Source organism: Isoptericola chiayiensis (assembly GCF_013149805.1).
Lineage (GTDB): Bacteria > Actinomycetota > Actinomycetes > Actinomycetales > Cellulomonadaceae > Isoptericola > Isoptericola chiayiensis.
In genome coordinates this window covers 1-113,760 of record NZ_JABEZT010000003.1, presented here as the reverse complement: position 1 = coordinate 113,760, position 113,760 = coordinate 1, and the positions used below count along the sequence as shown (strand labels likewise).

Annotated in this window: 105 protein-coding genes, 3 tRNA genes and 2 riboswitches (1 of these 110 only partly in view); of the genes, 65 read left to right on the top strand and 43 right to left on the bottom strand. The window is 71.8% G+C overall.

What is annotated here, in order from left to right:
- From HDG68_RS06755 to HDG68_RS06735, 5 genes are all read left to right on the top strand, one after another.
- Window positions 1–111, top strand: the 3' portion of a protein-coding gene (locus HDG68_RS06755; RefSeq protein WP_172150526.1) for a protein kinase family protein. 1,863 nt of this gene lie to the left of the window's left edge; the window shows 111 of its 1,974 coding nt (coding positions 1,864–1,974); the start codon falls outside the window, past its left edge; its stop codon occupies window positions 109–111.
- Window positions 112–193: 82 nt separating this feature from the next.
- A complete protein-coding gene (gene trxB, locus HDG68_RS06750; RefSeq protein ID WP_172150524.1) occupies window positions 194–1,237 on the top strand; it encodes a thioredoxin-disulfide reductase in 1,044 nt (347 codons plus the stop codon).
- A 29-nt stretch (window positions 1,238–1,266) separates the two neighbouring features.
- Complete coding sequence (gene trxA / locus HDG68_RS06745; protein ID WP_172150522.1) at window positions 1,267–1,593, top strand: thioredoxin; 327 nt, start codon at window positions 1,267–1,269, stop codon at window positions 1,591–1,593.
- 240 nt (window positions 1,594–1,833) lie between these two features.
- Window positions 1,834–3,069 (top strand): aminotransferase-like domain-containing protein, encoded by a 1,236-nt coding sequence (locus HDG68_RS06740; protein ID WP_216648183.1) that lies wholly within the window; start codon window positions 1,834–1,836, stop codon window positions 3,067–3,069.
- A 31-nt stretch (window positions 3,070–3,100) separates the two neighbouring features.
- Window positions 3,101–4,096, top strand: coding sequence for a D-alanine--D-alanine ligase family protein (locus HDG68_RS06735; RefSeq protein ID WP_172150518.1), 996 nt, complete (start codon window positions 3,101–3,103; stop codon window positions 4,094–4,096).
- 164 nt (window positions 4,097–4,260) lie between these two features.
- Here the strand turns inward: HDG68_RS06735 and HDG68_RS06730 are convergent, their stop codons facing one another.
- The 8 genes from HDG68_RS06730 to rpmH all read right to left on the bottom strand — a co-directional run bounded on the left by HDG68_RS06730 (window position 4,261) and on the right by rpmH (window position 9,983).
- Complete coding sequence (locus tag HDG68_RS06730; RefSeq protein WP_172150516.1) at window positions 4,261–5,610, bottom strand: ParB/RepB/Spo0J family partition protein; 1,350 nt, start codon at window positions 5,608–5,610, stop codon at window positions 4,261–4,263.
- 110 nt (window positions 5,611–5,720) lie between these two features.
- Window positions 5,721–6,782 carry a ParA family protein gene (locus HDG68_RS06725; protein ID WP_425483756.1) on the bottom strand — a complete coding sequence of 354 codons (1,062 nt, stop codon included), beginning with the start codon at window positions 6,780–6,782 and terminating at the stop codon, window positions 5,721–5,723.
- 143 nt (window positions 6,783–6,925) lie between these two features.
- Window positions 6,926–7,573: a 16S rRNA (guanine(527)-N(7))-methyltransferase RsmG gene (rsmG, locus tag HDG68_RS06720; protein ID WP_172150514.1), complete on the bottom strand. Its 648-nt coding sequence runs from the start codon at window positions 7,571–7,573 to the stop codon at window positions 6,926–6,928.
- Window positions 7,574–7,670: 97 nt separating this feature from the next.
- A complete protein-coding gene (locus HDG68_RS06715; RefSeq protein ID WP_172150512.1) occupies window positions 7,671–8,186 on the bottom strand; it encodes a Jag family protein in 516 nt (171 codons plus the stop codon).
- Window positions 8,187–8,196: 10 nt separating this feature from the next.
- Window positions 8,197–9,141 carry a membrane protein insertase YidC gene (gene yidC, locus HDG68_RS06710; RefSeq protein WP_172150510.1) on the bottom strand — a complete coding sequence of 315 codons (945 nt, stop codon included), beginning with the start codon at window positions 9,139–9,141 and terminating at the stop codon, window positions 8,197–8,199.
- A gap of 48 nt (window positions 9,142–9,189) precedes the next feature.
- Window positions 9,190–9,486: a membrane protein insertion efficiency factor YidD gene (gene yidD, locus HDG68_RS06705; protein WP_172150508.1), complete on the bottom strand. Its 297-nt coding sequence runs from the start codon at window positions 9,484–9,486 to the stop codon at window positions 9,190–9,192.
- Complete coding sequence (rnpA, locus tag HDG68_RS06700; RefSeq protein WP_172150506.1) at window positions 9,483–9,842, bottom strand: ribonuclease P protein component; 360 nt, start codon at window positions 9,840–9,842, stop codon at window positions 9,483–9,485. The genes yidD and rnpA overlap by 4 nt, the downstream gene beginning before the upstream one ends.
- A gap of 3 nt (window positions 9,843–9,845) precedes the next feature.
- The gene (gene rpmH, locus HDG68_RS06695) at window positions 9,846–9,983 is read right to left on the bottom strand and encodes a 50S ribosomal protein L34 (RefSeq protein ID WP_013840089.1); all 138 of its coding nucleotides are present in this window, start codon (window positions 9,981–9,983) and stop codon (window positions 9,846–9,848) included.
- A gap of 315 nt (window positions 9,984–10,298) precedes the next feature.
- Here rpmH and dnaA point away from each other — a divergent pair, with 315 nt between their 5' ends.
- The 11 genes from dnaA to HDG68_RS06645 all read left to right on the top strand — a co-directional run bounded on the left by dnaA (window position 10,299) and on the right by HDG68_RS06645 (window position 22,768).
- Entirely contained in the window at window positions 10,299–11,732 is a 1,434-nt protein-coding gene (dnaA, locus tag HDG68_RS06690) for a chromosomal replication initiator protein DnaA (protein ID WP_172150504.1), read from the top strand.
- A gap of 618 nt (window positions 11,733–12,350) precedes the next feature.
- Window positions 12,351–13,484, top strand: coding sequence for a DNA polymerase III subunit beta (gene dnaN, locus HDG68_RS06685; RefSeq protein WP_172150502.1), 1,134 nt, complete (start codon window positions 12,351–12,353; stop codon window positions 13,482–13,484).
- An 89-nt stretch (window positions 13,485–13,573) separates the two neighbouring features.
- On the top strand, window positions 13,574–14,467 hold the full coding sequence (gene gnd, locus HDG68_RS06680) for a phosphogluconate dehydrogenase (NAD(+)-dependent, decarboxylating) (protein WP_172150499.1): 894 nt from the start codon (window positions 13,574–13,576) through the stop codon (window positions 14,465–14,467).
- A gap of 18 nt (window positions 14,468–14,485) precedes the next feature.
- A complete protein-coding gene (gene recF / locus HDG68_RS06675) occupies window positions 14,486–15,682 on the top strand; it encodes a DNA replication/repair protein RecF (protein WP_172150497.1) in 1,197 nt (398 codons plus the stop codon).
- A gap of 112 nt (window positions 15,683–15,794) precedes the next feature.
- The gene (locus HDG68_RS06670) at window positions 15,795–16,292 is read left to right on the top strand and encodes a DciA family protein (protein ID WP_216648180.1); all 498 of its coding nucleotides are present in this window, start codon (window positions 15,795–15,797) and stop codon (window positions 16,290–16,292) included.
- A 327-nt stretch (window positions 16,293–16,619) separates the two neighbouring features.
- Complete coding sequence (gene gyrB / locus HDG68_RS06665; RefSeq protein WP_172150493.1) at window positions 16,620–18,713, top strand: DNA topoisomerase (ATP-hydrolyzing) subunit B; 2,094 nt, start codon at window positions 16,620–16,622, stop codon at window positions 18,711–18,713.
- 91 nt (window positions 18,714–18,804) lie between these two features.
- The gene (gene gyrA, locus HDG68_RS06660) at window positions 18,805–21,426 is read left to right on the top strand and encodes a DNA gyrase subunit A (protein WP_172150491.1); all 2,622 of its coding nucleotides are present in this window, start codon (window positions 18,805–18,807) and stop codon (window positions 21,424–21,426) included.
- The gene (locus tag HDG68_RS06655; protein ID WP_172150489.1) at window positions 21,426–22,340 is read left to right on the top strand and encodes a DUF3566 domain-containing protein; all 915 of its coding nucleotides are present in this window, start codon (window positions 21,426–21,428) and stop codon (window positions 22,338–22,340) included. Before gyrA ends, HDG68_RS06655 begins: the two co-directional genes overlap by 1 nt.
- Before the next feature lie 124 nt (window positions 22,341–22,464).
- Window positions 22,465–22,538: transfer RNA gene (locus HDG68_RS06650), tRNA-Ile, on the top strand.
- A gap of 27 nt (window positions 22,539–22,565) precedes the next feature.
- Window positions 22,566–22,685, top strand: a complete 120-nt coding sequence (locus HDG68_RS16690) for a DLW-39 family protein (protein ID WP_216648134.1) — start codon at window positions 22,566–22,568, stop codon at window positions 22,683–22,685.
- 10 nt (window positions 22,686–22,695) lie between these two features.
- Window positions 22,696–22,768 (top strand) — tRNA-Ala (locus HDG68_RS06645).
- A 63-nt stretch (window positions 22,769–22,831) separates the two neighbouring features.
- Here the strand turns inward: HDG68_RS06645 and HDG68_RS06640 are convergent.
- Window positions 22,832–23,638 (bottom strand): hypothetical protein, encoded by an 807-nt coding sequence (locus HDG68_RS06640; protein WP_172150487.1) that lies wholly within the window; start codon window positions 23,636–23,638, stop codon window positions 22,832–22,834.
- 88 nt (window positions 23,639–23,726) lie between these two features.
- Between HDG68_RS06640 and HDG68_RS06635 the strand changes: the two genes are divergently transcribed.
- Both HDG68_RS06635 and HDG68_RS06630 read left to right on the top strand, forming a co-directional pair.
- Window positions 23,727–24,266 (top strand): peptidylprolyl isomerase, encoded by a 540-nt coding sequence (locus HDG68_RS06635; protein ID WP_172150485.1) that lies wholly within the window; start codon window positions 23,727–23,729, stop codon window positions 24,264–24,266.
- Between the two features lie 98 nt (window positions 24,267–24,364).
- Window positions 24,365–25,174 (top strand): rhomboid family intramembrane serine protease, encoded by an 810-nt coding sequence (locus HDG68_RS06630; protein ID WP_343037462.1) that lies wholly within the window; start codon window positions 24,365–24,367, stop codon window positions 25,172–25,174.
- A gap of 59 nt (window positions 25,175–25,233) precedes the next feature.
- Here HDG68_RS06630 and HDG68_RS06625 read toward each other — a convergent pair whose 3' ends face one another.
- Window positions 25,234–25,494: a cell division protein CrgA gene (locus tag HDG68_RS06625; protein ID WP_343037461.1), complete on the bottom strand. Its 261-nt coding sequence runs from the start codon at window positions 25,492–25,494 to the stop codon at window positions 25,234–25,236.
- A gap of 126 nt (window positions 25,495–25,620) precedes the next feature.
- Here HDG68_RS06625 and HDG68_RS06620 point away from each other — a divergent pair, with 126 nt between their 5' ends.
- Genes HDG68_RS06620 through HDG68_RS06605 form a run of 4 tightly spaced genes read left to right on the top strand, consistent with a single transcriptional unit; the run spans window position 25,621 to window position 27,975 of the window.
- Window positions 25,621–26,352: a DUF881 domain-containing protein gene (locus HDG68_RS06620; RefSeq protein WP_172150483.1), complete on the top strand. Its 732-nt coding sequence runs from the start codon at window positions 25,621–25,623 to the stop codon at window positions 26,350–26,352.
- On the top strand, window positions 26,349–27,158 hold the full coding sequence (locus HDG68_RS06615; protein ID WP_172150481.1) for a class E sortase: 810 nt from the start codon (window positions 26,349–26,351) through the stop codon (window positions 27,156–27,158). The genes HDG68_RS06620 and HDG68_RS06615 overlap by 4 nt, the downstream gene beginning before the upstream one ends.
- Complete coding sequence (locus HDG68_RS06610; protein WP_172150479.1) at window positions 27,158–27,325, top strand: hypothetical protein; 168 nt, start codon at window positions 27,158–27,160, stop codon at window positions 27,323–27,325. Before HDG68_RS06615 ends, HDG68_RS06610 begins: the two co-directional genes overlap by 1 nt.
- A complete protein-coding gene (locus tag HDG68_RS06605; RefSeq protein WP_172150477.1) occupies window positions 27,322–27,975 on the top strand; it encodes an aminodeoxychorismate/anthranilate synthase component II in 654 nt (217 codons plus the stop codon). Before HDG68_RS06610 ends, HDG68_RS06605 begins: the two co-directional genes overlap by 4 nt.
- A gap of 293 nt (window positions 27,976–28,268) precedes the next feature.
- On the opposite strand, the gene pknB is transcribed toward HDG68_RS06605, so the two are convergent.
- From pknB to HDG68_RS06570, 7 genes are read right to left on the bottom strand one after another with little or no spacing between them, the layout of a single operon-like run.
- The gene (gene pknB / locus HDG68_RS06600; protein ID WP_172150475.1) at window positions 28,269–30,356 is read right to left on the bottom strand and encodes a Stk1 family PASTA domain-containing Ser/Thr kinase; all 2,088 of its coding nucleotides are present in this window, start codon (window positions 30,354–30,356) and stop codon (window positions 28,269–28,271) included.
- Window positions 30,357–31,790, bottom strand: coding sequence for a serine/threonine-protein kinase (locus tag HDG68_RS06595; RefSeq protein WP_172150473.1), 1,434 nt, complete (start codon window positions 31,788–31,790; stop codon window positions 30,357–30,359).
- On the bottom strand, window positions 31,787–33,250 hold the full coding sequence (locus HDG68_RS06590; protein WP_172150471.1) for a penicillin-binding transpeptidase domain-containing protein: 1,464 nt from the start codon (window positions 33,248–33,250) through the stop codon (window positions 31,787–31,789). Before HDG68_RS06590 ends, HDG68_RS06595 begins: the two co-directional genes overlap by 4 nt.
- Window positions 33,247–34,887, bottom strand: a complete 1,641-nt coding sequence (locus HDG68_RS06585) for an FtsW/RodA/SpoVE family cell cycle protein (RefSeq protein WP_343037459.1) — start codon at window positions 34,885–34,887, stop codon at window positions 33,247–33,249. Before HDG68_RS06585 ends, HDG68_RS06590 begins: the two co-directional genes overlap by 4 nt.
- Window positions 34,884–36,215 (bottom strand): protein phosphatase 2C domain-containing protein, encoded by a 1,332-nt coding sequence (locus HDG68_RS06580; RefSeq protein WP_172150469.1) that lies wholly within the window; start codon window positions 36,213–36,215, stop codon window positions 34,884–34,886. Before HDG68_RS06580 ends, HDG68_RS06585 begins: the two co-directional genes overlap by 4 nt.
- Window positions 36,216–36,219: 4 nt before the next feature.
- A complete protein-coding gene (locus HDG68_RS06575) occupies window positions 36,220–36,711 on the bottom strand; it encodes an FHA domain-containing protein FhaB/FipA (RefSeq protein WP_172150467.1) in 492 nt (163 codons plus the stop codon).
- A 10-nt stretch (window positions 36,712–36,721) separates the two neighbouring features.
- Entirely contained in the window at window positions 36,722–37,438 is a 717-nt protein-coding gene (locus HDG68_RS06570) for an FHA domain-containing protein (protein ID WP_172150465.1), read from the bottom strand.
- A 242-nt stretch (window positions 37,439–37,680) separates the two neighbouring features.
- Between HDG68_RS06570 and HDG68_RS06565 the strand changes: the two genes are divergently transcribed.
- The 8 genes from HDG68_RS06565 to HDG68_RS06530 all read left to right on the top strand — a co-directional run bounded on the left by HDG68_RS06565 (window position 37,681) and on the right by HDG68_RS06530 (window position 46,469).
- Window positions 37,681–37,764, top strand: a tRNA-Leu gene (locus tag HDG68_RS06565).
- Window positions 37,765–38,008: 244 nt separating this feature from the next.
- Window positions 38,009–39,031 carry an NAD-dependent epimerase/dehydratase family protein gene (locus HDG68_RS06560; RefSeq protein WP_172150463.1) on the top strand — a complete coding sequence of 341 codons (1,023 nt, stop codon included), beginning with the start codon at window positions 38,009–38,011 and terminating at the stop codon, window positions 39,029–39,031.
- A gap of 9 nt (window positions 39,032–39,040) precedes the next feature.
- Window positions 39,041–39,823: an IclR family transcriptional regulator gene (locus HDG68_RS06555; protein WP_172150461.1), complete on the top strand. Its 783-nt coding sequence runs from the start codon at window positions 39,041–39,043 to the stop codon at window positions 39,821–39,823.
- Window positions 39,824–39,948: 125 nt separating this feature from the next.
- The gene (locus HDG68_RS06550; RefSeq protein ID WP_172150459.1) at window positions 39,949–42,459 is read left to right on the top strand and encodes an FAD-dependent oxidoreductase; all 2,511 of its coding nucleotides are present in this window, start codon (window positions 39,949–39,951) and stop codon (window positions 42,457–42,459) included.
- A gap of 11 nt (window positions 42,460–42,470) precedes the next feature.
- Window positions 42,471–43,637, top strand: a complete 1,167-nt coding sequence (gene solA / locus HDG68_RS06545) for an N-methyl-L-tryptophan oxidase (RefSeq protein ID WP_172150457.1) — start codon at window positions 42,471–42,473, stop codon at window positions 43,635–43,637.
- A 653-nt stretch (window positions 43,638–44,290) separates the two neighbouring features.
- Entirely contained in the window at window positions 44,291–44,542 is a 252-nt protein-coding gene (locus HDG68_RS06540) for a glutaredoxin family protein (protein ID WP_172150455.1), read from the top strand.
- A gap of 26 nt (window positions 44,543–44,568) precedes the next feature.
- Complete coding sequence (locus HDG68_RS06535; protein WP_172150453.1) at window positions 44,569–45,591, top strand: toprim domain-containing protein; 1,023 nt, start codon at window positions 44,569–44,571, stop codon at window positions 45,589–45,591.
- A gap of 44 nt (window positions 45,592–45,635) precedes the next feature.
- Window positions 45,636–46,469: a CPBP family intramembrane glutamic endopeptidase gene (locus HDG68_RS06530; RefSeq protein WP_172150451.1), complete on the top strand. Its 834-nt coding sequence runs from the start codon at window positions 45,636–45,638 to the stop codon at window positions 46,467–46,469.
- A 167-nt stretch (window positions 46,470–46,636) separates the two neighbouring features.
- Here HDG68_RS06530 and HDG68_RS06525 read toward each other — a convergent pair whose 3' ends face one another.
- Both HDG68_RS06525 and HDG68_RS06520 read right to left on the bottom strand, forming a co-directional pair.
- Complete coding sequence (locus tag HDG68_RS06525) at window positions 46,637–46,981, bottom strand: hypothetical protein (protein ID WP_172150449.1); 345 nt, start codon at window positions 46,979–46,981, stop codon at window positions 46,637–46,639.
- A gap of 512 nt (window positions 46,982–47,493) precedes the next feature.
- Window positions 47,494–48,036, bottom strand: coding sequence for a hypothetical protein (locus HDG68_RS06520; RefSeq protein ID WP_172150447.1), 543 nt, complete (start codon window positions 48,034–48,036; stop codon window positions 47,494–47,496).
- 517 nt (window positions 48,037–48,553) lie between these two features.
- On the opposite strand from HDG68_RS06520, the gene HDG68_RS06515 reads away from it, so the two are divergent.
- Window positions 48,554–49,111: a recombinase family protein gene (locus HDG68_RS06515; RefSeq protein WP_281359020.1), complete on the top strand. Its 558-nt coding sequence runs from the start codon at window positions 48,554–48,556 to the stop codon at window positions 49,109–49,111.
- Between the two features lie 94 nt (window positions 49,112–49,205).
- The gene (locus HDG68_RS06510) at window positions 49,206–50,291 is read left to right on the top strand and encodes a PDDEXK nuclease domain-containing protein (RefSeq protein WP_172150446.1); all 1,086 of its coding nucleotides are present in this window, start codon (window positions 49,206–49,208) and stop codon (window positions 50,289–50,291) included.
- A 1,308-nt stretch (window positions 50,292–51,599) separates the two neighbouring features.
- Here HDG68_RS06510 and HDG68_RS06505 read toward each other — a convergent pair.
- From HDG68_RS06505 to HDG68_RS06495, 3 genes are read right to left on the bottom strand one after another with little or no spacing between them, the layout of a single operon-like run.
- Window positions 51,600–52,727, bottom strand: a complete 1,128-nt coding sequence (locus HDG68_RS06505) for an aromatic ring-hydroxylating oxygenase subunit alpha (protein ID WP_172150445.1) — start codon at window positions 52,725–52,727, stop codon at window positions 51,600–51,602.
- The gene (locus tag HDG68_RS06500) at window positions 52,724–53,920 is read right to left on the bottom strand and encodes an NAD(P)/FAD-dependent oxidoreductase (RefSeq protein WP_172150444.1); all 1,197 of its coding nucleotides are present in this window, start codon (window positions 53,918–53,920) and stop codon (window positions 52,724–52,726) included. The genes HDG68_RS06505 and HDG68_RS06500 overlap by 4 nt, the downstream gene beginning before the upstream one ends.
- On the bottom strand, window positions 53,917–54,243 hold the full coding sequence (locus tag HDG68_RS06495) for a bifunctional 3-phenylpropionate/cinnamic acid dioxygenase ferredoxin subunit (protein ID WP_343037458.1): 327 nt from the start codon (window positions 54,241–54,243) through the stop codon (window positions 53,917–53,919). The genes HDG68_RS06500 and HDG68_RS06495 overlap by 4 nt, the downstream gene beginning before the upstream one ends.
- Before the next feature lie 231 nt (window positions 54,244–54,474).
- Here HDG68_RS06495 and HDG68_RS06490 point away from each other — a divergent pair, with 231 nt between their 5' ends.
- Window positions 54,475–55,278, top strand: coding sequence for an alpha/beta fold hydrolase (locus HDG68_RS06490; protein WP_172150442.1), 804 nt, complete (start codon window positions 54,475–54,477; stop codon window positions 55,276–55,278).
- Between the two features lie 34 nt (window positions 55,279–55,312).
- Here HDG68_RS06490 and HDG68_RS06485 read toward each other — a convergent pair whose 3' ends face one another.
- The 4 genes from HDG68_RS06485 to HDG68_RS06470 all read right to left on the bottom strand — a co-directional run bounded on the left by HDG68_RS06485 (window position 55,313) and on the right by HDG68_RS06470 (window position 60,691).
- Window positions 55,313–56,074 (bottom strand): GTP pyrophosphokinase, encoded by a 762-nt coding sequence (locus HDG68_RS06485; protein WP_246253690.1) that lies wholly within the window; start codon window positions 56,072–56,074, stop codon window positions 55,313–55,315.
- A 68-nt stretch (window positions 56,075–56,142) separates the two neighbouring features.
- Window positions 56,143–56,910 (bottom strand): SurA N-terminal domain-containing protein, encoded by a 768-nt coding sequence (locus tag HDG68_RS06480; protein WP_172150441.1) that lies wholly within the window; start codon window positions 56,908–56,910, stop codon window positions 56,143–56,145.
- 96 nt (window positions 56,911–57,006) lie between these two features.
- Complete coding sequence (locus HDG68_RS06475; RefSeq protein WP_172150440.1) at window positions 57,007–59,295, bottom strand: HelD family protein; 2,289 nt, start codon at window positions 59,293–59,295, stop codon at window positions 57,007–57,009.
- A gap of 130 nt (window positions 59,296–59,425) precedes the next feature.
- A complete protein-coding gene (locus tag HDG68_RS06470) occupies window positions 59,426–60,691 on the bottom strand; it encodes a threonine/serine exporter family protein (protein ID WP_343037457.1) in 1,266 nt (421 codons plus the stop codon).
- Between the two features lie 76 nt (window positions 60,692–60,767).
- Between HDG68_RS06470 and HDG68_RS06465 the strand changes: the two genes are divergently transcribed.
- Window positions 60,768–61,517 carry an ArsR/SmtB family transcription factor gene (locus HDG68_RS06465; protein ID WP_172150436.1) on the top strand — a complete coding sequence of 250 codons (750 nt, stop codon included), beginning with the start codon at window positions 60,768–60,770 and terminating at the stop codon, window positions 61,515–61,517.
- A gap of 42 nt (window positions 61,518–61,559) precedes the next feature.
- Here the strand turns inward: HDG68_RS06465 and HDG68_RS06460 are convergent, their stop codons facing one another.
- The 3 genes from HDG68_RS06460 to HDG68_RS06450 are packed head-to-tail and all read right to left on the bottom strand — an operon-like array spanning window position 61,560 to window position 65,195.
- On the bottom strand, window positions 61,560–62,102 hold the full coding sequence (locus HDG68_RS06460) for a hypothetical protein (RefSeq protein WP_172150434.1): 543 nt from the start codon (window positions 62,100–62,102) through the stop codon (window positions 61,560–61,562).
- Complete coding sequence (locus tag HDG68_RS06455; RefSeq protein WP_172150432.1) at window positions 62,092–62,598, bottom strand: pyruvoyl-dependent arginine decarboxylase; 507 nt, start codon at window positions 62,596–62,598, stop codon at window positions 62,092–62,094. The genes HDG68_RS06460 and HDG68_RS06455 overlap by 11 nt, the downstream gene beginning before the upstream one ends.
- Window positions 62,595–65,195: an ATP-binding response regulator gene (locus HDG68_RS06450; RefSeq protein WP_172150430.1), complete on the bottom strand. Its 2,601-nt coding sequence runs from the start codon at window positions 65,193–65,195 to the stop codon at window positions 62,595–62,597. The genes HDG68_RS06455 and HDG68_RS06450 overlap by 4 nt, the downstream gene beginning before the upstream one ends.
- 122 nt (window positions 65,196–65,317) lie before the next feature.
- Between HDG68_RS06450 and HDG68_RS06445 the strand changes: the two genes are divergently transcribed.
- The 3 genes from HDG68_RS06445 to HDG68_RS06435 are packed head-to-tail and all read left to right on the top strand — an operon-like array spanning window position 65,318 to window position 66,591.
- Window positions 65,318–65,704, top strand: coding sequence for a response regulator (locus tag HDG68_RS06445; protein WP_172150428.1), 387 nt, complete (start codon window positions 65,318–65,320; stop codon window positions 65,702–65,704).
- A complete protein-coding gene (locus tag HDG68_RS06440) occupies window positions 65,701–66,057 on the top strand; it encodes an Hpt domain-containing protein (RefSeq protein ID WP_172150427.1) in 357 nt (118 codons plus the stop codon). The genes HDG68_RS06445 and HDG68_RS06440 overlap by 4 nt, the downstream gene beginning before the upstream one ends.
- A gap of 45 nt (window positions 66,058–66,102) precedes the next feature.
- Window positions 66,103–66,591: an Hpt domain-containing protein gene (locus tag HDG68_RS06435; RefSeq protein WP_172150426.1), complete on the top strand. Its 489-nt coding sequence runs from the start codon at window positions 66,103–66,105 to the stop codon at window positions 66,589–66,591.
- On the opposite strand, the gene HDG68_RS06430 is transcribed toward HDG68_RS06435, so the two are convergent.
- Window positions 66,567–67,331 carry a response regulator transcription factor gene (locus tag HDG68_RS06430; protein WP_172150425.1) on the bottom strand — a complete coding sequence of 255 codons (765 nt, stop codon included), beginning with the start codon at window positions 67,329–67,331 and terminating at the stop codon, window positions 66,567–66,569. The two genes, HDG68_RS06435 and HDG68_RS06430, sit on opposite strands and share 25 nt — an antisense overlap.
- 544 nt (window positions 67,332–67,875) lie before the next feature.
- On the opposite strand from HDG68_RS06430, the gene HDG68_RS06425 reads away from it, so the two are divergent.
- The 3 genes from HDG68_RS06425 (at window position 67,876) to HDG68_RS06415 (ending at window position 73,329) form a co-directional block, all read left to right on the top strand.
- Entirely contained in the window at window positions 67,876–71,067 is a 3,192-nt protein-coding gene (locus HDG68_RS06425; protein WP_172150424.1) for a pectate lyase family protein, read from the top strand.
- Window positions 71,068–71,235: 168 nt separating this feature from the next.
- Window positions 71,236–72,720 (top strand): glycosyltransferase family 2 protein, encoded by a 1,485-nt coding sequence (locus HDG68_RS06420; RefSeq protein WP_172150423.1) that lies wholly within the window; start codon window positions 71,236–71,238, stop codon window positions 72,718–72,720.
- A 120-nt stretch (window positions 72,721–72,840) separates the two neighbouring features.
- Window positions 72,841–73,329: a DUF6328 family protein gene (locus HDG68_RS06415; RefSeq protein ID WP_172150422.1), complete on the top strand. Its 489-nt coding sequence runs from the start codon at window positions 72,841–72,843 to the stop codon at window positions 73,327–73,329.
- Here the strand turns inward: HDG68_RS06415 and HDG68_RS06410 are convergent.
- Window positions 73,274–74,026 carry a DUF2306 domain-containing protein gene (locus HDG68_RS06410; protein WP_172150421.1) on the bottom strand — a complete coding sequence of 251 codons (753 nt, stop codon included), beginning with the start codon at window positions 74,024–74,026 and terminating at the stop codon, window positions 73,274–73,276. The genes HDG68_RS06415 and HDG68_RS06410 overlap by 56 nt on opposite strands.
- Window positions 74,027–74,235: 209 nt before the next feature.
- Here HDG68_RS06410 and HDG68_RS06405 point away from each other — a divergent pair, with 209 nt between their 5' ends.
- Complete coding sequence (locus HDG68_RS06405) at window positions 74,236–74,892, top strand: hypothetical protein (protein ID WP_172150419.1); 657 nt, start codon at window positions 74,236–74,238, stop codon at window positions 74,890–74,892.
- A 199-nt stretch (window positions 74,893–75,091) separates the two neighbouring features.
- On the opposite strand, the gene HDG68_RS06400 is transcribed toward HDG68_RS06405, so the two are convergent.
- Complete coding sequence (locus HDG68_RS06400) at window positions 75,092–76,018, bottom strand: SDR family oxidoreductase (RefSeq protein ID WP_172150418.1); 927 nt, start codon at window positions 76,016–76,018, stop codon at window positions 75,092–75,094.
- 79 nt (window positions 76,019–76,097) lie between these two features.
- On the opposite strand from HDG68_RS06400, the gene HDG68_RS06395 reads away from it, so the two are divergent.
- The gene (locus HDG68_RS06395; protein ID WP_172151330.1) at window positions 76,098–76,595 is read left to right on the top strand and encodes a low molecular weight protein-tyrosine-phosphatase; all 498 of its coding nucleotides are present in this window, start codon (window positions 76,098–76,100) and stop codon (window positions 76,593–76,595) included.
- A gap of 61 nt (window positions 76,596–76,656) precedes the next feature.
- Here the strand turns inward: HDG68_RS06395 and HDG68_RS06390 are convergent, their stop codons facing one another.
- A complete protein-coding gene (locus tag HDG68_RS06390; RefSeq protein WP_172150417.1) occupies window positions 76,657–77,796 on the bottom strand; it encodes an alpha/beta hydrolase in 1,140 nt (379 codons plus the stop codon).
- Window positions 77,797–77,841: 45 nt separating this feature from the next.
- A complete protein-coding gene (locus tag HDG68_RS06385; RefSeq protein WP_172150416.1) occupies window positions 77,842–79,398 on the bottom strand; it encodes a DUF222 domain-containing protein in 1,557 nt (518 codons plus the stop codon).
- An 89-nt stretch (window positions 79,399–79,487) separates the two neighbouring features.
- Between HDG68_RS06385 and HDG68_RS06380 the strand changes: the two genes are divergently transcribed.
- Window positions 79,488–80,657, top strand: coding sequence for a pyridoxal phosphate-dependent aminotransferase (locus tag HDG68_RS06380; protein ID WP_172150415.1), 1,170 nt, complete (start codon window positions 79,488–79,490; stop codon window positions 80,655–80,657).
- A gap of 144 nt (window positions 80,658–80,801) precedes the next feature.
- Here HDG68_RS06380 and HDG68_RS06375 read toward each other — a convergent pair whose 3' ends face one another.
- Window positions 80,802–81,200 (bottom strand): CBU_0592 family membrane protein, encoded by a 399-nt coding sequence (locus tag HDG68_RS06375; RefSeq protein WP_216648133.1) that lies wholly within the window; start codon window positions 81,198–81,200, stop codon window positions 80,802–80,804.
- A 163-nt stretch (window positions 81,201–81,363) separates the two neighbouring features.
- On the opposite strand from HDG68_RS06375, the gene HDG68_RS06370 reads away from it, so the two are divergent.
- The 6 genes from HDG68_RS06370 to HDG68_RS06345 all read left to right on the top strand — a co-directional run bounded on the left by HDG68_RS06370 (window position 81,364) and on the right by HDG68_RS06345 (window position 88,102).
- Entirely contained in the window at window positions 81,364–82,272 is a 909-nt protein-coding gene (locus tag HDG68_RS06370) for a LysR family transcriptional regulator (RefSeq protein ID WP_172150414.1), read from the top strand.
- Between the two features lie 78 nt (window positions 82,273–82,350).
- Window positions 82,351–82,446: riboswitch (glycine riboswitch) on the top strand.
- Window positions 82,447–82,599: 153 nt separating this feature from the next.
- The gene (gene gcvP / locus HDG68_RS06365; RefSeq protein ID WP_343037456.1) at window positions 82,600–85,494 is read left to right on the top strand and encodes an aminomethyl-transferring glycine dehydrogenase; all 2,895 of its coding nucleotides are present in this window, start codon (window positions 82,600–82,602) and stop codon (window positions 85,492–85,494) included.
- Between the two features lie 11 nt (window positions 85,495–85,505).
- Window positions 85,506–86,666 (top strand): glycine cleavage system aminomethyltransferase GcvT, encoded by a 1,161-nt coding sequence (gene gcvT, locus HDG68_RS06360; RefSeq protein WP_172150413.1) that lies wholly within the window; start codon window positions 85,506–85,508, stop codon window positions 86,664–86,666.
- Window positions 86,667–86,699: 33 nt separating this feature from the next.
- On the top strand, window positions 86,700–87,068 hold the full coding sequence (gene gcvH, locus HDG68_RS06355; RefSeq protein WP_172150412.1) for a glycine cleavage system protein GcvH: 369 nt from the start codon (window positions 86,700–86,702) through the stop codon (window positions 87,066–87,068).
- Between the two features lie 271 nt (window positions 87,069–87,339).
- Window positions 87,340–87,573, top strand: a complete 234-nt coding sequence (locus HDG68_RS06350) for a helix-turn-helix domain-containing protein (protein ID WP_172150411.1) — start codon at window positions 87,340–87,342, stop codon at window positions 87,571–87,573.
- Window positions 87,574–87,682: 109 nt separating this feature from the next.
- Entirely contained in the window at window positions 87,683–88,102 is a 420-nt protein-coding gene (locus HDG68_RS06345) for a (deoxy)nucleoside triphosphate pyrophosphohydrolase (RefSeq protein ID WP_172150410.1), read from the top strand.
- Between the two features lie 67 nt (window positions 88,103–88,169).
- Here HDG68_RS06345 and HDG68_RS06340 read toward each other — a convergent pair whose 3' ends face one another.
- Both HDG68_RS06340 and HDG68_RS06335 read right to left on the bottom strand, forming a co-directional pair.
- A complete protein-coding gene (locus HDG68_RS06340; protein WP_172150409.1) occupies window positions 88,170–88,718 on the bottom strand; it encodes a P-loop NTPase family protein in 549 nt (182 codons plus the stop codon).
- Between the two features lie 9 nt (window positions 88,719–88,727).
- Window positions 88,728–89,285 (bottom strand): putative immunity protein, encoded by a 558-nt coding sequence (locus HDG68_RS06335; protein WP_172150408.1) that lies wholly within the window; start codon window positions 89,283–89,285, stop codon window positions 88,728–88,730.
- Window positions 89,286–89,337: 52 nt separating this feature from the next.
- On the opposite strand from HDG68_RS06335, the gene HDG68_RS06330 reads away from it, so the two are divergent.
- The 3 genes from HDG68_RS06330 (at window position 89,338) to HDG68_RS06320 (ending at window position 90,627) form a co-directional block, all read left to right on the top strand.
- Window positions 89,338–89,901 (top strand): MOSC domain-containing protein, encoded by a 564-nt coding sequence (locus HDG68_RS06330; protein WP_172150407.1) that lies wholly within the window; start codon window positions 89,338–89,340, stop codon window positions 89,899–89,901.
- A gap of 66 nt (window positions 89,902–89,967) precedes the next feature.
- Window positions 89,968–90,369, top strand: coding sequence for a hypothetical protein (locus tag HDG68_RS06325; RefSeq protein ID WP_172150406.1), 402 nt, complete (start codon window positions 89,968–89,970; stop codon window positions 90,367–90,369).
- A gap of 39 nt (window positions 90,370–90,408) precedes the next feature.
- Window positions 90,409–90,627, top strand: coding sequence for a hypothetical protein (locus HDG68_RS06320; protein WP_172150405.1), 219 nt, complete (start codon window positions 90,409–90,411; stop codon window positions 90,625–90,627).
- Window positions 90,628–90,868: 241 nt separating this feature from the next.
- Here HDG68_RS06320 and HDG68_RS06315 read toward each other — a convergent pair whose 3' ends face one another.
- From HDG68_RS06315 to HDG68_RS06305, 3 genes are all read right to left on the bottom strand, one after another.
- On the bottom strand, window positions 90,869–91,291 hold the full coding sequence (locus HDG68_RS06315) for an Hsp20/alpha crystallin family protein (RefSeq protein WP_172150404.1): 423 nt from the start codon (window positions 91,289–91,291) through the stop codon (window positions 90,869–90,871).
- Between the two features lie 172 nt (window positions 91,292–91,463).
- A complete protein-coding gene (metE, locus tag HDG68_RS06310) occupies window positions 91,464–93,881 on the bottom strand; it encodes a 5-methyltetrahydropteroyltriglutamate--homocysteine S-methyltransferase (RefSeq protein ID WP_172150403.1) in 2,418 nt (805 codons plus the stop codon).
- A gap of 33 nt (window positions 93,882–93,914) precedes the next feature.
- Entirely contained in the window at window positions 93,915–94,910 is a 996-nt protein-coding gene (locus HDG68_RS06305) for a methylenetetrahydrofolate reductase (protein WP_343037455.1), read from the bottom strand.
- 41 nt (window positions 94,911–94,951) lie between these two features.
- A riboswitch (SAM riboswitch) is annotated at window positions 94,952–95,059 on the bottom strand.
- Between the two features lie 84 nt (window positions 95,060–95,143).
- On the opposite strand from HDG68_RS06305, the gene HDG68_RS06300 reads away from it, so the two are divergent.
- Together HDG68_RS06300 and HDG68_RS06295 are read left to right on the top strand one after the other, a co-directional pair.
- Complete coding sequence (locus HDG68_RS06300; RefSeq protein ID WP_172150401.1) at window positions 95,144–95,581, top strand: helix-turn-helix domain-containing protein; 438 nt, start codon at window positions 95,144–95,146, stop codon at window positions 95,579–95,581.
- The gene (locus tag HDG68_RS06295; RefSeq protein ID WP_172150400.1) at window positions 95,578–95,925 is read left to right on the top strand and encodes a HepT-like ribonuclease domain-containing protein; all 348 of its coding nucleotides are present in this window, start codon (window positions 95,578–95,580) and stop codon (window positions 95,923–95,925) included. Before HDG68_RS06300 ends, HDG68_RS06295 begins: the two co-directional genes overlap by 4 nt.
- Before the next feature lie 39 nt (window positions 95,926–95,964).
- On the opposite strand, the gene HDG68_RS06290 is transcribed toward HDG68_RS06295, so the two are convergent.
- The gene (locus tag HDG68_RS06290; protein WP_172150399.1) at window positions 95,965–96,468 is read right to left on the bottom strand and encodes a hypothetical protein; all 504 of its coding nucleotides are present in this window, start codon (window positions 96,466–96,468) and stop codon (window positions 95,965–95,967) included.
- Between the two features lie 87 nt (window positions 96,469–96,555).
- Here HDG68_RS06290 and HDG68_RS06285 point away from each other — a divergent pair, with 87 nt between their 5' ends.
- The gene (locus HDG68_RS06285) at window positions 96,556–97,767 is read left to right on the top strand and encodes a PIN domain-containing protein (protein ID WP_172150397.1); all 1,212 of its coding nucleotides are present in this window, start codon (window positions 96,556–96,558) and stop codon (window positions 97,765–97,767) included.
- A gap of 33 nt (window positions 97,768–97,800) precedes the next feature.
- A complete protein-coding gene (locus HDG68_RS06280; RefSeq protein WP_172150395.1) occupies window positions 97,801–98,448 on the top strand; it encodes a 1-acyl-sn-glycerol-3-phosphate acyltransferase in 648 nt (215 codons plus the stop codon).
- Window positions 98,449–98,455: 7 nt separating this feature from the next.
- Here HDG68_RS06280 and HDG68_RS06275 read toward each other — a convergent pair whose 3' ends face one another.
- Window positions 98,456–99,532, bottom strand: coding sequence for an App1 family protein phosphatidate phosphatase (locus HDG68_RS06275; RefSeq protein WP_172150393.1), 1,077 nt, complete (start codon window positions 99,530–99,532; stop codon window positions 98,456–98,458).
- Window positions 99,533–99,609: 77 nt separating this feature from the next.
- On the opposite strand from HDG68_RS06275, the gene HDG68_RS06270 reads away from it, so the two are divergent.
- Together HDG68_RS06270 and HDG68_RS06265 are read left to right on the top strand one after the other, a co-directional pair.
- Window positions 99,610–100,059: a DoxX family protein gene (locus tag HDG68_RS06270; protein WP_172150391.1), complete on the top strand. Its 450-nt coding sequence runs from the start codon at window positions 99,610–99,612 to the stop codon at window positions 100,057–100,059.
- Window positions 100,056–100,544: a hypothetical protein gene (locus HDG68_RS06265; RefSeq protein WP_172150389.1), complete on the top strand. Its 489-nt coding sequence runs from the start codon at window positions 100,056–100,058 to the stop codon at window positions 100,542–100,544. The genes HDG68_RS06270 and HDG68_RS06265 overlap by 4 nt, the downstream gene beginning before the upstream one ends.
- Here the strand turns inward: HDG68_RS06265 and HDG68_RS06260 are convergent.
- A complete protein-coding gene (locus HDG68_RS06260; RefSeq protein WP_172150387.1) occupies window positions 100,541–101,161 on the bottom strand; it encodes a DNA-3-methyladenine glycosylase I in 621 nt (206 codons plus the stop codon). The genes HDG68_RS06265 and HDG68_RS06260 overlap by 4 nt on opposite strands.
- Before the next feature lie 201 nt (window positions 101,162–101,362).
- On the opposite strand from HDG68_RS06260, the gene HDG68_RS06255 reads away from it, so the two are divergent.
- The 7 genes from HDG68_RS06255 to HDG68_RS06225 form a co-directional block, all read left to right on the top strand.
- Window positions 101,363–102,388 (top strand): LacI family DNA-binding transcriptional regulator, encoded by a 1,026-nt coding sequence (locus HDG68_RS06255; RefSeq protein WP_216648132.1) that lies wholly within the window; start codon window positions 101,363–101,365, stop codon window positions 102,386–102,388.
- A gap of 96 nt (window positions 102,389–102,484) precedes the next feature.
- Window positions 102,485–103,762, top strand: a complete 1,278-nt coding sequence (locus HDG68_RS06250) for a sugar ABC transporter substrate-binding protein (protein ID WP_172150385.1) — start codon at window positions 102,485–102,487, stop codon at window positions 103,760–103,762.
- Between the two features lie 74 nt (window positions 103,763–103,836).
- Window positions 103,837–104,820 (top strand): carbohydrate ABC transporter permease, encoded by a 984-nt coding sequence (locus HDG68_RS06245; protein WP_172150383.1) that lies wholly within the window; start codon window positions 103,837–103,839, stop codon window positions 104,818–104,820.
- Window positions 104,817–105,635 carry a carbohydrate ABC transporter permease gene (locus HDG68_RS06240; RefSeq protein ID WP_172150381.1) on the top strand — a complete coding sequence of 273 codons (819 nt, stop codon included), beginning with the start codon at window positions 104,817–104,819 and terminating at the stop codon, window positions 105,633–105,635. Before HDG68_RS06245 ends, HDG68_RS06240 begins: the two co-directional genes overlap by 4 nt.
- 13 nt (window positions 105,636–105,648) lie before the next feature.
- On the top strand, window positions 105,649–107,640 hold the full coding sequence (locus HDG68_RS06235) for a beta-L-arabinofuranosidase domain-containing protein (protein ID WP_172150380.1): 1,992 nt from the start codon (window positions 105,649–105,651) through the stop codon (window positions 107,638–107,640).
- Between the two features lie 60 nt (window positions 107,641–107,700).
- Entirely contained in the window at window positions 107,701–109,776 is a 2,076-nt protein-coding gene (locus tag HDG68_RS06230; protein WP_172150378.1) for a TIM-barrel domain-containing protein, read from the top strand.
- 175 nt (window positions 109,777–109,951) lie between these two features.
- The coding region (locus HDG68_RS06225) for a LamG-like jellyroll fold domain-containing protein (RefSeq protein WP_172150376.1) at window positions 109,952–113,760 on the top strand (3,809 nt) is incomplete at its 3' end.

Sequence of the window (113,760 nt, the reverse complement as noted above, 5' to 3'; positions counted from 1 at the left end):
ATCGAGCTCGACGAGGCGGTGATCCTCGACGAGTTCGTCCTGTGGATCACCGAGCTGCCGCAGACCGACGGCGAGAACCGCCTCGAGCTCAACGAGATCACGCTGTCCTGACCCTCCGGAACAGGCGCGGGGGTCGCGGTGTTGTCTCCTCGTGCCGGCCCCACCGGCCCGAACCGACCTGCAGGAGAGACCCTTGACCGACCAGCCGACCACGTCAGCCCCGGAACCCACGGTCCACGACATCGTCATCGTCGGCTCCGGACCCGCCGGCTACACCGCCGCCATCTACGCGGCCCGCGCCGGGCTCGCCCCCGTCGTGATCGCCGGGTCGGTCACGGCCGGCGGTGCCCTGATGAACACCACCGAGGTCGAGAACTTCCCCGGGTTCCCGCCGGGCATCCAGGGTCCCGAGCTCATGGAGTCCATGCAGAAGCAGGCCGAGAAGTTCGGCGCCACCGTCCTGTGGGACGACGCCGAGAGCCTCGCCCTGGACGGTGACGTCAAGGAGATCGTCACCGGCGGGGGCGAGACGTTCCGGACCCGTGCCGTCATCCTGGCGACCGGCTCCGCCTACCGCGAGCTCGGTCTGCCCGAGGAGAAGCAGCTCTCCGGCCGCGGCGTCTCCTGGTGCGCCACCTGCGACGGCTTCTTCTTCCGCGACCAGCACATCGCCGTCGTCGGCGGTGGCGACTCCGCGATGGAGGAGGCGACCTTCCTGACCCGGTTCGCCGCAAAGGTCACGATCGTCCACCGCCGTGACGCCCTGCGCGCGTCAAAGATCATGGCTGACCGTGCGCTGTCCGACCCGAAGATCGACTTCGCGTGGAACAGCGAGGTCGTCGGGATCTCCGGGGAGGACAAGGTCTCCGGCCTGCGGCTGCGCGACACCGTGACGGGCGAGGAGCGCGACCTCGACGTGACCGGCCTGTTCGTCGCCATCGGTCACGACCCCCGCAGCGAGCTGCTGCGCGGACAGGTCGACCTGGACGACGAGGGCTACGTCCTCGCCGAGGGGCGTTCCACCCGCACCAACCTGTCCGGCGTGTTCGCCTGCGGCGACCTCGTCGACCACACCTACCGCCAGGCCATCACGGCCGCCGGGTCCGGGTGCGCGGCCGCGCTCGACGCGCAGGCGTACCTCGCGGACCTCGCCGACATGGACGAGGTCGACCCGGAGGACCTGCCCGCGGCGCTCGACGAGGTCGACGCCTCCGGCGAGCCCGTCACGGCCGGCTGACCCTCACCACTCTGCGACAAGGAGCACCCATGCCCACCTCCGCCGTCACCGACGACACCTTCAAGACCGAGGTCCTCGAGTCCGACGTCCCCGTCCTGGTCGACTTCTGGGCGACCTGGTGCGGCCCGTGCCGCCAGGTCGCGCCGATCCTCGAGGAGCTCTCGGACGAGTACGAGGGCAAGGTGAAGATCGTCAAGCTCGACACCGACGCCAACCAGGCCACCACGATGGCCTACGGGATCACGTCGATCCCCACGCTCAACGTCTACTCCGGCGGTGAGGTCGTCAAGTCCATCATCGGCGCGCGACCCAAGCGCGCGCTGGCCGAGGAGATCGACGGCGTCCTCGCCTCCTGACGCCCCCCGCGTCCCGGCCCGACGGCGGCCGCACCGGTTCCCCGACCGGTGCGGCCGCCGTCGGCGTTCCGGCTGTTCCGGGTGCCGTGGCCGCCCCGGACGCACGCCCGACGTGCACCGGACCTCCACGGGTGGCGTGCGACACTGGGCGGTGTGACAGACCAGCAGCGGATCTCCGAGCAGACCTCCGGCACGCGTCTCGACCCGTGGTTCGGCGCCTACGCCGAGCGGACGCACGGCATGCGAGCGTCCGAGATCCGCGCGCTCTTCTCCGTCGCGAACCGCCCCGAGGTCGTCTCCCTGGCCGGCGGCATGCCCTACATCAGCGGGCTCCCGCTCGACGTGATCGGCGAGGCGATGGACCGCCTCATCCGCACCAAGGGCGAGACGGCGCTCCAGTACGGCTCCGGCCAGGGCGAGGAGTCGCTGCGCGAGAAGATCACCGAGGTCGCCGCGCTCGAGGGCGTCGACGCCCACCCGGACGACGTCGTCGTGACCACCGGATCCCAGCAGGGACTCGACCTGGTGACGCGCCTGTTCATCGACCCGGGTGACGTCATCGTCGCCGAGGCGCCGTCGTACGTGGGTGCGCTCGGGGTCTTCCGCTCCTACCAGGCCGACGTGGTCCACGTGGAGCTCGACGCCGAGGGCCTGATCCCCGCCGCGCTGGAGCAGACCCTGACCCGCCTCGAGGCCGAGGGACGCCGGGTCAAGATGCTCTACACCATCCCGAACTTCCACAACCCGGCCGGCGTGACCATGTCGGTCGAGCGCCGCGTCCAGGTGCTCGAGATCTGTCGGCGACACCACGTGCTCGTGGTCGAGGACAACCCGTACGGGCTGCTCGGGTTCGAGGGCGATCCCTACCCGGCCCTGCGCTCCTACGACGCCGAGGGCGTCATCTACCTCGGCTCGTTCTCCAAGACGTTCGCCCCCGGGTACCGCGTCGGTTTCGTGATCGCGCCCCACGCCGTGCGCGAGAAGCTGGTGCTGGCCACGGAGTCCGCGATCCTGTCGCCCTCGAACGCCTCGCAGCTGGCTGTGGACACCTACCTGTCGACCTGCGACTGGCGGGCCCAGATCAAGGACTACCGCGAGCTGTACCGGGAACGTCGGGACGCGCTGGTCGGCGCTCTGGCGGAGCACATCCCCGCGGCGAGCTGGAACGTGCCCGCCGGAGGCTTCTTCGTCTGGGTCCGGCTGCCTGATGGTCTCGACGCCAAGTCCATGCTGCCGCGCGCGGTCACCGAGCGGGTGGCCTACGTCCCGGGGACGGCCTTCTACTCCGACGGTCAGGGCGCCGACCACATGCGCCTGTCCTTCTGCTACCCGACGCCGGACCGCATCCGGGAGGGCGTGCGCCGGCTGTCGACCGTCGTCAACGCCGAGGCGGAGCTGGTCGAGCTGTTCGGCACCTCGGCGCGTCCCGACGACGACCCCTCGGACGTGGAGAACCCGTCCCCCGACCTCGCCTGATCACGACCTTCCTCCCGAGGTGAACATCCCGATGTCCTCCCCCACCACCGACCTGCCCGACGCTCCGTCCACGTCAGGTCATGTCGGACCTGTCGTCATTCTCGCCGGCGGGCTGTCGCACGAGCGCGACGTCTCCCTGCGCTCCGGACGCCGCGTCGCCGACGCGCTTCGCGAGGCCGGCATCGAGGTGCACGTGCACGACGTCGACGCCGACCTGCTGCGGTTCCTCGCCGAGTCGCGTCCTTCCCTGGTCTGGCCGGTCCTCCACGGCGCGAGCGGCGAGGACGGTTCGCTGCAGGACGTCCTCGCGCTCACCGGACTGCCCACGGTCGGCACGGGTCCGCGGGAGAGCCGGCAGGCCTGGACCAAGCCGGTCGCCAAGGCCGAGCTCCTCACGGCCGGTCTGCACACCCCCGACTACGTGACGCTCCCCCAGGCACTCTTCCGAGACCTCGGGGCGCAGAGCGTGCTCGACCTCATCGAGGACCGGCTCGGCCTCCCTCTGGTGGTCAAGCCCGTGCGCGGCGGATCCGCGCTCGGCGTGACCCGCGTCGAGCGCTCGGCCGACTTCCCCCGTGCCATGGTGGACTGCTTCGCCTACGGCGACACCGCGCTCATCGAGCGCGCCGTCGACGGTGTCGAGCTCGCCGTGTCGGTCGTCGACGGGCCCGAGGGCCTAGAAGCTCTGCCGCCCGTGGAGATCGTCACCGACGGCGCGTACGACTACGACGCGCGGTACAACCCCGGTCCCGTGGAGTACTTCACGCCGGCCCGGCTCGATCCGTCCGACGCCGCAGCGGTCTCCGACGTCGCCGTCCGGGCCCACCTCGCCCTGGGACTCAAGCACCTGTCCCGCACCGACATCATCCTCGACAGCGCCGGTGTCCCGTGGGTCCTCGAGGTCAACGTGGCCCCGGGCATGACCGAGACGTCGCTCCTCCCCCAGGCCGCCGTGGCGGCCGGGTACCAGCTCCCGGCCCTCTACCGCCGCATCGTCGAGCACGCGGCCGTCTCGGCCCGGAACTGATCCTCGCCCCCTGTTTCACGTGAAACAGGGGCGTCCCAGCACCGGCGCGACACCGAGGCCTCCTTGTCGCCCCGCCAGCCAGCCCTGACATGACGAAGGCCCTGCGTCGTTTCACGTGAAACGACGCAGGGCCTTGCGGTGTCGACGGCGCTAGGCAACCGGACTCACGGCTTGAGCAGACCCGGGTCCTCGGGTGCCATCACCTGAAGGATCCGGTTGAGGTCCTCCACGGAGGCGAACTCCACGGTCATCTTGCCCTTGGTCTTCCCCAGGTCGACCTTGACGCGGGTCTCGAAGCGGTCCGAGAGACGCCCGGCCAGTTCGGACATCGCCTCCGACCGTTGGCCGGCGCGCGGCTGACGCCGCTTCGGCTTCTCCTCCGAACCTTCGGCCACCAGGGTGACGATCTCCTCGGTAGCCCGCACCGACAGGCCCTCCGAGACGATCCGCTGGGCCAAGCGCTCGATCTCCGCGCCATCGCTCAGTCCGAGCAGCGCGCGTGCGTGGCCGGCCGACAGCACACCCGCCGCCACGCGGCGCTGCACCAGCGGTGGCAGACGGAGCAGCCGCAGCGTGTTCGAGATCTGCGGGCGGGACCGTGCGATCCTGCCGGCCAGCTCCTCGTGCGTGCATCCGAAGTCGTCCAGCAGCTGACGATACGCCGCGGCCTCCTCGAGCGGGTTGAGGGCAGCTCGGTGCAGGTTCTCCAGCAACGCGTCCCGCAGCATCTCGGAGTCGTCGGTGTCGCGGACGATCGACGGGATCGTCTGGAGCCCGGCCTCCTGCGCGGCCCGCCACCGGCGCTCACCCATGATGAGCTCGTACCCGGAGCCGGCGTCCGGATCGGGGCGCACCACGATGGGCTGCAGCACACCGATCTGGCTGATCGAGTCGACGAGCTCGTCGAGGTCACCCTCGTCGAAGACCGTGCGCGGCTGCTTGGCGTTCGGGCGGATGTCCGCGACCGGCACCTCGGCGAAGTGCGCTCCGGGCACCGGCACCAGCTCGACGCCGTCCTGGGACCCGACGTGCGCAGCGTCCGACGGAGCTCCACCGGACTCCCCCTCGGTCGGGACCGCCGAGGTCGACGAGGCGAGGTCGTCACCGCCGTCGTGCTCCGCCACCTCCACGACAGAGACGGTTCCCACCACCCGCTCGTCGTCACCTACCTGCGTGGCCTCGGACTCGAGCCGGTCCGCCAGGCCCGCGAGAGCACTGACCGGGTCATCGTTCGCCTCGTCGGTGCGTCCGGCACCGCCGTTGATCGCGAGGCGCCCGCCGGCGATCGCCGAGTCCCACGACGCCGATCGGCGGGAGCGGCTGGCCCCCACTGCGGACTCCGCGCTGCTCTCGGCACTTTCTGGCGCTTCGTCACGCTCGGCGGTCGCCACGGCGCTGCCGTCCGACTCGTCCCTCCCCGCGGGGAAGAACACGTCCACGGGCTTGTCCTGAACAGGACCCTGAGGGATCAACGCCCCCAGTCCTCGACCGAGCCCTCGCTTCTTCTGGCTCATGCTCCCCCAGCTCTCTGCTCCTGGACGGCCTGTCGCCGCCGCGTCGTCCTCGCCAGGTGTCGCTGGCGCGACCTTGTGGTCCTCACGGCACGTTCACCACTGTACGCACGTCATCGCAGGTCAGCGCGTTGAACCGCGTGCTCCGACATCTCGCGCGCCGCCTCCAGATAGGCGAGCGCGCCCGTCGAGCCCGGGTCGTAGGTGATCACCGTCTGCCCGTAGGAGGGCGCCTCGGAGATCCGCACCGAGCGCGGGACCGTCGTCCGCAACGTCTGGTCCGGGAAGTGGCTCCGCACCTCCGCGGCGACCTGTTGAGCCAGGTTCGTCCGACCGTCGTACATCGTCAGCAGGATGGTCGAGACGATGAGATTCGGATTCAGGTGCGCCTTGATGAGCTCGATGGTCTTCAAGAGCTGGCTCAGGCCTTCCAGCGCGTAGTACTCGCACTGGATCGGGATCAGCACCTCCCGCGCGGTCACGAAGGCGTTGACCGTGAGCAGTCCGAGGCTCGGCGGGCAGTCCACGAACACGTAGTCGATCCGCTCCTCCCCCCGAGCAACCCGCTCCTCGAGATACGTGTCCAGAGCCTTCCGCAGTCGTGTTTCACGTGAAACCAGGGAGACGAGCTCGACCTCGGCGCCCGAGAGGTCGATGGTCGCCGGAACGCCCCACAGTCCGTCGACATCGGGGCATGCCTGCACCGCGTCGGCCAGGCGACCGTCCTCCACCAGCACCTCGTACACCGACGGCGTGCCGGCGCGGTGCTCCAAGCCCATCGCGGTCGACGCATTGCCCTGGGGGTCGTTGTCGATGACGAGCACCTTGAGTCCCGCGCGCGCCAGTCCGGCGGCGAGGTTCACCGTGGTCGTCGTCTTGCCGACGCCGCCCTTCTGATTCGCCACCGTGATGATGCGCGTGCGCTCGGGTCGAGGAAACCTGCGGCCGTCGAGATCGATACGGCGCCGCGCGTCGAGCGCCAGCTGAGCGGCGAGCGGTGTCTCGTCGTCGACCTCCGGCACCGAGGACATCAACGCCTCGCGATGCACATCGAGCGCGTCCGCTCCGGCGGCCCATTCCAGCGCCGGCGTTTCACGTGAAACATCTCCGTCGGATCCGTCGGGAGTCGCCCAGTCACGACCGTCCGAGGACGGGTCCGGACGGTCGGTGCTCATGCTCACGGATCGCTCCTCCAGCTCGGGTGGCCCAGTCGTCGGCTACGGCGCTCACTCTACGTTGTTCGCGTCGCCCGGAGCGTGGTGACACCCGCACCGCCAGGGGAACGATTGCGGGTCGCTCCGCTGGTCACGCCTGACTTTCAGCCGCGCCGGACGCGAAGGATCGTCGTGGCCTCGGCACCGTCGACCGTCGAACCCTCGAGGATCTCCGGCTCGGACGCCTTGAACCTGCGCAGAACCTTCAGTGCGGGTTCGATCTCCCGCTCCACGTTGCGACCCTTCAGCACGACCATCTCCCCGCCCGGGCGCAGCAACGGCATGCTCATCCGCACCAGCTTCGACAGCGCCGCCACGGCACGGGACGTCACGGCGTCCGCCTCGAGGGCGCCGTCGTACTCCTCGGCGCGACCGTGGCGCACCTCCACGTTCTGGAGCTCCAGTTCCTCGCTGACCTCGGTGAGCCACGCGACACGGCGCTCCATCGGTTCGACGAGGATCACCTCGGCGTCCGGGCGCTGCACGGCGATCACGATGCCCGGAAGGCCCGCGCCGGAACCGACGTCGACGATCGATCTGGCCGACGAGAGGTACGGCACGACGGCCGCCGAGTTCAGCAGGTGCCGGTCCCACAGTCGTCCGACCTCGCGCGGACCGATGAGGCCGCGGAGCTCACCCTGGTCACGCAACATCTCGTAGAAGCGGTACATCGCTGCGTAGTGGGTGCCGAAGTAGTCCCGGACAGCGGCGCTCTGCCCGATCTGCTCGTCGTCGCGTTCCATGGCGTTCATCCTGTCATCTCAGGTCGGGCAGGGCGCTGGTCGTCCCATGTGCACACAGCACGAGGGCCCGCTGTTTCACGTGAAACAGCGGGCCCTCGGTGCGTCGTCACGAGGCGTCGGCGGCGGGGTGGATGACCACGTACCGGTGCGGCTCGACGCCTGCCGAGTCGCTGACGAGGCCGGCTGCGGCGACGGCGTCGTGCACGACCTTGCGCTCGAAAGCGTTCATCGGCGCCAGCGTCGCGCGCTCTCCCGAGCCCTTGACGCCGGCCACGGCCTCGGCGGCGAGGCGCTCGAGCTCCGCCCGGCGCCCCGCCCGGTAGCCCGCCACGTCGAGCATCAGCCGGCTCCGTTCACCGGTGCGAGCCTGCACGGCCAGCCGCGTCAGGTCCTGGAGCGCGTCGAGCACCTCCCCGTCCCGGCCAACGAGGACGTCGAGCGACCGTGGCGACTCCTCGGAGACGACCTCGACCGCGGCGCGGTCGTGCTGGATGTCCAGGTCGATGTCGCCGTCGAGGTCGGCGATGTCCAGCAGCTCCTCGAGGTAGTCGGCGGCGACCTCGCCCTCTTCCTCGAGGCGCTTCGTCAGCTCGACGCTGGTGTCCGGCGTGGCGTCCGTCATCGTGCCCACCTCACTTCTTCCTCTTCTGACGGTCCTTGCGGACCGGCTGCTGACGCTGCCCGCGGGGCTTCGGGGGCTCGGGAGCCTCCTCCTCCACCACGATGCCCTTCTTCGCCGCCTTGGCTGCCTGCTTCTCCTTCAAGATCCGCTCGGCCTCCGAGCCGGGGGCCGGCATCTTCTTGATGGTGTAGAACTGCTGCCCCATCGACCAGAGGTTCGTCGTGGTCCAGTAGATCAGCACACCCACCGGGAAGTTCACGCCGGAGATCAGGAAGATGAGCGGCAGGACGTAGAGCATCATCTTCTGCGTGTTCGCCATCGGGCCCTCGAGCGCGGCCTTCGGCATGTTCTTCATGGTCAGCTGCCGCTGGGTGAAGAACGTCGTGGCGCTCATCGCGATGATGAGGAACAGGATGACGGCACGGACGCCCCAGTCGTCCGTCTGCAGGAAGACGTCGGAGAGCTGGGCACCGAACAGGTCCGAGTTCTCGATGTCCCCCGCGACCGACTGGTCGATCGGCCCGATGGGGTCGAGCTCTCCCTCAGCGATCGGCTGGAGGTTGTAGAGCACCCGGAACAGCGCGAAGAAGATCGGCGACTGCAGCAGGATCGGCATGCACGACGCCATCGGGTTCGTGCCGTGCTTGCGGTAGAGCTCCATCGTCTCGCGGCCCATGGCCTCACGCGACGAGGGGTCCTTCTTGTTCTTGTACTTCTTCTGGATCGCCTGCAGCTCCGGCTGCATGATCTGCATGCCGCGCGAGGCCTTGATCTGCTTGAAGAACAGCGGGATCAGCACGATCCGGATGACGATCACGAGCGCGACGATCGACAGGACCCAGGCGAACCCCGGGCCGTCCTGCATCCCCAGCGCTGTGAACAGCTGGTGAGAGCCGTACATGATCCAGGCCACGACCCATTGGATCGGGAACAGGATCGTATCGAAGAACCCCATGTGTCTCCTCTGTCGGAAAGCGGATCCGGGCGGCGCGCTCCCGGCAGATCAGTGTGTGCGGGCGCCGCGGTGCTCGTGTCCACGAGCCGGCGGGACGTCGTCGACGCCGCCCAGGCTCCAGGGGTTGCACCGCAGGATCCGCCAGAGGGCGAGCCCGGTACCGCGCAGCGGTCCGTGCCGCCGGAGGGCGATCACGGCGTACTGCGAGCACGAGGGGTAGTACTTGCAGGTCGGTCCCGTCCACGGCGACACGACGGCCTGGTAGATCCGGATCGCTCCGACGAGCACCGCTGTCGGGACCGTCCGAGCGAGCTCACGCCCGCGCTCGAGGACCGAGGTGCTCATCTCGCCGGCTCCGTGGCGCGGTCGAGGGCCTTGGCCATCCCCCGGGCGACATCTCGCTCGAGCTTCGCATACGGGACATCACTCGCGGCGGGCAGAGCACGCAGCACCATCAGGGCGTCCGGGGGGAGCGTCCCGAGGTGCTGGGCGGCGGCGCCACGGAGGCGACGCTTGACGAGATTCCTGCGCACGGCGTTGCCGACGGCCTTGGATACGACAAGACCGACCAGCGGCCCGTCCACCTGGTCCGGGTCCCGGACCAGGTGGACGACCACGGTCGATCGTCCTGCGCGCGCGCCGCGCCGCACCGCCCGTTCGAAGTCGACGGAGCGGCGCATCCGGCGCGCCGCGGGCAGCATCGCTCAGGCAGAGAGCTCGGCGCGACCCTTGCGACGGCGGTTCGCCAGGATGGCGCGGCCGGCGCGGGTGCGCATGCGCAGCCGGAAGCCGTGGGTCTTGGCACGACGGCGGTTGTTCGGCTGGAAGGTCCGCTTGCTCACGAGGTACTCCAAGAAACGTCGGGGAGGCACACCGTCAGTTCCTCGACGATGTCGGTCAGGTTGCAGGTCGTTCCTCGCCTCGGCAGGGTGACGACCGGGCCGACCCGAGGCTCGCACCCGGACGAGGGCGCGCGAAAGTACCTGGAACGGCTGTCTGACGTTACGCCGTCGGCGCCCCCGAGGTCAACCGTGCCGGACGTGACGACGACGACACGGCGACGTCTCGGACCGCTTCGTCCACACCCGTGTCCACAGGCTCCACAGGGTGTGGAAAACTATGTGGACACCTCAGCCGCACCATCCCCGGAGGACCCTGTGCCACAACCCGACGAGAACATCACCGACGTCTGGTCGCAGACGTTGGCGACGCTCGAGGCACGGTCCGACATGACCACCCGTCAGCTCGCCTTCATCAAGCTCGCCAAGCCGATGGCGATCGTCGACGACACGGTGTTCATCGCCGTGCCGCACGAGCAGACGCGGACCTACCTGGAGACCAGCGCGCGCGACCAGCTCGTCTCGGCGATGTCGTCCACCCTCGGCCGAGACATCCGGTTCGGCATCACCGTGGACCCGGAGCTCAGCCACGAGGCCCTCGCCGGACCGGCTCAGGACTACGCGCCGCCGGTCGACGACCCCGCGATGCCCGGTGCACCGGCCGAGCCCGTGGTGGCCGCCCCGCCCGTGGACCGTCGCGAGTCCGCGGAGGCCACCCGCCTCAACCCGAAGTACATCTTCGAGACGTTCGTCATCGGCTCCTCCAACCGGTTCGCCCACGCCGCCGCGGTGGCCGTCGCCGAGGCGCCGGCCAAGGCCTACAACCCCCTGTTCATCTACGGCGACTCGGGCCTGGGCAAGACGCACCTGCTGCACGCCATCGGGCACTACGCCCACAACCTCTACCCGCACGTGCGCGTGCGGTACGTGAACTCCGAGGAGTTCACCAACGACTTCATCAACAGCATCGGCGAGGGACGCACGGGAGCCTTCCAGCGCCGGTACCGCGACGTCGACGTGCTGCTGATCGACGACATCCAGTTCCTGCAGGGCAAGGAACAGACGATGGAGGAGTTCTTCCACACGTTCAACGCCCTGCACAACGCGGACAAGCAGGTGGTGATCACCTCCGACCTGCCGCCCAAGCAGCTCGACGGGTTCGAGGACCGCCTGCGGTCCCGGTTCGAGTGGGGCCTGATCACGGACGTCCAGCCGCCCGACCTCGAGACGCGCATCGCGATCCTGCGCAAGAAGGCCGCGAGCGAGCACCTCGCGGTCCCGGACGAGGCGCTCAGCTACATCGCCTCGCGGATCTCCACCAACATCCGCGAGCTCGAGGGTGCGCTGATCCGCGTCACGGCGTTCGCCAACCTCAACAAGCAGCAGGTGGACTCCGCGCTGACCGAGATCGTCCTCAAGGACCTCATCACGGACGACGACCAGGCCGCGGAGATCACCCCGGCGATGGTCATCGCCCAGACCGCCGCCTACTTCGGGCTGACGATCGACGACCTGTGCGGCTCGTCGCGCTCCCGGGTGCTGGTGACGGCCCGGCAGATCGCCATGTACCTGTGCCGCGAGATGACCGACCTGTCCCTGCCGAAGATCGGACAGCAGTTCGGCGGCCGTGACCACACCACGGTCATGCACGCCAACAAGAAGATCGCCGGCCAGATGGCCGAGCGGCGGTCCACCTACAACCAGGTGACCGAGCTGACGAGCCGCATCAAGCAGCAGCAGCACCGCGCCTGAGCAGGACGCCTGGTCCGTCCACAGCGTCCACAACCCTGTGGACGGGCCTCGTGCACAGGGTTTCCCACATCCCGCGGCCCGGGATCGTCCCGTCCGGGCACTCTCGTCCCCAGGCCTGTGGACCCCAGATGTGGACATATCGCTCGATCGTCCCGCTCCGTCGATGCACACCTGTGGACGAATCTGTGGATGCCTGTGGAACACGCCGCGTGAACGGTGGACGAACGAGGCCCGATCGGTGGATGCCTGTGGGCAAGGAATCCGTCGCCCACAGGCACCACGAGTTGCCCACAGGTCCGCCCCCAGCCCGGTCCACACGACGCCATGCCTGCTGACCTGCGACAACGCGCCTCGTCCCCAGAATCCACAACCCCTACGACGATGATGAACGTGTTCTCTCCTCCAGATGACCCACCCGCCTTCATGGCCCGTGGACCTCGTGAGCGCACCCCTGGTCCGGGAAGGCCTGCTGTCGGTCGTACGCGGTAGTGTTTGCACGGACGACGGCGCAGGTCCGGTGCCGCTGCGGTGCAGGCGAGGTGCAGAGGCACGGAGCACGCAGCGGACGGCATCGGGGCGTCCGCGCCGTCGGTTCGCACGAGGACACTGAGGAGTGGGATGAAGTTCCGGGTTGAGCGCGACGTCCTGGCCGATGCCGTGACCTGGACGGCACGCACCCTCCCCACCCGGCCTCCGGCACCGGTGCTGGCCGGCGTGCGCCTCGAGGCCGACGTCTCGGGCTCCATCACGCTGGCGAGCTTCGACTACGAGGTCTCGGCCCGCTCCGAGATCGCGGCGGAGGTGTCGGAGGCCGGCACCGTGCTGGTCTCGGGTCGGCTGCTGGCCGAGATCTCTCGTGCCCTGCCGAACAAGCCGGTCGACGTCTCGGTCGAGGGCAACAAGGTCGTCCTGACCTGCGGCGCCTCGCGCTTCACGCTGCTGACCATGCCCGTCGAGGAGTACCCGGCCCTGCCCGCGATGCCGGAGCTCACCGGGACCGTCACCGGTGACTCGCTGACGCACGCCGTGGCGCAGGTCAGCGTCGCCGCCAGCCGGGACGACACCCTCCCGCTGCTGACCGGCGTCCGCATGGAGATCGAGGGCGAGCGGATCACCCTGCTGGCCACGGACCGCTACCGTCTGGCGCTGCGCGAGCTGACGTGGACGCCCGCCACCCCGGGGTTCTCCGCCGTCGCGCTCGTCCGGGCCCGCACGCTGACCGACGTCGCCAAGTCCCTGGGCTCGGGCGGCGGGCTGGTCAACGTCGGCCTCAGCACGGGCGAGGGCGTGGACCTCATCGGCTTCGAGGCGGGCGGCCGCCAGACCACCTCCCAGCTCGTCGACGGTGACTACCCCGCCGTGCGCCGGCTGTTCCCCGACGCCACGCCCATCCACGCCGTCGTGCCCACCCAGGCCCTCATCGACGCCGCCAAGCGCGTCTCGCTGGTCGCGGAGCGCAACACCCCGATCCGACTGGCGTTCTCCGAGGGCCAGGTCGTGCTGGACGCCGGGCAGGGCGACGACGCGCAGGCCTCCGAGGCCCTGGAGGCTGTCCTGGTCGGCGAGGACATCCAGGTGGCGTTCAACCCGCAGTTCCTGCTCGACGGGCTGGGCGCGCTCGGCACCGACTTCGTGCGCATGTCGTTCACGCACCCGAACAAGCCCGTGGAGTTCACCGGCCAGGAGTCGCTGGACGGCGAGGACTCCTCGGAGTACCGCTACCTGCTGGTCCCGATCCGCTTCTCCTCCTGACCCCTCCCGGATCGCCCCCGGGCGCTCCACGCGCGGTGGGCGGACACAGGCCGTACGCTCGCAGCGACCGCACATCGGAGGTTGTTCACATGGTCACCCACATGGGTCTGGTCGGGCTCGGCAGGATGGGCAGCAACATGCGCGAGCGGCTGCGTCGCGCCGGGATCGAGGTGACCGGGTACGACCCGCGGCCGGAGGTCTCCGACGTCCCCTCCCTCGCGGCACTGGTCGAGGCGCTGCCGGCCCCGCGCGTCGTGTGGGTGATGGTGCCGGCCGGTGAACCCACGCGGGGCGTCGTGGACGAGCTCGGCACGCTCCTCGAGGACGGCGACGTGGTCGTCGAGGGCGGGAACTCCCACTACCCCGAGGACCAGGCTCGCGCGGCCGAGCTGGGCGAGCGCGGCATCGGCTACGTCGACGTGGGTGTCTCGGGCGGTATCTGGGGGCTGGAGAACGGCTACGGCCTCATGTGCGGCGGTGCGGACGCCGACGTCGAGCGGCTCATGCCGGTGTTCGACGCGCTGCGGCCCGAGGGCCCGCGGGACGAGGGGTTCGTGCACGCCGGCCGGGTCGGTGCCGGGCACTTCGCGAAGATGGTCCACAACGGCATCGAGTACGGGCTGATGCAGGCCTACGCCGAGGGTTACGAGCTGCTCACGGCCAAGGAGGACGTGGTCACGGACGTCCACGGCACCATGAAGGCCTGGAGCCGCGGCACCGTGGTGCGGTCCTGGCTGCTGGACCTCATGGTCAAGGCGCTCGAGGCGGACCCGGACCTGGCCGCCATCGACGACTGGGTGGACGACTCGGGCGAGGGCCGCTGGACGGTCGACGAGGCGATCGACAACGCCGTCCCCCTGCCGGTGATCTCCGCTGCGCTGTTCTCCCGCTTCCAGTCCCGCCAGACCCAGTCGCCGGCCATGAAGGCGGTCGCGGCGCTGCGCCAGCAGTTCGGCGGGCACGCCGTCCGCCCTGCCGAGTAGTCGCGCCACACTGGAGTCATGTACGTCTCGCACCTGTCGCTGCTCGACTTCCGGTCCTACCCGGCGACGGACGTCGAGCTCGAACCCGGGCCGAACGCGTTCGTCGGCCGCAACGGGCGGGGCAAGACGAACCTGGTCGAGGCCGTCGGCTACGTCGCCACGCTGGGCAGCCACCGGGTGCCGAACGACACGCCCCTGATCCGCGCTGGGGCGCAGCGCGCCGTGGTGCGCACGCGGGTGGTGCGCGGGGACCGGGCGTCGACCGTCGAGCTCGAGATCACCGCCGGCAAGGCGAACCGGGCCCGGATCAACCGGGGTCATCTGGGGCGCGCGCGGGACGTGCTCGGCATCCTGCGCACGGTGCTGTTCGCACCGGAGGACCTCGCCCTGGTCAAGGGCGACCCGGAGGGACGACGGCGGTTCCTGGACCAGCTCGTGGTGCAGCTCCTGCCCCGTGCGGCGGGCGTGCACGCGGACTACGAACGCGTCGTGCGGCAGCGCTCCGCGCTGCTGAAGTCGCTGCGGGGGCAGCGGGCCGCGGGCCGTGACCCCGACATCGCGCCCCTGGAGGTGTGGGACGCGCGCGCCGCGCAGCTCGGCGCTCAGGTGCTCGCCTGGCGCACCGCCCTGGTCGCGGCGTTGCGGCCGGCCGTCGCGGAGGCGTACGAGCAGGTCAGCGATGCCGACGGCCGCGCGGAGCTGACGTACCGCTCGACGGTGGTGCCCGACGACGCGACCGCCGCGCCGTCGTCGTCCCCGGCGCCCGAGGACCTCGAGAAGGCGATGCTCGCGGCGATCCAGGAGCAGCGGACCGCCGAGGTCGAGCGGGGGCAGAGCCTGGTCGGTCCGCACCGGGACGACCTGGTGCTCACGCTCGGCGGGCTGCCGGCCAAGGGGTACGCGAGCCACGGCGAGTCGTGGTCGTTCGCGCTGGCGCTGCGGCTGGCCTCGTTCCGCCTGCTGGGCGGCGGTGGCGGCGTCCCGACGGGCGCTGACGAGGTCTTCTGGGACCCGGACCACGGGTCGGACGCCGATCCGGTCCTCGTCCTGGACGACGTGTTCGCCGAGCTGGACGTGCGCCGGCGCGAACGGCTGGCCGACCTGGTGGCCCCGGCGCGCCAGGTGCTGGTGACGGCGGCGGTGCCGCAGGACGTGCCGGACCAGCTCCTGGGGGCCCGGTTCGAGGTCGCCGAGGGCCGGGTCACTCGTGTCTGAGCCGACCGGCGCGCTCCCGGAGGGCGGGGACGACGGCGGAGCGTCGGCGGCCTCCCCCGCCCCGGCCGGGCGGGACCCGCGCGACCCGCGTCCCGTCGTCGAGCGGACCGAGCTGACGCCGGCCGCGGAGGTGGCGCGCGAGGCGCTCAACCGGGCCAAGGCCGCCGCGCGGGCGAAGGGGCTGCGCCCGGGGGCGCCGTCGCGCCGCTCCCCGCTGGCCGAGCCGCGCAAGGACCCGGGCAAGGGTCCGGGTGCGAGGGACCCGCGGCTGCTGTCGGACGTGGTGTCGCGGCTGCTGCGGGACAAGGGCTGGACGCAGGATGTCTCGGTCGGTGGCGTCATCGGCCGGTGGTCGGAGGTCGTCGGCGACCAGGTGGCGCAGCACTGCGTGCCGGAGACGTTCGAGGACGGCGTGCTCGTGGTGCGCGCCGACTCCACCGCGTGGGCCACGCAGGTGCGGTTGCTGCTGCCGACGCTGCGTCGCCGTCTGGACGAGGAGGTCGGTGAGGGCGTCGTGGAGCAGGTGACGGTGCTGGGTCCGGCGGGCCCGAGCTTCCGTCGTGGACGCCGGTCGGTGCGCGGTCCGGGCCCTCGCGACACGTACGGGTGACCCCGATCCGGCAGCGATGTGGACAGGCCTGTGGACAACGTGTGAGAACGCACACGCGCGGAGCCCGGAACCCGCGAATTCTTGCGCCTTCACGGTAGACTGAGCGGGTGTCCCCGGGTGGTTTCCCGGGCTCGTGAAGAACGATTCGACCGGCCCCTCCGCGTCACCGCCGGGCCGGTCGTCGACTGCTCGGGCCCCGGTGGTCTCCTGGTGGCACGACGGCACCGACCCGCGGCCGGCACTCCTGTGCCCGTCCTTGCGTCGCGGCCCGGACCCCGGTCCGGGAGTCCCTGTCGAGTGCCTGGACGACGAGGAGTGCTCCAGCCTGTGGCTCAGCGATCCGACGGCACGTACGACGCCGGGAACATCACCGTCCTCGAGGGTCTCGAGGCCGTCCGCAAACGACCCGGCATGTACATCGGGTCCACCGGCGAACGAGGCCTGCACCACCTGGTCTACGAGGTCGTGGACAACTCGGTGGACGAGGCCCTGGCGGGGCACGCCGACACCATCGACGTGACGCTGCTGGCCGACGGCGGCGTGCGCGTGCGCGACAACGGCCGCGGCATCCCCGTGGCCATGCACCCCACCGAGGGCCGGCCCACGGTCGAGGTCGTCATGACGATCCTGCACGCCGGCGGCAAGTTCGGCGGCGGCGGGTACGCGGTCTCCGGCGGTCTGCACGGCGTGGGCATCTCCGTGGTCAACGCGCTGTCGACGCGGGTGGTCACCGAGGTCTCGCGCGACGGGTACGCCTGGCGCCAGGAGTTCGCCGACGGCGGGGCTCCGGTCGGTGAGCTGCAGCAGCTCGGCGAGACCACCGAGACCGGCACCACCCAGACCTTCTGGGCGGACCCGGGGATCTTCGAGACCACGGACTACGACTTCGAGACGCTGCGCTCCCGCTTCCAGCAGATGGCCTTCCTGAACAAGGGGCTGCGCATCACGCTGACCGACGAGCGCGCCGAGCACGTCTCGGGCCCGGACGAGGTCACCGGGACCCTGGACTCGCGCCAGGTGCTGGCCGCGGTGGCGGCGCAGGACGGCGAGGCCGACCAGGACGGCACCGCCTCCCCCGACGACGAGGTGCACGACGCCGAGTCGGCGTCCGGCGCGGTGCGGACCGTGACGTTCAAGTACGACGGCGGTCTGACGGACTACGTCAAGCACATCAACGGTGCCAAGAAGTCCGAGATCATCCACCCGGAGGTCATCGACCTCGAGGCGGAGGACGACGCGCAGAAGATCTCGGTGGAGATCGCGATGCAGTGGACGGGCGCCTACAGCGAGTCGGTGCACACGTTCGCGAACACGATCTCCACGACGGAGGGCGGCACGCACGAGGAGGGCTTCCGGGCGGCGCTGACCACCCTGGTCAACTCGTACGCGCGTGACAAGGCGATCCTCAAGGACAAGGACGAGAACCTCACGGGCGACGACATCCGCGAGGGCCTGACGGCGGTGCTGTCGGTCAAGCTCTCCGAGCCGCAGTTCGAGGGGCAGACGAAGACCAAGCTCGGCAACACCGAGGCGAAGACGTTCGTGCAGCGCATCGTCCGCGAGCGGCTGACGGACTGGTTCGACGCCCACCCCAACGAGGCGCGCGACGTCATCCGCAAGGCGATCTCGGCGTCCCAGGCCCGCATCGCGGCCCGCAAGGCCCGCGAGGCCACGCGTCGCAAGGGGATCCTGAACTCCGGCGGCATGCCGGGCAAGCTCAAGGACTGCCAGTCGAACCGTCCCGACGAGTGCGAGGTCTACATCGTCGAGGGTGACTCGGCCGGTGGTTCGGCGGTGCGCGGGCGCGACCCCCACAACCAGGCGATCCTGCCGATCCGCGGCAAGATCCTCAACGTGGAGCGGGCCCGCCTCGACAAGGCGCTGTCGAACAACGAGGTGCAGGCGCTGATCACGGCGTTCGGCACCGGTATCGGCGAGGACTTCGACCTGTCGAAGCTGCGGTACCACAAGATCGTGCTGATGGCGGACGCCGACGTCGACGGTCAGCACATCTGCACCCTGCTGCTGACGCTGCTGTTCCGCTACATGCGCCCGCTCATCGAGCACGGGTACGTGTACCTGGCCCAGCCGCCGCTGTACCGGCTCAAGTGGACCAACGCGCCGCACGACTACGTGTACTCCGACCGGGAGCGCGACGCGTTCCTGGAGCAGGGTCTGGCCGCCGGCAAGCGGATCCCGAAGGACAACGGCATCCAGCGGTACAAGGGTCTGGGCGAGATGGACTACTCGGAGCTGTGGGACACCACGATGGACCCGGAGCACCGGACCCTGCTGCAGGTGACCATGGACGACGCGGCCGCGGCCGACGAGATCTTCTCGGTCCTGATGGGCGAGGACGTCGAGTCCCGCCGCAGCTTCATCCAGCGCAACGCCAAGGACGTCCGCTTCCTCGACATCTGACCTGGTCGGACGGTGTCTGTACATCGTCACCAGATCACATGTACATGGAGCGGTACCCGCGCCCGGGCGGCGCAGGAAGGAACGGTAGACGGTGACGGACGAGACCCCCGGACTCGACACGGAGGGCACCGACGGCGTGCCCGACACGCTGGTGCACCACGGGCGCATCGAGCAGGTCGACCTGCAGCTCGAGATGCAGCGCTCGTACCTCGACTACGCGATGAGCGTGATCGTGGGCCGTGCGCTGCCCGACGTGCGCGACGGGCTCAAGCCGGTGCACCGGCGCGTGCTGTACGCGATGTACGACGGCGGATACCGCCCCGACCGGGCGTTCTCGAAGTGCTCGCGCGTCGTCGGCGACGTCATGGGCAAGTACCACCCGCACGGTGACACGGCCATCTACGACACCCTGGTCCGCCTGGTGCAGGACTGGGTGCTGCGCTACCCGCTCGTCGCCGGGCAGGGGAACTTCGGCTCCCCCGGGAACGACCCGGCGGCCGCCCCGCGGTACACCGAGTGCAAGATGGCGCCGCTCGCCCTCGAGATGGTCCGGGACATCGACAAGGACACCGTCGACTTCCAGGACAACTACGACGGCCGCACCCAGGAGCCCACCGTCCTGCCGGCGCGCATCCCGAACCTGCTGGTCAACGGCTCCGCGGGCATCGCCGTCGGCATGGCCACCAACATCCCGCCGCACAACATGCGCGAGGTGGCCGACGGCGTCCGGTGGCACCTCGCCAACCCGGACGCGCCGAAGGAGGAGCTGCTCGCCGCGCTGCTCAAGCGGATCAAGGGCCCGGACTTCCCGACCGGTGCGCAGATCCTCGGCACCAAGGGGATCGAGGAGGCCTACCGAACCGGCCGCGGGTCGATCACGATGCGCGCGGTGGTGAACGTCGAGGAGATCCAGAACCGGACCTGCCTCGTGGTCACCGAGCTGCCCTACATGGTGAACCCGGACAACCTGGCCACGAAGATCGCCGACCTCGTCAACGACGGACGCATCCAGGGGATCGCGGACATCCGCGACGAGACCTCGGGTCGCACGGGCCAGCGCCTCGTCATCGTGCTCAAGCGCGACGCCATCGCCAAGGTCGTCCTCAACAACCTCTACAAGCACACGCCGCTGCAGGACAACTTCAGCGCCAACATGCTCGCCCTCGTCGACGACGTGCCCCGCACGCTCAGCCTCGACGCGTTCGTGCGGCACTGGACGCAGCACCAGATCGACGTCGTGCGCCGGCGCACCGAGTACCTGCTCAGGGCCGCCGAGGAGCAGATCCACATCTACGAGGGCTACCTGCGCGCCCTCGACGCCCTCGACGAGGTCATCGCGCTCATCCGCCGCTCCCCCGACGTCGAGGAGGCGCGTACCGGGCTGCGGGAGCTGCTCGGCATCGACGAGGACCAGGCCAACGCGATCCTCGCGCTGCAGCTGCGCCGCCTGGCGGCCCTGGAGCGGCAGAAGATCCTCGACGAGCACGCGCGGCTCCAGGCCGAGATCCTCGACTACCGCGACATCCTGGCGAAGCCGGAGCGGCAGCGGGCCATCGTCGGCGACGAGCTCGACGAGGTCACCGAGAAGTGGGGCGACGAGCGCCGCACCCACATCCTCCCGTTCGACGGCGACATGTCCGTCGAGGACCTCATCCCCGAGGAGGACGTGGTCGTCACGATCACGCGCGGCGGCTACGCGAAGCGCACCCGGTCGGACTCGTACCGGGCCCAGCGCCGCGGCGGCAAGGGCGTGCGCGGCGCCCAGCTGCGCGAGGACGACATCGTCGACCACTTCTTCGTGACCACGACGCACCACTGGCTGCTGTTCTTCACCGACGCCGGCCGTGTCTACCGGGCCAAGGGCTACGAGCTGCCCGAGCAGGCCCGGGACGCCAAGGGCCAGCACGTGGCCAACCTCCTGGCGTTCCAGCCGGGCGAGAAGATCGCCCAGGTGCTGGCCCTGCGGGACTACGACGACGCCGAGTACCTGGTCCTCGCCACCCGGCGCGGACTGGTGAAGAAGACCCGCCTGGGCGACTACGACTCGCCGCGCAGCGGCGGGCTCATCGCCATCAACCTGCGCACGGACGACGACGGCACCCCGGACGAGCTGGTCGCCGCCCGCCTCGTGGACGCGGACGACGAGCTGATCCTCGTCTCCCGCAAGGGCCAGTCGATCCGCTTCCCGGCCGACGACGAGACGCTGCGTCCCATGGGCCGCGCCACCTCCGGCGTCACCGGCATGAAGTTCCGCGACGACGACGAGCTGCTGGCCGCCGACGTCGTCGAACCGGAGACCGACCTGTTCGTCGTGACCGAGGGCGGGTTCGCCAAGCGGACCCGCATCGAGGAGTACCGCCTGCAGGGGCGCAACGGCTACGGCATCAAGGTGGCGAACCTCGTCGAGGCCCGGGGCGACCTGGTGGGCGCGCTCGTCACCGAGGCGGACACCGAGGTGCTCGTCATCATGAAGCAGGGCAAGATCGTGCGTTCCCGCGTCGACGAGGTCAACCTCACGGGTCGCACCACGCAGGGCGTGACCTTCGCCAAGCCCGCGAAGGGCGACCGGATCATCGCCGTCGCCCGGAACGTCGAGCGTCGCGAGGACGAGGAGTCGGTTAGCGTGGAGGGACGAGTCGCCGAGAACGGCTCGACCGAGGACGCGACGGCAGCCCCGCCGGCGCAGGACGAGACCGGGGACGGGAACATCTGATGTCGAGCCAGAACACCTCGCAGCGCACCGCGGCTTCCGAGGAGGACGTCGAGGCCACGCAGTCGATGACGCCCGTGAGCGATTCCGAGCCCGCCACGACCGGCAACGGCAAGAGCTCCCCCGAGAAGACGTCGGCAGCGCCGTCGGAGCCCGCCGGTACGGACTCCGTCTCCGGGGAGCCGCAGTCGACGGAGCAGACGGAGCAGCCGGCGGCTCCCGCCGAGCAGCCGGCGGAGCCCGCGGAGCAGACCTCCTCGCCCATGAAGGAGGGGGCCGTCAAGGCTGCGGCCACGGCGCTCGCTGCCGCCCGGAACGCCGCGCGGAAGGTCCAGTCGGCGTCGTCGTCGGCCTCCGCCTCCGGCCGGACCGCCGACGCGTCCGCGCCGCCGTCGGGTGCGACCGGCACGCCGGGTGCTACCCCGCCGCCCCCGCCGGCGCCGGACTCCGCGGACCGCTCGGCGCCGCGTCCCGAGATGCACTACTCCGTCGGCGGGGTGCACGGCACCGCGCAGCAGCCGCAGACGGGCGCCCAGCCGGTGGCAGCCACGGAGGCCGGGGTACGGCGGGTCCGGCTCTCGGTCTCCCGCGTGGACCCGTGGTCCGTCATGAAGCTCGCGTTCCTGCTGTCGTTCGCCGTCGGCATCATGATGGTGGTGGCCACCGCCGTGGCCTGGTACATGCTCAACAGCATGGGCACGTTCGGCACGATCCAGGAGTTCCTGGTGGAGACCCTGGGCAACCAGGCGATCGACATCACGCAGTTCGTCGCGTTCGAACGAGTCATCTCGCTCTCGATGCTGGTCGCGCTGGTGAACATGGTGCTGATGACCGCGCTGGCCACGATCATGGCGATCCTCTACAACATCACGGCCGCCCTGGTGGGTGGCGTGCACGTCGCCCTCACGGACGAGTGAGACCGTCCCGCGGCGCGGGCCGGTGGCGACGGACGTCACACCGGACCGGCCCGATTCCGGTTTGGGTGCGGGCAGCCCGGTACGGTAATGTTCCGTGCTGCACGCCCTGATCGGGACGGTGCGAGGGGCTATAGCTCAGACGGTTAGAGCGCTTCCCTGATAAGGAAGAGGTCGGAGGTTCAAGTCCTCCTAGCCCCACTCCCCTGCCTGACGAGGAGGTCCAGCATGAAGAAGCTGATCGTCGTGCTGTTCGCCGCAGCGGCCGGCTACCTCGTCTGGCGGCGCGTCTCGGCGGACGCCGCCGACCGTGACCTGTGGACCGAGGTCACCGACTCCCTCGACTGACCACCCTCCCGGGGCCATGGCGCAACTGGTAGCGCACCTGCTTTGCAAGCAGGGGGTTGGGGGTTCGAGTCCCCCTGGCTCCACCCGAGTACACGAGAGCCCCCGTCCGGCACGGACGGGGGCTCTCGTCGTACGATGTGGCGGTCCTACTTCGTCGTGTCGTCCTTCGCGCTGTCCGCGGCGTCCTTGACGTCCTCGGCGGCCTCGTCCGCCGCCTCCTGGGCGTTCTCGGCAGCGTCGCTCGCCTCGTCGGCGGTCTTCTTGCGGGCGCGGCCGGCGGCCTCCGAGATCTTCTCCGAGGCCTCCTTGCCCTTCGCGACGGCGGCACCGGCGGCTTCGCCCACGGCCTCGGCCGCGTCACCGACCACGTGGCGGGCGTCGCGGGCCACACCGTCGAAGTCGGGGGCGGAGGACTGCTCCCAGGGCTCGGCCCACGGGTCGTTCTGCGGCTGCGCCCGGCGGTAGAAGGCGTAGCCGGCCGCGGCGACGCCGCCGAGGACGGCGGTCCACACGAGCGTCTTGCGCCGGCGGGACTTCCGCTGCGCCTTGCGGGCCGCCTTCTCGGCGGACTTGGCGGACTTCGCGGCCATCTTGGCGGCCTCGTCGGCCGTCATGGCGGCGCGCTCGGCCGCGGCGTTGAAGGCGAGGACCAGCTTGGGCAGGTACTCGTCGACGATCTTGTCGTGGGCGGAGTCGATCATCGGACCGGCCTTGACGGCGGCGTCCTCGACGCGCGGGGCGGCGGCCTGGACGCTGTCGTTCCAGGCCTTCTCGGCGCGGGGCCGCAGCCACTCGACGAACGAGTCGTAGCGCGGGCCGGCCCAGTCCTTGGCCTGACCGGCGGCGTCGCGGGCACCGTCTGCGGCGCGCGAGCCCGCACCGACCAGCGCTGCCGCGACCTCGGCGGCGGAGTCCTTGACCTTGGCGGAGTCGATCTTCGGGGTCTGCACCATGGCACCACTCTGCCACCGGCGGCGCGATAGCGCACCGGTACACGCCCGACGACCCGGACACGTGGTGCGTGGTGCGAGAATGGGCGACATGTTCGCAACCCTGCACACCTCCGCCGGTGACATCCGCATCGAGCTCCTGCCGAACCACGCGCCGAAGACGGTCAAGAACTTCGTCGGCCTGGCTCAGGGCACCACGACCTGGACCGACCCGCGCACGGGCGCCGAGCGCAACGACCCGCTCTACGACGGCGTGATCTTCCACCGCGTCATCGAGAACTTCATGATCCAGGGCGGCGACCCGCTCGGCACCGGGACCGGCGGTCCGGGCTACATGTTCGACGACGAGATCCACCCGGAGCTCGCGTTCGACGATAAGTACATCCTGGCGATGGCCAACGCGGGCAAGCGCCGCAACCCGGTCACGGGCGCGGTCGAGGGCACCAACGGCTCCCAGTTCTTCATCACCACGGCCGCCACCCCGTGGCTGAACGGCAAGCACACCATCTTCGGCAAGGTTGCCGACGACGACTCGCGCGCGGTGGTGGACGCCATCGGCACCACGCAGACGCGCCCGGGCGACCGCCCGGTGGAGGACATCGTCATCAACTCGGTCACCGTCGAGGACTGACCCGACCCGACCCCACGGAGGGCCGAGCCATCAGCACCCCTGAGCCTGCCCAGCAGCCCGGGAGCGCGCCGCCGGTGTGCCCGCGGCACCCGGACCGGGTGTCGTACGTGCGGTGCCAGCGCTGCGGCCGCCCGGCCTGCCCCGAGTGCCAGCGCCCGGCGGCGGTGGGGGTGCAGTGCGTCGACTGCGTCGCGGAGTCGTCGAAGGCGGCGCGCAACGTGCGCACCGCCTTCGGCGCGACCGTGCGCGGCGGTCGGCCGGTGGTGACCCTGACGATCATCGGGCTGTGCGTCGTCAGCTGGGTGCTGCAGCTCGCTACCGGCGGGGCGTGGACCCAGCAGTGGGCGTTCTCCCCCGCGACCGGCCAGGAGGAGCCGTGGCGGTTCCTGACCGCCGCGTTCCTGCACTCCACGACCCCGCTGCACATCCTGTTCAACATGTACGCGCTGTGGCTCGTGGGTCCGTTCCTCGAGCAGGCGTTCGGCCGGGGCCGGTTCGTGGCGCTCTACCTGCTCTCCGCGCTGGGCGGCTCGGTCGGCGTCCTGCTGCTGGCCGACCCGACGGGGCTGAGCTGGCAGCAGGGCGTCGTGGGTGCCTCGGGTGCGGTCTTCGGGTTGTTCGGCGCAATCATCCCCGTGCTGCGGCGGCTGGGACGCAACGCGGGGCAGATCGTCGCCCTCATCGCCATCAACATGGCGCTGCCGTTCTTCGTGGGCGGCATCGCCTGGGAGGCGCACGTCGGCGGTCTGATCGTGGGGCTCGCGATCGGCGCGGGCTACGCGTGGGCTCCCCGGGAACGGCAGCAGCTCGTCGGGTGGGCGCTGCCCGCCGTCGTGGGCGTCGTGCTGGTGGCGCTGTCGGTGTGGAAGTATTCCACCGTCCCGACCTGGGGACTCGGGCTCTTCTGAGAGTTGTCCCCAGGGATGTACACAGGTGTGGAATCACACCGGTGGAATTTGTACAGCCGCTACTTCCAGCGCGTGGTGAGCGAGAACCCCGCGATGATGAGCACGAAGCCGACCAGGAGGTTCCAGTTGCCGAGTGCCGGCACGGGCAGTCCGAGGTTCTGGCTCGTCAGGTAGTAGATGACGATCCAGGCCAGCCCGGCGAGCATCAGCGTGAGCATCGTCGGCACGAGCCAGCGGGGGTTGGCCGAGGACTTCTGCGGCATCGCGGGCGCGACGTCGTCGCCCTTCTTCTTGCCGGGCTTCGGCGACTTCTCGGACACGGCTGGCTCCTGTCAGGCTGGTGCGACGTCCAGGGGTCGGTTTCTGGCACGCCGACGACGGTTCGTCGTCTAGCGTAGTGGTCCACAGGCATGGTTCCGGCACGACGACGAGAGGATGGGCCCGCGATGTCACCCCGGGTGCGTTCCACGCTCGCCGTCGCGGTGGTGCTCGGCCTGTCCGGACTGCTGTTCACCGTCAGCGCGCAGCTCGCCCCCGACGACGAGGCGCGGCACGCCGAGGACCTCGCGTCCGTGGTCGCGGACGAGTCCGAACGTGTCGAGGAGCTGTCGACCGAGGCAAGCGCCCTGAACGACCAGATCGCCGGGCTGACCGACACGGTGGACGAGGACGTCCCGACCCGCGGCGGCGACCTCCGCCGGCGGGAAGCGGTGGTGACCGGCACCTGGCCGGTGAGCGGACCCGGGCTGAGCGTCGCGCTCGAGGACGCGCCGTCGTCGTCCCTGGAGATCGAGAACGCGGTGGCCGACGACCTGGTGGTCCACCAGCAGGACGTCCAGCACGTCATCAACGCCCTGTGGGCTGGCGGGGCCGAGGCGATGACGCTCCAGGGGGAACGCGTCACCCCGACGAGCGCGTTCCGGTGCTCGGGCAACATCATGCTGCTGCACGGCAAGGTGTTCTCGCCGCCGTACGTGGTCGAGGCGATCGGCGATCCGGACGCGCTGCAGGCCGCTCTCGACTCGTCGCCCGGGGTCGCCATCTACCAACAGTACGTCGACTGGATCGGCCTGGGCTACGCCGTCGACCGCTTCGAGTCCACTGACATGCCGGCGTACTCGGGCGGCCAGGACCTGCAGTACGCGGAGGTCCCGGACGGGACGGACGTGTTCTCGTGAGGCACGCGAGCCGACCGGCGGCCCGCCGTGGCGGAGCGTTCGGCGCCGTGGTCGGCGTGATCGGCGAGCTGCTCATCACCGCGGGGGTGTTCCTCGGTCTGTTCGTCGTGTGGCAGCTGTGGTGGACCGACGTGCAGGCCGAGCGTATCCACACCCAGGTGCTCGCGGACCTCGACTGGACGGAGCCGCCGCTGGAGGTGCCGGACAACGAGCTCGAGGGACCCGTCGTCGCCCCCGAGTACCGGGACGACCCGCCGATCATGGACGCGCCGGACTACGCCGAGGTCTTCGCCCAGTTCTACGTCCCGCGCTGGGGCGCCGACTACGTCGAACCCGTCGCCGAGGGCATCGACAAGGCGGAGATCCTCGACCGCCTCGGGATCGGGCACTACCCGGACACCGTGCTGCCGGGCGACCTGGGCAACTTCTCCGTGGCCGGCCACCGCACCACCTACGGCAGGCCTTTCCACGGGGTCGCGGACCTGCAGGAGGGCGACCCGATCGTGGTCCGTACCGAGGACACCTGGTACGTGTACCGCGTCACCGAGCACGAGATCGTCTGGCCGCAGCAGGTCGAGGTGGTCTCGCCCGTGCCCGGCCTGATGCCGGGTGAGCCCGTGCCGGAGCTGACCGAACGGTTCATCACCCTGACGGCGTGCCACCCGATGTACTCCGCGGCGCAGCGTTACATCGTCCACGGGGAGTTCGACTACTGGGCGCCGGTGGACGAGGGCACGCCCGCCGAGCTGATCGACGCCGGCGTCGAGATCCAGGCACTGGCCGACCACGACGCGGGGGTGCGATGATGTACGGCCTGCTGTGGCACGCGCTGCCGGGTCCCGTCTGGCTGCGGGTGCTGCTCGTCCTGATCCTGTTCGTCGCGGCCGTCTGGGTGTGCTTCGAGTGGGTCTTCCCCTGGTTCTCCGAGTACGTCCCCATCAACGACAACACCGTCGAGGCGCACGCACCATGACCTCCATCCTCGTCGTGGACAACTACGACTCCTTCGTCTACACGATCGTCGGCTACCTCGATCAGCTCGGCGCGCGCACCACCGTCGTGCGCAACGACGCCGTGCCCGAGCCCGACGCCGAGGGTCGCTTCTGGCACGAGGACGGCACGGCGTACGACGGCGTCCTCGTCTCCCCCGGCCCGGGCACGCCCCACGACGCCGGCTCGTCGGAGGACGTCATCCGGGCGTGCGCCCGGTCGGCCACGCCGATGCTCGGCGTCTGCCTCGGGCACCAGGCGCTGGCGGAGGTCTACGGCGCGACCGTCTCGCACGCCCCCGAGCTCATGCACGGCAAGACCAGCCGGGTGGAGCACAGGGGGACCGGGGTGCTCGACGGGCTCGGGACGCCGTTCACCGCGACGCGGTACCACTCGCTGGCGGTCGAGCCGCAGACCGTGCCCGGCGAGCTCGAGGTGACCTGCTCGACGGCGTCGGGCGTGGTCATGGGACTCCAGCACCGGGACCTGCCGCTGCACGGGGTGCAGTTCCACCCCGAGTCGGTGCTCACCGAGGGCGGTCACCGGCTGCTCGCGAACTGGCTGGCCGTGTGCGGTGACGCCGCCGCCGTCGAGCGCTCGGCCGGCATGGCCCCGCTGGTCCACACCGCCTGAGCCCCGGCACCCCGCGCCCCTCGTCCCGCGAGGTAGGCAACGCACTCGCGAGGTAGGCAACGCACTCGCGAGGTAGGCAACCCTCCCGCGAAGTAGGCAATACCCCGCTGAGATAGGCAACCCTCGCGCGAGGTAGGCATGATCCGCGCGAAAGGTTGCCTCCGTGGGCGCAGTGTTGCCTACCTCGCGATGCCCCGCTCTACCTCGCGAGGGGTTTGCCTACCTCGGGAGGTCGTGCGCTACCTCGCGGAAGCGCACGACCTCGCCGGGGAGAGCCGGGGAGAGCGGGCAGATCAGTCGGTGGCCGGCGGCTCGACGGGCAGCGAGGCGTCGCCGCCGCCGTCGTCGTCGCTCTCGTCATTGCCGACGTTGGGGTCGTCCGGCTCCGGCGTGGCCCCGCCGGTGCAGTTCTGGCCCTGGGCACCGGTCGAGACGGTGATGGTGACCTCGCTGCCGGCCTCCACCTCGGTGCCGGCGGGCGGGTCCGACGCCGAGACGTAGCCCGGGCAGTACTCCTCCGAGCCGGCGGTGGTCTGGCGGGCGTTGAGGTTGGCCTGGTTGCCGAGCGCGGACTGGGCCTCGTCGGCGGTCATCCCGACGACGTTCGGCACCTGGACCATCTCGGCCTCGGGCTCCTCGCCGATGGTCAGCGTGACGCGCTGGTCCTGGGTCACGGAACCAGCCTCGGGCGACTGGTTGACGACGTTGCCGACGTCGGCCTGGTCGTCGACCTCCTGACGTTCGGTCGAGTAGTTCAGACCGAGCTCGTCGAGCCGGGATTCGGCCTCGGACTGGGACAGCCCGATGAGGTCGGGCAGGTCGACCTGGCCGTTGGAGATGGTCAGGTTCACCGAGTCGCCGGGGTTCACGGCGTTCTCGGGGGCGGGGTCGGTCGAGATGACGTGGTCGGCGTCGACGTCGGCGCTCGCCTCCTCGGTGATCTCGCCCTCCTCGAGACCGGCCTCCTCCAGCTCGCTGCGCGCCTGGTCCAGGCTGAGCCCGGTGAGGTCCGGCATCGCGAAGGTCTCGGGGCCGCCGGAGAAGTACACGTCGACCGTCGAGCCGACCTCCACCTCGGTGCCGGACTCGGGGTCGGTCCGCGTCAGCGTGCCCTCGGGCTCGTCCGACTCGTCGTCGACCCGTTCGGCGAACCCGAGCCCGACGTCCTCGAGCTCGCGCTCGGCCTCCGCCCGGCTCATGTCGGAGGTCAGCTCCGGGACGGCGACCGTCTCGGGGGCGCTGTCGTTGTTCAGGAGCAGCATCGTGATGATGGCGCCGAGCGCGAGCACACCGATGGCGATGAGGGTCCACATCAGACCCTTGCGGCTGGGCTTCTCCTCCTCCTCGGGCGGAGCGCCGCCGGCGGCTGTCTGGTCGGCCGGCAGCCCGGTGGCGCCCCACGGGGACTGAGAGGGGTCCATGACCTGGGTGGACGTCGGGTCGTTGCCGAGCACCTGCGTGGCGGCGTACCCGGCGCCGAGGCCCGCGGCGGCGGCCCCGATGGCCGGCGCGCCGACGGCGCCGCCCCGCATGGCCGACTCGAGGTCGCTGCGGAACTCGGCGGCCGAGGAGTACCGCTGGTCGCGGTCCTTGGTCAGGGCCTTGAGGACGATGCGGTCGAAGACGTCCGGCACGTCGCTGGCGATCTCGCTGGGACGCTGCGCCTCCTGCCCGACGTGCTGGTACGCCAGCGCCACCGGGGAGTCGCCGACGAACGGCGGGCGGCCGGTGAGCAGCTCGAACAGCACGCAGCCGGTGGAGTACAGGTCGCTGCGCGCGTCGACCTGCTCGCCGCGGGCCTGCTCGGGCGAGAGGTACTGGGCGGTGCCGATGACGGCCTGCCCCTGGGTCATGGTGGCGGCGGAGTCCGCGACGGCGCGCGCGATGCCGAAGTCCATCACCTTCACCGCGCCGGTGGGGGTGATCATGACGTTGGCGGGCTTGATGTCGCGGTGGACGATGCCGGCGTGGTGGGAGTACTCGAGCGCGCTGAGGATGCCGACGGTGATCTCCGCGGCCTCCTCGATCGGCACCGCCGCACCGTCGGCGAGGATGTCGCGGACGGTGTGGCCCTCGACGTACTCCATGACGATGAACGGGATGTGGACCTGCTGCCCGCCGGCGTCGGTGGCGGTGTCCTCGCCCGTGTCGTAGACGGCGACGATCGCGGGATGGTTCAGCGCGGCGGCGGACTGCGCCTCGCGGCGGAACCGGGCCAGGAAGGACGGGTCGCGGGCGAGGTCGGAGCGCAGCACCTTGATCGCGACGGTGCGCCCGAGGCGCGCGTCGTGACCGATGTGCACCTCGGCCATGCCTCCGCGGCCGATGAGCTCACCGACCTCGTACCGGCCCGCGAGTACTCGGGGGGTATTCTCCACCACTCAGTCGTCCTTCTCGGTCGTGGCCGCGCTCGCGGAGCGCGGCGGGTCTGGGCACATCATCCCAGAGTCGGGCACGGTCATCGCCCGCAACGGTGCGGGCCGTGTCGTCAGTGCTCCGGCGGTGACCAGGGCCGCCGCGGCGGCCGAGTCGTCACCGCCGCCCCCGGTCAGAGCACTCACCACGGTAGCCACCAGGAGCACCCCGAGCAGTCCGAGGAGTGCGAGCAGCGGCCAGGAGAAGCGTTGCAGCGGTCCGAGCCGGCGCCCGGTCGTCGTGGACGACCGGGTCGTCCCGGCCCCCGCTCCGGCGTCGGCGCGGGTCCGGGGTTCGCCCTGGACGGGCGTCGTGCGACCGGGTCCACCGTGCAGGTCGCGGCGCGCGGGGTAGGTGCGGCCGGGTTCGGCGTTCCGCCGGGCGGCGCGGGTGGCCACGGGTTCCGGGGGCGGGGACGACGGCGTGCCGGCGGCCCGTGCGGTCCGTGCGGGGGACTCGACGGAACCGGCCGACGGTGTGGCGCGGGCGGGCTCGGACCGGGCGTGGCGCACGGGTGCGGGGCGGCCGGCCCGGGCTGCCCGGCGGGCGGATCGTGAGCGTGCTCCGAGCGGGTCCTCGGCGATCTCGACGGCGAGCGCGTCCAGCTCGTCGGCCAGCGCCTTGCCCGACGCGGGCCGCTTGCTCGGGTCCTTGGCGAGCATCCGCATGATGACGTCGTTCAGGCCCGGGTGCACCGCCTGGGGCAGCGGCGGGACGGCGTTGTTGACGTGCGCGACGGCGATGTCGACCGGCGTCGACCCGGTGAAGGGGCGCTTGCCGGCGGTGGCCTCGTAGGCGACGATCCCGAGCGCATAGAGGTCTGACGCCGGGGTGGCGGCCTGGCCGACGGCCTGCTCCGGGGAGAGGTACTGGGCGGTGCCCATGACCATGCCGGTGGCGGTCATCGTGGCCTGGTTGGCGGCCAGGGAGACGCCGAAGTCGGTGATCTTCACGCCGCCGTCGTGCTCGAGCAGGATGTTGCCGGGCTTGACGTCGCGGTGGACGACCTCGGCGACGTGCGCGTGGTGCAGGCCGCGGGCGGTGGCCGACAGGATCGGCAGTAGCTTGCGGGGTGCGACGACGGGTTCGCGCTCGAGGAGGTCGGACAGGGGCTCGCCCAGCACCAGCTCCATGACGAGGTATCCGGCGCCGTCCTGCTCGCCGTAGTCGTACATCTGCGCGATGTTGGGGTGCGACAGGGCGGCGCTGTTGCGGGCCTCGGTGCGCAGTCGGCGCAGGAAGTCCTCGTTGCCGGTGTACTCCTCGCGCAGCACCTTCACGGCGACGTCGCGGCCCAGGTAGCCGTCGTCGGCGACCCACACCTCGCCCATGCCGCCGACGGCGATGCGCCGCGTGAGGCGATAGCGCTCGCCCAGGGAGATGCCCACCGCAGGTCTCATCCGTTCAGCACCGCCTCCATGACCGCCTTGGCGATCGGCGCGGAGACGCGCCCGCCGGTCGCCTCGGAGCCCATCGCGCCGCCGTTCTCGACGACGACCGCGACGGCCACCTGCGGGTCGTCGGCGGGGGCGAACCCGGTGAACCACACGTGCGGCGGCTCGGAGTTGTCGCCGTGCTGGGCCGTGCCCGTCTTGCCGGCCACGGAGACGCCGGAGATCTGCGCCGCGGTGCCGGACCCGCTCTCGACGACGCTGACCATCATGTCGGTGAGCTCGTCGGCGGTGCTGGAGGAGATCGCCCGGCCGAGAGCGTTGGCGCGGGTCTCCTCGACGACCTCGAGCTCGGCGTCGCGGATGCGGTCGACGGAGTAGGGCACCATGACCTCGCCGCCGTTCGCGATGGCGGCCGACGTCATCGCGACCTGCAGCGGGGTGGTGTTCACGCTGCCCTGGCCGATGCCGGACAGCTCGACCTGGGCGGTGGTCATCGCGTCGACGTCGGGGTCGTACTGGCTCGCCGACGTGGTGAAGGGGACGTCGTACGGGCTGCCGAACCCGAAGGCCTCGGCCTGGGAGTTCATGTCGTCGGCGCCGAGCTCGCCGGCCAGCCCCAGGTAGGCGGTGTTGCAGGAGATCCGCAGCGCGTCGGCGAGGGTCATCTCCCCCGAGGACGCGCAGGACGTGCCGGCGAAGTTGCCGACCTGGGTCTCCGTCTGCGTCAGCGTGTAGGTCGAGGGTGCGGGGATGACCGTCTCGGGCGTGTAGTCGCCGCTCTCGAGCGCCGCCGCGGTGGTGACGAGCTTGAACGTCGACCCCGGCGGGTAGAGCGTGTTGGTCGCCCGGCTGATCAGCGGGTCGTCGTCGTCGTTCACCAGGTCGAGGTAGGCCTGGTTCGCCTCGCTGGTGCTGTGGGTCGCCAGGTCGTTCGGGTCGAACGTGGGCTTGGAGACCAGCGCCAGGATCTTGCCCGTGGAGGGTTCCAGGGCGACGACGGCGCCGCGCTGGTCGCCGAGGGCGTCCCACGCCGCCTGCTGTGCGGCGGGGTCGATGGTCAGCTCGACGGCGGAGCCCTGCGGGTCCGAACCGGTGAGCAGGTTGGTCAGCCGGTCCACCCACAGGGCGTCGGCGGAGCCCGCGAGGAAGTCGTTCTCGGCCTGCTCGATGCCGGACGTGCCGCTGACCAGCGAGTAGTAGCCGGTCAGCGGGGCGTACAGCCGGCCCTGGGCGTACTGGCGCTGGTAGTTCCACTCGTCGTCGACGGGCACGGAGTCGGCGATCGCGTCGCCCCCCACCACGATCGGGCCGCGGTCGGTGCCGAACTGGGCGTACAGCGACCGGGCGTTGCGCGGGTCGTCGTTGAGGGACTCGGCCTGGAAGTACTGGATCCAGGTGGTGGAGACGAGCAGCGCGAGGAACATGACCATCACGATGGAGGCCAGCCGACGGGTCGTGATGTTCACCGGTGCTCACCTCCTGGCTGGTCGTCGGGATGGTCGAGGCGTTCGGTCGGTGCGGACGACGCCGGACCGGTGCCGCCGTCGGGCACGTCGCGGTCCGCGACACGGCGGCGCGGCAACGGCGAGCCGGAGGCCGGGGTCCCTGCGGCGGGCGTGCCGGCGGCCGGGGTGCCCGACGGGCCGCTGCGCGGGCCGGACGCTGCGCCGTCGGACGTGCCGCCGTCGGACCCCGCCCCGACGAGGACGGGCTCGGGCTCGGCCCGGCCGGGCGAGACCTGGCCGCGCACCGGCAGGTCGGACGGTCTGCGGGCCTGGTCCGAGATGCGCAGCAGCAGCGCCACCACGATCCAGTTGGCCAGCAGCGACGACCCGCCCTGCGCCATGAACGGCAGGGTCAGGCCGGTCAGCGGGATGATCCGCGTGATGCCGCCGACGACCACGAAGATCTGCAGCGCCATCACGAACGCCAGGCCGCCCGCGAGCAGCTTGCCGAAGCCGTCGCGTACCGTCACGGCCGTCTTGAGGCCGCGCTGCACGATCAGCAGGTACGTCAGGAGGATGGCGGCCAGCCCCGTCAGACCGAGCTCCTCGCCGAGGGCGGCGTAGATGAAGTCGGAGTAGGCGTAGGGGATCTGGAACGGACGGCCCTCACCCCAGCCGGTGCCGAACAACCCGCCGTTCGCCATGGAGAACTGCCCTTGGACGAGCTGGAACGACCCGCCGATCTCGCGGTCGTAGTACTCGGCGTCGAACGGGTGCAGCCAGACGTCGACGCGGGCCTGCACGTGCGGGAACAGGCGGGCGGCGGCCAGCGCACCGACGGCGAACAGGGACAGACCCAGCAGGATCCAGCTCGAGCGGGCGGTCGCCTGGTAGAGCATGGCGACGAACAGGCCGAAGAACAGCAGCGAGGTGCCGAGGTCGCGCTGGAAGACCAGCACGACCAGCGAGGCCGCCCAGACCACGAGGATCGGCCCGAGGTCGCGCAGCCGCGGGAGGTGCAGGCCCAGGACCTTGGGACCGGCGAGCGCGAGCGTGTCGCGGTTGACCACCAGGTAGCCGGCGAAGAACACGGCGAACGCGATCTTGGCGAACTCCGCGGGCTGGAGGGAGAACCCGCCGACCGAGATCCAGATGCGTGCGCCGTTGATCTCCTCGCCGAGCCCGGGGATCAGCGGCAGCGCCACGAGCAGCAGGCCGACCAGCATCGCGATGTACGTGTAGCGGCGCAGCCACCGGTGGTCGCGCAGGATCCACAGGAGCGTGAACGCGACGACGGCGCCCAGCAGCGACGCGCTCATGTTCCCGGCGGCGTCCGCGGGAGCCATGCCCGCGGAGTCGGAGATCTCCAGACGCCAGATCATCGACAGGCCGATGCCGTTGAGCAGCACCACCGCGGGCAGGATCACCTGGTCCGACCAGGGGGCGCGCAGCCGCAGGACCACGTGCGCCACCAGGGCCGTCAGCCCGAGCAGGCCAGCACGCCACCAGAAGCTCTCCGGCAGCTCGCCGCGGATCGACAGCCCCACCATGGCGTACCCGCCGACCCCGCCGCCGAGGGCGAGGATCAGCAGGAAGATCTCGGCCAGACGCAGCGGCCTGCGCTGGCGCGGTGTCACCGCGGGGGTGTCAGCGCTCACGCCTGCGCCTCCTCGGAGCCGGCGCCGCCGCCGTCGCCGCCGCGCCCGGTGGGCGTGGGGGACGGTGCGGGGCTCGGGCTCGTCGACGGCGACGGGCTGGGGGTCGGGGTCGGGGTGGGAGTCGGCAGGGCCTCGTCGATGAGTGCGTCGGCGCGGGCGCGGGCCTCGGACTCCGAGGAGGCGCGGATGGTGCCGTCGAGGCGGTCGACCCAGTACGCGGGGAGCTCGTCGACGGCGGTGCCCGTCCAGTCGACGGGGTGCGAGAGCGTCAGGGGCCCGGCGTCCTGCGGGATGCCCTGGAACACGGCGACCTCGCCGTCGGCGACGCCCACGTAGTACTGGTCCTGGGTCCACCCGTACGCCCACCAGCCGCCGTAGCCGAGGCCGCCGAGCACCAGGATCGCCACGAGCACGCCGATCCAGGGACGACGGCGGGGGGCCGGGCGGACGTCGTCGTCCTCGTCCTCCTCGTCGTCGTCCTCGCGTGCGGGGGCCGGTGCCTCGTCGTGCGTCGCGGTGTCGTCGCGGTGGGTCGGCGCGGGGGCGTCGTGCGTCGCGGCGGCGCCCACGACCTGCGAGGCGGCCGCCGCGTCGTCGGCCTCCACGTCCACGACGTCCGCCACGACGACGGTGATGTTGTCCGTGCTGCCCGCGGTCATGGCGAGGGTGATGAGCAGGTCGGCGGCCTCGTCCGGCGAATCGCACTCCACGAGCACCTGGGTGATCTGCTCGATCGGCACGAACCCGGACAGCCCGTCGGAGCAGAGCAGCCAGCGGTCGCCGGCGCGCGCCTCCCGGATCGACATGTCCGGGGTGAGGTCGACGTCGAAGTCGCCGAGCACCCGCATGACGACGTTGCGCTGCGGGTGGGTCTCGGCCTCGTCCGGGGAGATGCGGCCGGTGTCGACGAGGTGCTGGACGAACGTGTGGTCCACCGTGACCTGGTTGAGCACCTGGTCGCGCAGCAGGTAGGCGCGGGAGTCGCCGAGGTGCGCCATCGCGAGGGTGTTGCCGGAACGCAGCAGCGCGGTGACGGTGGTGCCCATCCCGGCGAGCTCCGGGTCGGCCTCGGACGCGTCGACCAGGTCCTGGCGGGCCTGCTCGACGGTGTGCTCCAGGTCGGACAGCGCCTGCTCGGGACCGTGCTCCGGGGTGTCCAGGGGCGCCAGGGCGGCGATCGCCAGGGCGGAGGCGATGTCGCCGCCCGCGTGGCCGCCCATGCCGTCGGCGACGACGAGCAGGTTGGGTCCGGCGTACGCCGAGTCCTGGTTGTCGGACCGCACGAGGCCGACGTCGGACCGGGCGGCGTAGCGCAGGGCGAGGCTCACGCGCTCACCCCTGCAGCTCGACGACGGACCGGCCGATCTGCACGCCGACGCCCGGCGGCAGGTGGGTGGGTGAGGAGAGGCGCTGGTCGCCGATGTAGGTGCCGTTCGTCGAGCCGAGATCCTCGACGTACCACTGGTCCCCCTGCGGGAAGATGCGGGCGTGCCGTGACGACGAGTAGTCGTCGTCGAGCACGAGGGTGCAGCTCGGTGCCCGGCCGATGAGGATCGACGACGTCGACAGCGGCAGCGTGGTGCCGGTCAGCGGGCCGGCCGTGACGACGAGCCGCGTCGGACCCGAGCGCCGGGGCGGGGGCGGGCTGCCCGCCGAGGCGGCCGGGGCGGACGACGACGAGCCGCCGTCGGACCGCTGGCGACGGGCCGCCCGCACGGATCGGGACCCCATGTCGCGGCGCAGCACCGCGATCGCGGAGAGCACGAACACCCAGAGCAGCACCAGGTAGCCCAGCCGCAGCAGGGTGAACGTCAGCTCGCTCATCCTCGGGAGATCACCAGTCCTCGCTCGAGCGTCCGGCGGAGGACCCGGTCCAGAACATGATGCGGGTCCGTCCGATGGTCAGGGTGTTGCCGTCCAGCAGCGTGGCGGCCGGCACCTGGTGGCCCTCGACGAAGAGGCCGTTGGTGGAGCCGAGGTCGGTGGCGATCACGCCCTCGGGGGCGACGCGGATCTCGAGGTGGCGGCGGGACACGCCCGGGTCGTCGACGACGATGTCGGCCTCGGCGTCGCGGCCGATGACCGTCACGGGCCCGGTGAGCAGGTACCGCTGCCCGTCGATGTCGATGAGCGGGTGCCGGGTGCTCGGCGCGGGGTTCGTGGCGGGCGCGACGTTGCCGCGCACCGTCGCCGCCCGCACCGTGAACCGGCCACCGGTCAGCTCCGAGTGCTCCTCGAACGAGACGCTCACCGGGCCGACGAAGGCGTAGTGCTGCGTCGCCGCGTACTCGGTGAGGTTGGTCGCGAGCTCGTCGGCGAGCGGCTCCGCACCCCAGGACTGCACCTGGGCGAAGTCGCTCGGGGCGAGATCGATCGTGAACTCGTTCGGCGCCACCGTGCGGTCGTGACCGACGACGGCGGCACGGTCGTCGATCTCGCGCCGCAGCCGGCTCGCCAGCTCGACAGCCTTGACCTCACCGCGTCCCACCTTGGAGAACGCGTTGTTCATCAGTCGCTCGACGCTCTTCTCGAAGCGGTCCAGCGCTCCCATGCCACCTCCTCCCGTCGGCCCGCACGTGTCGCGGGCAGACTATCCAGATCGTAGGCAGCAGCGCACCACCCGCGCCCACGAACCTGTGGATTTCGTGCGAATCCCTCGGGCAGAGGTGGCCCTCCAGGTCACGGGGCGGTCACGACGCGACCCCTCCGCGGTCGGTGTGACGCACGTCCCCGCCCGACGACGCCGAACGGGTTGGGATCGCAGGGCCGGTGCGTGCTAATCTGCTCCGGCAAGCGCGAGTGGCGGAATAGGCAGACGCGCACGGTTCAGGTCCGTGTGCCCGAGAGGGCGTGGGGGTTCAACTCCCCCCTCGCGCACCGCAAGGTAGTTCCCGAAATGGGGAGCCACCAGTTCCCGAAACCCTCGGCCGGAGCGATCCGGCCGAGGGTTTCGTCGTTCTTGCCCGACGGCGGTGGCCGGGTCACGGAAGCCGGGGCGCACCAGAGTCTCCACTGAACCCGGGGCGCAACAGGTTCCGACTTCAGGTGGCGGCAGATTCCGGGACGACAGTGAGAACTTGGCCTCAGCAAGCGCCCGCCGCGACCGTCTCGAAGGAGCACCATGTCCACCGTCCTGGTCACCGGAGCATCCGGCTTCATTGCCAAGCACGTCGTGCGTGAGCTGCTCGACGCCGGTCACACGGTGCGGGCGACGGTCCGGTCGGACCGTCGGCGGGCGCAGGTCGAGGCGCTCTTCCCGGGGGCCGCCGTCGAGTTCGTCTCGCTCGACCTCACCTCCGACGACGGGTGGGACGAGGCGCTGACCGGTGTCGACGTCCTGATGCACACGGCGTCCCCGTTCCCGACGGCGCCGCCCAAGGATCCGCAGGACCTCATCCGACCCGCGGTGGACGGGACCCTGCGCGCGCTGCGCGCCGCCCGGGCGGCGGGCGTGCACCGGGTGGTCCTGACCTCGACGTGCGGCGCGATCTACAAGCCGGCCGACCACGACTGGTCCCGCCGGAAGACGCGTGCGGACTGGACGGAGATCGACGGGCCGCGGACCACCCCGTACGAGGCGTCCAAGACGCTGGCCGAGCAGGCGGCCTGGCGTTTCGTCGCCGAGCACCCCGAGATGCGGCTGACCGTGGTCAACCCGGGCATGGTGTTCGGCCCGGCGTTGGACGAGCACTACGGGTCGTCCCTGGAGACGGTCGAGCAGCTCGTCACCGGACGGATGCCGATGCTGCCGCAGATGAACATGCCGGTCGTCGACGTCCGGGACGTCGCACGCATCCACGTCCGGGCGATGACCGACGACGGTGCGGTGGGCCAGCGTTTCCCGGCGAACGCCGGGCGGATGTCCATCCCCGAGATGGCCGACGTGCTGCGTGCCGCCTACCCGGACGCCCGGATCACCACGCGCGTCGCGCCGGACTGGCTGATCCGCGTCCTGTCCGCCGTCGTGCCGGCGATGCGGACGGCCTCCCGGGGTCTGGGCCTGAACGCCGACGTGGACGGCTCGGACGCTCCGCGCCAGTTCGGCTTCGACTACATCTCCTCGCGCGACGCCCTGCTGGCTGCGGCAGAGTCGGTGCGCGGCGGGGCTGCTGCCGGCGGCGGGGGTCCGACGGCGTCCCGATAGCCTGGTGCGATGGCGGAGAGCTCGGCGGGACGTGCGACCAGGGACGGCGCCGTCCAGTCCGTCGACCGGGCGGCCGCGATCCTCGAGCTCCTGGCCCGCACGGGTGAGCTGGGCGTGAGTGAGATCGCCCGCGAGCTGGGGGTGCACCGCTCCACGGCGTTCCGCCTGCTGGCGACGCTGGAGGCGCACGACCTGGTCGAGCAGGAGGAGCGGCGCGGCACCTACGTCCTCGGTGTCGGGCTGCTGCGCCTGGCCGGCCGGGTGACCCGCCGCATGGACCTCGCGACGGACGCGCGGGCGGTGTGCGACGACGTCACGGCGGAGGTCGACGAGACCAGCAACGTCGCGATCCTCGACGACGGTGCGGCGGTGAACATCACCCAGACCACCAGCTCGCAGCACGTCGGGGTGGCGCGCCAGTACGTCGGTCAGCGCACGCCGCTCCACGCGACGTCGACCGGCAAGGTGCTCCTCGCCCACGCCGGGGACGACGTCGTCGAGCGCGTGCTGGCCGGCCCGCTCGAGGTGTGCACCGACCGCACGATCGCCGATCCGGCGGCGCTGCGCGAGGAGCTGGCGACGATCCGGCGTCGTGGCTGGGCGGCCGCCGTGGCCGAGTGGGAGCAGGACACCAACGCGCTCGCCGTCCCGGTGCACGGGACCGGTGGTCGCGTGGTGGCGGCGCTGAGCGTGACGGCGCCGAGCTTCCGGCTGACCCCGGAGGGCTTCGAGGAGACCGCGGCCGTGCTGACCCGGCACGCCGCGGGGCTCAGCGCGCGGCTCGGCGCGTAGCCGCGTAAATGCTGCGTAAACCCTGACGGCGGACCCTCGTCGCCGCCGTCGTGCACGCCTACGCTGTTGCGCAATAGACACGATGTTGCGCAGAGCGCGACATCCCCGACCCGGGGGGCCGTGCGATGACCGATCTGTCCCGCCTCACGCACCAGCCGCGCATCGTCGTGATCGGCCTCGGCGTCGTCGGAGCGGCGCTGGCCGACGAGCTCACCCAGAGCGGCATGCGGCACGTGACCGTCCTCGAGCAGGGCCCCCTGTGGGAGACCGGCGGCTCGTCCTCGCACGCGCCCGGCTTCGTCTTCCAGACCTCGCCGCACCGCACCATGAGCCTGCTCGCCCGCCGCACCCTCGACAAGCTCGACGGGCAGAAGGTCGACGGGCAGTGGCTGCTCAAGCGGCTCGGCGGCCTGGAGATCGCGACGACCGCCGAGCGCGTGCACGACCTGGCCCGCCGCCACGGCCTCGCCCAGTCCTGGGGCATCCCGTCCCGGCTCGTCGACCCCGGCGAGTGCGCCGAGCTGTGGCCCGGCCTGGACACGACGAGCGTGCTCGGCGGCTTCCACACCCCGACCGACGGCGTCGTCAAGTCCGTGCACGCCGTCCGCTGGCAGGCCGAACGGGCCGTCGAGCACGGCGCCCGCCTCGTACCCCGCACCCGGGTCGTCGGCGTCACCCGGACCGGTGGCCGCGTCACCGGCGTCGAGGTCCTCCCGGTCCCGGCACCCGACGGCGCGACGCCGGAGCATGTGCCGGCCGACGTCGTCGTCGCCTGCGCCGGCCTGTGGGGTCCGGGCCTGGCCCGCGACCTGCTCGGGTTCGAGCTGCCGATGATGCCCATGGAGCACTGCTTCGGCCTCTCGGCACCCGTGCCGGGGCTGATCGGCCGGCACGACGTGCTCGACGAGGCCTCCCGCCCGATGCTGCGGCACCAGGACTTCTCGCTGTACCTGCGCGAGTACGTCGACCGGATCGGCATCGGCGCCTACCGCCATCGGCCGATACCCGTGGAGCCCGACGGCGTGGCGGGCGCCGACGAGTTCGCGGCCACCGGCGTGCACCCCGCCATGCACCCGCTGACCTGGGAGGACTTCGGCCCGTCGTGGGACGAGGCGCGCCGCCTGCTGCCCGAGCTGAGAGACGTCGGCTTCGGCGAGGGCTTCAACGGCATCTTCTTCTTCACGCCCGACGGCGGGCCGATGCTGGGTCCGGTCGCCGGGATCGACGGGCTCTGGCTCGCGCAGGCCGTCTGGGTCACGCAGTCCGCCGGCGTCGGGCAGGTCATGGCCGACTGGGTCGTGCGCGACGATCCGGGCGTCGACACCCACGAGCTGGAGTACACCCGCTTCGACCCCGCCGTGGTCAGCCGCGACTGGACGCGCGCCCGGGCGGCCGAGGCGTACGCGGAGGTCTACGACGTCGTCCACCCGCAGGCCTCCACCGGGGTGCAGCGGGGACTGCGCACGAGCCCGTTCCACGACCGCCAGCGTGAGCTCGGGGCCGTGTTCGAGCAGGCGAACGGCTGGGAGCGGCCGCTGTGGTTCGAGGCGAACGCCCCGCTCGTGGACGCCCTCGACCGCGTCCCGGAGCGCGACGCGTGGGCCGCGCGGCACTGGTCACCGATCGCGGCCGCGGAGGCCCACGCCACCCGCACCGCCGTCGGCCTCTACGACATGACCCCGCTGTCCCGCCTCGAGGTCTCCGGACCCGGTGCGACCGCGTTCTTGCAGCACCTGACCAGCAACGACGTCGACCGGGCGGTCGGGCGCGTCGTGTACGCGCTGCTGCTCGACGACGCGGGCGGCATCCGCTCGGACGTCACCGTGACGCGGCTCGGGCCCGAGCAGTACCTGGTCGGCACCAACGGGCACCGCGACCGCGTCCACCTGGAGAGCCGGTGCCCCGACACCGTCCGGATCACCGACCTCACGGCGGGCACGTGCGGGCTCGGACTGTGGGGGCCGCGTGCCCGCGACGTGCTCGAACGCCTCACCGACGACGACGTCTCGCACCAGGCGCTCGGCTACTTCCGCGCCAAGCGGCTCCGGGTCGCCGGCACCGACGTGCTCGCGCTGCGCGTCAGCTACGTCGGCGAGCTCGGCTGGGAGCTGTGGACCACCGCCGACCAGGGCCGACGGCTGTGGGACAGCCTCCGGGAGGCCGGTACGCCGTCGGGACTCGTCGCCGGAGGACGGCGGGCGTTCCACAGCCTGCGCCTCGAGAAGGGGTACCGCGCGTACGGCACCGACATCGGCCGCGAGCACTCCCCGGCCGAGGCCGGCCTCGGGTTCGCCGTGAGCAGCCGGAAGGGCGACTTCGTGGGCCGGGCGGCGCTCGAGGACCGGCCGGTCCGACGGCGGCTCGCCTGCCTCACGCTCGACGCCCCGGAGGCCGTCGTGCTCGGCCACGAGCCGGTGCTGGCCCGCGGTGCCGGACCGGGTCAGGGCGCCGTCGGGTACGTGACCAGCGCCGACCAGTCGTACACCCTCGGGGTCACCGTGGCGTACGCGTGGCTGCCCCCGGAGCTGGCGGAGCCCGGCACAGCGTTGGACGTCGAGTACTTCGGCCGTCGCCTGCCCGCTACCGTGCAGTCGGAACCGCTGGTCGACCCCGAGATGTCGCGCATCCTGCGCTGAGAGAGGTATCCGTGCAGCACCACGACGTCATCGTCCTCGGTCTCGGCTCGATGGGCGGTGCGGCGGCGAACGAGCTGGCCGGGCGCGGCCTCGACGTCCTCGGCCTGGAGGCGTTCACCCCCGGCCACGACCAGGGCTCGGCGCACGGCGGCTCGCGGATCGTGCGGCAGTCGTACTTCGAGTCCCCCGAGTACGTGCCCCTGCTGCGGCGGGCGTACGAGGGCTGGCACCGGCTCGAGGCCGAGTCGGGACGCGATCTGCTCACCCTGTGCGGCGGCATCTACCTCGGCGACCCGGACAGTCCGACCTACGCGGGCAGCCGGCTGGCCGCCGAGGAGCACGGCCTGGACCACGAGGTGCTGGACGCCACGGAGATCCGCCGCCGCTTCCCCACCATGGCCCCCGCCGACGACGCGATGGGCTTGTACGAGTCGGCGGCGGGTTATGTACGTCCCGAGGAGACGGTGATCGCCAACGCCGAGGTGGCGGCCCGCCACGGCGCGACGCTGCGCTTCGGGGAGCGCGTTCAGCGCTGGAGCGCGACCCCGGGCGGCGGAGTCGAGGTGGTCACCCCCGAGGGGACCTACGGCGCCGACCGGCTCGTGGTGACGCCGGGCGCGTGGGCGCCGCAGATGCTGCCCGAGCTGGAGCTGCCGCTGTCGGTCGAGCGCATGGTCTTCTACTGGTTCACCCCGGACTTCGACGCCGTCCCCGTCGAGCGGTGGTCGCAGGAGCAGCACCCCGTGTACATCGAGGAGACCCACGGCAACGGGCAGATCTACGGGTTCCCGATGACCGACGGCCCCGCCGGCGGGTTCAAGCTCGGGTACTTCCACCTCGGCTCGCCGACGGACCCCGACGCCGTCGACCGCGTCGTGCGCTCCGACGAGACCGCCGAGATGCGTCGACGGGCCCTCGAGCTCTTCCCGCACCTGACCGGTCCCGTGGTCCAGGCCAAGACCTGCCTGTACACCGTGGCGCCCGACGAGCACTTCGTCATCGGCACCCACCCGCTGCACGACCAGGTCGCGATCGCCTGCGGGTTCAGCGGGCACGGGTTCAAGTTCGTGCCGGTGGTCGGTGAGATCCTGGCGGACCTGACGACCGACGGCGCGACCGACTCGCCCATCGGGCTGTTCGACCCCCGGCGCCCCGCCCTCTCGGTGCCGACCCTGTGATCGGGCCCTGTTCGGCGGTACGGACGGGCCTTCATACGAGGGACCGTCGGCACCTGGCGCTCGGTGGCTCGGCCTTCCGCGGGGCGACCTGGGCTGCTGCATCGTTCGTCGCCCTCCTGCCATTGGGGTAGTCCACCGGATCAGGTAGCCAAGGCGACCGCGGCGGCACAGACCCGCGGGCTGCAGGCCACGGCGGCCGTCGCGGCGGTGTCGCCGCAGGACGAGGTCGCCGAGCGTGACCGCGTGATCCTTGAGCTGGCTCGTGAGGGTGGTTTGGAACGATAGATCGCCGCGCAGACCCCGTGGTCGCGATCGACGGTCAGCCGTGTGCTCAAGCGCCACGGTGTGCGCGCCGGCCAGCGCGCGAGGACGTTCGAGCTTGCGCCGGCGTGAGTGCCGGCGGGTGCGGACGGAGCCGCGCGGATTCGAGGGCACGGATCGTTGCTGCCGCTTCATCATTGCCGCTGCGACCGGTGCGCAAGCGGGCCACGGCCCGCCGCCTGGGGCACAACTTCCCGGCCGCGTCGCTGCGCTCCTTGTCTCGACCGAGAACTTCTTGCCCTGTCGCCCTGCGGGTTGACGCGCCGGCCGCTGCTGACGGCACTGGCTCCGCTATCAGGAACGATCCGGACCACTGAACGCAGGAGGGCGACATGGTCACCGTCACCGTCTACAGCACTGGTCCGTCGTGCATCCGCTGCCGCATGACGATCGACAAGCTGCAGGACAAGGGAGTCACGCCGGTCGTGGTCCAGCTGGCCGAGAACCCGGCCGCGCACGAGTACGTGACCGAAGAGCTCGACTACAGCGAGGCCCCCGTGGTCGTCGTCGAGGACGGCACCGGGCAGGACCACTGGAGCGGGTTTCGACCCGACCAGATCGCTCGCGTGGCCCGGGCGGCCTGACCGTAGGCGCACAAAGGGTAGAGACCATGACCACCACGGCACGGATCCTGGCCGCGAACGCCGCGGCCTGGGACTACTGGCGCTGGCACGCCACACAGGCCGACGCCTGGGTGAGCGACTACCTCGCCGCCCGCGGGTTGCGCGGCACGGTCGCCGGCCAGGCCCCGGCCGGGTGGGCGCGCCTGGTGCCCACGCTGACCAAGCGAGGCTTCACTGAGGCTGAGCTGCTCGACGCCGGCCTGGCCGTGCGCGCCGGTAACGGCTCGGTGGGGGACGCCCTCCGGGACCGGATCGTGCTGCCCATCTGCGATGACGCAAGCCAGATCATCGGATTCACCGCACGTCGCAACCCGGCCAGTGACGATGCAGACCAGCCGCCGGCGAAGTACCTGAACACCACCAGCACGGCCGTCTACGACAAGAGCCGGGCGCTGTACGGGCTGGACGCCAAGACCACACAGCGGCTGGCCCGCGGCGCGACCCCCGTGCTGGTCGAGGGCGCCTTCGACGCCGAGGCCGTGCGCCGCGCCGGCGCCGACCTCGTGCCCCTGGCCGCGTGCGGCACCGCCATCACCACCGGCCACCTCGAGGCGCTGCGCGCCATCGACCCCGACAGCGTGGGCCGGCTCGTCCTGGCCACCGACGCCGACACCGCGGGCCAGCGGGCCATCTGCCGCCTGGTCGGGCTGCTCACTCCCGAGGAGGTCGCTACCGTGCGCGTCGCCGAGCTCGAGCCGGGCGCCGACCCGGCAGACCTGGTCCAGCAGGGCCGGCGCACCGACCTGCGGGCCGCACTGGTCCAGCAGGCCCGAACCCTGGTCGAGGTGGCCATCGACGCCACCCTGGCCGGCTACGACCTGACCAGCATCGAGGGCAGCCTGGCGGCCCTGCGGCATGTCACCGCCGCCGTCGCGAGCCAGAACTCGGCCACCCTGGCCCAGGCGACGACCCACCTGACCCACCGCCTGGCCCTCGTGCTGGACCACGACATCGTCGCCGGCGAGATGGTCGATGCCATCACCACTTCGAGCAGCGGGGACGGTAAGTGATCCGAACGAGTCTGCAGCACCGCTGGTCCGGGTTCGCTGAGCCGTTGGCGGCCCAGTTGCGGATCGATCGCACCGGGCTCACTCCGGTGCCACGGCGCTGGATGCGCCGGACCCGGTGGCTCGCCTGGGCCGCCATCGTGCTGCTCTATGCCGCGGGTTGGGGTGAGAGCACGGTCGCCGCACTGCACGTCCTGGCGGGGGCCGAGCCGGCTCGAGTCGAACTCGGCCCGCAGACGGTGCAGGCTCAGGCTCTTCAGCTGGCGTTCGATGGGATCTTCGTCCTGATCGCGCTGGGTGTACTGCTGGCGTTCCGTCGCTGGCCACGGCCGTCCACTCCTGCGGAGCCGGCGACCTGGCGGGCGCGGTGGCGGACCTTCTTCGTCGCCTCTGTTGCCGTGGGCGTCGGCTTCGTCCTGATGGGGCTGGCTGCGAAGTTCACCGAGAACCTGATCGCCTACCCGTACCCCGACGTCGAGGGCGTCGCCGCCGCGGTGCTGCGGGGAGCTGCGTCGGCGATGGCCGGTCCGATGGAGGAGACGGCGCTGCTCGGCGTAGTCGTCGTGGCGCTACGCCGTGCGGGCTACAGCTGGATCATCGTGTGCATCACCGCGGCGTGCGTACGGGTCCCGTTCCACCTCTACTACGGATGGGAAGCGCTGCTCGTGTCCGTATGGGCGGTGCTGCTCGTGGCCCTGTACCGCCGCACCGGCACCCTAGCTCCCATCGTCGCCGAGCACGCCACCTGGAACCTGCTTACGACGCCCCAGATCGCCGAGGTCGGGAACATCCTGAAGATCACCGCGATCGCGGTCGGGGCGCGCATCGCCATCACCGCGATCACGCCCAGGACACGGCGCAGCGACAATGGGTCCAGATGACCAGGAGGCACGATGACTGATCGACTCGACCTGTACCACCGCACCAGCGAAGACGCCGCCCGAGCGATCGTTGCCAGTGGACGGTTCCAGACCCGCGAGAACACCCTCGACAAGGCAGACCGTCGATGCCTTCACCTTCGGAGAAGGCGGCAGCTGGACCTCTGTTCTTAGAGTTGCTTGCGCTCCGAGCCGGGGTCTTCAAATAGCGAATCCCGAATATCGGAATCGCCCTCCACCACAACCGTCTCGACCTGAGATCCATAGGTGACCGGAACGCTTGGGCGGTTAAGAATCATGTTCTGGACCTCTCCCATGCCCTGAACTGCGGGGCGGACAGCAGGCGTGGGGCGTCTTGCATGTAGGAGGCGGCGGATGAGGCCATAAGCCACTAAGGCAGGCAAGGTAAGAGACAATATCCAGCCACCAACTACATGCCCGGTGACAATTGCCCAAATGGCCGCGCTCATCAACATAAGGGCTGATGTCGCAACTGTCGCACGCTTGATCGTCATGGATATTACCTGCCTATTCTGTTACTGACTAGGATATTACGAATCCGCTTGTCATGCAACAGGCCGTGGTCAGGGAGTCTGCCCGCCCGTGGGCAGTGGAGTGTGACGACGTCTTTCACTCGGCTACGAACGGTCCTCATCATCCGTGCCCGATAACTGATAGGCGCGAAGTGCGATCACACTCTGGACCGATAGTGCAGCAACAATCGCCACGACGCCAAACGTCTGTAGTAGGTCAGCGCCGGCGTGAATCCACCCAGCACCGGAGTTCCAAGTTTCCGCCAACCCTGGGCGGGGTGAGGGGCCTACCAGCACGAAAGCTTCTCCCGCGCAGCCGAGAATGAGTGTCACGAGTCCGGCGATCATCATCCCTACGGGACGGATTGTTGGCAACATCTGATCTCAACTCCGTAATATTTAGTTTGGGTGATTCACCCTGACCTGAGGTTTCGCAAGCCCATGGGGTGCCCGACCAGGTCGGACACCCCAAGGATTGGCGTGGTTGTTCAGGGTTAGCCCTGCCAAGGAACTGTCTGAGCGAGGCCCTGCGAGGCCCCGCGCGCGGAGGGGTTGCCGATGACGTTGCCCCACTTTACGGACACGCCGGAGTTCCACAGGGCGCAGCCGATATTGTACATGGTCTTCACAGGAGTGCCGTTGCGGTCGAAGTAGTAGCCCCTCCCCTTCATGCAGACGGCGGTGTTTAGGCTCCCGACTCCCCAGCTGTACGTGTGCCTGTAGCCCCGTTTCCCCCACACCGTGCTGCGGCAGACGGCCTCCGGGCCGAAGGATCCGTAGCTCCCTGCGGCCAGGTTGCCTGAACAGAGCGCCGCGGCCTCAACCGCGCGCTTGGCCTCCGTTGTGGAAAGATCCTGTCCTTCCACAAGGCTTCCGTCGGGATAGTGGACCGTGTCACCGGGCGTGTACGACGAGTCGATATAGGCGTCCGACTGTTGCACCTTCTCGGGCAACGAGAGAATGACGTCCTTGGATGCGGCGGGGTTCGCCTTGGCGAGCGGGAGGTTGCGCCAGTCGTCGGCGGTGCTGGCCTGCACGCTGCTCTCGGCGGACGCAGGGGCGGCTACCGAGAGGGCCAAGGACCCTGCCACGATAGCGGTCAGGATTGTTCTCAGATGTCGCACTACGGTCTTCTCCTATTCGGATTGGATCTGATGCGATTTGCACGTTACCCACTTATCCGGCTCGTGCAAGTTGTTCTAGTCTGCCCTTTTTGGCGCAAGACTATAATGCCCGTCGCCGTTCGCGAGGGCCCGAGTGCTTCCGCTTTTCCTTTCGTCAAGTCTTGTTCCTGGTCAGAGGGGGGGCGTTGGGCTCGCTGCCCTGCTCCGGCCCTCTACTTGTCTCCTTGCCGGCAGGTCGCTCTAGGCAACACCTTCGAGGACCATCGTTACCATTTTGTGACAGTGGACAATCAGAAACGACCGTTTGTGACGAACGGCGACTGCTACTCGGTGTTCGGCGCCATGCCGTAGCGGCGCGTCCGTCAAAAACTGGTGTCCAAAGCTGTGGCAGTCAAAACCGTGCTGAGGCGTTTTCGATAGCCTCGCCAGTATGGCGATGACGTTCGGCTACGCGCGTGTCTCGACCGCGGGCCAGACCCTGGACTCTCAACTCGACGCACTCCGGGCGGCCGGCGTCGATCAGCGGCAGATCCATGTCGAGACCGCTTCGGGCGCGCGGGACGACCGCCCGGTCCTGAACGAGCTTGTTGAGCAAGTCCAGGACGGCGACACCATCGTCGTTACGAAGCTGGATCGATTGGGCCGGTCGGTGGCCCACCTGGTCGACCTCGCGGCGCGGCTCGATCGCGCGGGAGTGGCACTGCGATCGCTCTCGGAACAGATCGACACCTCCACCGCCGCAGGCCGGTTCATGGTCCACATGCTCGCCGCGCTGGCTCAGATGGAGCGCGACCTGATCCGAGAACGCACGATCGCCGGCTTGGCCGCTGCCCGAGCGCGGGGACGAGTCGGTGGTCGCCCCACTGTCATGACTCCCGATCGCCGCGAAGCAGCGGCCTCACTGCTCGCCGATGGACAATCGGCGGCCGCTGTGGCTAGAGCGCTCGGCATCAGCGAGTCAACTGTTCGGCGGCACGTTCCTCGATGAGTAGCCAAGGTGCGGCACGGACCTTCGCCCTGTAGCGGAAGGCCGGAATCGCCCGCGGGTCACGGTGTGGGTGTGGTGGGGGAGGATGTCGCGCATGACGTCTTCGGGGAGCGAGCTCGAGCCGGCCGGGTATGCCGAGCTGTTGGCTGAGTTGAAGGTGCGAGTGCGTGAGACGCGGTTTCGGGCGGCGCGGGCGGCGAACACCGAGGTGCTGCGCCTGTACTGGTCGGTGGGGTACGACATCCTGGAGCGGCAGCGCACCGCGGGGTGGGGGAGCAAGGTCGTGACGTCGTTGGCAGGCGACCTGCAGCGCGAGTTCCTTGACCAGCGGGGCTGGTCGCGGTCGAACCTGCTGTACATGCGGCGGGCCGCGGAGACCTGGCCCACGGAGGAGGAGTTCGTCCAACAACCCGTTGGACGATTGCCGTGGGGGCACGTGACGGTGCTGCTCGACCGGCTCAAGACCCGTGAAGAGCGCGACTGGTACGCCGAGAGGGCGGTCGAGGACGGCTGGTCGCGCGCGGTACTCGAGCACCAGATCAAGGCGGACCTGCGCGGCGCCATCGGCGCAGCGCCGACGAACTTCACTGACGCCCTGGAAGCCCCGGACTCCGAGCTGGCGCAGCAACTGGTCAAGGACCCCTACGTCTTCGAGCACCTGGCGATGGTCGAACGCGTCGCCGAGCGCGATGTTGAGCAGGCGCTGATCGACCGGCTGCAAGACACGATGCTCGAACTGGGTCGCGGCATGGCGTTCGTCGGCCGCCAGGTGCGCCTGAGCGTGCCGGACGACGCCAGCGACCGCGTCGACGAGTTCTACGTCGACCTGCTGTTCTTCCACGTCGAGCAACTGCGCTACGTCGTGGTCGAACTCAAGATCGGGCCCTTCGAACCCGCGCACGTCGGCCAGTTGGGCACCTACATCGCGATCGTCGACGACCAGATCCGTCGACCCGAAATCCACGCACCCACGATCGGGATCCTGCTGTGCACCGGGAAGTCTGGCCCGACGGTGCGGTACGCGTTGGCCAGTACCAGCGCGCCCGTCGCCGTCGCGGACTACCAGGGACTGCCAGCAGACGCCCGCGGCGTGCTGCCCAGCGCGGCCGAGCTAGAGGCCGTCATCGAAGACGAACTCGACCACCGCCGTGACGATCCTGCGGGCCTGAGTGACCGGTAGTACGGTCGGCGGCAGCAGGGGAAAGCTCGTTCGAAGGAGAGCAGAGTGGCGCGCTTCTGTGTCAACCGCAACGCCCAGGCTGGATCAGGGGATCACGAGGTCCACGACGTGAGTTCCGAGCGGTCTTGCCTGCCCGACCGCGCCAACCGCATCGACCTCGGGTACCACAGCTCATGCCGCCAGGCAGTCACCGCAGCCAAGAACCATTTCAACGACGTCAACGGCTGCAGGTGGTGCGCCCCGGCCTGTCACACGACGTGACGAGAGACCAACCCATCTGAGAGGTGTTCTCATACGCTCATTTGTGATGCTTGCTAATGGTTTCCAAAGGCCGTCCTGGGACCAGCGTGTCGCTTGGCTCGTGTTCGCAGGGTGCACGGCAGGTGCCATCGCTACGCAGAACGGGTTCGTTTATATGCTGGCCGCCGTTTCCCTTCTGAATTTGATGATTCTCTACGGTAAGTTTCGAACGCGGCGACGTCTCTTTGGTCGGCGCGACCACGACAATAGTGCGGGTTAGCTTGGCGCGCCGTAGCTGCCGCGATCACGACCGACCTCACCGCATGGCTCGACCAGCGCCACTGACCTGCACCTCTGAAACAGCCCCTTGCCAGCACCAGCGCGTCCGTCGCCGTCGCGGACTACCAAGGCCTGCCGGCAGACGCCCGCGGCGTGCTAACCAGCGCGGCCGAACTCGAGGCGGAACTGCGAGAGTTTGAGTCTCTCCTGGCTGACAGTCCTCAAAAGTGCCCTGAGGGATGGGTTGCTGCATCAGATGCGACCCGCATCCTGAGCCCGATAAGTCACGTTATGCTTGATGGTGCAATGGGGCGCGCGGTTCATTCGGGCTGAGGGAAGCGGGCTGGCTCCCCGGCTCCCGGGCGTACCGCCGCCAGGCGATCTCTGGCCGGGGCTCCCTAAGCGATGGCGGGAGCAATGCCACCGGTGGGCAGCAATAGTGCGGGTACGCGAGCGGCATTACAAAGGCGGTCGTACAGATGAAGCCAATGGTCGGCGACCGATCACGACCAGGCCGTGCTTCTCGACGAGCAACCGTGGCCCCCGGCTCAGCCAGGTGCACCCGACGGCGATCGGTCGGCTCCAAGGGCCATGGCCCGCAGCGGACCGGCGGACAGGTCCCATCCGGTGGGATCGAGGCTGGCGGTGGTTTGGGCGCGGTGGTCGGCGAGCTTGGCGGCGATCGCCTGAGGGTTGAAGATCCCGACCGGGGTGCGCACGTCAGGGGTGGCGAGCGGCCGGGTTCGCGCGGCGAGGGCGACCGTCCCGAGGCGAGGAAGTCGGGACGTCTCAGCCGAGCTGTTCGCGCACCCACGCGTGGAAGGCCTCGATGTGGTGCTCGGCCGGCACCAGCGAGCCGCCGTCGGCGTAGGCGACCGACGACATCGCCGGCTGGGTCCGCTCGCAGGCCTCGAAGTCCTGCCGGTTGACCCGATCGAAGAGCTCGACCGACCGGGACACGTCCGTCCCCGCCTCGACGACCTCGGGCAGGAACAGCCAGTCGCACTCGACGTACGTGCGGTCCACCGCGGTGGGGAACATGCGGTGCACGACGACGTGGTCCGGCACCATGTTGACGAACACCGTCGGCTTGATCGTCACCGCGAAGTAGCGTCGCTCCTGGTCGGCGGTGAGCAGCGGCAGCGGAGTCACCCCGGCGGACCCGTCGACGGTGAAGCCCTCGACCCCGTCGCCGAACTCCGCGCCGCGCCCGACGTACGTCTGCGCCGCCCAGCCGTCCGCGAACTCGGGGATGACCTCGGTGAGCTCGGGGTGGATCGTCGCGCAGTGGTAGCACTCCATGAAGTTCTCGATGATCAGCTTCCAGTTGGCGTGCACGTCGTAGGCGATCCGCTTCCCGAGCCGCAGGTCGGCGACCTGCCAGGCGTCGAACGTCTCGGCCTCCCCGAGCCGGGTGACCAGGTCGCCCAGCACCGTCCCGGTGAACGACGGCGGCTCCGGGGCCAGGCACACCCACACGTAGCCCATCCACTCCTGCACCGCGACGCCGCGCAGCCCGTAGGCGTCGCGGTCGACGTCGGGCATCTTCGTCAGGTTCGGCGCCGCGACGAGCTTCCCGTCGAGGTCGTAGGTCCACGCGTGATATCCGCACTGGAACTTGCGGGCGGTGCCGGCGGGCTCGGTGCACACCCGCATGCCCCGGTGCCGGCATACGTTGAGGAACGCTCGGATCTCGCCTCGCCGGTTGCGGGACACCACGACCTGCTCACGGCCGACCTGCACCAGCCGGTAGTCGCCCGCCGCGGGGAGGTCGTCACCGCGCAGCACGCACATCCACTGCGTGGAGAAGATGCGCTCCTGCTCCAGGGCGAACACGTCGGGGTCGGTGTACCAGCTGCCGCCCAGCGTGGGCAGGATCGACCCCGGCAGGGGCTCCTCGAGCTGCTCGATGATCATGCGGGGATCCTCTCTGCGGCGGGCCGACGACGGTGGGTCTTGCGCCAGCGCATCAGCTGACGCGACTGGTTCAGGGCGAAGGCCGCGACCTCCTCGTCGCCGGAGCGGAAGACGACGAACAGCCCGCCGTCGGCGCAGACCACCTCGCTGGTCTCGTCGCCGCGCAGGCTGCCGGCGAGCTGCAGGCGGGCGTCGTACTGGTCGGACCAGACGTAGTCGGGTTCGGCGTCGGCCTCGGGCGGCCGTCCGTGGGCGACGACGGCGGCCACGCGGCGCGCCTGGCGCACCGTGCGCGTCCAGTGGGAGCAGCGCTCCCCCGCCCACACCGCGCAGTCGCCGACGGCGTGCACCCCCGGCGCGGCCAGTCCGGCGTCGTCGCACACGACGCCGCCGTCGAGCCGCAGCCCGCTGCCGGCCAGCCAGGCGGACGCCGGGTCGGCTCCGGCCGCGACGACGACGAGGTCGGCGGCGATCTCCCTCCCGTCCTCCAGCACGACGGCGACCGGACCGGACGGGCCGTCGACGCTGGTCCGCCCGCGGCGGCGCCCGCGGGGGCCGCCGACGCCGGACACCCGCGCCCCGGTGAGCACCCGCACCCCGTGCCCCTCGTGGAGCCGGAGCACGGCGGCGCTCGCGTCGGGGCCGATCTCGCGCAGCAGCGGGCCGGCAGCGGCGCACACCACGGTGACGTCCGCGCCGAGCCCGGTCAGCGAGGCGGCGACCTCCAGGCCGAGGAATCCCGCGCCGGCCACCACGGCCCGCGTGCCGGGCCTGACAGCGGCGCGCAACCGCTCGGCGTCGTCCAGCGTGGCGACGGTGTGCACGGCCCCGTGCGGACCGGGCAGGCGCCGTGCGGCGGCCCCGGTCGCGAGCACCACGTGGTCGCCGGTGACGGTGGACGCGTCGTCGAGCGTCACGGTGCGGGTGGGGACGTCGAGCGCGACAGCCCGGCGCCCGAGCCGCCACGTGACGTCGTCGGAGCCGCCGCCCAGGGTGAGGTCCGGGCGTCCGACCCGTCCGGCGAGGAAGTCCTTGCTCAGCGGGGGACGGTCGTACGGGGCGTGCTCCTCGGCGCCGACGACGGTGACGTCACCGGCGTAGCCCTCGGTCCGCAGCGTGTCGGCGACGGTCCAGCCGGCGAGGCCCGCGCCGACGACGACGACACCGGTGCGGACGGCGGCGGGCCCGGTCATGCGGAGACCACCCCGGGCGGCAGGCACGGCGCGGCGGTCGACAGCTCGACGAGGACCTCGCCGTCGACCACCTCCGCCCGGTGGACCCGCACCGCGCCGCGCGCGGGACCGCCGTCGGGCACCCCGCTGCGCAGGCAGAACCGGCTCTCGTGCAGCGGGCACTCGACCGCGCCGTCCTCGAGCCAGCCCTCGGCGAGGGAGGCGTCCTGGTGGGTGCAGGTGTCGTCGATCGCGTGCACCGTGCCGTCCTCCGCGAGGAAGACGGCGACCGGCGGTGCGACCGAGTCGACCCGCAGTCCCTCACCGGGGGTGAGGTCGCTCAACGAACACAGACGATGCATACCGGCGGCTCCCCGGCTCGGACGTCGAGAGTTCGCGGGCGGTGATGCGCTATGCGCAACGTCGTTCGCGATACACAACAGCGTGCGGACGTCCTGCGGGCACTGTCAACGACGTTCCCGAACGGTTCGAGAATGTTTACGGCGCTGAAACGCCGCTCTAGACGGGTGGTCGGTCCGGTGGGATCCTGGAGCTGCGGTCCCCGGGAGGTCGCGATGGTCCAGCAGCAGTCCGCAGGTCCCCGGCACGTCACGTCCAAGGACGGGGTACGGCTGGCGGTGTGGAGCACCGGGACCGGTCCCCCGCTGCTCCTGGTGCACGGGTCGATGTCCGACCACCGCCGCTGGCGCATCACCGAGCACCTCAGCGACGTCAGGACGGTGCACGCGATGGACCGGCGCGGTCGCGGCGGCAGCACGGACGGTCCCGACTGGACCCCGGAGCGGGAGGTCGAGGACGTCGTCGCGGTCGTGGAGGCCGTGGCTGCCGACGCCGGGCATCCCGCCGACGTGCTGGGCCACTCGTTCGGCGGATACCTGGCGGTCCGGGCCGCGGCCCGCACCGCGCAGGTGCGTCGGCTGGTGCTCTACGAGCCGGCCGTCGTGCCGCACCCCCAGCCGCCCGAGCTGGTCGCCCGCGTGCAGGCGGCGGTCGACGCCGGACGGTCCGAGGACGCCGTCGAGATCATGCTGCGCGACGTGCTGCACATGCCCGAGGAGGAGATCACGATGCTCCGGGCGCAGCCGAGCTGGCCCGCGCGCGTGGCCACGGCCCCGACCCTGCCCCGGGAGGAAAGCGTCCCGCTGCTGCTGGATCCCGCGGAGGCGGCCGCCGTCAGGGCTCCGACCCTGCTCATCCGGGGCGGGGACAGCCCGGAGTTCCTGCAGGACGCGATCCGGACCGTGGCCGGCTCCGTCCCGGACTGCCGGGTCGTCACGCTCGAGGGACAGCAGCACGTGGCGGACCAGACCGACCCGGAGGGGTTCGCCCGCGTGGTGCGGGAGTTCCTTCGGTACTGAGGCGGACCCGCTCGCCGGTTCAGCGGGAAGGAGTTCAGCCCTGGTGCAGGGCGGCCAGGTCGTCACCGGCCCGCGGCGACGGACGCACCACGTCGCGCAGCCGGCCCATGCGGGCGTCCAGGTCGGCGGCCACGCGGGCGGCGTCGTCGATCTCGGCGGCGAGGTCCGCCGGCAGGTCGGCGTCGTACTTGTAGTGCAGCTTGTGCTCCATCGAGGCCCAGAAGTCCATGGCGATGGTCCGGATCTGCAGCTCGACCGGGACGTGCTCGACGTGGTCGGACAGGAACACCGGCACCTCGACGATGAGGTGCAGCGACCGGTAGCCGTTGGGTTTGGGCGCGGCGATGTAGTCCTTGGTGGTCAGCAGGCGCAGGTCGGCCTGGGTGCTGAGCATCTCCGCGATCCAGTACACGTCGGAGACGAACGAGCACGTGATGCGGATGCCGGCGATGTCGCGGATCTCCGACCGGACCGCGGCCACGGTGAGGTCGGTGCCCTGCCGCATCGCCTTGGTCAGGATGCTGTCGGGCGACTTCAGCCGGCTGCGCACGTGCTCGATCGGGCTGTAGTCGTAGGTGCTCTCGAACTCCTGGCGCAGGATGTTGACCTTGGTCGACACCTCCTCGATGCCGAACTGGTACGTCAGCCGCAGCCGCTGGAACTCCGTCCGCAGCTCGCGGAACCGCGCCAGCAGCCCGTCGCGGTCGTCCGTCAGGGCGAGCTCCGGCGCGTCGTTCTCCAGCTGTGCCATGATCGCGTGCTCGATCTGCAGGCCGACCTCGTGGCCGTGATCCATGCGTACTCCTCGGGTGGTCACTGCCCGCTCAACGACGGACGGTGGCCGGGCGTTCCGCCCGGCGGAGCTCACAGGTGGATCGTGACGTCGGCGTCGTCGCGCAGGTCGGTGACGATGGTGTCGATCGCCGCGCTCTGCTGCTGGCTGGTGGCCTGCTGGGCGAGCTGGTCGCGCACGTCCTCGAACGGCGGGACCTCCGGTGCCGACGCGCCGTCGCCGGCCTGGTTCTCCATCTGCTCGACGAGGTCGTCGTACTGCGCGCGCAGCTCCTTCTCGGACGGTTCCTGCACGTCGGACTCGGCCTCGATGTAGGTCGTGACCCGGAACTGGGTCGCGGCGTCCTCGAGCACCTGCTTCTCGGACAGGCCCTGCTCCTCCAGCGCGGAGATCACGGCGTCGGCCGACTCGAGCCCGTTCTGCGCGGCGACGTCCTCGAGCGTGGACTGCACATCCTCCTCGGTCGGTTCGATCCCGGCCTCGGACGCGGCCTGCGTCAGGAGCCGGTTGTTCACCAGCTGCTCGACCACCTGCTCCTTGAGCGCATCCTGGTCGACCTCACCGGCACCGCTCTGCTGCTGGGACAGGGCGGCCTGCTGCAGCTGTCCCTCGAAGCTCGTGACGAACTCCTCGCGGCCGACCTCCTCACCGTTGACCTCGGCGACGACGTCGGGCACGTCGTCGAGGTCGGCCTCGGGTGCGGCGCCGGCGTCGGGCGTGGCCTCGGCGCTGGGGGCGGCGGAAGGTGACGAGGTGTCCTCGCCGTCGGAGTCGGCGCTGCAGCCGGCGAGTGCGACGGCCGCGGCCAGGGTGACGGCGACGAGCGGACGCTTCGACATGGTGGCTCCTCAGGTCGGGTACGGGCCGACGACGGTAAACACACGAGCCTGGGAACGGGGTCGGTCGGTGATCAGGTCGCGTTCAGGTTCGGACGGCTACACTCCCGGCCGGCTGAGCACCACGAGCTCGCGGGTGGCCCGTGTCATCGCGACGTACCGGTCCACGGCCCCCTCGATGCCGTCCCCCATCCGCTCCGGCTCGAGGACCACCACGAGGTCGAACTCCAGCCCCTTGGCGGACACCGGGTCGAGCATACGGACCCGGTCGCCGCCGATCGGGCCCACCGCGCCGGGGTCGGCGGCGACGACGCACGCGGTGCCGCCGGGGTGCTGCGCGAGCCAACCGTCCAGCACGGAGGTGAGGTCCGCCGTCGTCCCGGACCGCACCGGCGCCCCGCCCGGGCGCACGGACTCCGGCACGTTCGCGTCGGGCAGCCCGGCCCGGATGACGGGTGCGGCGGCGGCCATCACGTGCGGCGGAGTGCGGTAGTTCAGCGTCAGCGACGCCTGCGTCACGCGGTCCAGCCCGACCCGTGCCAGCCGCTCGGTCCAGGACTCGGCGAACCCGTGCCGCGCCTGGGCCCGGTCCCCCACGACGGTGAAGCTGCGGGACGGGCAGCGTGCCAGCAGCATCTGCCACTGCGCGTCCGTGAGCTCCTGGGCCTCGTCGACGACGACGTGCGCGAACGGCCCGGCGAGCGCGTCCGGCGTGGGGGCGGGAACCCGCGCGTCGCCGGTCAGCGCGGCCTGCAGGTCCTGGCCCCGCAGCATGGACATCACGCCGAGGTCGGAGTCGTCGGTGGCGATCAGGTGGTCGACGACGTCGGCCATCCGGGCACGCTCGGCGGCCTGCGCGGCTGCGGCCCTCCGGCGGCGACGGGCGGCGTCCGGGTCGCCGAGGCGACGCCGGGCCGCGTCGAGGAGCGGCAGGTCGGCGTCGGTCCAGGCGTGCGCGTCGGTGCGCTGCAGCGTGGCGACCTCGTCCGGCGTCAGCCACGGCGCGCAGCGACGCAGGTAGGCGGGCACCGTCCACAGGTCGCCGACGACGTCGGCCGGGTCCAGCAGCGGCCAGGCCCGCGCGACGGCGCTGCGCAGATCGGGGTGGTCGGCGAGCTCCTCGCGCAGGTCGGCACCGGGCTCTGGAGCCGAGCGACCGTAGGCGTCGAACTCGTCGTCGCCGACGGCGGGCGGGTACCCGGTGGGCACGGCGTCCCAGCCGGGGTTCTCGTCCGAGCCGAACCCGTCCTCGCGCGGCTCCGCCTCGGCGTCGGCGAGCTGGTCCGCCAGGATCGTCACCAGCGCCTCGGCGATCACGTCCTGGGCCTCGTGGTGCGGCGTCCCGGGGTCGGGGGCGTCGAACGCCTCGGCCCAGTCGCGCGGGTCGACCCACACGTCGGCCGAGGGCGTCCCGAGCAGCATCCCCTCGGTGGGCGGCTGCTCGGACAGGGCGACGGCCGGGTCGACGGCGGCGATGATCCGGGCGTCGGCCTTGAGCCGCGCGACGGTCGGGTCGGGTTCCGGGTGTGCCGCCGCACCCTCGGGCACCAGGTCGGCCAGGGTGCAGGTGCGCACGCCTTCCTCGCCGAGCCCGGGCAGCACGTCGGCGACGTAGTCGAGGTAGGGGCGGTGCGGGCCGACGAACAGCACGCCGCCGTGGTGCTCGCCCACGTGCGGGTCGGAGTACAGCAGGTAGGCGGCGCGGTGCAGCGCGACGACCGTCTTGCCGGTGCCGGGCCCGCCGTCGACCACGAGCGTGCCGGCCGATCCGGCCCGGACGATCGCGTCCTGGTCGGCGGCGATCGTGCCGAGGACGTCGCGCATCCGGGTTGACCGGTCGGCGGCCAGGCTCGCGAGGAACGCCGACTGGTCGTCCAGCGCGGCGTGGTCCGCGAGCCCGTCGGTGCGGAAGACCTCGTCCCAGTAGTCGGTGACCAGACCATCGGTCCAGCGGTAGCGACGCCGGCTGACCAGCCCCTGCGGGTCGCCGTGGGTGGCGCCGAAGAACGGCTCGGCGGCCGGCGAGCGCCAGTCCACCAGGAGCCGCTCCCCCGCGGCGTCGGTGAGCCCGACGCGCCCGACGTAGGTGACGCCGTCGTCCCGCACGATGCGGCCCAGGCACAGGTCCACGCCGAAGCGACGCAGCATCCGCAGGCGGGCGGACAGACGGTGGATCTCCTGGTCGCGGTCGAACGCGGCCTGCCCGGACCGGCCGGGCGCGCGGCGCGCGACGTCGAGGCGAGCGGTGAGGTCGGCGACCTGGTGGTCGACGGCCGCGGCGATCGCGGCGAGGTGGTTCTCGTCGTCGGCGATCAGGACGGGGTCGTCCTTGGCGGAGAGTCGCGCGGGCAGGGCGAAGGCGCGGCGGGGTACGGGGGTCACGGGCATCAGCTCCGGTCGGTCGGCCCGGTGGGGCCGGTGAGGCCTGCGATTCTGCGCCTCGTGGGGGGCCTTGCCGCAAGACCCCCACTGCGCTAGATGTTGGAAGTGGCGGGGCCGTCCCGCCGGTGCTCCCCGTTCATCGCTCGAACCCCCACTCGCGATCCGTGAGCATCCGCGCCACGGCGAGCCCGATGGCCAGCGCGGCCACCACCAGCCCCGCCTCGACCGCGTAGGCCAGCGCCTGCGTCGTCTCGCCGTTGGACAGGTAGTAGATGGCTCGGTACGCCGACGCGCCCGGCACCATGATGACGACGGCGGGCACCGACACGGTCACCCGCGGCACGTTCATGCGGGGTGCGACGACGGCGGCCAGCAGGCCCACGAGCAGCGCCGCCGCGGTCGCGGCCACCTGGACGGGGACGTCGGTGTCCACCAGCCACAGGCGTCCGGTGTTCGCCACCATGCCGATCGTGGCCGCGGTCAGCGCCATGGACCAGGGGCTGTTGAACATCAGCGCGAACCCGAGCACGCCGAGGAACCCGGCGAGCAGCCGCAGCGCCAGCAGAAGCCCGGGATCGAGGCCGACGGGATCGGCGGGATCCGGTTCGATCCCCACCAGCATGGACACCCCCCACACCGACAGCGCCGCCGAGGTGAGGATCATCAGGGCGTAGGTCAGCCGCGCCAGCCCGGCGGAGAAGTCGAGCTTGGCGAGGTCCAGCGCCCCGGTGACCAGGGGGAACCCGGGCACGAGGAACAGCACGGCCGAGACATACCCGGCCTCGTGGCTGGTCGCGGCACCGCCGAACGCGCCGAAGGCGGCGAGGAACCCCACATACGTCAGGCTCGCCAGCGCGGCGGCGAGCATCGTCACCCCGAACTGGTTCCAGCCGCGGTGGATCAGCGCCCGTCGCAGCGCCTGACCCAGGCCCGCCGCGACGAAGACCCCCACCACCTCCACCACGCCGCCGTTGTTGAGGAACGCGAACGCGGCGCACGCCGTCGCGGCCCACAGGGCGTTCAGGAACGGCGGGTAGAGCGGACCGCGGCCCTCGATGCGGTCGAGCTCGCGGCCGGCCTCCTCCACCGTGACGGGAGCGCGCGCCTCCATCGACTGCGCGAACCGTTCCAGCGCGCTGAGCCGGTCGGCGTTGATGCCGACGCTGCGCACCTCGGTCACCTCGGTGCGGAAGCTCGCACCCCGGTGGGACGTCGTCGTGATCTCCGTGAGGGTGACGTGCGCCTGGTGGCGCTCGATCCCGAGCGCCCGCGCCACGCGCGCCATGGACGCCTTGACCCGGTAGGAGCCGGTCCCGGCGGACAGGGAGAGCCGTCCGACGCGCAGCGCCACGCCGGAGCGTCGGATGAGCTCGATCTCGGCGTCGTCGGGGGCCGTGGGCACGGGTCCATCCTTCCGGCGGGGCGCGGCTCGCGCGAGACCAGTGACATGTGACCACATGGTCACCTATTCTGGTGGGGTGGACGACGTCTTCCGTGCCCTGGCGGACCCGCACCGGCGTGAGCTGCTCGATCGGCTCCGTGCCCGGGACGGGCAGTCGCTCGGGGAGCTGGCCGAGGCTCTTCCGCAGATGACCCGGTTCGGCGTCGCCAAGCACCTGCGGGTGCTGGCGGACGCCGGGCTCGTCACGACGGTCCGGTCGGGCCGCCGCACGCTGCACCACCTCAACGCCGTGCCGCTGCAGGAGGTCGCGGGCCGCTGGCTCACGCCCTACACGGCGACCGTCGCGCAGAGCCTCCTGGACCTGCGCTCCGCGATCGAGAACCCGGACGGATCACCACCCATGAGCGAACCTGTCGTCTACCGCATCCTGATCCGCGCCTCGGCCGAGCAGGTCTGGTCCGCGCTCACCGACACCGGCGTGCCCCGGTCGTGGATGTGGGGCACCACCATCGAGTCCACCTGGCAGGTGGGCGCGCCCTACGCGATGTCCGACGGCGGCACGGACCTGATCGTCGGGACGGTGCGCGCCGTCGACCGTCCGCGCCGCCTCGCCATGACGTTCGACCCCCGCTGGGACGACGCCAGCACCGCGGAGGAACCCGGCGAGCTGGTCTACGACCTGCACGACGACGGCGACGGCGTCACCGAGCTGACCGTCACGATCAGCGGGCTGGCCGGCACCTCGGCGGCCTCCGCCGCCCGCGACACCCCGGAGATCTACTCCGGTCTCAAATCGGTGCTGGAGACGGGCGAGCCGCTGCGCTGACGCCCCCGCAAGGCCGTCCGCGCCCCGCGGCCCGTCGGTGGCTCAGTGGAACGTCGTCGCGTAGTACGTCTGGCGGTCCACCGTCTCGACCGTCACGTCCCGCGTCCGCTCGAGGTGGCGGCGCAGGTTGTCGGCGAACCGCAGGCCGTCGTCGTTGAACCGCGACACGTCGTAGGCGCAGACCACCCGGTGCTCGGCCAGGTGGGCGACGAGGGCGTCGATCATGTCCATGAACGTGCGCGTGGCCCGGCGTCCGGGGTGGGCGAGCGTGAACCCGATGTACCAGACGGCCCCCCGGGCGGCGTGCTCCGGGTACCGGGCGGCGAAGTACTCGGGGCTGACCCACGGCACCGCTGCCAGGTCGGTCGCCAGCGTGGTGAGCCCGACCGGCGTGCCGTGCTCGTCGTGCGCGAGGAGCTTGAGGATCCGGGGGTCCGCCATCTCCTCGTCGAACTCGTCGCGGTGCAGCACGTGCCGTGCCGCGGCACGGGTGCGCAGCGGCCCGAAGGCCTCCAGGTACAGCTCCCAGAAGTCCTCGGCCACCGGCTCGGAGACGACCGGCTCGAACGTCACGTCAGCGCGCACCGGACGTCTCCTGCCACCCGGAACGGCTGAACGACGCCACGACGACGGCGGACACGGGCAAGGTGTCGCACGTGATGCCGGTGATGCTCCGGCCCGCCGGGCGGAAGACTCCCCCGCGGGAAGCCGACAGGTCCTCGAGGCTGTGGGTCAGGTCGGTCGCGACCTGCTCGTGCGACGGCCCCTCGTGCTCGACGAACAGTCCCGCCCCGCTGCCGTCCTCGTGCTGCGACCAGGCCACCCCGGCCCACGCCTCGTGCCCGGGCAGCGAGGCGTGCGCCTCGGCGTACACGCAGTACAGGGCGTCGCCGTGCTCCCCGACGATCTGGTCCCGTCCTGTCACGGCCTCCACGCGGCTGCCGGGAGGTACCACCGAGCTGAGGCGGACCAGGTTGAAGTCGCCGACGCCGGCGGCGAGGAGCGCGGCGTCGAAGGCGGCCAAGGTCGTCCGGCCGGTACCGGTGCCGGCGCTGACGCGGATGGTGAGTGCGGAGGTCATGTGTTCCTCGGGTCGGGCGGAGCGGGGGCCGGTGCGGATACTGTCCGAGGCTGGGGTGCGGTGTCCACCGGGCGTCGTCGGGCACCGCCCCGGACGGCGTCGCGGACGGCGCGCAGCAGGCGGCCCGGGTCGACGGGCTTGACGAGCCAGGCCTCGGCCAGGTGGGAGACGTCCGGGTTCTCGAGGGGCGTCGTGACCGAGACGATGACCACGGGGACGTCCGCCAGGTCCGGGTCCTGCCGGAGGGCGATCAGCACGTCGTTGCCGTCGGTGCCGGGCATCGCCAGATCGAGCACGATCGCCGCGACCGCACCGGACGCCGCCGCGTCGAGCGCCGAGTCGCCGTCCGTGACGCCGACGACGTCGTAGCCCTGCTCCTCCAGCAGCGTGCGCAGCACATCGACGACATAGGGGTCGTCGTCGACCACGATCACGCGCTCGGGCCCGGACGACTCCCTCGGCAGGTGCTCGACCGTGCCGGTCTCGGCCGCCGTCCGTCCGTCCGCCGGCGGCGCCCCGGCGTCCTCGGGCGCCACCTGCCGTGCGCGTCGCAGCGTGAACCGCAGGCTCGACCCCCGGCCCGCTCCGTCGCTGAGCGCCCAGATCCGCCCGCCGTGCCGCTCGACGATGCTGCGAGCGATGGCGAGGCCCAGGCCGGTACCACCCCGCTCCCGGGCGTCGGACGCGTCGACCTGCTCGAACCGTCGGAAGATCGTCTCCAGCTTCTCCTGCGGGATGCCGCGACCTTCGTCGTCGACCCGCACCTCGAGCAGGTCACCCACCGCGGCGACCCCCACGCGCACCGTCCCCCCGGGCGGCGAGAACTTCACGGCGTTGGTCAGCAGGTTCGTCACCGTCTGGACGATGCGGTCCCGGTCGGCGACGACGAGCTCGTCGGAGTCGGTCGGGTCCAGGTTCACGTCGGCGTCACCGGCGAGGATCGAGACCTGGTCAGCGGCTTCCGCCACCAGATCACCGATCCGGTGCTCGCCCAGATCGAGATGGGTCGAACCGGCTGCCATGCGCTCGATGTCGAGGATGTCGTCGACGAGCCGTCCGAGGCGCTCGCTGCTGGTCAGGGCCACCTGGACCATCCGCTCGGCGCGGTCCGGCGCCGAGGTGAGCAGGCCGCTCGCCAGGAGTCCCAGGGCTCCGCGGATCGAGGTCAGCGGAGTCCGCAGCTCATGGGAGACCACGGACACGAACTCGTCCTTGATCCGTTCCATCTCACGGCGCTCGGTGATGTCGCGGAAGACGACGACGGCGCCGCGGACGGCGCCGTCGTCGCGGAGCGGGCCGGCGGTGACCTCGACCGGCACCTCTTTGCCGTCGGGCCGGCGGTACACGTCCTGGACCGCGGTGGCGGTGGAGCCCTCCTGCAGTGCCGCCGTGACGTAGCAGCCCGGGCTCTCCGCGCCGGTCCCGTCGTGCGTGGTGTGGAACGTGGTGTGCGCCTCGTGCCCGACCATGTCGTCGGGTGCCGCACCGAGAACGTGGGCTCCGGCGGCGTTCATGAAGGTGATCCGTCCGGAGAGGTCGACGCCGTAGATGCCGTCGGCCACGGACTCGAGGGTCCGCTCGCGCTCCCCCGCGAGCGCGCGGAGCTGTGCGGTGCGTCGTTCGACGCGCTGTTCCAGCCCGTGCCGCAGTGACTCGTTGTCGACCACGACGAGGATCTGGCGTGCGACGACGGCGACCAGCACGGCGACCCAGAGGGCGTCCGCCACCCAGGGGGCGTTCTGACCGGACTGACCGACGCGGACGAGTGCCGCCGCGAGGAACAGGCAGAAGGTCACCACGGTGCCGAGCACGGGTGAGCCGTCGTGGCGCGGGCTGGCGACCGGGCTACCGGAGGCTGCGGGGTGGCGAGCAGCGACGGCGATCGCCAGATAGCCGCCCACCCAGCCGAGGTCGACGACGGTGCCGAACGCGAAGCCGGTCCCGGCGGAGAGGAGCGCGAAGGCGACGTCCGCGACCGCGTAGAGGACGAACCCGCTGCCCACGAGCACCAGCGGGACGCGTTCGGCCGCGCTGGAGCGGGTCATGACCAGCACGGCGAGCGTGGCCAGGAGCGCGTCGACGACAGGGAGCGCGTAGACGGTCAGGGCCGGCTGGGCGGTGCCGACCGGGGCGTCGAGCACCACGGCGAAGACGGCGATGTACAGCACGGAACCGCCGACGACGACGCTGTCGAGCAGCATCCGTACCAGGTCCTGGCCGCGGGGTCGGACCGTCGGGAAGAACGCGAGACCGACGATGCCGAGGACGAGCGCGGAGATGTAGGCGAGGTCTCCCGTCGCGGGGTCCTGGGCCAGGGCGGCCCAGAGGTTGCCGGTCAGGCCGATGACGGCGCCCAGGGAAAGCGCCCCCCACGCACGTCGTCGCCGACCGGCGGACCGTGCTGCGCGCAGCCCGCAGCTGATGGCGGCGACGACGCCGGCGGCACCGATGGCTGCGCGGGAGACCTGTTCGCGGGTGGCGTCGTCGAACGGTCCGGTCAGGACCACGAGCAGGGCGAACAGCACGACCCCCGCGGTCCAGCACCAGCGCACGAACCTGTCGTGCAGTCGCGTCGCGGTGCGCCTGGCATCCTCCATGCGCCGAGCGTAGGCGAGCGACGAGGCCGCTGCCGACCGGATGACACGGTCACGATCGGCACGCACGGATCGCTGCCGAGGGATACCGTCGTCGCAGGACGAACGCGGGAGGGGGCCTGCAGATGTCGACGAGCAACCGACGAGTGGTGGTCATCGACGACGATCCGTCGATCCGAGAGGTGGCGACGTTGGCCTTGTCGATGGCCGGCGGTCACGAGAGCTACTCGGCCGCGGACGGCTTCGAGGGTGTGGAGCTGGCGCGGCAGGTCCGGCCCGATGCGATCCTGCTCGACGTGATGATGCCGACGGTGGACGGTCCAACGGTCCTGTCGAGGTTGCGCCAGGTCGAGGACCTGCGACGGACGCCGGTCGTCTTCCTGACGGCGAAGGTGGGGGCCCAGGACATCTCCCGGCTCGACGGTCTCGGTGCTGCCGCCGTCATCACCAAGCCGTTCGACCCCCTCACCCTGGCGGACCAGCTCGCCACGGCGCTGGGGTGGGAGGAGTGAGCTCGTCGGCCGACCGGGACGACGACGGCCTGGCCGACGCCGTGGCTGCGCTGGCGACGCGTGCCCGCCGGCGCAACCGCGCACGCGTCGAGCAGGTGGTGCGGCTTCTCGGGCCGGCGGGCGAGGCGGTGGAGGATCCGGAAGCGCGCGACCACGCCAGGCGGCTCTGCCACGCCGTGGCCGGTTCCGCGGGGACGTTCGGCGACGACGAGCTGGCCGAATCGGCCCGAGACCTCGAGGGCACCCTCGACGAGTCGCCCGCGGTCGACGAGGTCGTCGCCATGGTCGGCCGTCTCCGGGACGCGGTGCCCGGCGACGAGCGCCCCGATCCGACGATCTTGAGGGAATCCTGAGGCGAGCGAGACGTTGCCCGAAGGTCGGCGTCCCACAGTGGAGTGGTGACCGATTCCATCGAGGCACGCGGCGCCGAACAGGACCGCGACATCGAGGTCATGGCTCGTGCCGCCGTGTTCCCCCGCACGGCGGCACGGGCATCGGTCGACCACCAGCCCGGCGACCTGATGACGGTGGCGCGGGCGTGGCACGACCTGGTCGAGGACCTCGAGGGCGACGAGCGTGCCGTCGAGCGCTTCGCGACGATCTGGCTCGACCTGCTGCCGCGACGCCTCGCTGCCTGCCGCCGTGCGCTCGTGGCCGGTGACGACGACACGGCGCGAGTCCGGTTGCTGACGTTGCACAGCTCGGCCGCGATGCTCGGACTGGATCGGTTCGCCAAGATCGCGTGGCGCTGTCAGGACGCGTTGGACGCGTCGGCCACCGGTACCAGCTCGGCACGTCATCTGGCGCGCGACATGATCGCCGAGGCGCAGGTCTCGGCCGGCCTGGTACGGACGGTGCTGTCTCAGGCGCGCTGGTCGAAGCGGTAGCCGACGCCGCGGATCGTCCGGATCCACCGCGGGGCGTTCGGGTCGTCGCCGATCTTGCGGCGCAGGTTCGCCAGGTGCACCTCGACGCGACGATGGTCCGAGCTCGTCACCAGCGTGCCGGCGTCGTACTCGTCCCCCCAGAGCACCCGGACCAGGGCGTCCTTGGTCAGCACTCGTCCGGGCTCACCGGCGAGGGCGGCCAGCAGGTCGAACTCGCTACGGGTCAGGTGGACCTCGACATCGTCGACGCTGACCGTGCGGGCGGGGACGTCGATCGTGAGTCCGTCGAGCGCCGGTGACGACGCGGACGCCGGTGTCGCCGTGCTGCCCCGGCGCTGCCGACGCATGATCGCCTCGATGCGCGCCCGGAGCTCGCGGGGGCGGAACGGTTTGGTCTGGTAGTCGTCCGCGCCGGCCTCGAGGCCCATCAGGGTGTCGATCTCGTCGGTACGAGCGGTGAGCATGATGATGATGGTGTTCGACACCGCGCGGATCCTGCGGCACACCTCGAAGCCGTCGATGTCCGGCAGGCTGACGTCCAGCGTCGTGACCAGGGGGTCGATGCGTTCCACGAGCTCGACCCCGGAGCGGCCGTCGGCGGCCGACGAGGTCTCGAAGCCTGCGTGTGTCAGGACCTCTTCCAGCAGGTCGCGGATCTCGTCGTCGTCCTCGACGACGACCGCGGTGCGTTCGGCAGCGGCGGACGCACCGCCAGGAGTAGGGAACCCTGCTGCGGTCATGGGCTCACGCTAGTGGTTCGTTGCCCGGAGCGCAGGCGTGCCCACGGCGCGGCCTCCTCGGCGTGATGCGGAGATCTTGTGAAGACGCCCGGCAGGGATTGCCTCACCTCGACCACTTCCAGGCACGTTGCGCGTTGATGATTGACGCGAGCCACAGACTCGGCCGCGCGTGCTGCCGGGCGTCGGGGGTGCCGGGAAGTGTTGCTCGCGCGAGTGGTTCTGCGCCGCAGCGCAAGGCCTGCGCGCCGATATGGCCAGATTTCACCCGGACGAAATCAGGTCTGGCAGGGGCCATACCCAATCAACTTCGGTGTCATCAACAGTAAAGCGCCAACCAAATAACCAGGTCTTGCGCCATGAGAAACCGGTCTCTAGGATCCAGAAACCGGTATCTCGCAGGTGAGTGCCTGGTCTGGGTGTCGTCGCTCCAGCGTCGGAGCGGGACACGTAGGGGGAGGCGCGCGAGCGCCGGAGCAGGGCGCGACGAAGCGCACCGGACCACAGCAGGACGCAGTCCCGAATTCAACGACGAAGGAGAGACGACATGAGACGCACAGCCGCAGCCCGCGTCGGCGCCGGCGGGGTCGCACTGGCCCTGGCGACGACCATGGGCGTCACGGCACTGTCCGTGTCCTCGGCCCAGGCCGCCGTCACCGGCAGCGCGACCGGGTTCGCCACGCAGGACGGAGGCACCACTGGCGGTGCAGGCGGACAGACGGTCCGCGCCACCACCGGCACCGAGATCCACGCGGCCCTGTGCAACCGGGCCAGCAGCGACACGCCGATCATCATCGAGGTCGAGGGCACCATCGACCACGGCAACACCTCGAAGGTGTCCGGCGACTCGTGCAACACCGCCGACGACAAGATCGAGATCAAGGAGGTCAGCAACGTCTCGATCGTGGGCGTCGGCTCCGGTGCCCTGTTCGACGAGCTCGGCATCCATCTGCGGTCCGCCGAGAACGTCATCCTCCAGAACCTGCACGTGCGAAACGTCAAGAAGTCCGGCTCCCCCACCTCCAACGGCGGCGACGCGATCGGCATGGAGTCCGACGTGTCGAACGTGTGGGCCGACCACCTCACCCTGGAGGCCTCGGGCGGGGAGTCCGACGGCTACGACGCGCTCTTCGACATGAAGGCCGACACCACCTACGTCACGCTGTCGTACTCGATCCTGCGCAACTCCGGTCGCGGCGGACTCGTCGGCTCCAGCGACGGCGACACCGGCAACGGCCCGGTCACCTACCACCACAACCTCTACCAGAACATCGACTCGCGGACCCCGCTCCTGCGGGCCGGCACCGCGCACTCGTACAACAACCACTTCGTCGGGCTCACCAAGTCCGGCATCAACTCGCGGCTCGGTGCCCAGGCGCTGGTCGAGAACAACTACTTCCAGGACTCGAAGGACCCGCTCGGGACCTTCTACACCAACGACATGGGCACGTGGGAGGTCAGCGGCAACATCTGGGACAACATCACCTGGACCGCCGACGACGACGACAACCACCCGGCCGGGCCGAACCCGACGTCGACCGGTTCCGTCTCCGTGCCGTACTCGTACGACCTCGACGGTGCCGAGTGCGTGCCGAACCTGCTCGCCGAGACCGCCGGGGCGAACACCGGCCTGCGGGTCTCGGACGGGTCGTGCGAGCCGACCGAGCCGGAGCCGACGCCGGAGCCCACGGAGGACCCGGACCCCGAGCCCACCGAGGAGCCCACGCCCGACCCGGAGCCCACGGAGGACCCGGACCCGACTGACCCGCCCAGCGGCGAGAACCTCTCCATCGGCGCCGGTTCGGACGGTTCCTCGAAGGGCGACGGGACCAGCTACGGCAACGTGCGCGACGGTGACATGGCCACCTACTGGTCCCCGTCGGGCAGCACCGGACGCATCTCGATCAAGTGGGACGGAGGCCGCACCGTCTCCTCGATCGTGATCCGCGAGGCCGCCGGCGCCGAGGGCAACATCGGCTCCTGGCAGGTGCAGAACCACGACACCGGCCAGGTGCTGGCCACCGGCAGCGGCGCGGGAGCGATCGACGTCCCGACCACCTCGCTGAGCAAGATCAACTTCGAGATCACCTCGTCGTCCGGCACCCCGCGGGTCGCCGAGTTCGAGACCTACGCCGGTTCGCCGTCGGACCCGGAGCCCACGGAGGACCCGACGCCGGACCCCACGGACGAGCCCACCCCGGAGCCGACCGACGAGCCGCAGCCGGGCGCCGACACCCTCTACGTCGCCCCCGGCGGGTCCGCCGGAGCGGCCGGCACGGAGTCCGACCCGACCACGCTGGTCGCCGCGATCGACCGGGTGAACGCGGGCGGGGAGATCTTCCTCGCGGGCGGCACCTACGACCTGGACGACACCGTCACGATCGAGCCCGGCAACGACGGGCTGGCCGGTGACCGCACGCTGCTGTCCGCGCTCCCGGGCCAGACCCCGGTGCTGGACTTCTCCGCGCAGGAGGAGGACTCGTCCAACCGTGGCCTGGCCATCGGCGGCGACTACTGGCACGTGTACGGCATCGTCGTGCAGCACGCCGGCGACAACGGCATCCTGCTCGGCGGCGACCACAACGTCATCGAGCGGGTCGTGACCCGGTACAACCACGACACCGGTCTGCAGCTCTCCCGCCTGATCGCGGGTGCTCCGCGGGACCAGTGGCCGTCGTACAACCTCGTCGTCTCCAGCGAGTCGCACGACAACGCCGACTCCGACGGCGAGGACGCCGACGGGTTCGCCGCCAAGCTGACCTCCGGGCCGGGCAACGTCTTCCGGGACACGGTGGCGCACCACAACATCGACGACGGCTGGGACCTGTACACCAAGTCCGAGACGGGGCCGGTCGGCGAGGTCACCATCGAGAGCTCCCTGGCCTTCGAGAACGGCACGCTGTCCGACGGTTCCCAGGCCGGGGCGGGCGACCGCAACGGCTTCAAGCTCGGCGGCGAGGACATCGAGGTCGACCACGTGGTCCGCGACTCGTACGCCGTGGACAACGGCAAGCACGGGTTCACGTACAACTCGAACCCGGGCTCGATGACCGTCACGAACAACGTGTCGATCGGCAACGAGGAGCGCAACTTCAACTTCGACGAGGGCTCGCACACGTTCAGCGGCAACGTGTCCTGCGACAGCGGGTCCAGCGACCGCTACTCGGGCACCGACGCCGGCGGCAACTCCTTCTGGGACGGCTCGGACGGCTCGGCGTGCTCCGCGTACGACGGCGCCATGGACTGGTCGTTCGCGGTGGACGGTTCGCTGCAGGTCACCTTCGGCGGGTCGACGCCCGACCCGGAGCCCACCGAGGAGCCGACGCCGGACCCGGAGCCGACGGAGGACCCGGACCCGACCGACCCGCCGAGCGGGGACAACCTGTCGATCGGTGCCGGTTCGGACGGTTCGTCGAAGGCGAGCGGCACGAGCTACGGCGACGTGCGTGACGGTGACCTGTCGACCTACTGGTCTCCGGAGGGCTCCACGGGTCGCATCTCGATCAAGTGGGACGGCGACCGCACCGTCTCCACGATCGTGATCCGCGAGGCCTCCGGCACGGCCGGGACCATCGGGTCGTACCAGGTCGTCGACCACGACACCGGTGACGTGCTGACCAGCGGCACCGGCGCCGGGGCGATCTCGTTCGCCGCGACGTCGACCAGCAAGATCGACTTCGTCATCACCTCGTCCTCCGGGACGCCGCGGGTGGCGGAGTTCGAGACCTACGCCGGCTGAGCCGGCGACGTGACGGGGTGTCGCGGGGGCCGCACCGGTCCCCGCGACACCCCGTCGTGCCATTCCTGACGTATTCCTGAGCCGGCCGTGACGTCACCTGCGGTCGCCGCCGAGGTGCGGGCCGCAGGATCGGGTCTGCTGCATCCGACCGATCCTGCGGAGACCGACATGACCGCACTGCTCGACGAGACCTCGACCCCGGTGGTCGACGGCGACGTCCTCGAGACCGGGCGTCACCCGCTCGCGCTCGGCACCGAGCTCGACCGCTTCCACTTCACCCCCGAGGAGCTCGTCGCCGAGGTGCCGACCCGGCGCGCGACGATCGGCGCCGTCGTCCCCGCGTACAACGAGGCCGACACCATCGTCGACGTGCTGCGGGGACTGCTGAAGCAGACCCGCCTGCCGGACGTGATCCACGTGGTCGTCAACAACACCTCGGACAAGACGTTCCGCAAGGCGGCGAAGCTGGCCGGCGAGCACACGGTGGTGCGCAAGGGCGTCGAGCAGGTCACGCGGATCTACGTGCACGACCTCGGCGTGCTGGCGGACAAGAAGGTCGGTGCGCTCAACTACGGGTTCCGGCTCGTGCGGGGCGCCGACTACCTGCTGGGCGTGGACGGCGACACCGTGCTGGGCAAGCGCACGGTGGAGCGGCTCGCGGCCGAGATGGAGTCCGACCCGCGCATCGGCGGCATCTCGGCGATCTACACGGTGGACGACCGTGCTGTCCGCGGACCGCTGGGCCGGTTCCTGCTGACGGGCCAGCGCGCGCAGTTCGCGTCGTTCAACCTGCAGAACCTGGTGCGTGGTCGCAACATGGCGGTGCTCGGCGGGCAGGCCTCGCTGTTCCGCACCGCCGCCCTCGAGACGGTGATGGCGGCGCACCACCAGCGCGACCCGTGGGTGAGCGACTCCGAGGTCGAGGACTCCCTGCTGAGCCTGCAGATCAAGTCAGTCGGCTTCTCGACCAAGATCAGCGCGACGGCGCGGGCCACCGTAGGCGGCATGACCACGCTGCGCGCGCTCGACGGGCAGCAGGTCAAGTGGAACTACGGGGCGATCGACCTCATGTGGCCGGGGCAGCGCGGCGACACCCGCGGCCAGCCGTTCCACCCGAACCTGCGGCTGCGCTGGATGGAGAACGCCTCCATGCTGCTCAACGCGGCGACCCGGCTGATGTTCGGGCTCCTGCTGGCGGCGGCGCTGAGCATCGGCGCCTTCGAGTTCTCCCCGGTGTGGCTGATCCCGCCGGCCGTCGCCGTCGCCCTCAACCTGCGCATCGCCCTGTCGATGAAGAAGCGCACCTGGCGCGACGTGCTGTTCGCCGCGACGCTGGTGCCCGCCGAGCTGTACATGTGGATCCGGTTCGGCCACTTCGTGCGCGCCTGGACCAAGTTCCTCGCCCAGTCCCGCACCGACAACTGGGCGGCGCAGGCCAAGGCGGAGCGCGGCGCCGGGTGGGCGTTCCTCAGCCCGCTGGCGGTGGCGGTGGCCGCCCTGGCCGGCCTGGTCTGGGTCTGGACGCTGCTGCCGGTGACCGCGCAGTCGGCGGTGCTGTCCGTGGGCTGGCCGGTCCTCGGCGTCGTCACCGTGGTCCAGACGGTGGCGATGGTCCGCCGGCTGCTGCGCCGGCAGCACGGCTACCGGGCCTGACGGAGCGCGGCGAGGACTGTCGGACGCCGGGCGTGCACGGTGCTCCCGGCCCCGTTGCCGGAGCCGCCCCGGTCCACGATGCTGGTCCTCCCGACGCCAGCACCGGACCCGGGAGGACCGATGACCGACGACACCGGCCGACATCCCGCACGCCAGGGCCGCACGGAGTCGCCCGAGGAGCGTTCGGACCGCAACTGGAACGAGCTGCTGCAGGAGCTGCGCGTGCTGCAGACCGGCGTGCAGATCCTCACCGGGTTCCTGCTGATCCTGCCGTTCCAGTCGCGGTTCGCGGACCTCGACCTGTTCCAGCGCAACGTCTACCTGGCGGACGTGCTGGTCTGCCTGGTCACGTCGGGCTTGTTCATCGCCCCGGTGGCGGTCCACCGGGGGTTGTTCCGCCGCCAGCTCAAGACGGAGGTCGTCACGCTGGGCGACCGCATGACGCGCACCGGGCTGGTGCTGCTGGCGATCGCCCTGTCCGCGACGGCGCTGCTGATCTTCGACGTGGTGCTGGGTCGCGTGCAGGGGCTGGTGGTGGGTGGCGCGGTCGCCGTCATGCTGCTGGGGCTGTGGGCGGTGCTGCCGGTCGTGGTCCGCCGTCGGCCCTGAGCCGGCCGCGGCGCACCACCCGCTCGGCGACGACGAGGTTCGGCACCCAGCTCAGGAACGGCACGACGGCGTAGGCGCGGTCGAACATCGCGGCCGGGTCGGCGTCGCTCCCGGGCCACAGCGACTGCGCGCCCACGAGCACGCCGAGCCACACCCGGAGCGTCACGCCGGCGAACGTCAGGGCGAACGCGCGGATCATCCACGCCCGGTGGGCGGGGACGTCGCCGCGCCGGATCGCGCGCCACCCGAGGCCCGCTGCGGCGAGCCAGAGCACGGCGAGCGAGCCGAACCCGAGGACCCCGACGAGGCCGGCCTCGTTGACGGGTGCGATCACCAGGCCGGACACGCCCGCGAGGCCGATCGCGACGAGGACGGTGCGCCCGGTGGCCCGGTGCAGGCCGGGGTGCCGCCGGCGCAGGCCCGGCCAGAGCTGCCAGGGGCTGAGCAGCAGCGCCGCTCCCCCGGCGACGAGATGGACGAAGAACGCCGCCCGGACGGCCGTCGGCCGGTCGACGTAGTTGCGGGCCAGGCCGGCGTCGTCCGCGGCGAGGCTCTCGAGCGAGCCGGTGAGGTAGGGCGTGACGGCGACGAGGGCCACGAGGACGCACAGGGCCGAGAGGGCGACGAGGGTCGCGGTGCGGGCGGCGGGCCGACGGCGGTCGGCGGGGCGGCGCAGCGTCGCGCGCGGGTCGGTCATGGTCCCATCGAGCCACGGGCGACGGGCCCGCACATCGGGGACCTCCCGGAGATCCGACCCGGAGCCTCTCCCGGGGTGCCGGACGGGTGCGCCGGGCCGGTGGGCGGAGCGGTGGGCGGAGCGCCGGCGTGGGAGCGCGTGCACATCGTTGCCGGATCGTTGCTGCTCATCCCGCCGTAGAGCGCTTTCCCTGCGCTAGTTTGCGGCGGGTGGAACGCAACGACGCGAGGATCCGAAGCCATCGACGTGCGGCAGCAGCGGGGGTCGGGGCGCTGCTCGCCGGCCTCCTGACCGGGTGCGCGGGCACCGACCAGCCGGGCGACTCCCCGGGCTCCGACGCACCGGCGTCGGCCGAGACCGCCCCGGGCGCGGCCCCCGCCGTCGACTCCGACTGCGTGCAGGGAGTCGTCGTGGACTGGCAGGGCTCGGGCACCACCGAGGACGTCTACACCGCCGTCAAGGTCGCCCGGGTGGGCGGCGACGGTGCCGTGAGCGTCAAGCACGAGTGGGAACGCAACGAGCAGGCCGGCGCGAGCACCGGCTCCGGGGTCAGCGGCGCCCAGCAGGCGATGGTCGACGACGCCGTCGTCGGCGGGCTCGTCGCCGCCGACCCGGCGCCCCGCCTCGCCGACGCCGCCGAGCTCCTCGAGGGCCGCGACCAGGGCAAGTACATCCTGTACGCGTACGCGCGGCACTCGACCCGGTCCGGCACGGTGTCGTGCGCCGGCGGCGGGGAGTCGGTGGGGGTGACCGTCGTCGACTTCGACACCCTGCAGACGGGTGCCGTGAGCTGCGCCGACTCCCCCGACCCGGTGACCGAGTTCGCGGCCGCGGAGGCGATCAGCACCTGGTGCGACCGGGGCTGAGCCCGGGCACGACCGGACCCGCGGGCCGGAGGTGCACCTCCTGCCGTGCTGGACGACGGCACGGCTCCCGCGGGTCCGGCGGTGGTCACGGTCTCAGACCGCGACCACCTCGAGGGTCCGGAGATTCTTCACGTCGTGGACCACCTCCTCTCGTGTACACCGGCGACGCTACGCACGACGGCGGCACGGCGCCAGGGATTTACGGCTCGCGCCGGTCCTCGGGCGGCAGCAGGTGCGCCCACTCGCGGGGGTAGTCGTCCAGCCACTGCGTCAGGGACCGGGCCGGGCGGCCGACGAGCCGTTCGACGTCGTGCGACACGTGCGCCATCTCCCCGGTCGCGATGGCCTCGTAGGAGGACACCCAGCCGGCCAGCTCGACGGCCGACGCGCCGAGGTGGGCGCGCGAGGCGTACGCCTCCGACACCGACTCCGCGTGGTACGTGATCTGCCGGCCGGTGGCGAGCGTCAGCCGGGCGGCGACCTCCGTGAGCGTGGCGGCCTCGGGGCCGGTCACGTCGTAGACGACGCCGTCGTGGCGGGTGGGGTTCTCGTCGAGCAGGACGGCGGTGGCGACGTCGGCGACGTCGTCGTGCGAGACCGACGCGACGCGCCCGTCCCCCGCCGGACCGCGGATGACGCCGTCGGGCCCCACGAACGACGCCAGCGCTTGGTGGTAGAGGTTGTCGCGCAGCACCGTCCAGCGGACCCCGGCGTGCCGCAGGTGCTCCTCGGTGTGGAAGTGGTCGCGCGCGAAGGTGAAGGTCGCGTCCGGCGCCGCCCCCACGAACGACACGTAGACGATCCGCTCGACGCCGGCCTCGACCGCCGCGTCGATCGCGGCCACGTGCTCGGCGACCCGGTCGGTGGACTCGCGGGCGCTGACCAGGAACGCCGTCCGCGTGCCCTCGAACGCGGCGCGCATGGCGGCGTGGTCGGCGTAGCCCGCCGACTGCACGACCTCGCACTCCGGCAGCGGGCGGCCGTCGTCGAGCCGAGGCGCCCGCTCCGGGTCCCGGACCACCAGGCGCTGGTGCGCACCCTCGGCGGCCAGGCGGAACGCGAGGCGCGAGCCGAGGCGCCCCGAGGCGCCGGTGACCGCGATGAGTCCGTCGGCAGACCACGTCATGGCGTCACGGTACGCGGGGCGGCCCCGGTTCGCCCTGTCTGGGAGCATGTGGGTCGTGACTGCTGAGACCTTCCGCGTGATGACCGTCTGTACCGGGAACATCTGCCGCTCCCCCATGGCCGAGGTGGTGCTGCGCGACCGCTTCGAGGCCGCCGGTCTCGGCGACCGGGTGGAGATCGACTCCACCGGCATCAGCGACGAGGAGCACGGCAACCCCGTCGACCCCCGGGCGCGGCGCGTGCTGGCCGCGCACGGCTACCCCGTCGGCGAGGGCCACCACGCCCGCCAGGTCCGGGCGGACCAGCTCGGCGAACGGGACCTGGTGCTGGCCATGACCGCGCGGCACGCCCAGGTGCTGCGGCGACTGTCGAACGGTACAGAGACGGACATCCGGATGTACAGGTCGTTCGACCCGAACGCCCCGCAGGTGCCGGCGGGCGCCGGCGAGGCGGTCCTCGACGTGGACGACCCCTGGTACGGCGACGAGGACGGGTTCGAGACCACGATCGCGGAGATCGAGGCCGCCGCGGACGCCGTCGTGGCGCACGTGCGCGCCCGGCTGGGCGACGCGGGCTGAGCCGCCAGGTCGCAGCGCCCGGCCGAGCCACCGGTTCGAGCCGTCCGGCTGAGGCGCCCGGCTACGACCGACCGAACCAGCGACGCCAGCCGCGCACCGGTGCGGTCGGCGACGCGGGCTCGGGCTCCGGGGCGCGCAGCGGGGCGTAGGTGCGGACCCACCGGCGCATCTCCTGCCAGACGACGTCGCGCACCTCGGGCGCCGAGAGCGTCACGTCGTGCAGGGCACCCTCGACCCGGGCGAGCGTCACGAGCCGGCCGAGCCGCATCGTGCGCCGCGCGACCCCCTCGACGTCGAGGACGCTGTCCGTGCGGTGCATGTCCTCGCTCCACCGCACCGGCGGCGTCGACCGTGCCGACAGCAGCACGAGGACCGGGACGTCGATGCTCAGCCCGCGCGCGACCTGCTCGTGCCCGTCGAAGATCGCGGCCAGCCAGGCCGGTGTCGCGCGCCACCCCTCGTCGGGGTGCCAGGCGGGGTCCAGCTCCCAGGAGCCGTCCTGCCGCGAGGACACGGCACGCACGTAGTAACCCAGGTCCACGTTCACGAGCTGGCTGCGCGGGGCCAGCGCCGCCTGGGCGCGCACGCTCGGCTCGAGCACGCGCCGTCCCACCTTCCGCGTCTGGAACTCGAGCCAGGGACTGTTCAGGACCAGCGCGTCGGCCCGTCCCGGGTGACGGTCCGTCCACAGGCTGAGCACCAGACCGCCGGTGGAGTGCCCCATGAGGACCAGTCCGCGCGTGGGACGGTCGGACTCCCCGTGCCCGATCTGCGCCAGCGCCGCCTCGAGATCCTCGTCGTAGGTCTCCAGGCGCGTGATGAAGCCGGGCGTGTGGTGCGGTCGGATGCTGCGGCCGTACTTGCGCAGGTCCAGCGCGTGGAAGCGGACGCCGAGCCCTTCCCAGAAGTCGGCCAGATGGGTCTGGAAGAAGTAGTCCGTCCAGCCGTGCACGTAGAGCACGTCCACCCCGGCGTCGTGCGGCAACGGCTCGTCGCGACGGCGGCGCACCAGCGTCGCCACGACCTCGCCCTCGAAGTCCGGAGCCAGCGGCAGGGTGCGGCGCTCGAACCCGGGCAGCACGTCGGTGAACCACTCGAGCTGCGGCGTGTCGTCAGGGGGCGGCGGCGCGTGAGGCGGATCGGCAGCGGCCGGAGCCGCAGGGGGCTGGCCTGCATCGTGCCGACGACCGGGATCGTGCATGGGGGCAACCTAGGCCGACCGCGACCCGGGCGCGACCGCCGGGTGTCAGAACGGGGGGTCGCCAGGTGGGCGCGAGAGGTCCAGGCCGCTCGCGGGCCGCGTCACGTGCCGGCGGCCGGTCGGCGAGGTCCAGGTCAGGGTGCCCGGCGGATGGTCCGGGCCCGCTTGTCGGACGTTCCACCGGGTCTGGTGCTTCAGGACGTGGTGGTGGCGGCACAGGTGGGCGAGGTTCGCCGCACCGGTGGTCCCGCCGTCCTGCCAGGCCCGGGTGTGGTCGAGGTCGCTGCGTTCCGCGGACCGGGTGCATCCCGGGAACCGGCAGGTCCCGTCCCTGGCGCGCAGCAGCGCACGCAGCGCGGCGGGCACGGCGTAGGTCGTCGCGTCGGTGGTCAGGACCGACCCGTCCACCGGGTCGACGAGGATCCGGCGCAACGACGGTGCGCGGGCGGTCAGGAGCGCTGCGGTCTCGCCGTCGATCGGGCCGTGGCCGTCGAGCTCGGCCGGGAGGTCGTCGCGACCCGCCAGCGCGAGCACCGGGACGGTGACCTGGACCCGCGGGACGATCCGGCGGGCGAGATCTGCGAGGTCGGGTATCGGGTGGTCCGGGTGCGCGCCCGAGGAGGGGGCGTCGGCCGAGGGTGCGTGCTCGTCAGCGCCCGGGTCGAGCGCGGCGCGGCGTCGTGCGGACGGTCCGGGGGCCGGGTGCGCCGTGTCGTGCGAACTGCTCGACGGCCTCGGCGAGGGTGCAGCGGCAGATCGCTGCGGGGCCGTCAGCAGGTCGAGCAGGGCGTCGGCCCGCAGCTGTCCAGCCGTCCGGTCTTCCCCCGCCTCCCGGGCGGCCCGTGCCGCACGGTCGAGGCGGTCGGCGGCGGCGTGCGCGCCCGTCGCCGGGAGGAGCGCGCTGAGCCATGCCATCCCGTCGGCGGCCGGGTCGACGCAGACGTCGCGGCGCTTCCGGGCGTCACGGTGCCGCTCGTCCGCAGCGACGGGATGGGCACGGTCGCGGGCTCGGCGGAGGCGGCGACGGAACTGGGTGGGGGTGTCGCACCCGGCTCCGGCCAGGGACTCGCGCAGGACGGGACGTCGGACGTCGTCCGGCAGGTCGGCGAGGGTGTCGGCGAGCATCGTCGCGTGGCGCAGGGAAAGTCGCCCGCCGTGCAGGGCATCGACGGCCTCGGGGGCGGACCGGCACAGGGTGCCCGCGGTGTCCACCAGATGGCCGGCGTCCCGCTCCGTGATCCGCAGGGTGGTCGCGACGTCGGCGACCAGGGCGCGCAGGGCGAGCTGGAACCGCCGCGAGGTGCCGGCGCGGGCGACCTCGCGGTCGGCCTCGTCGAGCAGCTCGGGGACGTGGGCGGTCGCGGTCCGCCGCACCCGCTCGACGGCGAGCAGCTTGAGGGCCTCGAGGGAGTCGATCTGCGCCTGGAGCGCGGCCACCTCGTCCAGGCCGTCGTCGACCTGGCCGAGCGCCGTCGTCGCCCGGAGGTCCTCGTGATGCTCGACGGCGACCTCGTCCAGAGGCACGCGCAGGTCCTCCGCGACGGCGTCGTGGTCACCCGGCACCCCCGCGAACTCCCTGGTGAGCAGCATCGCGTCGAACACGTGTACGACCCTAGCGGCGTCCGTGGACGCGACGCAAGAGTCCGCCGTCCGCCCTGTGGACCGGCCCTCGGTGCGGGCATGATGGCCCGATGAAGGTCTCGCGCCGCAGCCAGGTCCCGCCGTTCGCCGTCATGGAGGTGCTCGCCGCGGCGAACGCCCGCCGTGCCGCCGGGCACGACGTGCTCAGCCTCTGCGCGGGCGAACCGTCCACCGGGGCGTCCGACGTCGTGCGCGAACGTGCCGCCGACCTGCTGCGCACCGCCGACCTCGGGTACACCGAGGCGCGCGGCGTCCCCGCGCTGCGCGCGCAGATCGCCGACCACTACCGGCGGTGGTACGACGTCGAGGTCGACCCGGGGCGCATCGCCGTCACCACCGGGTCCAGCGGCGGGTTCGTGCTGACGTTCCTCGCGGCGTTCGACGTCGGTGACCGCGTCGCGCTCGCCCGCCCCGGCTACCCGGCGTACAAGAACATCCTGGCGGCGCTGGGCTGCGAGGTCGTCGAGCTCGACTGCGGGCCGGAGACCCGGTACCAGCCGACCGTTCCGCAGCTCATGGAGGCCTACTACGGCGGCGGGCTGGACGGCCTGATCGTGGCCTCCCCCGCCAACCCGACCGGCACGATGATCCCGCCGGCGGAGCTGGAGGCGCTGACCGCCTGGTGCTTCGAGCACGACGTCCGCCTCGTCAGCGACGAGATCTACCACGGCATCGCGTACGGCGACGACGTCGCCCAGGCGACCGCGGCGTCGTCCACCGACCGGGGCGCCGTCGTCGTGAACTCGTTCTCGAAGTACTGGGCGATGACGGGATGGCGGCTGGGCTGGCTGGTGCTGCCCGACGACCTGGTCGCCCCGGTGGACGCGCTGGCCGGCAACGTGGCCCTCTCTCCCCCGGCGCTGGCGCAGCACGCGGGGATCGCGGCCTTCTCCGCCGAGGCCTACCGTGCGGCGGCCGACAACGTGGCCCGCTACGCCACGTCGCGCGCCGCGCTCCTCGACCGGCTCGACGAGCTGGGCTGGCGCCCGGTCGCACCGGCCGACGGGGCGTTCTACCTGTACGGCAACATCGCGTCGACCGGGCTGGACGCGGTGACGTACTGCGCCCGGCTGCTGGCCGAGGCGGACGTCGCCGTGACGCCGGGCACGGACTTCGACGGCGAGCGCGGCCGGGACTGGGTGCGCCTGTCGTTCGCGGCGGCGCCCGACGTCGTCACCCGGGCCGTGGACCGGATCGTGGCCTGGCAGCGGACCCTGTAGCGGCCGACGGCCCGGGGCGTCGGCCGGTCACGCACGCGGGCCCCGTCGAGGAGTCTCGACGGGGCCCGCGGGACGAGCGCCGAGGTGCCCGGCGGGGCCGGCGAGCGCCGAGGTGCCGGCGGGGCCGGCGAGCGCCGAGTGCTGTCAGCGCAGCCCGGCGACGACGCGCAGGTCGGCGTGCGCGGCGGCCGGACGCACCTCGCGGTGCTCGACGACCGGAGCGGTCATGCCGGGCAGCGGCGACTCGACGAGCGGCAGGTGCACCGGGCGCAGGCGCGGCCGGGCTTTCCGCCGGGCCTTGGCGATGACCAGGAGCGCCTGGGCGCCGATGACCATCCAGGCGATGTTCGCCGCGACGGACGGCCACACGCCGTTGACCGCCGCGACGAGGAACATCAGCGAGGTCGCGCACAGGTTGGCGAGCTGGAACTGCAGCGAGTTGGGCGACCAGCGACCCTGGGAGACCATCGCATAGGCGACAAGACCCACCAGCGCGCCGACCCATCCCAGAGCAGTGATCACGAACATCAGGGCGTGCGACATGCGAGCCTCCTCCACAGGGGTGTCGGGATGGTGCAGCGATCCGCGTACACCGAGATGAGCGCCCGGACGGCAGATGGATGCCGCGGGCGCAGACACCATCCTGAAGCACAACCTTGCTTCAGCGCAATCGAACGCAACTATCAAAGCCGGTTAGTATTTCTACATGGCTACCGACCCACGAAGACTTGCCTTCCTCCTTGCCGTACACCGTGCCGGGGGCGTGCTCGCGGCAGCAGATCTTCTCCAGGTCACCCCGTCCGCGGTGTCCCAGCAGATCGCTCGGCTGGAGGCCGAGGAGGGCTTCCCGGTGCTCGACCGCGGCCCCCGGGGGGTCAGCCTCACGCCGGCCGGCAGGGTCCTCGCCGACGTGGCCGAACGCATCGAGGCCGAGCTGGTCGAGGCCCGCCAGGAGATCGCCAACCTCGGCGAGGGCATCTCGGGCACCGTGCGCATCGGTTCCTTCCAGTCCGCGATCCGCGCCGTCGTGGCCCCGCTGCTCGCACCCCTCGCCGAGGAGCACCCGGGCCTCGTCCTCGACGTGCGCGAGCACGAGCCCGCCGAGGCCGTCCGCATGCTGCGCGCGGGCGACCTCGACGCCGTCCTGCTGGAACGGGACGTCGACGTCGACGCGCCGGCACCCCGCGGCCAGCACGACGTCCCCCTCCTCGACGAGCCGTGGCGCCTGCTCGTCCCCCACTCCCTGCCCACTCCCGAGCGGCTCGACGACCTGCGGGACCTGCCGTGGATCGGCGCGCTGCGGGGCACGGCGTCGGACCGTGCGCTGCGACGCCTGGGCCGCACGCTCGGCACCGACCTGGCGATGCGCCACGCCTACTTCGACTTCGACACGGCGCTCGCGCTCGTGGCCGCTGGTCAGGGCGTCGCCATGCTCCCGGCGCTCGCCATCGAGCGCAGCACCGTCCCCGAGGGCGCCGACGTCGTGGCGATGACCGGCCTGGGGTCCCGGCGCATCGTGGTCCGCCACCGGGCCACCCGGCACGAGCCGGGACCCGCCGTGCGCGCCGTGGTCGACGCGATGCTCGACGTCACCCGCGACTTCGACCTCGCGTGACGACGCCGCGCGCCCCGGCTCCCCGGCAGCCCGGACGCACCGCCGGGTAGACTGGCCGCCGACAACCGAACAGCCGCTCGAACCGCGACGGGAGAGCCTGCCGGCCATCCGGCAGCGCCGAAGGAGCAAGACCCTCCCCGGGAATCTCTCAGGCCCACGTACCGTCGCGGCGAGGCACCTCTGAAAAGCGGTCCGGCGTCGTCCCACGGGACGACGGCGGGCACACCGACGGGGCACGTCGGCCGCCCCGTGGCGTCCGGCCAAACTCTCAGGTTCCATGACAGAGCGGGGAGGGTCCTGGCCCCACCGACCCTCGGAGCGCTGCTCGTGACCCACTCCCCCGCCGACCCCGACGTCTTCGCCGACCGGCACATCGGCCCGCGCGGGTCCGAGACCGCCACGATGCTGGAACGCCTCGGGCACGACTCCCTCGACTCCCTGGTGGACGCCGCCGTCCCGGCGGCGATCCGCCAGGCCGCTCCCCTCGACCTGCCGGCCGCACGCACGGAGGCCGAGGTGCTCGCGCACCTGCGCGAGATGGCGGCGGAGAACCAGGTCAAGCGCCAGATGATCGGCCAGGGCTACTACCCCGCCGTGACCCCGGCCGTGATCCGCCGCAACGTGCTGGAATCCCCCGCCTGGTACACCGCGTACACCCCGTACCAGCCGGAGATCTCCCAGGGCCGGCTCGAGGCGCTGCTGAACTTCCAGCAGGTGGTCGAGGACCTCACCGGGCTGGAGATCGCCGGGGCGTCGCTCCTCGACGAGGCCACCGCCGTCGCCGAGGCCGTCGCGCTGATGTGGCGGGCCTCGCGGGCGAGGTCCGGCTACGTGGTGCTCGACGCCGACCTGTTCGGCCAGTCGCTCGAGATCACCCGGGGCCGCGCGCGGGCCGTCGGCCTGCCGGTCGTAGTCGTGGACCTGAGCGAGGGGCTGGACGCGGCGCTGGGTCGGCTGGAGTCCGAGGGTGCGCTGCCGGAGGGCTCGCTGGTGGGCGTGGTGGCCCAGCAGACGGGCGCCTCCGGCCGGGTCCTGGACCTGCGGGCGGTGGTCGCGGAGGCGAAGGAGCGCGGCGCCCTGGTCACCGTGGCGACCGACCCCCTGGCCCTGACGATGCTGGTCTCCCCCGGTGAGCTGGGCGCCGACGTGGCCGTCGGGTCGGCCCAGAGGTTCGGGGTGCCGCTGTTCTACGGCGGCCCGCACGCCGCCTACGTGGCCGTCCGCAAGGGTCTGGAGCGCCAGCTGCCCGGCCGGCTCGTCGGCGTCTCGGTCGACGCCGACGGCGAGATCGGCTACCGCCTGGCGCTCTCGACGCGCGAGCAGCACATCCGGCGCGAGCGCGCGACGTCGAACATCTGCACCGCGCAGGCGCTGCTGGCCGTGGTCGCCTCCATGTACGCCGTCTACCACGGCCCGGAGGGGCTGCGGGCGATCGGCGAGCGCGTGCACGGTCGGGCCGTCGCGCTGGCGACGGGTCTGCGGGCGGCCGGGGTGCAGGTCGAGCACGAGACGTTCTTCGACACGGTCCGGGTGGTGGTGCCGGGCCGCGGTGCTGCCGTCGGTGCCGCGGCGGCCGCCGCGGGATACAACCTGTACATCCCGGACGCCGACCATGTACAGATCTCCTGCGACGAGACGACGACCGAGGACGACGTCGCGGCGCTCCTGGGCCTGCTGGACGCCGCACCGGCGGACGCCGCGGAGGACCTGGGGGTCGGGGACGCGTTGCTGCGCTCCACGGGGTACCTGGAGCACCCGGTCTTCCACCGGCACCGCTCGGAGACGGCGATGCTGCGCTACCTGCGTGCGCTGAGCGACAAGGACCTGGCGCTCGACCGGACCATGATCCCGCTCGGGTCGTGCACGATGAAGCTGAACTCCGCCGTCGAGATGGAGCCGATCAGCTGGCCCGGCTTCGCCGACTTGCACCCGTACGTGCCCGCCGACCAGGCACGGGGCTACGCCCGGCTCGTCGACACCCTGGAGTCCTGGCTCGCGGAGATCACCGGGTACGCCGCCGTCTCGGTGCAGCCGAACGCCGGGTCGCAGGGCGAGCTCGCGGGCCTGCTGGCGATCCGCGCCTACCACTCCTCCCGCGGCGACGAGCAGCGCGACGTCGTGCTCATCCCCGCCTCGGCGCACGGGACCAACGCGGCGTCCGCGACCCTCGCAGGGTTGTGCGCCGTCGTCGTCGCCACCGCCGAGGACGGCGAGATCGACCTCGGCGACCTGCACGCGAAGCTCGACCAGCACGGCGACCGGGTGGCCGGGATCATGATCACCTACCCGTCCACCCACGGCGTCTACGAGCCCCACGTCCAGGACGTGTGCGCTGCCGTACATGACGCCGGTGGGCAGGTGTACATCGACGGTGCGAACCTCAACGCCCTCGTCGGCCTGGCCCGCCCGGGCCGGTTCGGCGGCGACGTGTCGCACCTGAACCTGCACAAGACGTTCTGCATCCCGCACGGCGGGGGAGGGCCCGGCGTCGGCCCCGTCGCCGTCGCCGAGCACCTCGCGCCGTTCCTCCCGGGCGACCCCACGCCGTCGGCCACCCCGGGCGTGGACGGGCCCGCCGCCGTCGCCCCGGTCTCCGCGACGCGCCACGGGTCCGCGGGGATCCTGCCCATCTCGTACGCCTACCTGGCGCTCATGGGCCCCGACGGGCTGACGAGCGCGACCGAGCACGCCGTGCTCACCGCCAACTACGTGGCCGCCCGCCTGGCCCCGCACTACCCGGTGCTGTACACGGGTGAGGCGGGCCTGGTCGCCCACGAGTGCATCCTCGACCTGCGTCCCCTCACCGCCGAGACCGGCGTGACCGTCGACGACGTCGCCAAGCGGCTCATCGACTACGGCTTCCACGCCCCCACGATGGCGTTCCCGGTGCCCGGCACCCTCATGGTCGAGCCCACCGAGTCCGAGGACCTGGGCGAGCTCGACCGGTTCGTGGACGCGATGATCGCCATCCGGCGCGAGATCGACGACGTCGCCACCAGACGGTGGACGATCGGCGACTCGCCGCTGCGCAACGCGCCGCACACCGCCGCGTCGGTCATCGTGGAGGACTGGGACCGCCCGTACACCCGCGAGCAGGCGGCGTTCCCAGTGCCCGGGCTGCGTGCGGCGAAGTACTGGCCGCCGGTGCGCCGCATCGACCAGGCGCATGGCGACCGCAACCTGCAGTGCTCCTGCCCGCCCGTCTCCGCCTACGCCGACTGAGAGGCCCCAGGATGACCACGACGAAGTCCCCGCTGCACTCCGAGCACCTCGCGCTCGGCGCGCACCTGACCGAGTTCGGCGGGTGGGACATGCCGCTGCGGTACAGCTCGGACATCGCCGAGCACCGGGCCGTCCGCGAGGCGGCCGGGCTGTTCGACCTGTCCCACATGGGCGGGGTCAGCATCACCGGGCCGGAGGCCGGCGCGTTCCTGGACCACGCGCTGGTCGGCAACCTGTCCGCGCTGCGCGAGATGCGTGCCCGCTACACCATGATCTGCGCCGACGACGGGGGAGTGCTGGACGACCTGATCGTCTACCACAACGCCCCCGGTGAGTACTTCCTCGTGTCCAACGCGGCCAACGCCGACACCGTGCTCGTCGCGCTGCTGGAGCGCGCGGCCGGCTTCGACGTGGCCGTCCGCGACATCTCCGCCGGCCAGGCCCTGATCGCCGTGCAGGGGCCGCGTGCCGAGGAGATCCTGCGGGAGGTCCTGACGGAGGATCCCGAGATCTCCGGCGGCACCGCCCTGGACGACCTGCGGTACTACGCGTGCCTGGGGATGCGGTTCGACGACGAGAGCGTGCTCGTCGCCCGCACCGGCTACACCGGCGAGGACGGGTTCGAGGTCTGGGTGGACGTGCCCCACGCCGTCCCGCTGTGGCGGGCGTTCCTCACCGCGGGGGAGCCGCACGGGCTCGTCCCCGCCGGGCTGTCCGCCCGCGACTCCCTGCGCCTCGAGGCCGGCATGCCGCTCTACGGCCACGAGCTGGACGCCACCACCACGCCCTTCGACGCCGGCATGGGACGCATCGTCAAGCTCGACAAGACGCACGACGACGGCACCCCGGTCGAGTTCGTGGGCCGCGCCGCGCTGGCCGCCCGCCGGGAGAGCGCCCCGGCCCGGGTGCTGGTGGGCCTGCGCGGCACCGGGCGACGCCCCGCCCGCGCCGGGTACGCCGTCGTGCAGCCCGACGCCGACGGCGCCCCGGGCCCGCAGGTGGGTACCGTCACCTCGGGGGCGCCGTCGCCGACGCTCGGGCACCCCGTCGCGATGGCGTACGTGACGCCCGAGGTCTCCGCCGAGGGGACCGAGCTGGCCGTCGACGTGCGCGGACGGGCCGAACCGTTCGTCGTCGTCCCCCTGCCGTTCTACCGCCGCGCCGACGCGTAGCGTTCCCCCGACCCGAGACAGAAGGAGCCGACCATGGCCGACTTCCCCGCGAACTTGCGCTACTCCGTCGAGCACGAGTGGATCGACGACGCGAGCCCCGCCACCGTGGGCGTGACGTCCCACGCCGTCGAGGCGCTCGGCGACGTCGTCTACCTGGAGCTGCCCGAGGTGGGCGCCACCGTCGAGGCGGGCACCGTCATCGGCGAGATCGAGTCCACCAAGTCCGTCTCGGAGCTGTTCTCCCCGGTCTCCGGGACCGTCGTCGAGGTCAACCAGGCCGCGATCGACGACCCCGCGCTGGTCAACTCCGAGCCCTTCGGGGCGGGGTGGCTGTTCAAGGTCGACGTGACCGGCGAGGGGCAGCTGCTGAGCGCCGAGGAGTACGCGCAGCACGCGGGCTGAAGGCCCCCTTCGCGATTCCTGCAGCGTCGTGACCGAATCGTGATGTACGAGTGACGTCATGCTCCCCGCACCGCGTCATACCGCGCTGACCTGCGACGACGCGGCCCGGTCGAGGGACCGCTCCGTCGCTCGGAGGTGACGTGACGCGCCTCCGATGTGGTTCTTCTGCGTGACCCGCGTCATGAATGCCCTCCTTCACGCTCTCCTCACCATGACGGCAGATCCCCAGGCCGACCGGTGGTGGTCGGCGGCCGTCGTGGAGGACTGAACGATGAGTGCAATCGAGATGGACCGGCCCATGATCAACCCGGGCCTGACGCGGCGTGAGCAGGTCGTGCTCTCCAACCTGTCCGAGGACGTCACCCTCGAGCAGATCGCGAGCAAGCTGTTCGTCACGCGCAACACGGTGAAGTCTCAGGTGCGCAGCGTCTACCGCAAGCTCGGGGTCTCGACCCGGGCCGACGCCGTCGCCTGGGCCCAGGAGGCCGGTTTCCGCCGGATCTGAATCCCCCACGACGCGGGCCCTGCCACCTCTCGGGGGATGACGGTGGCAGGGCGCCCGTCGGACGGGACGCCACGGCGACGTGGCGCCCCACGGTGGCAGACTCGCGACCATGACCCGTCGCCTCGTCGTCGCCGCCGCGATCGTCGACACCCTGGAACGTCCCGGACGGCTGCTCGCCGCCCGCCGGTCCAGGCCAGAAGCCATCGCCGGCCGCTGGGAGTTCCCCGGCGGCAAGGCCGAACCGGGTGAGCAACCCGTCGACGCGCTGCACCGCGAGCTGAGCGAGGAGCTCGGCGTGACGGTCACGCTCGGCGACGAGCTGTCCGGTCCGGACGACGGCGGCTGGATCATCACCGACCGGCACGTGCTGCGGCTGTGGTTCGCCACGGTCCTGTCGGGCGTGCCGCAACCCTTGGTCGAGCACGACGCGCTGCAGTGGCTCGACGCGTCCTCGCTGTGGGACGTCGACTGGCTCGACGGCGACGTCCGCATCGTCGAGGCGCTCGCCCACCACCTCCCGCCGAGGTAGGCAATCCTTCCGCGAGGTAGGCGACTCTTCCACGAGGTAGGCGACCTTCTCGCGACGTAGCACGCGGTCAGCCCGTCGGACGGCCCTGCCGGGTGAGGCTCTGCAGCCATGCGTCCGCCTCGCGGTGGCTGCGCAGCCGCGCGACGACGACGTGCGGCATCTCCCGGCGGACGGCAGCCATCCGCTCGGCCGGCTCGTGCCGGGTGCGCCAGGTCCACCGGATCATGTGGTTCGGCTCGGTGAGGACGGTCCACAGGGGCGCCTCCTGGTTGCCCGCCCACAGCTCGGTGCGGTGCGCCCGGCGGCTCACGGTGCGCCGTGTGACCTGCCACATGACCTGCGGCGTCGGTAGGTCGAGCCACGCCAGCACCTGAGCGCGGGCGAGCAGCACGGGCCGGGCCTGCGGGAACAGCCACTCGGTCACCCAGGCGTCCGACGCCGCGAGCGCCCGGACGTCGTCGACGAACTCCGGGCGCGGGGTCCAGTGCGGCCCGTGGTGCAGGGCGTCGATCTCGGTGTACGGCAGGTCGAGGGTGTCGGCGAGCCGCCGGGCGAACGTCGACTTGCCGGCTCCGGGTGACCCGGCGACGAGGACGCGGCGTAGCGGCTCGGACATGTCGCGAACCTAGCGGGCGTCCGCCTGTTCGGCGAGGGCGGCCTGGATCTCGCGGATGTATCCGCCGAGCGCGCCGGAGGTCAGCAACCCGGGTCCCAGGGGTCCGGACGTGCTCTGTCCGAGAGGGGGCAGCTTCCGCAGTGCTCTGCGCACCGGCTCGCTCGTCCGGTCGAGCTGCCAGGCGACCTCGGCGCTGCCCGCCGCCGGAGAGCGGTCGAGGGCGACGGCTCTCGCGGCGTACGCCGCGGCGCCGAGCGCGTGCGCCCCCATGTGGGCGACGGCGGCGGCCTGGCCCGCCGACCGTGCGGCGGCCCGGCCGGCGGGTGAGGTCGCCGAGTGCGCGGCGCGGCCGGCGACGAGCCGACGGCGGATCTCGCCGTCCGTGTCGAGCTCTCCGCGGGCGAATGCTCGGGTGCGTCCGACGGCGTCACGGACGCGGTCGTCGTCGGGGGCCTCCGCCTCGAAGAGGGGAAGGACGCGCTCGGCGCAGTCCGCGGCCCAGGCTGCGACGAGGCGACGGTCGCCGTGGCGACGGTCGCCGTCGCTCAACGATTGCGGGGAGGCCACGAGGCCACTCTGGCACGACGGACCGTGACGGGACGTGTGGGAGTCTCGTGGGGTGACCGCCCACGAGTATCCCGTCGAGGTGCTGCACCTGCTGGTCTCGCCCGAGCACGCCTACTTCGGACGTCCGCGCGACGGCGCGGCGGCCGTGCCGACGTCGGACCGGGACACCGTGGAGGTCGTGGCCGGCCGGGGCATCGTGGGCGACCGGTTCTTCGGCAAGGCCGCCCACATGGACGCGGCTGTGACGCTGTTCGCGGCCGAGGCGCTCGAGGCGATCGCCGAGGAGCTCGGCACCGGCCTGCTCGACCCGCTGCTGACGCGCCGCAACGTGGTGCTGCGTGGCGCCGAGCTGGCGCCGCTGATCGGTGAGGAGATCGTGCTGCGCTCCGGGACCGACGAGGTCGCGCTGCACGTCGGTCGTCCGGCGAACCCGTGCGCGTGGATGGACCGGATGCTGGCACCGGGTGTGCACGCGGCGATGCGCGGGCGCGGGGGAGTGCGATGCATGCCGGTCTCGGACGGGGTGCTGCGGCGCGGCCCGGCGGTGCTGGTCAGTCCGGTGGAGCTCGACCCGGCGCGCGCCGGGCTGCCCGTCCGGCGTCCGCGGCTGCCGTAGGCCTGGTGGTCGACGGGGACGGCTGGTAGCGTCCGGCGGCAACGTGCCCCCCACGGTGGAGAGACGATGCGTGACCGGCTCCGACGATCGACGGCCGCGGCCGCGCTCGTCCTGATCCCGGCGGGACTCGCCGGGTGCACCGCGACCGACACCCCGTCGGGGGCAGCGGTCGACCAGCGCAGCGACCTCGTCGGGACGTTCGAGCCGGCCGACGGCGGTTTCCAGGTGGTCCTCGACGCGGAGGAGTTCACCGCCACCGACGTCCCTGCCGAACTGCTGGGCCACGGCGACCCGCAGGACGTCTCCGGTACGTGGAGCATGCCGGACGGGGAAGGGCTCTTCCTCGAGGTGAAGGATCCGGGGTCGGACGAGCTGGTGCAGCAGATCCCCGTCGACGTCGTCGACGCCGACGAGCTGGTGATCGACGGCGGCACGGAGGGCGCGGTGACGCTGGAGCGCGTGGACTGACGGGGGAGAGCGGCGCGGGACCGGGCTAGGCTGGCCCCCATGAGCGACTTCAAGGTCAACCCGGCACCGCAGAACGACGCCCCCGGCGCGACGCTGGGACGCGTCATCGTCTCGTTCGTCCTGTTCGCGGCCGGTCTGCTGCTCATCGGCATCGGCGCCTCGGGCGGCAGCGACCTCGCGCCGTACATCTTCACCGGTGGCGTCCTGGCGGTGTCGCTGGGCTTCGGTCTCCCGATGATCGGTGCCTCCGAGCGCTGACCTGGAGCGAAGCGGAGCGTGAGGGCTGAGGGACGAGGCACTCGCGCGTAGCGCAGTGCAAGGTCGGCGCGACCGGGAGTACGAGCGATAGCCCGGAGCGAGCTTGCGAGTGCAGGGCGATCGCGACCGAGAGTCCGAGCGATAGCCCGGAGCGAGCTTGCGAGTGCAGGGCGATCGCTGAACGGCGCCCGTCAGGTCGACCTGACGGGCGCCGTCGTGCGTCCGGCCGGTGCTCGGCGGCTCACGCCTCGATCTGGGTCGCCTCGCTCCCGGAGTGCGTGACCTCGATCTTGCGCGGCTTGGCCTCCTCGGCGACGGGGATGGTGAGGGTGAGCACCCCGTCGGCGTAGGACGCGGAGATCTTGTCGAGCGCGAGGCCGCGGCCGAGCGTGACCTGGCGGGCGACGGTGCCGGCGGGGCGTTCCCGCAGGAGCCACTGTCCTTCGGCGGAGCGTGACGTCCGTTCGGCGCGGATGGTGAGCGTCCGGTCCTCGCAGGAGACGTCGATGCTGCCGGGGTCGATGCCGGGCAGGTCGGCGGCGAGGACGAAGTGGTCGCCTTCGCGGAAGAGGTCCATGGGCATGGCGGTCGCGTTCCGCGTGTTGGCGGCGAGCGTCCCGAACAGTCGGTCCATGTCCTGGAACGGGTCCCAGTAGGTAGCCATCGCGCATCACCTCCTCGACGAGGGCCGCGACCGCGACCCTGCACGCGACACGTGCGCCGGACCGTCCGGTGCACGGTGGCTACAGGACAAGAATTAGCACTCTCAACCCGAGAGTGCCAGATCCGCCCTGTTCGCTGTCAGCGAACAGGGCGGATCTCGGTGGAAGGGCTGGTCAGAGCGTCGTGCGGACCGCCTGCGCTGCCGCGACGAGGTTCCGCAGCGACGGCTCCACCTCGGCGTAGCCGCGGGTCTTGAGCCCGCAGTCCGGGTTGACCCACACGACGGCCGGGTCGATCGACTTGACGGCCAGCTCGAGCAGCTCGGTCACCTCGTGCTGCGACGGCACGCGGGGGGAGTGGATGTCGTACACACCCGGTCCGACGCCCCGGGCGTACCCCGCGGCGTGCAGCTCCGGCACGACCTCCATGCGCGAGCGCGCCGCCTCGATCGAGGTCACGTCGGCGTCCAGGCCGTCGATCGCCCCGATGACCTCGCCGAACTCCGAGTAGCACAGGTGCGTGTGCACCTGGGTCGACGCCGCCGCCCCGGCGGTCGCCAGCCGGAACGCCCCGACCGACCACTCCAGGTACGCCGGCTGGTCGGCACGGCGCAGGGGCAGCAGCTCGCGCAGGGCGGGCTCGTCCACCTGCACGACGGCGGTCCCCGCGGCCTCGAGGTCGCTCACCTCGTCGCGCAGCGCGAGGGCCACCTGGTCGGCCGTGTCCGCGAGTGGCTGGTCGTCCCGCACGAACGACCACGCCAGGATGGTCACCGGCCCCGTCAGCATGCCCTTGACCGGCTTCGACGTCAGCGACGCCGCGTACCGCGTCCACTCGACCGTCATCGGCGCCGACCGGGTCACGTCACCCCACAGGATCGGCGGGCGCACGCACCGCGACCCGTAGGACTGCACCCAGCCGAGGTCCGTCGTCGCGAAGCCGTCCAGCAGCTCCGCGAAGTACTGCACCATGTCGTTGCGCTCCGGCTCGCCGTGCACGAGCACGTCCAGGCCGATGTCCTCCTGCAGCGCGACGACCCGCGCGATCTCTTCGCGCATCGCCGCCGTGTACGCGTCGTCGGCCAGCTCGCCCTTCGCCCACGCCGACCGCGCACGGCGGATCTCCGGCGTCTGCGGGAACGACCCGATCGTCGTCGTCGGCAGCAGCGGCAGGTCCAGGCGCTCCCGCTGCGCGGCGACCCGCTCGTCGTGGGCGCCACGGCCACGGTCCTGCGCCGACAGCGCCGCCAGCCGCTCGCGCACGGCGGGCACGACGACGCCGGACGCCGCGGCGCGGTCGGCCAGCGCGGCGCTCGCGGCGTCGAGCTCGGAGCGCACGGTGTCCGGTCCGTAGGCCAGCGCACGCGCGAGCACCGTCACCTCACCGACCTTCTGGTCGGCGAAGGCCAGCCACCGCCGCAGCTCCGGCGTCCGGCCCGCGCGCTCCGCGGCGGGCCCCTCCCAGGTCTCGTCCTCGACATCGTGCGGCACGTGCAGCAGGGAGGTGGACGTGCCGACGGCGAGCGCCCCGGCGCCGAGGCCGGCCAGCGCGTCGAGGGTCTCGAGGCGTGCCGTGAGGTCGGTGCGCCAGATGTTGTGCCCATCGACGACGCCGGCCACGAGGGTCTTCGAGGCCAGTCCGGGGACGGCCTCGGTGGGGACCGCGCCCTTGACCAGGTCGATCGCGATCGCGTCGACGTCGGTGCCGGCCAGCAGGGCGAGTCCGTCCCGCGCCGGCGTCCCGTCGGTGCCGTCGGTGGCCAGCCCGCCGAACGGCGTGGCGACGAGGATCCGCGGGCGCTCCGGCGTCACGTCGAGCCCGTCGTCGGCGGCGGCGGGGGAGAGGTCGGTCGACAGCGTGCGGTAGGCCGACGTGATCGCGGCGTCGATCCGCGCGGGGTCGGCGTCCACGGTGTCGGAGACGAGGACGGGCTCGTCGAGCTGCACCCACGGCGCGCCGACGGCGGCCAGCACCCGCAGCAGCTCGGCGTACGCGGCGACCACGTCGTCGAGCCGGTCGAGCGGGTGGAAGTCCGCTCCGGCGTCGTCCGCGGCCTTGGACAGCGCGAGGAACGTGACCGGGCCGACCAGGACCGGGCGCGTGGTGACGCCGGCCTCCTTGGCCTCGGCGTACTCGCGCACGATCCGGTGGTCGGCGAACGAGATCGGCGTGGTCTCGCTGATCTCGGGGACCAGGTAGTGGTAGTTCGTGTCGAACCACTTGGTCATCTCCAGCGGCGCGTCCTCGCCGCGCCCGCGGGCGACGGTGAAGTAGCCGTCCAGGTCGAGCGAGCCGTCGTCGGCGTCCAGCAGGTCGCGGAAGCGGTCCGGCACCGCGCCGAGCAGCGCGACGACGTCGAGCACCTGGTCGTAGTAGGAGAACGAGCCGGGCACGGAGCCGTCGTCGGGGTCGAGGCCGAGCGCGACGAGACGCTGGACGGTCTCGCGGCGCAGCGCACCGGCGGTCACCTCGAGGTCGACGGCGTCGGTGCGGCCGGCCCAGCGGGCCTCGACGGCGCGCTTGAGCTCGCGGCGACGGCCGATGCGGGGGTAGCCGAGGATCGTGCCGCGGGGGAAGGGGGTCGTGGTCATGAGCACTCCAGAGGTCGGTCGTCCCGGCGCCGGTCAGGCGGGCGCGGGGACGTCGGTCGGGATGCCCGGTACCAGCGGCCGTCTGGCCAGGTCGTGGACGACGTCGGACGCCCCGGTGGGCGCCGCCGTCCGACCGCCGAGGTGGACACCCTCGAGCAGGTCCAGAGCAGGTCGGTACTTGTTGAACGTGTACACGTGCAGGCCGGGGGCGCCGGCGTCGAGGACGCGCTGGGCGAGCTCGACGCCGTACGCCGTCCCGTAGGCGTACTGGGCCTGCGGGTCCGGCTGGGCGTCCAGCGCGTCCAGCAGGTGCTGGGGCGCGCGGACGCCGAGGAGATCCTCGACACGGCGGAGCCGGTGCGGCTCGGTCGTGGGTATCAACCCGGCGAGGATCGGGATCGTCACGCCGGCCGCGCGGGCCTCGGCGACGAAGTCGGTGTAGCTGTCCGCCTCGTAGAACAGCTGGGTGATCGCGAAGGACGCGCCGGCCTGCTGCTTCTCCAGCAGGCGGTGCACCTCCTGCGCGCGGGTGGTGCCGGCCTGGGCGTTGCCGTCCGGGAACGTGGCGACGGCGACGGTCAGGGGCCGGGCGGCACCGCGGACGGCGGCCGCCGGGTCGGCGGCGCAGCGGCGGGCCTCGACCTCGCGCAGCAGGGCGACGAGCTCGATGGCCGAGTGGATGCCGCCCGCGGGCGGCTGCCAGTCCGGCTGGTCCCTCGGCGGGTCGCCGCGCAGGGCGAGGAAGCTGCGGACCCCGGCCTCGAGGAACTCGTCGACGACGGCGGACACGTCCTCGCGGGACGCGCCGACGCAGGTCAGGTGCGCGACCGGCAGGACGGGGGTGCCGGCCAGGAGGGTGGAGACGACCTGACGGGCGGTGTCCCGGTCACCGCCGCCGGCACCGTAGGTGACCGACACGAAGTCGGGGCGCGCGGCCACGAGGCGGCGCGCCGTCTCCCAGAACTTGGGTGCGGCGTCGGGCCGCCGCGGCGGCATGAGCTCGAAGCTCACCGTCGGGCGGGAGGGCACGGGGCGTGCCGGTTCAAGGGATGCCTCTGCGACCATGCGTCACTCCATCGGGCCTGGTGTTGAGCACCTTCGTCCTCGGGAGGCTTCCGTCGGAGAACGGGTTGCTGCGGCGTCGTCGAGCCAGGACTCTCGGCCGCTCTGGATGGCTTGACCACCGACTCTACGCAACGACCACCCTGCGGACAACCGCGATCGGATCGTGAGACAAGAGGTATCAGTGATAACTTTGGGTCATGGTCGATCTGAGGGCCGAGCGCGAGAGGGCAGGCCTGACGCAGGCGCGCCTCGCGGAGCTCGCGGGGATCGCTCCGTCGAACCTGTCCGCCTACGAGTCCGGCCGACGCCCCGCGTCTGCTGCCATGATCGCGCGGATCCGACGCGCCATGGTGCGGCCCTCGGAGCGGCTCCGGGACAAGCGCGACGAGGTAGTGCAACTGATCGCGCGCAACGGGGGCACCAACCCGAGGGTCTTCGGTTCGGTCGCCCGCGGCACGGACACGCCGGCCAGCGACCTGGACCTCCTCGTGACGGTCTCTCCGGACGCGGCGTGGACCTTCGTCTCGACGGCTCGCGAGCTGTCCGAGCTGCTGGGTGTCCACGTCGACGTCCTCAGCGACGGAGGACTCCGGGAGAAGCACCGAGGCGTCCTCGACGAGGCCGTGCCGCTGTGACGCCACGGACACGGAGGTGCCTGGCCGACCTGCTGGACCACGCGGCGGCAGCCGGCCGGCTCGTCGAGCGGGGCCGGGCCGCCTACGACGCCGACGAGATGCTCCGGTACGCCGCCGAGGACCTCCTCATCCGGCTCGGGGAGACCGTCGCCCGCATCGACCGCGACGACCCGGGGTTCGTCGACGCGCACCCACGGCTCGAGCTCCGCCGGGTCAAGGACGCACGGAACCTCGTCGCGCACGGGTACGACGTCGTCGACAGCGCCATCGTCTGGTCGATCGTCGCGACCAACGTCCCCGCCGTCGCGGCCGAGGTCGAGGCGCTCCTCACGTCCGACGGCTGATCCGTAGGGGCCATCGGCTCCACGATCGCCGTTGGTGGGCTATCTCGCGTCACTCTCGGTGGAACGGATGTTCTCGATGGCCGTCATGAGCTCTCGTGCGGCGGGGAGGACGACGACGATCCGGTCGCCGCCCGCGACTTCGACCTCGACTCCTGCGCCGCTGCCCCACAGCAGAGCGGTGACCCCTCCCGGCGCCTTGCGCAGTCCGATGCCGCCGAACCTCGCGGGGGAGAGGCGATCGTGGTGCTCGACGCCGACAACTTCACAACCGCAGACCGTGCGCCGGTAGATCGGCACCAGACGGAAGGTGACGGACGATGTGGCGACGACTACCCGGATCCCGCAAGTCAGGAGGGCGACCGCGATCGCCGCACCGACGGCGATGATGGTGAGAGTGCTGATCAGCAGCCCGGGATCGTCCCGGACCTGCGTCACCAGGAGCATGGCACCAGCCAGCTCGAGAGCCAGGATCAGGAGTCCCACGACTCGGATCGAACGTGGCGTACCGACGCGGAACTCGGTCGGAGTCGTCGTGTCGGCCATCGACGAGAGCGTATCCGGACGTCCAGGTCGAGCACGAGCCCCGCCCCGATCCGTGCCGCCACGCCCCGCGGGCATAGGCTGGCGCGCATGGATACCGAAGAGCGCCTGGCCGTCTTCCTCGACTACGAGAACCTGGCGCTCGGTGCCCGGGAGCACCTGGGTGGGATGCAGTTCGACTTCCAGCCCATCGCCGACGCCCTCGCGGTCCGTGGGAAGGTGATCACCCGCCGCGCGTACGCCGACTGGTCCTACTTCGACGAGGACCGCCGCATGCTGACCCGCCACCAGGTCGAGCTCATCGAGATGCCGCAGCGCATGGGCGCCTCGCGCAAGAATGCCGCCGACATCAAGATGGTCGTCGACGCGATCGAGATGGCGTTCGAACGCGACTACATCACCACGTTCGTCATGTGCACGGGCGACTCCGACTTCTCCCCGCTGGTCACCAAGCTGCGCGAGCTCGACAAGAACGTCATCGGCGTCGGCGTCGAGAAGTCCACGTCCCGCCTGCTGCCGTCCGCCTGCGACGAGTTCCTCTTCTACGACCGCCTCGAGGGTGTCGACGTCCCCGACGAGACCGAGCAGCGGCCCCGCAAGAAGGCAGCCACCAAGCGGTCCGGGTCCACGTCCGGCGGGCGAGGGGCCAAGGGCCGCGCCGCCACCGAGGCCGAGACCACCGAGGTGAGCTCCGCGCCGTCGTCGGGCACCCGGCGCCGCAAGAAGACCGAGACGGCTCCCGAGCCGGAACCGGCGACCGAACCGACCGAGCCGACCGTGTCCACCGCCGCCTCGCCCGCCGAGGCCGACGACGACGCCCCGGCCACCGAGGCGCCCACCATGGAGGTGAAGGTCGCCCAGACCCTCGCCGGGCTGCAGGCCTCCTCGTCCGGGTCGGTGACGGCGTCGCAGCTCAAGCGCACGCTCGTGCGCAAGGAGCCCACCTTCAGCGAGTCCGACTACGGGTTCCGCACCTTCACCGAGTTCCTGCGCTACCTCGCCGACCGCGACTTCGTCGTGCTCTCCGACGGGCCGTCCGCCGGCGACCCCGTCGTCGAGCTGCCCGAGCAGCCGGACAGCGACCGCGCGTTCGGCCTGCTGCGCAGCGTCGTCGAGGAGGCCGGCGGCACCGCACAGCTCTCCGGCCTGAAGAACCACCTGCGCAAGCAGCGCCCCGACTTCTCCGAGAAGGCGCTCGGCTACCGCGGCTTCCTGCAGTTCTGCAAGGGCGCCGCGGCCTCCGGCGCGGTGAACCTCGCCTGGGACGACGACGCCGACGACTACCTCGTGACGCTCTCCTGACGGTCCGGTGACGGCACAGGGCACAATGGGGCCGTGACGTACCGGATCCTGAAGCTCGTGTGCTCGCTCCTGGTGTACGTGTTCCTGCGTCCCCGGGTCAGCGGACTGCACAACGTGCCGCGGCGCGGGCCGGTCATCATCGCGAGCAACCACCTGTCGTTCATCGACTCGATCATCCTGCCGCTCGTCGTGCCCCGGCACGTCACGTTCATCGCCAAGTCGGAGTACTGGACCGGCCACGGGATCAAGGGGCGCATCTCGCGCTGGTTCTTCACCACGATGGGGCACATCCCCGTCGACCGCGAGGACCCCCGCGCCGGGCAGCGCTCCCTCGAGGACGCGCTGCAGGTGCTGCAGCGGGGGGACGCGTTCGGGATCTACCCCGAGGGCACCCGGTCCCGCGACGGCAAGCTGCAGAAGGGCCACACCGGCGTCGCCTGGCTGGCGCTCAGCGGGTCCGCCCCCGTGGTCCCGGTCGCGCTGCGCGGCACCGACAAGGTGCAGCCCGTCGGCAAGCGGCTGCCGCGGCCGTACCGCGGCGTCGAGGTGTCGTTCGGCGCGCCCATCGACCCCTCGCGGCAGATCACCGCCGGGACCCGCCCCGCGCAGGCGCGGCGTCAACTCACCGACCAGGTCATGGAGTCGATCCACGCGATGAGCGGGCAGGACCGGCAGGCCTGAGACCCGCTCAGGCGTCGAGGACGCCGGGCACCTCGGCGAGCGCCGCCGACAGCGCCGAACCGTCGCGGCCGCGGACCACGGGAACGCCGGACGGGGTCCCCGGCGCCGGATCCCCCGCCGTCGGACCCTCCGTGACCTGCCGGATCGCGACGGCCGCCACGCGGTCGGGCCACCGCTGCACGGCGTCGGCGTAGATCTGCGGGTCGTGCTGCCCGTCGTCGCCGACCAGCAGCCACCGCACCTCGCCGAACCACTCCATGAGCAGGTCGATGCTCGCGGCCTTGTGCTGCGGGCCGCTGCGGAACCAGCCCGTCAGGGTCGGCCCCCAGTCGGTGAGCAGCAGCGGCCCCTCCGGATAGCCGCAGCGTTCCAGGAACGCACGCAGCGCCCCGGCGGTGTTCCAGGCGCCGTTCGACACGTAGAAGACCGCCAGGTCGCCGTGCGCGGCCTCCAGGTCGCGGAACAGCCCCGCCATGCCCGGCACCGCGCGACGCGAGCCCGCGCGCCGCACGAACGTGTTCCAGGTGGCCAGCAGCGGCCGCGGGACGCCGGTGACGAGCGTGGTGTCGTCGATGTCGCTGATGACCCCGAGCCGCGGCGCGGCGTCCAGGACCTGAAGAGGAGCGGTGACCGTCACGGCGTCCGCCGGGTCGAGACACCGCAGCGCCACCTCCTGGCGTCCCGGGGGCAGGTGGGCGCCGGCCGGCAGGTCGAGCTCGACGTCCACGTACCCGGACCGGTCGGTGACGACCTCGACGGCGTGGCCCGCCACGGTGACGCGCACGCTGCTCTGCGGTGCGGGCACCGTCAGGAAGTTGCGGAAGCCGCGCCGCGTCGGCCGCTTGCGGTCCCGCCGTGCGGCCTTCGGCGGCGCGAGGAGCACGCGTGCCATGACGCGGACGCGATCCGGCCTGCCGTAGCCGGTGAAGGTCTGCAGCCGCGGTCGCCAGCCCACGCGGCGCAGACCGGTGCCCACGACGGCGTAGATCACGTCCTCGACGACGGCCGCCACGTGCGGGCGCTGCGTCGGGTGCGCGGTCGGCGTCGCGCGGACGGGTGCGTGATCGGAACGGGAGCCCTCCATGGCGACATTCGACCAGGTCGCGGCACTCGGCGCGCGTCGCGCTGCAGCCCGGGCGTCCCGGTGGAACGATCGCTGGCATGGATCTCACCGAGCTCACGAAGCCTACCAGCACCTCCGTGCCGCAGACCGTGGCGCGCGTCTGGCTCGGGCTGACGCTGGCCGGGGCCGGCATCTCGCACCTGACCGTCGCCCGCGAGGAGTTCCAGGCCCAGGTCCCGGGCTGGTTCCCCGTCGACGAGGACGGCACCGTGCTCGCCTCCGGCGTCGTCGAGATCATGATCGGCGGCTCGCTCGTGGTGCTGTCGCGGTGGAAGGTCGCCGTCGGGCTGATCGCCGCGGCGTTCTTCGTGGTGATCTTCCCGGGCAACGTGGCGCAGTGGCTGGAGGGCAAGGACGGGTTCGGCCTGGACACCGACGCCAAGCGCCTCGCCCGGCTGCCGTTCCAGGCCGTCCTCGTGGCCGTCGCCCTGTGGTCCACCGGTGCCTGGTCGGCCACGCGGCGCGCCCTGCGGTCCGAGGACCGATGACCTCCGACGACCTGCCCGACGGCCGGCACAGCACCCCGCCGGGCGTCTCGGACGCGACGGTGGAGGCGCTCGGCGCCCTCAGCGAGGCGCTCGAGACGGTGGAACGTGCCCGGGGCCACCTGTACACGTTCCACCAGCTGACGGGGGAGGCCGACCTGGCGCTCGGCGACGCGGTCGACCAGCTGCGCGAGGCCGGGCACGCCGACGTCGCGGCGCGGATCGCCGAGGACCTGGTCGGCCGGAACGTCCTGCCCGGCCGGTGGACGTTCCAGATCGTCGAGGAGTACGACGACGGGTACTGGCAGGTGTTCCGCGAGCACGAGCGGCGGGCGCGCGAGGCGCTGGCGGGCGGCGTCCGGCACCTGGCCGAGGCGCGCATGAAGGAGGACCGCCGCACCCCCGGGCGGCCCGGGCACGAGGCGGCGCCGGAGGACGTGCCGGAGAACGCGGCCGCGCCGGACGAGGGGGTCGCGCCCGGCGACTAGGCTGCGCCCGCCCCCGGGTCGAGGTGCCCGTCGAGCACGGCGCGGCACGTGGCCGGGTGGTCGTCCACCAGGCCGCACGCCTGCATGGCGGCGTACGCCGTCGTCGGGCCGAAGAACCGGAACCCCTCGCGCTTGAGCGCCTTGGCCAGTGCCTTCGACTCGACCGTCGTGGCGGGCACGTCCGCCCAGGTGGCGGGCCGCTCGGCGCGGGGCGGGGGAGCGAAGGACCAGAACAGCTCGTCGAGGGTGCGTCCGTCGTCGTGCAGCGCGACGACGGCACTCCCGTTCGCGATCGTGGCCTCGATCTTGGCGCGGTTGCGGATGATCCGGGCGTCATCGAGCAACCGGTCGACGTCGTCGGGCGTCATCGCGGCGACCCGTGCCGGGTCGAAACCGTGGAAGACCTCGCGGAACGCCTCGCGCTTGCGCAGGACCGTCAGCCAGGACAGCCCGGACTGGAACCCCTCGAGGGCGATGCGCTCCAGCAGCTCGGCCTCGCCGTGCACCGGGACGCCCCACTCGGTGTCGTGGTACGCGGCGTAGAGCGGGTCGCCGTCGCCGAAGCAACGCGGCGGGTCGGTGACGGGCGGGTCATCCGGGACGGCGGTCGATGTCATGAGGTCAGCGTGCCGCACGGGACCGACAGGTCGCAGAGTTTTCCACAGGCGCGGTGCGATGAGGACGCACCGTAACGCGAATCGGTTCGACGGTTGCCGGGCAGAACGGCTGGATCACGGGTCGATCACGGCGCTTGCGTGACGCGGAACACGTGAGTTACCGTCGAACCGGTTCGCATCGACGAGGACAGTTCGGAGGGCATGGTGGCCACCATCGGTGACGTCGCCCGCGTCGCGGGGGTCTCCCGCAGCACGGCGTCGTACGCGCTCTCCGGCAAACGCGCCATCTCGGAGGACGTCCGACGCCGCGTCAAGGACGCCGTGCGCGAGCTCGGGTACACCCCGAACGCCGGCGCCCGTGCGCTCGCCACGTCCCAGACGATGGTCATCGGCCTGCTGGCCCAGTTCCTCGAGGACGAGTTCGCTCCCGCGATGCTGCAGTACATGCTCGGCGTCTCGAACACGGCCCGGGAGCTCGGCTACGACATCCTGCTCTCGACCGAGGCCGACGGGCGCAACGCGCTGCGCCGCATGACCGACTCGCGCATGGTCGACGGGATCGTGCTGCTCAACGTCGCCGAGGACGACGACCGGCTGCCCATCCTGCGCGACGCGCCCCAGCCCGGTGCGCTCGTCGGCCTCCCGGCCGACTGCTCCGGCGTCGAGGTCTTCGACCTGGACTTCGAGGAGGCCGGTCGCACGATGGTCGAGCACCTGCACCGGCTCGGGCACCGCGAGCTGGTCCTGGTCTCCCAGCCCGAGCACGTCGTCGAGCGCGGCGGCGCCTACGTGTGGCGCCTGCAGAATGCCGCGCTCGCCGAGGCCCGCGCCCGCGGGATCACGCTGCACGCCGTCTTCGGGCCGGCGCAGCAGCCCGAGGTCGGCCGCGCGCTGCACGGCCTGCTGGACGCCCACCCGGACGCCACCGGGCTGCTCATCAACAACGAGGCCGCTGCGGCCGCGCTGCCGACGGTGCTGCACGAGCGCCGCCTCACGGCGCCGGCCGACCTCTCCGTCGTCGGGCGCTACTCGGACGAGTTCGCCCGCACGTTCTCCCTGCCGTACTCCTCGATCGAGAGCGCCCCGGACCGCCTCGGCCGCATGGCCGTGCGCGAGCTGGTGCGTCGCATCGAAGGTCAGGTGGGACCCGACGAGCCGCACGTGGTGCGGTTCGTCTCGCCCGAGCTCGTCGACCGGGGCAGCACCGGCGCCCCCCGGGGGGACTGATATCCGCACCGCCAGACGTGCGCGGCCTTCTCGCCGCGTCGTTTCGAACCGGTTCGACGACGTTCGACCCGGGAACCGTTCAAGGAGGAACCAGCAATGCAGCACACACGGCGCAAGCACACCACCCTCGCCGCCTCGGCGGCCCTGGCCGTCGCGGGCGTCTCCGTCCTCGGCGCCTGCTCGTCCGACGACGGGTCCGGCAGCTCCGACGGCGCGTCCGGCGACGCGGCCGGCGGCACCTACACCTGGTGGGACCCGTACCCCCAGCACGACGGCTCCTCCGACTGGGAGGCCCGCGTGCAGGCGTGCGGCGAGGACGCGGGCGTGACCATCGAGCGCACCGCCTACGACACCACCGCGCTGACCAACCAGGCGCTGCTCTCCGCCCAGGAGGGCACCTCGCCCGACGTCATCCTCATCGACAACCCGGCGGTCTCCACGCTCGCCGACACGGGCATGCTCACGACCGTCGAGGAGTTCGGCCTGGACACCTCCGCGATCGACCAGAACCTGCTCGACGCCGGCGTCGTCGACGGCAGCGCCTACGGCATCCCCATCGGCGCGAACACCCTCTCGCTCTACTACAACGCCGACGTCCTGTCCGACGCCGGCGTCGACCCGGCCTCCATCACCGACTGGGACTCGCTCACCGCAGCCCTCGAGCAGGTCACCGGTGCCGGGCACAAGGGCATCACGTTCGCCGGCATCGGCACCGAGGAGGGCTCCTTCCAGTTCCTGCCCTGGTTCTGGGGCGCCGGCGCGGACCTCACCGACCTGTCCTCGCCCGAGGCCGTCGAGGCCCTCGAGCTGTGGACGACCTGGCTGGACGAGGGCTACGCCCCCAACACGGTCATCAACAACTCCCAGAACACGGTGTGGGAGGAGTTCCTCACCGGTGACTTCGCGTTCGCGGAGAACGGCACCTGGCAGGTCAACAGCGCCGCCGAGGCCGAGTTCGAGACCGGCATCGTCCAGCTCCCCGGCAAGGACGGCGGCGTCGCCCCCGCCCCGACCGGCGGCGAGTTCATCGTCGCGCCGGTCCAGGAGGACACCGCGCGCTACGACGTCACCAACCAGATCGTCGAGTGCATGACGACGCCGGAGGGCTTCGTCGAGACGGCCAACACCTTCGCGTACTACATCCCGCCGACCTCCGAGGGCCAGGAGGCGCTGCTCGAGGAGAACCCCGACCTCGAGCCATGGGTCGAGGCCGTGCAGAACGCCAAGGGCCGCACCAGCGACGGACTCGGCACCGACTACCCGCTGATCTCCGAGGCGCTGTGGACCGCCGTCCAGAACGCGCTGTCCGGAGCGGCGACCCCGGCCGAGGCGCTCGAGACCGCGCAGTCCGAGGCCGAGTCCGCCACGAGCTGACGGGCCCCCGCCCGCCGGCCTGAACGTCACCCGCGCTCACCCCGCGTGAGCGCGACCGTCGAGAAGGACCTTCCATGACCAGCATCCCGGCAGACGTCGGGTCGCGCGACGGGTCGCGCGGCGCGGCGGGCACCACGCCCGCCGCGCCGCCCGCCCGGCGACGTCGACGGACGCTGAGCTCGAGCCAGTGGGCCGCGGTCGGCTTCGCCGCACCGTTGCTCGTCTACCTCGTGCTCTTCTACGCCTACCCGCTGTGGCGGAACATCGACCTGTCGGTGCACGACTACACGATCCGTGCGTTCGTGCAGGGCGACGCCGAGTTCGTCGGCCTGCAGAACTACGTCGAGGTCTTCGGGTCGTCGACGTTCCCCACGGCCCTGTGGAACACGTTCGTGTTCACGTTCGGCTCGATCGCGTTCCAGTTCACGATCGGGCTGGCGCTCGCGGTGTTCTTCCGCTCCAGCTTCCGGCTGTCGAACACGCTGCGCGCGATGTTCCTCGTGCCGTGGCTGCTGCCCCTGATCGTGTCGGCGTCCACTTGGGCGTGGATGCTCAACAGCGAGAACGGCATCGTCAACTCGGTGATCACCGCGTTCGGCGGCGAGCAGATCAACTGGCTCACCTCGCCCGACACGGCGCTGATCTCCGTGACGATCGCCAACATCTGGCTCGGCATCCCGTTCAACCTGGTCATCCTCTACTCGGGCCTGCAGAACATCCCGGGCGAGGTGTACGAGGCCGCGTCCCTCGACGGCGCCGGTGCCTGGCGTCAGTTCTGGTCGATCACGTTCCCGCTGCTGCGCCCCGTCTCGGCCATCACGATCCTGCTCGGCCTCATCTACACGCTGAAGGTCGTCGACGTGATCTGGGTGATGACCACGGGCGGGCCGGGGGACGCGTCCACGACGCTCGCCATCTGGTCCTACCGGGAGGCGTTCGGCACCGGTCAGCCCGACTTCTCGCCGGCCGCCGCCGTCGGCAACCTGCTCATCGTCATCGCGCTGGTGTTCGGGTTCCTGCACCTGCGTCTCCAGAACCGTCAGGAGGCCACGTCATGACCGAGCGCAAGGTCTGGTGGAAGACGGCCCTCGGCGTCGTCTTCACCGCGCTGATGCTGTTCCCCGTCTACTGGATGGTGAACGTCTCCTTCACGCAGACCCGTGACCTGCGGGCCGACCCGCCGCACTGGTTCCCCTGGGACCCCACCTTCGAGGGCTACGAGGCGGTGTTCGCCCAGCAGCTCCCGGCGCTGGGCACGAGCCTCCTGGTGGGTCTGGGCTCGGTGGTGCTGACCGTCGTCATCGCGGCCCCGGCCGGCTACGCGCTGGCGCTGCTGCACCTGCGCGGCGGACGCACCCTGAACTTCCTGCTGCTGGTGGCGCAGATGATCCCCGCCGTGGTGATGGCGATGGGCTTCTACGCCGTCTACAACAACCTCGGGCTGCTGAACACGATCCCGGGGCTCATCGTGGCCGACTCGACCATCGCCGTGCCGTTCGGGGTGCTGCTGTTCACGGCCTTCATGTCCGGCATCCCCCGCGAGATGCTGCAGGCCGCCCGGGTCGACGGGGCGGGCGCGTGGCGCACGTTCCGCTCGATCGTGATCCCCATGTCGCGCAACTCGATCCTCACGGTGTCGCTGTTCGCGTTCCTGTGGGCGTGGTCGGACTTCATCTTCGCCTCCACGCTCAACCGCAACGGCGACCTCATCCCGATCACGCTGAGCATCTACAACTACATCGGCAACAACACCACGCAGTGGAACGCGATCATGGCGACCGCCGTCGTCGCGTCCGTGCCCGCCGCGATCCTGCTCGTGGTCGCCCAGCGCTACGTGGCCGCCGGTGTGACCGCCGGTGCGGTCAAGGACTGACGAAGGACCCCTCGTGACTCTTCCCTCCTTCCTCCCCGTCGCCCAGGCGCGACCCGTCGTCCCGCCCGGCCCGCGCCGCGGCGTGGGCATCGGCGAGGTCCGGCTCGACGGCGGCTTCTGGGGCACCCTCCAGGAGACCAACGCCCGTGCCACGATCCAGCACTGCCTGGACTGGATGGAACGGCTCGGCTGGCTCGCCAACTTCGACCGGGTCGCCGCCGGCGCCACGGCCGGGGTCGCGCGTCCGGGCTGGCAGTTCTCCGACTCGGAGATCTACAAGCTGCTCGAGGCGATCGCCTGGGAGCTGGGGCGCGCGGCGGACCCCGTGCTCGAGAAGACCTGGGACCGGCTGGTGGACCGGGTGGTCGCGGCCCAGGACGACGACGGCTACCTCAACACCTGTTACGGCCACGCCGGGCAGCCGGGTCGGTACACGGACCTCTCGACCGGGCACGAGCTGTACTGCGCCGGTCACCTGCTGCAGGCCGCCGTCGCCCGGCACCGCACCCACGGCACCGACCGGCTCGTGGAGGCGGCACGCCGGGTCGCCGACCACGTGTGCGCCGAGTTCGGTGCCGACGGTCGCCAGGGCATCTGCGGGCACCCGGAGATCGAGGTCGGTCTGGCCGAGCTGGGTCGCACCCTCGACGAACCGCGGTACACCGAGCAGGCGCGCCTGTTCGTCGAGCGGCGCGGCCACGGCACGCTGGCGCCCATCGCCCTGCTCAGCCCGGCCTACTTCCAGGACGACGTGCCCGTGCGGGAGGCCGACGTCTGGCGCGGCCACGCCGTGCGTGCCCTGTACCTGGCGGCGGGCGCCGTGGACGTCGCGGTCGACACGGGCGACACGGGGCTGCACGCCGCCGTCGAACGCCAGTGGAGCCGGTCGGTGGAGCGCCGCACCTACCTCACCGGCGGGATGGGCTCGCGCCACCAGGACGAGGGGTTCGGGGACGACTTCGAGCTGCCCCCGGACCGGGCCTACTGCGAGACGTGCGCGGGCGTGGCCTCGGTGATGGTGTCGTGGCGGCTGCTGCTGGCCACCGGCGACGTCCGCTACGCCGACCTCGTCGAGCGCACCTTCTACAACGTGGTCGCCACGTCGCCGCGCACCGACGGGCAGGCGTTCTTCTACGCCAACCCGCTGCAGCAGCGTGAGCCGGGGGCCGACGTGCGGCCCGACGCCGTGAACCCGCGCGCCGAGGGCGGGGTGCGCGCGCCGTGGTTCGACGTCTCGTGCTGCCCCACGAACGTGGCGCGCACGCTGGCCTCGTGGCACACCTATGCGGCGTTCGTCGAGGAGGCGCCCACGGCCCCGGGCGACGAGGCTCCCGCCTCCCCGGCCGGCGGCGCGGTCGTCACGCTCGCGCAGTACGCGTCCGGGGACGTCCGGGTGGCGCTCGACGGCGGCGACGTGGCCCTGCGCGTGGACACCGCCTACCCCGTGGCCGGCACGGTGCGCGTGCGCGCCCTCGAGGCGCCCGACACCCCCGTCACGTTGCGCCTGCGGGTGCCGCACTGGGCCGACGGCGCCACGCTGACCGGCCCGGACGGTGCCACCCGCCCGGCCGCACCCGGGTGGGTCGACGTGCCGGTCGCCGGCGGCGACGAGGTCACCCTGGAGCTGCCGGTCACGCCCCGGCTGACCGCACCCGACCCGCGCGTGGACGCCGCCCGCGGGACCCTCGCCGTCGAACGGGGACCGGTGGTGCTCTGCCTGGAGTCGGTCGACCTGCCCGACGGCGTGGCCCTGGAGTCGGTGCGGCTGGACGCCGGTGCCGGCGTCGAGGAGCACGACGACGGGGCGCGGGTCCGGGTCGTCGCGGCAGGGCTGCCCGACGGCGGGACCGGAGCACCGCCCTTCGCCTCCGTGCCGCCGTCGTCGGACGCCGTGCCGGACGCGCCGGGCGTGGCGTCGGAGCCCTTCGACGTGCCGCTGGTGCCCTACCACCGGTGGGCCGAGCGCGGTCCGTCCACGATGCGCGTGTTCGTCCCGACCACCTGAACCACCGCCCGGGGCGCAGGCCCCGGGCGGTGTCCCACCCACCCGTCGAAGGAGACACCGGTGAGCGAACCGACCGACCACCCCGTGCAGCGCGACGGCGACCGGCTCGTGTGGCGCGGCGCTGGCGAGACGCTGGTCGTCGAGCCGTGGGGCCGCGACAGCGTGCGGGTGCGCGCGTCGCTGGGCGACGTCGTCGACGCCGACTGGGCGCTGCTGCCGCCGGACCCGACGGCGCACGCCGACGTGCGCACCGAGGTGCGCGCCGACGGGGCGACGCTCGTCAACGGCGGGTTGCGCGTCGAGCTGTCGGCGTCCTCCTGGCACCACGACCCCGTCGGCTACGAGGTGTTCCGCTGCGACCTGGCCTTCTACGACGCCGAGGGCCGGCTGCTGTTCCGCGAGCTGGACCGGGGCGGGTCGCTGGACCTGCGGGCGCGGCACCTGCGCCCGCGGACCGGCGACGACGGCGTGACCCTGACGGCGTCGTTCGAGGCGGACCCCGACGAGCACCTGGCCGGCATGGGGCAGTACCAGCAGCACGTGCTGGACCTCAAGGGGTCGACGTTCGAGCTGGCGCACCGCAACTCCCAGGCGTCGGTGCCGTTCGTCGTGTCCAGCGCGGGGTACGGGTTCCTCTGGCACGACCCGGCGATCGGGAGGGCCACGTTCGCCCGCAACCGCACCGAGTGGTTCGCGGAGTCGACGCGTCAGCTCGACTACTGGGTGACGGCGGGGGAGACACCGGCCGCGATCGCGCGGAACTATGCGGACGCGACCGGTCACGCCCCGATGATGCCGGAGCGCGGCCTCGGGTTCTGGCAGTGCAAGCTGCGGTACTCCTCCCAGGACGAGCTGCTGGAGGTCGCCCGCGAGCACCGGCGTCGCGGGCTGCCGCTGGACGTGATCGTCGCGGACTTCTTCCACTGGCCGCACATGGGCGACTACCGCTTCGAGGACGAGTTCTGGCCGGACCCGGCGGCGATGGTCGCCGAGCTGGACGAGCTCGGCGTCGAGCTGATGGTGTCGGTGTGGCCGCAGGTGGCGCTCGCGTCGGAGAACTACGTCCACCTGCGCCGGAACAATCTGCTGGTGCGCGCCGACCGGGGTCTGGACGTGCAGATGTCGTTCGAGGGGCCGAGCGCGTTCCTCGACGTCCTGAACCCGGCGGCCCGGGATTGGCTGTGGGAGACGTGCCGCAAGAACTACGGCCGCCACGGCATCCGCACGTTCTGGCTGGACGAGGCCGAGCCCGAGTTCGGCGTCTACGACCACGACGCCTACCGCACCCACCTGGGCCCTTACCAGCGCGTCGGCAACCTGTATCCGCAGGCGTTCACGCGGGCGTTCTTCGAGGGGCAGCGGTCCGACGGCGAGGCCGACGTGGTCAACCTGCTGCGGTGCGCGTGGGCCGGGAGCCAGCGCTACGGCGCGCTGGTGTGGTCGGGCGACATCTCCTCGACGTGGACGGACCTGGCGCGCCAGGTGACGGCCGGGATCCACATGGGTGTGGCGGGCATCCCGTGGTTCACCACCGACATCGGGGGGTTCCACCACGGTGACGTGGGCGACCCGGCCTTCCGTGAGCTGCTGGTGCGCTGGTTCCAGTTCGGGGCGTTCTGCCCGGTGATGCGGCTGCACGGCGACCGGCTGCCGTACGAGGAGGTCACCGCGGCCGACGGTTCGCGGCGGCTGCGCTCGGGCGGGCCGAACGAGCTGTGGAGCTTCGGCGAGGACGTCTACCGCGTCCTGGAGCGTTACGTGCACCTGCGCGAGTCCCTGCGGCCCTACGTGCGTGACGTGATGCGCGCCGCGCACGACGACGGGCAGCCGGCGATGCGCGGGCTGTTCCACGAGTTCCCCGACGACCCGCACGCCTGGGAGGTCGACGACCAGTTCCTGCTCGGCCCGGACGTGCTCGTGGCGCCGGTCCTGGAGCCGGGTGCCCGCGAGCGCGAGGTGTACCTGCCGGCAGGGTCGCGCTGGACCGATGCGGCGAGCGGGACGGTGCACGACGGCGGGACCTCCGTCGTCGTGCCCGCTCCGCTGGACGTGGTGCCGGTGTTCCTGCGGGACGGCGCGCTGGACGGGTTCGTCGGGCGCACCGCGGGCCGGGACGCGGGGGAGCCGGTGGGCTGACCCGTGCCGGGGCGCGCCGTCGCTCGCCGGTCATCGAACCGGTTCGACGCGGCAGGCCCCGCACGACGACGTGACGGAGAGGAGGCGCACGACCCCGCACCGCTGCGGGGAGCTCGTACGACGAGGTTCGAGACGCGCACGACGAGGCGCGCGACGACGAAAGGTACTCATGGTCATGAGGACGACACCACCGCGGCGCTCGCCGCGACGCACGACCGCGGCGCTGACCGCGGCCACGGTGCTCGGTGCCGGCGTGTTCGGCGGGGCCGTCGCGGCCCCCGCGGCCGCCGCCACCCCCGAGCCCGACCTGCACTACACGATGGACGACGTCGACGGCTCGACCGTGCCGGACTCCTCCGGCAACGGGCTCGACGGCACGATCGCCGGGGACACCACCCTCACCGCAGCCGCCGACGGCACCGCGGATGCCGCCCTGGACCTGGTGGGTGGCCACGTCGTCATCCCGCGCGGAGCCATCGAGGGCACCGACGACCTGACCGTCTCCACCCAAGTGCGGTGGGACGGCGAGGGCGGCCCCTGGCAGCGGGTCTTCGACCTCGGCACCGACACGAGCCGCTACCTGTTCACCACCCCCTCCAACGGTGGCGACCTGCGCACCGCCGTCACCGGCAACGGTGCCGGCGGCGAGTCGCAGATCACCGGCCACAGACCCCTCGCGGCCGGCGACTGGGTCACGCTGACCGTCACGCTCGACGCCACCGCCGGCCAGGTCACCACCTACCTCGACGGCGTAGCCGTCGGGTCGGCCGAGACGGGGGTGGCAGGGACGGACCTGCTCACCGACGCCGCCGCGCAGGCCGGGTACATCGGCCGCTCGTTCTACCCCGACCCCGCGTTCGACGGGGCCGTCGACGACTTCCGGATCTACCGGTCGGCCCTCGACGCCGCCCAGGTGGCCGAGCTGACCGAGGAGCTCGGCGGGACCGTCCCGACGCTCCAGGCACTGAGCACCGAGACCTTCCAGGTCCGCACCTCGGCCGGGTCCGCACCCGACCTGCCCGGCACCGTCCGGGCGTCCTGGTCCGACGGCTACGATCGGGACGTGCCGGTCACCTGGGACGACGTCGACCCCGCCGACTACGAGACCTCCGGGACCTTCAGCGTCGCCGGCGAGGCCGCCGGCACCGCGGTGACCGCCGAGGTCACCGTCACCCGCGGCGAGCTCCGGGTCGACCTCGGCACCGACACCGGCGCCTTCGAAGGCGGGGCGTCCGGCCTGCTGTACGGCCTGTACGGCGAGGGCATGCCGACCGACAACCTGGTCGAGGGCATGGGCGTGCAGTCCGTGGCCACCAAGGCCCAGGAGGGCGCCCAGCACCCGGGCTCGGACGCTCTCGAGGTGCTCGAGCCGCTGGCCCGCACCACCGGCGGGGACGTGTACCTGCGTGTCACCGACTGGTACCGCGGCTTCCCGTACCAGTGGCCGTCCCCGGACCAGCCGGACGCGAGCCCCGAGGAGAAGCTCGCGAGCTACCGCGAGGTGCTCGACGCCCAGCTCGACATGATCGAGACCCTGGACCCCGCCGTGCGTGAGCACCTCGTCATCGAGCCGTACAACGAGCCCGCGGGCAACATGTTCGGCACCGGGCAGTGGAGCCTGGACGGGACGTCGTGGCTGTCCGACCCCACCGACTACTTCGCCGCGTGGGACGAGACGTACCGCACCATCAAGGAGCGCTTCCCCGACATGCGGATCGCGGGTCCGGGAGCGATCGAGCTCTGGCCCCAGATCCAGGGCTGGCTCGAGCACACGGTCGCCGAGGGCACCGTGGCCGACATCGTCACCTGGCACGAGCTGACCCACCCGCAGGCCATCCGCGAGTCGGTGGCCGAGTACCGCGAGTGGGAGGCCGACGTCTTCGCCGGCACCGCCTACGAGGGCACCGAGCTGCCCGTCAACGTCAACGAGTACGCGTTCAACTACCACACGTCGGTCCCCGGCCAGATGGTGCAGTGGATGTCGGCCATCGAGGACGCCAAGGTCCAGGCGATGATCGCGTTCTGGAACATCAACGGCAACCTGTCCGACTCCGCGGTGCAGACGAACCGCGGCAACGGCCAGTGGTGGCTGTACAACGCCTACAGCCGGATGACCGGCCACACCGTCGAGGTCACCCCGCCGTACCCGGGCCAGAACTACAGCCTGCAGGGCCTGGCCACGCTCGACTCCGAGCAGCGCCAGGCGCGCGTCATCCTCGGCGGGCAGGACGGTACCGCCCCGGTCGACCTGGTGAACGTCCCGGAGGACGTGTTCGGCGACGAGGTGCGCGTCACCGCACGCGAGATCCCGTGGACCGGCCAGCTCGGCGACTCCGCCCAGCCGCGGCACCTCGCCGATCTCGTCGTCCCGGTCACCGACGGCACCGCCACCGTCGCCTTCGACGGGTCGCAGCTGCCCGAGCTCGACGAGTCCAGCGCCTACGAGCTGATCGTCACGCCCGTGGGCGCGGGGGAGACCACGGCGTCGACCCCGACGCTCTGGCAGGGCAGCTACGAGGCCGAGGACGCCGAGTACACCGGTTCCGGCTACTCGGTGAACGGTCCCGAGGGCTCGCCGCAGGACGTGGCGAAGTTCTACACCTCCGGCGGCTACAACGTGGGCGGCCTGCGCACCGGGTCGGACGGCGTCCTCGACTTCGAGGTCACCGTGCCCGAGGACGGCACCTACGACCTGTCGGTGTTCTCCAGCACGCTCAACACCTTCGACCGGGTGGCCGAGCAGGGACCGACCAACGTGTTCGTGCGGGTCGACGGCGGCGCCGAGCAGGAGATCTTCCTGCCGCTGGCCTACAAGTGGGTCGTGTGGGACCACGCCGACACCACCGTCGAGCTGACCGCCGGGACGCACACCATCTCCCTGGCCGCGCAGAGCCTCGACGGTTCGGGTGCGACCCAGGGCGACGCGATCATCGACCGCATCACTCTCGCCCTGCCGAACCCGGAGGCCGCGACGTCGGTGTACGAGGCCGAGACCGCGGTGCTCGACGGCGGGACCGCCACCTACGAGGTGTCCGACGCCTCCGGGCCGGGCGCCGTCGAGCTCGCCGAGGGTGACTCAGCGACGTTCTGGGTGTACTCGCCGGTCGACGGCGAGGCGCACCTCGGGGCGGACGTCCTCGGCACCGGTGGTTCCGGGACGCTGAGCGTCAACGACGAGGACGTGCTCGACCTCGCCGACGCGCAGCAGGTCGCGGCGCACCTGGCCGGCGGCGTCAACAAGATCGTCGTCACCGGTGGTGCCGGCGGGCTCACCCTGGACCGCCTCACGGTGGCTCCGGGTGACGGGACGCTGGAGCCGACCGAGTACCAGGCCGAGGACGCCGAGCTCGCCGGTGACGCGTCCGTGGGCGAGTACTCCCTGGCCGAGAACGGCGCCGCCGTCACCGGCGTCGGGGGAGAGCCCGGCAACGGCAACACCCTGACGTTCCACGTCGAGGCGACCGAGGCCGGCAACCACGCCGTCGTCGTGCGGTACTCCAACCCGGAACAGGTCGACGGCACGCACTACAACCCCAACCCCGTCGCCCGGTTCGCCGACATCACGGTGAACGACGGCGAGGCCGAGCGGGTGCCGTTTGTGCCGACGTTCCACGAGAACAACTTCTGGGAGCGCACGATCGTGCTCGACCTCGCCGCCGGCGAGAACACGATCACCCTGCGCTCGGAGGAGATGCCCAACTGGGACGGCGAGACCTACGCGTCGCAGATCTGGCCGGCCGACTACCTGCTGCGCTCGCAGTGGGCCCCGATCGTCGACCGGATCACCGTCTCGCGGCTGGCGCAGCCGATCGGCACCGAGCCCGAGCTCGTCGAGGTGACGCCGGTGCGTCCGACCTGGACGGACGAGTGCGGTCCGGGCAACGTCACCGGTGCTCCGTTGCCTGTCGTCGAGGGGGTCGAGTATGTCGAGACGCGCAAGAACGACGGCGGGGTGAAGGTGGTGGCGACGCCGCTGGAGGGTTA

Bases quoted from the DNA above. Each gene is read 5' to 3' on its own strand.
- trxA (WP_172150522.1), top strand. From the start codon at position 1,267: ATGCCCACCTCCGCCGTCACCGACGACACCTTCAAGACCGAGGTCCTC.
- HDG68_RS06740 (WP_216648183.1), top strand. From the start codon at position 1,834: ATGCGAGCGTCCGAGATCCGCGCGCTCTTCTCCGTCGCGAACCGCCCC.
- HDG68_RS06735 (WP_172150518.1), top strand. From the start codon at position 3,101: ATGTCCTCCCCCACCACCGACCTGCCCGACGCTCCGTCCACGTCAGGT.
- HDG68_RS06730 (WP_172150516.1), bottom strand. From the start codon at position 5,610: ATGAGCCAGAAGAAGCGAGGGCTCGGTCGAGGACTGGGGGCGTTGATC.
- HDG68_RS06725 (WP_425483756.1), bottom strand. From the start codon at position 6,782: ATGAGCACCGACCGTCCGGACCCGTCCTCGGACGGTCGTGACTGGGCG.
- rsmG (WP_172150514.1), bottom strand. From the start codon at position 7,573: ATGAACGCCATGGAACGCGACGACGAGCAGATCGGGCAGAGCGCCGCT.
- HDG68_RS06715 (WP_172150512.1), bottom strand. From the start codon at position 8,186: ATGACGGACGCCACGCCGGACACCAGCGTCGAGCTGACGAAGCGCCTC.
- yidC (WP_172150510.1), bottom strand. From the start codon at position 9,141: ATGGGGTTCTTCGATACGATCCTGTTCCCGATCCAATGGGTCGTGGCC.
- yidD (WP_172150508.1), bottom strand. From the start codon at position 9,486: ATGAGCACCTCGGTCCTCGAGCGCGGGCGTGAGCTCGCTCGGACGGTC.
- rnpA (WP_172150506.1), bottom strand. From the start codon at position 9,842: ATGCTGCCCGCGGCGCGCCGGATGCGCCGCTCCGTCGACTTCGAACGG.
- dnaN (WP_172150502.1), top strand. From the start codon at position 12,351: ATGAAGTTCCGGGTTGAGCGCGACGTCCTGGCCGATGCCGTGACCTGG.
- gnd (WP_172150499.1), top strand. From the start codon at position 13,574: ATGGTCACCCACATGGGTCTGGTCGGGCTCGGCAGGATGGGCAGCAAC.
- recF (WP_172150497.1), top strand. From the start codon at position 14,486: ATGTACGTCTCGCACCTGTCGCTGCTCGACTTCCGGTCCTACCCGGCG.
- HDG68_RS06655 (WP_172150489.1), top strand. From the start codon at position 21,426: ATGTCGAGCCAGAACACCTCGCAGCGCACCGCGGCTTCCGAGGAGGAC.
- HDG68_RS16690 (WP_216648134.1), top strand. From the start codon at position 22,566: ATGAAGAAGCTGATCGTCGTGCTGTTCGCCGCAGCGGCCGGCTACCTC.
- HDG68_RS06640 (WP_172150487.1), bottom strand. From the start codon at position 23,638: ATGGTGCAGACCCCGAAGATCGACTCCGCCAAGGTCAAGGACTCCGCC.
- HDG68_RS06635 (WP_172150485.1), top strand. From the start codon at position 23,727: ATGTTCGCAACCCTGCACACCTCCGCCGGTGACATCCGCATCGAGCTC.
- HDG68_RS06620 (WP_172150483.1), top strand. From the start codon at position 25,621: ATGTCACCCCGGGTGCGTTCCACGCTCGCCGTCGCGGTGGTGCTCGGC.
- HDG68_RS06610 (WP_172150479.1), top strand. From the start codon at position 27,158: ATGTACGGCCTGCTGTGGCACGCGCTGCCGGGTCCCGTCTGGCTGCGG.
- HDG68_RS06605 (WP_172150477.1), top strand. From the start codon at position 27,322: ATGACCTCCATCCTCGTCGTGGACAACTACGACTCCTTCGTCTACACG.
- HDG68_RS06595 (WP_172150473.1), bottom strand. From the start codon at position 31,790: ATGAGACCTGCGGTGGGCATCTCCCTGGGCGAGCGCTATCGCCTCACG.
- HDG68_RS06575 (WP_172150467.1), bottom strand. From the start codon at position 36,711: ATGAGCGAGCTGACGTTCACCCTGCTGCGGCTGGGCTACCTGGTGCTG.
- HDG68_RS06570 (WP_172150465.1), bottom strand. From the start codon at position 37,438: ATGGGAGCGCTGGACCGCTTCGAGAAGAGCGTCGAGCGACTGATGAAC.
- HDG68_RS06560 (WP_172150463.1), top strand. From the start codon at position 38,009: ATGTCCACCGTCCTGGTCACCGGAGCATCCGGCTTCATTGCCAAGCAC.
- HDG68_RS06555 (WP_172150461.1), top strand. From the start codon at position 39,041: ATGGCGGAGAGCTCGGCGGGACGTGCGACCAGGGACGGCGCCGTCCAG.
- HDG68_RS06550 (WP_172150459.1), top strand. From the start codon at position 39,949: ATGACCGATCTGTCCCGCCTCACGCACCAGCCGCGCATCGTCGTGATC.
- HDG68_RS06540 (WP_172150455.1), top strand. From the start codon at position 44,291: ATGGTCACCGTCACCGTCTACAGCACTGGTCCGTCGTGCATCCGCTGC.
- HDG68_RS06535 (WP_172150453.1), top strand. From the start codon at position 44,569: ATGACCACCACGGCACGGATCCTGGCCGCGAACGCCGCGGCCTGGGAC.
- HDG68_RS06525 (WP_172150449.1), bottom strand. From the start codon at position 46,981: ATGACGATCAAGCGTGCGACAGTTGCGACATCAGCCCTTATGTTGATG.
- HDG68_RS06515 (WP_281359020.1), top strand. From the start codon at position 48,554: ATGGCGATGACGTTCGGCTACGCGCGTGTCTCGACCGCGGGCCAGACC.
- HDG68_RS06510 (WP_172150446.1), top strand. From the start codon at position 49,206: ATGACGTCTTCGGGGAGCGAGCTCGAGCCGGCCGGGTATGCCGAGCTG.
- HDG68_RS06505 (WP_172150445.1), bottom strand. From the start codon at position 52,727: ATGATCATCGAGCAGCTCGAGGAGCCCCTGCCGGGGTCGATCCTGCCC.
- HDG68_RS06500 (WP_172150444.1), bottom strand. From the start codon at position 53,920: ATGACCGGGCCCGCCGCCGTCCGCACCGGTGTCGTCGTCGTCGGCGCG.
- HDG68_RS06490 (WP_172150442.1), top strand. From the start codon at position 54,475: ATGGTCCAGCAGCAGTCCGCAGGTCCCCGGCACGTCACGTCCAAGGAC.
- HDG68_RS06485 (WP_246253690.1), bottom strand. From the start codon at position 56,074: ATGGATCACGGCCACGAGGTCGGCCTGCAGATCGAGCACGCGATCATG.
- HDG68_RS06480 (WP_172150441.1), bottom strand. From the start codon at position 56,910: ATGTCGAAGCGTCCGCTCGTCGCCGTCACCCTGGCCGCGGCCGTCGCA.
- HDG68_RS06475 (WP_172150440.1), bottom strand. From the start codon at position 59,295: ATGCCCGTGACCCCCGTACCCCGCCGCGCCTTCGCCCTGCCCGCGCGA.
- HDG68_RS06455 (WP_172150432.1), bottom strand. From the start codon at position 62,598: ATGACCTCCGCACTCACCATCCGCGTCAGCGCCGGCACCGGTACCGGC.
- HDG68_RS06450 (WP_172150430.1), bottom strand. From the start codon at position 65,195: ATGGAGGATGCCAGGCGCACCGCGACGCGACTGCACGACAGGTTCGTG.
- HDG68_RS06445 (WP_172150428.1), top strand. From the start codon at position 65,318: ATGTCGACGAGCAACCGACGAGTGGTGGTCATCGACGACGATCCGTCG.
- HDG68_RS06430 (WP_172150425.1), bottom strand. From the start codon at position 67,331: ATGACCGCAGCAGGGTTCCCTACTCCTGGCGGTGCGTCCGCCGCTGCC.
- HDG68_RS06425 (WP_172150424.1), top strand. From the start codon at position 67,876: ATGAGACGCACAGCCGCAGCCCGCGTCGGCGCCGGCGGGGTCGCACTG.
- HDG68_RS06420 (WP_172150423.1), top strand. From the start codon at position 71,236: ATGACCGCACTGCTCGACGAGACCTCGACCCCGGTGGTCGACGGCGAC.
- HDG68_RS06415 (WP_172150422.1), top strand. From the start codon at position 72,841: ATGACCGACGACACCGGCCGACATCCCGCACGCCAGGGCCGCACGGAG.
- HDG68_RS06410 (WP_172150421.1), bottom strand. From the start codon at position 74,026: ATGACCGACCCGCGCGCGACGCTGCGCCGCCCCGCCGACCGCCGTCGG.
- HDG68_RS06400 (WP_172150418.1), bottom strand. From the start codon at position 76,018: ATGACGTGGTCTGCCGACGGACTCATCGCGGTCACCGGCGCCTCGGGG.
- HDG68_RS06395 (WP_172151330.1), top strand. From the start codon at position 76,098: ATGACCGTCTGTACCGGGAACATCTGCCGCTCCCCCATGGCCGAGGTG.
- HDG68_RS06390 (WP_172150417.1), bottom strand. From the start codon at position 77,796: ATGCACGATCCCGGTCGTCGGCACGATGCAGGCCAGCCCCCTGCGGCT.
- HDG68_RS06380 (WP_172150415.1), top strand. From the start codon at position 79,488: ATGAAGGTCTCGCGCCGCAGCCAGGTCCCGCCGTTCGCCGTCATGGAG.
- HDG68_RS06375 (WP_216648133.1), bottom strand. From the start codon at position 81,200: ATGTCGCACGCCCTGATGTTCGTGATCACTGCTCTGGGATGGGTCGGC.
- HDG68_RS06370 (WP_172150414.1), top strand. From the start codon at position 81,364: ATGGCTACCGACCCACGAAGACTTGCCTTCCTCCTTGCCGTACACCGT.
- gcvT (WP_172150413.1), top strand. From the start codon at position 85,506: ATGACCACGACGAAGTCCCCGCTGCACTCCGAGCACCTCGCGCTCGGC.
- gcvH (WP_172150412.1), top strand. From the start codon at position 86,700: ATGGCCGACTTCCCCGCGAACTTGCGCTACTCCGTCGAGCACGAGTGG.
- HDG68_RS06350 (WP_172150411.1), top strand. From the start codon at position 87,340: ATGAGTGCAATCGAGATGGACCGGCCCATGATCAACCCGGGCCTGACG.
- HDG68_RS06345 (WP_172150410.1), top strand. From the start codon at position 87,683: ATGACCCGTCGCCTCGTCGTCGCCGCCGCGATCGTCGACACCCTGGAA.
- HDG68_RS06340 (WP_172150409.1), bottom strand. From the start codon at position 88,718: ATGTCCGAGCCGCTACGCCGCGTCCTCGTCGCCGGGTCACCCGGAGCC.
- HDG68_RS06325 (WP_172150406.1), top strand. From the start codon at position 89,968: ATGCGTGACCGGCTCCGACGATCGACGGCCGCGGCCGCGCTCGTCCTG.
- HDG68_RS06320 (WP_172150405.1), top strand. From the start codon at position 90,409: ATGAGCGACTTCAAGGTCAACCCGGCACCGCAGAACGACGCCCCCGGC.
- HDG68_RS06315 (WP_172150404.1), bottom strand. From the start codon at position 91,291: ATGGCTACCTACTGGGACCCGTTCCAGGACATGGACCGACTGTTCGGG.
- metE (WP_172150403.1), bottom strand. From the start codon at position 93,881: ATGACCACGACCCCCTTCCCCCGCGGCACGATCCTCGGCTACCCCCGC.
- HDG68_RS06300 (WP_172150401.1), top strand. From the start codon at position 95,144: ATGGTCGATCTGAGGGCCGAGCGCGAGAGGGCAGGCCTGACGCAGGCG.
- HDG68_RS06290 (WP_172150399.1), bottom strand. From the start codon at position 96,468: ATGGCCGACACGACGACTCCGACCGAGTTCCGCGTCGGTACGCCACGT.
- HDG68_RS06285 (WP_172150397.1), top strand. From the start codon at position 96,556: ATGGATACCGAAGAGCGCCTGGCCGTCTTCCTCGACTACGAGAACCTG.
- HDG68_RS06275 (WP_172150393.1), bottom strand. From the start codon at position 99,532: ATGGAGGGCTCCCGTTCCGATCACGCACCCGTCCGCGCGACGCCGACC.
- HDG68_RS06270 (WP_172150391.1), top strand. From the start codon at position 99,610: ATGGATCTCACCGAGCTCACGAAGCCTACCAGCACCTCCGTGCCGCAG.
- HDG68_RS06265 (WP_172150389.1), top strand. From the start codon at position 100,056: ATGACCTCCGACGACCTGCCCGACGGCCGGCACAGCACCCCGCCGGGC.
- HDG68_RS06260 (WP_172150387.1), bottom strand. From the start codon at position 101,161: ATGACATCGACCGCCGTCCCGGATGACCCGCCCGTCACCGACCCGCCG.
- HDG68_RS06255 (WP_216648132.1), top strand. From the start codon at position 101,363: ATGGTGGCCACCATCGGTGACGTCGCCCGCGTCGCGGGGGTCTCCCGC.
- HDG68_RS06250 (WP_172150385.1), top strand. From the start codon at position 102,485: ATGCAGCACACACGGCGCAAGCACACCACCCTCGCCGCCTCGGCGGCC.
- HDG68_RS06245 (WP_172150383.1), top strand. From the start codon at position 103,837: ATGACCAGCATCCCGGCAGACGTCGGGTCGCGCGACGGGTCGCGCGGC.
- HDG68_RS06240 (WP_172150381.1), top strand. From the start codon at position 104,817: ATGACCGAGCGCAAGGTCTGGTGGAAGACGGCCCTCGGCGTCGTCTTC.